109 protein-coding genes and 1 pseudogene (2 of these 110 only partly in view) are annotated in these 111,938 nt (G+C 65.2%); 48 read left to right on the plus strand and 62 right to left on the minus strand.

Annotation, left to right across the window (positions count from 1 at the left end):
* From ASC83_RS17750 to tgt, 3 genes are all read right to left on the minus strand, one after another.
* Positions 1 to 455: the 5' portion of a diguanylate cyclase gene (locus ASC83_RS17750; protein ID WP_056065525.1), read on the minus strand. It extends 583 nt beyond the left edge of the window; the window shows 455 of its 1,038 coding nt (coding positions 1-455); the start codon lies at positions 453 to 455; its stop codon lies beyond the left edge, outside the window.
* A 139-nt stretch (positions 456 to 594) separates the two neighbouring features.
* The gene (locus tag ASC83_RS17755; RefSeq protein WP_235509409.1) at positions 595 to 1,026 is read right to left on the minus strand and encodes a hypothetical protein; all 432 of its coding nucleotides are present in this window, start codon (positions 1,024 to 1,026) and stop codon (positions 595 to 597) included.
* 159 nt (positions 1,027 to 1,185) lie between these two features.
* On the minus strand, positions 1,186 to 2,358 hold the full coding sequence (tgt, locus tag ASC83_RS17760) for a tRNA guanosine(34) transglycosylase Tgt (RefSeq protein WP_056065832.1): 1,173 nt from the start codon (positions 2,356 to 2,358) through the stop codon (positions 1,186 to 1,188).
* Positions 2,359 to 2,467: 109 nt separating this feature from the next.
* Here tgt and ASC83_RS17765 point away from each other — a divergent pair, with 109 nt between their 5' ends.
* Positions 2,468 to 2,947 carry a universal stress protein gene (locus ASC83_RS17765; protein WP_056065531.1) on the plus strand — a complete coding sequence of 160 codons (480 nt, stop codon included), beginning with the start codon at positions 2,468 to 2,470 and terminating at the stop codon, positions 2,945 to 2,947.
* A 96-nt stretch (positions 2,948 to 3,043) separates the two neighbouring features.
* Here ASC83_RS17765 and ASC83_RS17770 read toward each other — a convergent pair whose 3' ends face one another.
* From ASC83_RS17770 to ASC83_RS17785, 4 genes are all read right to left on the minus strand, one after another.
* The gene (locus ASC83_RS17770; protein WP_056065534.1) at positions 3,044 to 3,430 is read right to left on the minus strand and encodes a hypothetical protein; all 387 of its coding nucleotides are present in this window, start codon (positions 3,428 to 3,430) and stop codon (positions 3,044 to 3,046) included.
* A gap of 376 nt (positions 3,431 to 3,806) precedes the next feature.
* On the minus strand, positions 3,807 to 5,045 hold the full coding sequence (locus ASC83_RS17775; protein ID WP_056065537.1) for a phospholipase A: 1,239 nt from the start codon (positions 5,043 to 5,045) through the stop codon (positions 3,807 to 3,809).
* The gene (locus ASC83_RS17780; protein ID WP_233193673.1) at positions 5,042 to 5,560 is read right to left on the minus strand and encodes a hypothetical protein; all 519 of its coding nucleotides are present in this window, start codon (positions 5,558 to 5,560) and stop codon (positions 5,042 to 5,044) included. Before ASC83_RS17780 ends, ASC83_RS17775 begins: the two co-directional genes overlap by 4 nt.
* Before the next feature lie 14 nt (positions 5,561 to 5,574).
* Positions 5,575 to 7,674, minus strand: a complete 2,100-nt coding sequence (locus ASC83_RS17785; RefSeq protein ID WP_056065540.1) for an ATP-dependent helicase — start codon at positions 7,672 to 7,674, stop codon at positions 5,575 to 5,577.
* A gap of 329 nt (positions 7,675 to 8,003) precedes the next feature.
* On the opposite strand from ASC83_RS17785, the gene ASC83_RS17790 reads away from it, so the two are divergent.
* Entirely contained in the window at positions 8,004 to 9,293 is a 1,290-nt protein-coding gene (locus ASC83_RS17790) for an ABC transporter substrate-binding protein (protein ID WP_156379552.1), read from the plus strand.
* Positions 9,294 to 9,404: 111 nt separating this feature from the next.
* Entirely contained in the window at positions 9,405 to 10,358 is a 954-nt protein-coding gene (locus ASC83_RS17795; RefSeq protein WP_056065542.1) for an AEC family transporter, read from the plus strand.
* A 28-nt stretch (positions 10,359 to 10,386) separates the two neighbouring features.
* Here the strand turns inward: ASC83_RS17795 and ASC83_RS17800 are convergent, their stop codons facing one another.
* The gene (locus ASC83_RS17800; RefSeq protein ID WP_056065545.1) at positions 10,387 to 10,668 is read right to left on the minus strand and encodes a cupin domain-containing protein; all 282 of its coding nucleotides are present in this window, start codon (positions 10,666 to 10,668) and stop codon (positions 10,387 to 10,389) included.
* Positions 10,669 to 11,004: 336 nt separating this feature from the next.
* Between ASC83_RS17800 and ASC83_RS17805 the strand changes: the two genes are divergently transcribed.
* A complete protein-coding gene (locus tag ASC83_RS17805) occupies positions 11,005 to 12,966 on the plus strand; it encodes a gamma-glutamyltransferase family protein (protein ID WP_056065546.1) in 1,962 nt (653 codons plus the stop codon).
* Positions 12,967 to 13,056: 90 nt separating this feature from the next.
* On the opposite strand, the gene priA is transcribed toward ASC83_RS17805, so the two are convergent.
* The gene (priA, locus tag ASC83_RS17810; RefSeq protein WP_156379553.1) at positions 13,057 to 15,189 is read right to left on the minus strand and encodes a primosomal protein N'; all 2,133 of its coding nucleotides are present in this window, start codon (positions 15,187 to 15,189) and stop codon (positions 13,057 to 13,059) included.
* A 785-nt stretch (positions 15,190 to 15,974) separates the two neighbouring features.
* On the opposite strand from priA, the gene ASC83_RS24020 reads away from it, so the two are divergent.
* Positions 15,975 to 16,118: a hypothetical protein gene (locus tag ASC83_RS24020; protein ID WP_200938975.1), complete on the plus strand. Its 144-nt coding sequence runs from the start codon at positions 15,975 to 15,977 to the stop codon at positions 16,116 to 16,118.
* 254 nt (positions 16,119 to 16,372) lie between these two features.
* Positions 16,373 to 16,747: pseudogene (locus ASC83_RS17815) on the plus strand (NADH-quinone oxidoreductase subunit B family protein); the annotation flags it as partial.
* Between the two features lie 26 nt (positions 16,748 to 16,773).
* On the opposite strand, the gene ASC83_RS17820 reads toward ASC83_RS17815, so the two are convergent.
* From ASC83_RS17820 to ASC83_RS17835, 4 genes are all read right to left on the minus strand, one after another.
* The gene (locus ASC83_RS17820) at positions 16,774 to 17,658 is read right to left on the minus strand and encodes a helix-turn-helix transcriptional regulator (protein WP_056065552.1); all 885 of its coding nucleotides are present in this window, start codon (positions 17,656 to 17,658) and stop codon (positions 16,774 to 16,776) included.
* A 52-nt stretch (positions 17,659 to 17,710) separates the two neighbouring features.
* A complete protein-coding gene (hemE, locus tag ASC83_RS17825; RefSeq protein ID WP_056065555.1) occupies positions 17,711 to 18,823 on the minus strand; it encodes a uroporphyrinogen decarboxylase in 1,113 nt (370 codons plus the stop codon).
* A gap of 101 nt (positions 18,824 to 18,924) precedes the next feature.
* Positions 18,925 to 20,508, minus strand: coding sequence for an MFS transporter (locus tag ASC83_RS17830; RefSeq protein ID WP_056065558.1), 1,584 nt, complete (start codon positions 20,506 to 20,508; stop codon positions 18,925 to 18,927).
* Between the two features lie 136 nt (positions 20,509 to 20,644).
* A complete protein-coding gene (locus ASC83_RS17835; protein WP_056065560.1) occupies positions 20,645 to 21,190 on the minus strand; it encodes a MarR family winged helix-turn-helix transcriptional regulator in 546 nt (181 codons plus the stop codon).
* 117 nt (positions 21,191 to 21,307) lie between these two features.
* Here ASC83_RS17835 and ASC83_RS17840 point away from each other — a divergent pair, with 117 nt between their 5' ends.
* The 4 genes from ASC83_RS17840 to ASC83_RS17855 all read left to right on the plus strand — a co-directional run bounded on the left by ASC83_RS17840 (position 21,308) and on the right by ASC83_RS17855 (position 25,705).
* Positions 21,308 to 22,261, plus strand: coding sequence for a tripartite tricarboxylate transporter substrate-binding protein (locus ASC83_RS17840; RefSeq protein WP_056065563.1), 954 nt, complete (start codon positions 21,308 to 21,310; stop codon positions 22,259 to 22,261).
* Between the two features lie 145 nt (positions 22,262 to 22,406).
* Positions 22,407 to 23,741, plus strand: a complete 1,335-nt coding sequence (locus tag ASC83_RS17845; RefSeq protein ID WP_056065566.1) for a sulfatase — start codon at positions 22,407 to 22,409, stop codon at positions 23,739 to 23,741.
* Positions 23,742 to 23,825: 84 nt separating this feature from the next.
* On the plus strand, positions 23,826 to 24,794 hold the full coding sequence (locus ASC83_RS17850) for a helix-turn-helix domain-containing protein (RefSeq protein WP_056065569.1): 969 nt from the start codon (positions 23,826 to 23,828) through the stop codon (positions 24,792 to 24,794).
* Between the two features lie 182 nt (positions 24,795 to 24,976).
* Positions 24,977 to 25,705, plus strand: coding sequence for an alpha/beta fold hydrolase (locus tag ASC83_RS17855; RefSeq protein WP_056065572.1), 729 nt, complete (start codon positions 24,977 to 24,979; stop codon positions 25,703 to 25,705).
* Positions 25,706 to 25,783: 78 nt separating this feature from the next.
* Here the strand turns inward: ASC83_RS17855 and ASC83_RS17860 are convergent, their stop codons facing one another.
* On the minus strand, positions 25,784 to 26,686 hold the full coding sequence (locus tag ASC83_RS17860) for a LysR family transcriptional regulator (RefSeq protein ID WP_056065575.1): 903 nt from the start codon (positions 26,684 to 26,686) through the stop codon (positions 25,784 to 25,786).
* 160 nt (positions 26,687 to 26,846) lie between these two features.
* Between ASC83_RS17860 and ASC83_RS17865 the strand changes: the two genes are divergently transcribed.
* Genes ASC83_RS17865 through ASC83_RS17870 form a run of 3 tightly spaced genes read left to right on the plus strand, consistent with a single transcriptional unit; the run spans position 26,847 to position 28,564 of the window.
* Positions 26,847 to 27,830 carry a TerC family protein gene (locus ASC83_RS17865; RefSeq protein WP_056065578.1) on the plus strand — a complete coding sequence of 328 codons (984 nt, stop codon included), beginning with the start codon at positions 26,847 to 26,849 and terminating at the stop codon, positions 27,828 to 27,830.
* A gap of 27 nt (positions 27,831 to 27,857) precedes the next feature.
* Positions 27,858 to 28,016: a hypothetical protein gene (locus ASC83_RS24180; protein WP_200938976.1), complete on the plus strand. Its 159-nt coding sequence runs from the start codon at positions 27,858 to 27,860 to the stop codon at positions 28,014 to 28,016.
* On the plus strand, positions 28,016 to 28,564 hold the full coding sequence (locus ASC83_RS17870) for a DUF2062 domain-containing protein (protein WP_235509410.1): 549 nt from the start codon (positions 28,016 to 28,018) through the stop codon (positions 28,562 to 28,564). The genes ASC83_RS24180 and ASC83_RS17870 overlap by 1 nt, the downstream gene beginning before the upstream one ends.
* A gap of 64 nt (positions 28,565 to 28,628) precedes the next feature.
* Here ASC83_RS17870 and ASC83_RS17875 read toward each other — a convergent pair whose 3' ends face one another.
* From ASC83_RS17875 to ASC83_RS17890, 4 genes are all read right to left on the minus strand, one after another.
* Positions 28,629 to 29,597: a tripartite tricarboxylate transporter substrate binding protein gene (locus tag ASC83_RS17875; RefSeq protein ID WP_056065840.1), complete on the minus strand. Its 969-nt coding sequence runs from the start codon at positions 29,595 to 29,597 to the stop codon at positions 28,629 to 28,631.
* Positions 29,598 to 29,689: 92 nt separating this feature from the next.
* Positions 29,690 to 29,947, minus strand: a complete 258-nt coding sequence (locus ASC83_RS17880; RefSeq protein ID WP_015015947.1) for a DUF2783 domain-containing protein — start codon at positions 29,945 to 29,947, stop codon at positions 29,690 to 29,692.
* Between the two features lie 26 nt (positions 29,948 to 29,973).
* Positions 29,974 to 31,626 carry an FAD-dependent oxidoreductase gene (locus ASC83_RS17885; protein ID WP_056065581.1) on the minus strand — a complete coding sequence of 551 codons (1,653 nt, stop codon included), beginning with the start codon at positions 31,624 to 31,626 and terminating at the stop codon, positions 29,974 to 29,976.
* A gap of 26 nt (positions 31,627 to 31,652) precedes the next feature.
* On the minus strand, positions 31,653 to 32,612 hold the full coding sequence (locus ASC83_RS17890) for an MBL fold metallo-hydrolase (RefSeq protein ID WP_056065585.1): 960 nt from the start codon (positions 32,610 to 32,612) through the stop codon (positions 31,653 to 31,655).
* Between the two features lie 142 nt (positions 32,613 to 32,754).
* Here ASC83_RS17890 and ASC83_RS17895 point away from each other — a divergent pair, with 142 nt between their 5' ends.
* Complete coding sequence (locus ASC83_RS17895; RefSeq protein WP_056065589.1) at positions 32,755 to 33,564, plus strand: IclR family transcriptional regulator; 810 nt, start codon at positions 32,755 to 32,757, stop codon at positions 33,562 to 33,564.
* Positions 33,565 to 33,576: 12 nt separating this feature from the next.
* Here the strand turns inward: ASC83_RS17895 and ASC83_RS17900 are convergent, their stop codons facing one another.
* The 6 genes from ASC83_RS17900 to ASC83_RS17925 all read right to left on the minus strand — a co-directional run bounded on the left by ASC83_RS17900 (position 33,577) and on the right by ASC83_RS17925 (position 43,483).
* Complete coding sequence (locus tag ASC83_RS17900) at positions 33,577 to 34,899, minus strand: O-acetylhomoserine aminocarboxypropyltransferase/cysteine synthase family protein (protein ID WP_056065591.1); 1,323 nt, start codon at positions 34,897 to 34,899, stop codon at positions 33,577 to 33,579.
* A 104-nt stretch (positions 34,900 to 35,003) separates the two neighbouring features.
* Complete coding sequence (locus ASC83_RS17905; protein ID WP_056065594.1) at positions 35,004 to 35,519, minus strand: CoA-binding protein; 516 nt, start codon at positions 35,517 to 35,519, stop codon at positions 35,004 to 35,006.
* 52 nt (positions 35,520 to 35,571) lie between these two features.
* Positions 35,572 to 36,186 (minus strand): thioredoxin family protein, encoded by a 615-nt coding sequence (locus tag ASC83_RS17910; protein ID WP_056065597.1) that lies wholly within the window; start codon positions 36,184 to 36,186, stop codon positions 35,572 to 35,574.
* 46 nt (positions 36,187 to 36,232) lie between these two features.
* On the minus strand, positions 36,233 to 38,485 hold the full coding sequence (locus ASC83_RS17915; RefSeq protein ID WP_056065600.1) for a protein-disulfide reductase DsbD: 2,253 nt from the start codon (positions 38,483 to 38,485) through the stop codon (positions 36,233 to 36,235).
* 115 nt (positions 38,486 to 38,600) lie between these two features.
* The gene (locus ASC83_RS17920) at positions 38,601 to 42,437 is read right to left on the minus strand and encodes a DUF748 domain-containing protein (protein ID WP_056065604.1); all 3,837 of its coding nucleotides are present in this window, start codon (positions 42,435 to 42,437) and stop codon (positions 38,601 to 38,603) included.
* Positions 42,438 to 42,730: 293 nt separating this feature from the next.
* On the minus strand, positions 42,731 to 43,483 hold the full coding sequence (locus tag ASC83_RS17925) for an alanyl-tRNA editing protein (RefSeq protein ID WP_056065606.1): 753 nt from the start codon (positions 43,481 to 43,483) through the stop codon (positions 42,731 to 42,733).
* Between the two features lie 64 nt (positions 43,484 to 43,547).
* On the opposite strand from ASC83_RS17925, the gene ASC83_RS17930 reads away from it, so the two are divergent.
* On the plus strand, positions 43,548 to 44,399 hold the full coding sequence (locus ASC83_RS17930) for a creatininase family protein (protein ID WP_056065609.1): 852 nt from the start codon (positions 43,548 to 43,550) through the stop codon (positions 44,397 to 44,399).
* An 88-nt stretch (positions 44,400 to 44,487) separates the two neighbouring features.
* On the opposite strand, the gene ASC83_RS17935 is transcribed toward ASC83_RS17930, so the two are convergent.
* The 12 genes from ASC83_RS17935 to ASC83_RS17990 all read right to left on the minus strand — a co-directional run bounded on the left by ASC83_RS17935 (position 44,488) and on the right by ASC83_RS17990 (position 53,791).
* Positions 44,488 to 45,159 (minus strand): histidine phosphatase family protein, encoded by a 672-nt coding sequence (locus tag ASC83_RS17935; protein ID WP_056065613.1) that lies wholly within the window; start codon positions 45,157 to 45,159, stop codon positions 44,488 to 44,490.
* A gap of 96 nt (positions 45,160 to 45,255) precedes the next feature.
* Positions 45,256 to 46,239, minus strand: coding sequence for a threonine dehydratase (locus tag ASC83_RS17940; RefSeq protein ID WP_056065615.1), 984 nt, complete (start codon positions 46,237 to 46,239; stop codon positions 45,256 to 45,258).
* Entirely contained in the window at positions 46,236 to 46,877 is a 642-nt protein-coding gene (locus ASC83_RS17945) for a LysE family translocator (RefSeq protein WP_056065617.1), read from the minus strand. The genes ASC83_RS17940 and ASC83_RS17945 overlap by 4 nt, the downstream gene beginning before the upstream one ends.
* Positions 46,878 to 46,883: 6 nt before the next feature.
* Entirely contained in the window at positions 46,884 to 47,603 is a 720-nt protein-coding gene (locus tag ASC83_RS17950; RefSeq protein ID WP_056065619.1) for a VOC family protein, read from the minus strand.
* Entirely contained in the window at positions 47,600 to 48,475 is an 876-nt protein-coding gene (locus ASC83_RS17955) for a PhzF family phenazine biosynthesis protein (protein ID WP_056065843.1), read from the minus strand. Before ASC83_RS17955 ends, ASC83_RS17950 begins: the two co-directional genes overlap by 4 nt.
* A 169-nt stretch (positions 48,476 to 48,644) precedes the next feature.
* Positions 48,645 to 49,508: a PhzF family phenazine biosynthesis protein gene (locus tag ASC83_RS17960; protein ID WP_056065622.1), complete on the minus strand. Its 864-nt coding sequence runs from the start codon at positions 49,506 to 49,508 to the stop codon at positions 48,645 to 48,647.
* Positions 49,509 to 49,520: 12 nt separating this feature from the next.
* Positions 49,521 to 50,150: a glutathione S-transferase gene (locus tag ASC83_RS17965; protein WP_056065625.1), complete on the minus strand. Its 630-nt coding sequence runs from the start codon at positions 50,148 to 50,150 to the stop codon at positions 49,521 to 49,523.
* A 6-nt stretch (positions 50,151 to 50,156) separates the two neighbouring features.
* Positions 50,157 to 51,362, minus strand: a complete 1,206-nt coding sequence (locus ASC83_RS17970; protein ID WP_200938977.1) for a PLP-dependent aminotransferase family protein — start codon at positions 51,360 to 51,362, stop codon at positions 50,157 to 50,159.
* A 98-nt stretch (positions 51,363 to 51,460) separates the two neighbouring features.
* The gene (locus ASC83_RS17975; RefSeq protein WP_056065628.1) at positions 51,461 to 51,790 is read right to left on the minus strand and encodes a DHCW motif cupin fold protein; all 330 of its coding nucleotides are present in this window, start codon (positions 51,788 to 51,790) and stop codon (positions 51,461 to 51,463) included.
* A 5-nt stretch (positions 51,791 to 51,795) separates the two neighbouring features.
* Positions 51,796 to 52,266: a RidA family protein gene (locus ASC83_RS17980; protein WP_056065629.1), complete on the minus strand. Its 471-nt coding sequence runs from the start codon at positions 52,264 to 52,266 to the stop codon at positions 51,796 to 51,798.
* Positions 52,263 to 53,180 (minus strand): DMT family transporter, encoded by a 918-nt coding sequence (locus ASC83_RS17985; RefSeq protein ID WP_056065632.1) that lies wholly within the window; start codon positions 53,178 to 53,180, stop codon positions 52,263 to 52,265. The genes ASC83_RS17980 and ASC83_RS17985 overlap by 4 nt, the downstream gene beginning before the upstream one ends.
* Positions 53,177 to 53,791, minus strand: coding sequence for a LysE family translocator (locus ASC83_RS17990; protein WP_056065635.1), 615 nt, complete (start codon positions 53,789 to 53,791; stop codon positions 53,177 to 53,179). The genes ASC83_RS17985 and ASC83_RS17990 overlap by 4 nt, the downstream gene beginning before the upstream one ends.
* A gap of 163 nt (positions 53,792 to 53,954) precedes the next feature.
* Here ASC83_RS17990 and ASC83_RS17995 point away from each other — a divergent pair, with 163 nt between their 5' ends.
* Positions 53,955 to 55,451 carry a PLP-dependent aminotransferase family protein gene (locus tag ASC83_RS17995; RefSeq protein ID WP_056065847.1) on the plus strand — a complete coding sequence of 499 codons (1,497 nt, stop codon included), beginning with the start codon at positions 53,955 to 53,957 and terminating at the stop codon, positions 55,449 to 55,451.
* 69 nt (positions 55,452 to 55,520) lie between these two features.
* Here ASC83_RS17995 and ASC83_RS18000 read toward each other — a convergent pair whose 3' ends face one another.
* The 12 genes from ASC83_RS18000 to ASC83_RS18055 form a co-directional block, all read right to left on the minus strand.
* A complete protein-coding gene (locus ASC83_RS18000) occupies positions 55,521 to 56,765 on the minus strand; it encodes an HDOD domain-containing protein (protein ID WP_056065637.1) in 1,245 nt (414 codons plus the stop codon).
* A gap of 136 nt (positions 56,766 to 56,901) precedes the next feature.
* Positions 56,902 to 58,155: a flagellar hook-associated protein FlgL gene (flgL, locus tag ASC83_RS18005; protein ID WP_056065641.1), complete on the minus strand. Its 1,254-nt coding sequence runs from the start codon at positions 58,153 to 58,155 to the stop codon at positions 56,902 to 56,904.
* Between the two features lie 28 nt (positions 58,156 to 58,183).
* Positions 58,184 to 60,160, minus strand: coding sequence for a flagellar hook-associated protein FlgK (gene flgK, locus ASC83_RS18010; RefSeq protein WP_056065642.1), 1,977 nt, complete (start codon positions 60,158 to 60,160; stop codon positions 58,184 to 58,186).
* A 25-nt stretch (positions 60,161 to 60,185) separates the two neighbouring features.
* Positions 60,186 to 61,103, minus strand: coding sequence for a flagellar assembly peptidoglycan hydrolase FlgJ (flgJ, locus tag ASC83_RS18015; RefSeq protein ID WP_056065645.1), 918 nt, complete (start codon positions 61,101 to 61,103; stop codon positions 60,186 to 60,188).
* Between the two features lie 51 nt (positions 61,104 to 61,154).
* Complete coding sequence (locus tag ASC83_RS18020) at positions 61,155 to 62,306, minus strand: flagellar basal body P-ring protein FlgI (RefSeq protein WP_156379554.1); 1,152 nt, start codon at positions 62,304 to 62,306, stop codon at positions 61,155 to 61,157.
* Positions 62,307 to 62,571: 265 nt separating this feature from the next.
* Positions 62,572 to 63,294, minus strand: coding sequence for a flagellar basal body L-ring protein FlgH (locus ASC83_RS18025; protein WP_056065648.1), 723 nt, complete (start codon positions 63,292 to 63,294; stop codon positions 62,572 to 62,574).
* A 38-nt stretch (positions 63,295 to 63,332) separates the two neighbouring features.
* Positions 63,333 to 64,115 carry a flagellar basal-body rod protein FlgG gene (flgG, locus tag ASC83_RS18030; protein WP_056065651.1) on the minus strand — a complete coding sequence of 261 codons (783 nt, stop codon included), beginning with the start codon at positions 64,113 to 64,115 and terminating at the stop codon, positions 63,333 to 63,335.
* Between the two features lie 43 nt (positions 64,116 to 64,158).
* Positions 64,159 to 64,899, minus strand: a complete 741-nt coding sequence (gene flgF / locus ASC83_RS18035) for a flagellar basal-body rod protein FlgF (RefSeq protein WP_056065654.1) — start codon at positions 64,897 to 64,899, stop codon at positions 64,159 to 64,161.
* Positions 64,900 to 64,945: 46 nt separating this feature from the next.
* Positions 64,946 to 66,226, minus strand: coding sequence for a flagellar hook protein FlgE (gene flgE, locus ASC83_RS18040; protein WP_056065656.1), 1,281 nt, complete (start codon positions 66,224 to 66,226; stop codon positions 64,946 to 64,948).
* Between the two features lie 38 nt (positions 66,227 to 66,264).
* Positions 66,265 to 66,918 carry a flagellar hook assembly protein FlgD gene (locus ASC83_RS18045; protein WP_056065659.1) on the minus strand — a complete coding sequence of 218 codons (654 nt, stop codon included), beginning with the start codon at positions 66,916 to 66,918 and terminating at the stop codon, positions 66,265 to 66,267.
* 31 nt (positions 66,919 to 66,949) lie between these two features.
* On the minus strand, positions 66,950 to 67,354 hold the full coding sequence (gene flgC / locus ASC83_RS18050) for a flagellar basal body rod protein FlgC (RefSeq protein WP_056065662.1): 405 nt from the start codon (positions 67,352 to 67,354) through the stop codon (positions 66,950 to 66,952).
* A 36-nt stretch (positions 67,355 to 67,390) separates the two neighbouring features.
* Entirely contained in the window at positions 67,391 to 67,861 is a 471-nt protein-coding gene (locus tag ASC83_RS18055; RefSeq protein ID WP_056065666.1) for a flagellar basal body protein, read from the minus strand.
* Between the two features lie 342 nt (positions 67,862 to 68,203).
* Between ASC83_RS18055 and flgA the strand changes: the two genes are divergently transcribed.
* The 3 genes from flgA (at position 68,204) to ASC83_RS18070 (ending at position 69,737) form a co-directional block, all read left to right on the plus strand.
* Positions 68,204 to 68,905 carry a flagellar basal body P-ring formation chaperone FlgA gene (flgA, locus tag ASC83_RS18060; protein WP_056065853.1) on the plus strand — a complete coding sequence of 234 codons (702 nt, stop codon included), beginning with the start codon at positions 68,204 to 68,206 and terminating at the stop codon, positions 68,903 to 68,905.
* A gap of 94 nt (positions 68,906 to 68,999) precedes the next feature.
* On the plus strand, positions 69,000 to 69,320 hold the full coding sequence (gene flgM, locus ASC83_RS18065) for a flagellar biosynthesis anti-sigma factor FlgM (RefSeq protein WP_056065669.1): 321 nt from the start codon (positions 69,000 to 69,002) through the stop codon (positions 69,318 to 69,320).
* A gap of 42 nt (positions 69,321 to 69,362) precedes the next feature.
* On the plus strand, positions 69,363 to 69,737 hold the full coding sequence (locus tag ASC83_RS18070; protein ID WP_056065672.1) for a hypothetical protein: 375 nt from the start codon (positions 69,363 to 69,365) through the stop codon (positions 69,735 to 69,737).
* A 115-nt stretch (positions 69,738 to 69,852) separates the two neighbouring features.
* Here the strand turns inward: ASC83_RS18070 and ASC83_RS18075 are convergent, their stop codons facing one another.
* The 9 genes from ASC83_RS18075 to motA form a co-directional block, all read right to left on the minus strand.
* Positions 69,853 to 70,569, minus strand: coding sequence for an RNA polymerase sigma factor FliA (locus ASC83_RS18075; RefSeq protein WP_056065675.1), 717 nt, complete (start codon positions 70,567 to 70,569; stop codon positions 69,853 to 69,855).
* Positions 70,570 to 70,735: 166 nt separating this feature from the next.
* Positions 70,736 to 71,533 (minus strand): hypothetical protein, encoded by a 798-nt coding sequence (locus ASC83_RS18080; protein WP_056065678.1) that lies wholly within the window; start codon positions 71,531 to 71,533, stop codon positions 70,736 to 70,738.
* Positions 71,526 to 73,022, minus strand: coding sequence for a flagellar biosynthesis protein FlhF (flhF, locus tag ASC83_RS18085; protein ID WP_056065681.1), 1,497 nt, complete (start codon positions 73,020 to 73,022; stop codon positions 71,526 to 71,528). Before flhF ends, ASC83_RS18080 begins: the two co-directional genes overlap by 8 nt.
* Positions 73,019 to 75,100, minus strand: coding sequence for a flagellar biosynthesis protein FlhA (gene flhA / locus ASC83_RS18090; RefSeq protein WP_056065684.1), 2,082 nt, complete (start codon positions 75,098 to 75,100; stop codon positions 73,019 to 73,021). Before flhA ends, flhF begins: the two co-directional genes overlap by 4 nt.
* Positions 75,097 to 76,251, minus strand: coding sequence for a flagellar biosynthesis protein FlhB (locus ASC83_RS18095; RefSeq protein WP_056065689.1), 1,155 nt, complete (start codon positions 76,249 to 76,251; stop codon positions 75,097 to 75,099). The genes flhA and ASC83_RS18095 overlap by 4 nt, the downstream gene beginning before the upstream one ends.
* Positions 76,252 to 76,473: 222 nt before the next feature.
* A complete protein-coding gene (locus tag ASC83_RS18100) occupies positions 76,474 to 77,091 on the minus strand; it encodes a protein phosphatase CheZ (RefSeq protein ID WP_056065691.1) in 618 nt (205 codons plus the stop codon).
* A 4-nt stretch (positions 77,092 to 77,095) separates the two neighbouring features.
* Positions 77,096 to 77,482 (minus strand): chemotaxis response regulator CheY, encoded by a 387-nt coding sequence (cheY, locus tag ASC83_RS18105; RefSeq protein ID WP_010466076.1) that lies wholly within the window; start codon positions 77,480 to 77,482, stop codon positions 77,096 to 77,098.
* Between the two features lie 72 nt (positions 77,483 to 77,554).
* Positions 77,555 to 78,487: a flagellar motor protein MotB gene (gene motB / locus ASC83_RS18110; protein WP_056065694.1), complete on the minus strand. Its 933-nt coding sequence runs from the start codon at positions 78,485 to 78,487 to the stop codon at positions 77,555 to 77,557.
* Between the two features lie 44 nt (positions 78,488 to 78,531).
* On the minus strand, positions 78,532 to 79,392 hold the full coding sequence (motA, locus tag ASC83_RS18115) for a flagellar motor stator protein MotA (RefSeq protein WP_056065696.1): 861 nt from the start codon (positions 79,390 to 79,392) through the stop codon (positions 78,532 to 78,534).
* Between the two features lie 467 nt (positions 79,393 to 79,859).
* Here motA and rfbF point away from each other — a divergent pair, with 467 nt between their 5' ends.
* Genes rfbF through ASC83_RS18150 form a run of 7 tightly spaced genes read left to right on the plus strand, consistent with a single transcriptional unit; the run spans position 79,860 to position 86,019 of the window.
* Positions 79,860 to 80,630 carry a glucose-1-phosphate cytidylyltransferase gene (gene rfbF, locus ASC83_RS18120; protein WP_056065699.1) on the plus strand — a complete coding sequence of 257 codons (771 nt, stop codon included), beginning with the start codon at positions 79,860 to 79,862 and terminating at the stop codon, positions 80,628 to 80,630.
* Positions 80,631 to 80,636: 6 nt separating this feature from the next.
* Entirely contained in the window at positions 80,637 to 81,704 is a 1,068-nt protein-coding gene (gene rfbG, locus ASC83_RS18125) for a CDP-glucose 4,6-dehydratase (RefSeq protein ID WP_056065701.1), read from the plus strand.
* On the plus strand, positions 81,701 to 82,261 hold the full coding sequence (locus ASC83_RS18130) for a dTDP-4-dehydrorhamnose 3,5-epimerase family protein (protein WP_056065704.1): 561 nt from the start codon (positions 81,701 to 81,703) through the stop codon (positions 82,259 to 82,261). The genes rfbG and ASC83_RS18130 overlap by 4 nt, the downstream gene beginning before the upstream one ends.
* Positions 82,258 to 83,499 (plus strand): class I SAM-dependent methyltransferase, encoded by a 1,242-nt coding sequence (locus ASC83_RS18135; RefSeq protein WP_056065706.1) that lies wholly within the window; start codon positions 82,258 to 82,260, stop codon positions 83,497 to 83,499. Before ASC83_RS18130 ends, ASC83_RS18135 begins: the two co-directional genes overlap by 4 nt.
* Before the next feature lie 54 nt (positions 83,500 to 83,553).
* Entirely contained in the window at positions 83,554 to 84,678 is a 1,125-nt protein-coding gene (locus tag ASC83_RS18140) for a DegT/DnrJ/EryC1/StrS aminotransferase family protein (RefSeq protein WP_056065709.1), read from the plus strand.
* A 10-nt stretch (positions 84,679 to 84,688) separates the two neighbouring features.
* Entirely contained in the window at positions 84,689 to 85,339 is a 651-nt protein-coding gene (locus ASC83_RS18145) for a GNAT family N-acetyltransferase (RefSeq protein ID WP_056065857.1), read from the plus strand.
* 32 nt (positions 85,340 to 85,371) lie between these two features.
* On the plus strand, positions 85,372 to 86,019 hold the full coding sequence (locus tag ASC83_RS18150) for a hypothetical protein (protein WP_056065712.1): 648 nt from the start codon (positions 85,372 to 85,374) through the stop codon (positions 86,017 to 86,019).
* A 9-nt stretch (positions 86,020 to 86,028) separates the two neighbouring features.
* On the opposite strand, the gene ASC83_RS18155 is transcribed toward ASC83_RS18150, so the two are convergent.
* Complete coding sequence (locus tag ASC83_RS18155) at positions 86,029 to 88,227, minus strand: tetratricopeptide repeat protein (RefSeq protein ID WP_056065715.1); 2,199 nt, start codon at positions 88,225 to 88,227, stop codon at positions 86,029 to 86,031.
* Between the two features lie 124 nt (positions 88,228 to 88,351).
* A complete protein-coding gene (locus tag ASC83_RS18160; RefSeq protein WP_056065719.1) occupies positions 88,352 to 89,836 on the minus strand; it encodes a flagellin in 1,485 nt (494 codons plus the stop codon).
* 321 nt (positions 89,837 to 90,157) lie between these two features.
* On the opposite strand from ASC83_RS18160, the gene ASC83_RS18165 reads away from it, so the two are divergent.
* The 4 genes from ASC83_RS18165 (at position 90,158) to ASC83_RS18180 (ending at position 94,110) form a co-directional block, all read left to right on the plus strand.
* A complete protein-coding gene (locus tag ASC83_RS18165) occupies positions 90,158 to 91,654 on the plus strand; it encodes a flagellin (protein WP_056065722.1) in 1,497 nt (498 codons plus the stop codon).
* Between the two features lie 201 nt (positions 91,655 to 91,855).
* A complete protein-coding gene (gene fliD / locus ASC83_RS18170) occupies positions 91,856 to 93,289 on the plus strand; it encodes a flagellar filament capping protein FliD (RefSeq protein ID WP_056065723.1) in 1,434 nt (477 codons plus the stop codon).
* A gap of 69 nt (positions 93,290 to 93,358) precedes the next feature.
* Positions 93,359 to 93,808, plus strand: coding sequence for a flagellar export chaperone FliS (gene fliS / locus ASC83_RS18175; protein ID WP_056065726.1), 450 nt, complete (start codon positions 93,359 to 93,361; stop codon positions 93,806 to 93,808).
* Between the two features lie 2 nt (positions 93,809 to 93,810).
* The gene (locus ASC83_RS18180) at positions 93,811 to 94,110 is read left to right on the plus strand and encodes a flagellar protein FliT (RefSeq protein WP_007860919.1); all 300 of its coding nucleotides are present in this window, start codon (positions 93,811 to 93,813) and stop codon (positions 94,108 to 94,110) included.
* A 331-nt stretch (positions 94,111 to 94,441) separates the two neighbouring features.
* On the opposite strand, the gene fliE is transcribed toward ASC83_RS18180, so the two are convergent.
* Entirely contained in the window at positions 94,442 to 94,753 is a 312-nt protein-coding gene (gene fliE, locus ASC83_RS18185; protein ID WP_056065729.1) for a flagellar hook-basal body complex protein FliE, read from the minus strand.
* A gap of 175 nt (positions 94,754 to 94,928) precedes the next feature.
* On the opposite strand from fliE, the gene fliF reads away from it, so the two are divergent.
* From fliF to fliR, 13 genes are all read left to right on the plus strand, one after another.
* Entirely contained in the window at positions 94,929 to 96,623 is a 1,695-nt protein-coding gene (gene fliF, locus ASC83_RS18190; protein WP_056065860.1) for a flagellar basal-body MS-ring/collar protein FliF, read from the plus strand.
* A 36-nt stretch (positions 96,624 to 96,659) separates the two neighbouring features.
* Positions 96,660 to 97,655, plus strand: a complete 996-nt coding sequence (fliG, locus tag ASC83_RS18195) for a flagellar motor switch protein FliG (protein ID WP_056065732.1) — start codon at positions 96,660 to 96,662, stop codon at positions 97,653 to 97,655.
* Positions 97,642 to 98,382 carry a flagellar assembly protein FliH gene (locus ASC83_RS18200; protein ID WP_056065864.1) on the plus strand — a complete coding sequence of 247 codons (741 nt, stop codon included), beginning with the start codon at positions 97,642 to 97,644 and terminating at the stop codon, positions 98,380 to 98,382. The genes fliG and ASC83_RS18200 overlap by 14 nt, the downstream gene beginning before the upstream one ends.
* A complete protein-coding gene (gene fliI, locus ASC83_RS18205; RefSeq protein ID WP_099729183.1) occupies positions 98,366 to 99,760 on the plus strand; it encodes a flagellar protein export ATPase FliI in 1,395 nt (464 codons plus the stop codon). Before ASC83_RS18200 ends, fliI begins: the two co-directional genes overlap by 17 nt.
* 21 nt (positions 99,761 to 99,781) lie before the next feature.
* On the plus strand, positions 99,782 to 100,231 hold the full coding sequence (locus ASC83_RS18210; RefSeq protein WP_056065736.1) for a flagellar export protein FliJ: 450 nt from the start codon (positions 99,782 to 99,784) through the stop codon (positions 100,229 to 100,231).
* An 857-nt stretch (positions 100,232 to 101,088) separates the two neighbouring features.
* Positions 101,089 to 101,562, plus strand: coding sequence for a flagellar hook-length control protein FliK (locus ASC83_RS18215; RefSeq protein WP_235509411.1), 474 nt, complete (start codon positions 101,089 to 101,091; stop codon positions 101,560 to 101,562).
* A gap of 195 nt (positions 101,563 to 101,757) precedes the next feature.
* The gene (fliL, locus tag ASC83_RS18220; RefSeq protein ID WP_056065739.1) at positions 101,758 to 102,354 is read left to right on the plus strand and encodes a flagellar basal body-associated protein FliL; all 597 of its coding nucleotides are present in this window, start codon (positions 101,758 to 101,760) and stop codon (positions 102,352 to 102,354) included.
* 22 nt (positions 102,355 to 102,376) lie between these two features.
* Positions 102,377 to 103,381 (plus strand): flagellar motor switch protein FliM, encoded by a 1,005-nt coding sequence (gene fliM, locus ASC83_RS18225; protein WP_056065744.1) that lies wholly within the window; start codon positions 102,377 to 102,379, stop codon positions 103,379 to 103,381.
* Entirely contained in the window at positions 103,371 to 103,811 is a 441-nt protein-coding gene (gene fliN, locus ASC83_RS18230; protein WP_015015804.1) for a flagellar motor switch protein FliN, read from the plus strand. Before fliM ends, fliN begins: the two co-directional genes overlap by 11 nt.
* 7 nt (positions 103,812 to 103,818) lie before the next feature.
* Positions 103,819 to 104,184, plus strand: a complete 366-nt coding sequence (locus ASC83_RS18235) for a flagellar biosynthetic protein FliO (RefSeq protein ID WP_056065746.1) — start codon at positions 103,819 to 103,821, stop codon at positions 104,182 to 104,184.
* Positions 104,177 to 104,968 carry a flagellar type III secretion system pore protein FliP gene (gene fliP / locus ASC83_RS18240; RefSeq protein WP_200938979.1) on the plus strand — a complete coding sequence of 264 codons (792 nt, stop codon included), beginning with the start codon at positions 104,177 to 104,179 and terminating at the stop codon, positions 104,966 to 104,968. Before ASC83_RS18235 ends, fliP begins: the two co-directional genes overlap by 8 nt.
* A gap of 11 nt (positions 104,969 to 104,979) precedes the next feature.
* Positions 104,980 to 105,249, plus strand: a complete 270-nt coding sequence (gene fliQ, locus ASC83_RS18245; RefSeq protein WP_015015801.1) for a flagellar biosynthesis protein FliQ — start codon at positions 104,980 to 104,982, stop codon at positions 105,247 to 105,249.
* A gap of 125 nt (positions 105,250 to 105,374) precedes the next feature.
* Positions 105,375 to 106,145 (plus strand): flagellar biosynthetic protein FliR, encoded by a 771-nt coding sequence (fliR, locus tag ASC83_RS18250; protein WP_056065753.1) that lies wholly within the window; start codon positions 105,375 to 105,377, stop codon positions 106,143 to 106,145.
* Positions 106,146 to 106,154: 9 nt separating this feature from the next.
* Here the strand turns inward: fliR and ASC83_RS18255 are convergent, their stop codons facing one another.
* Both ASC83_RS18255 and ASC83_RS18260 read right to left on the minus strand, forming a co-directional pair.
* Positions 106,155 to 106,784 (minus strand): response regulator transcription factor, encoded by a 630-nt coding sequence (locus ASC83_RS18255; RefSeq protein ID WP_056065755.1) that lies wholly within the window; start codon positions 106,782 to 106,784, stop codon positions 106,155 to 106,157.
* Positions 106,781 to 107,890: an ATP-binding protein gene (locus tag ASC83_RS18260; RefSeq protein WP_056065757.1), complete on the minus strand. Its 1,110-nt coding sequence runs from the start codon at positions 107,888 to 107,890 to the stop codon at positions 106,781 to 106,783. The genes ASC83_RS18255 and ASC83_RS18260 overlap by 4 nt, the downstream gene beginning before the upstream one ends.
* 188 nt (positions 107,891 to 108,078) lie before the next feature.
* On the opposite strand from ASC83_RS18260, the gene ASC83_RS18265 reads away from it, so the two are divergent.
* The 5 genes from ASC83_RS18265 to ASC83_RS18285 form a co-directional block, all read left to right on the plus strand.
* Positions 108,079 to 108,525, plus strand: coding sequence for a hypothetical protein (locus tag ASC83_RS18265; RefSeq protein WP_056065760.1), 447 nt, complete (start codon positions 108,079 to 108,081; stop codon positions 108,523 to 108,525).
* 49 nt (positions 108,526 to 108,574) lie between these two features.
* On the plus strand, positions 108,575 to 108,937 hold the full coding sequence (locus tag ASC83_RS18270; protein ID WP_015015796.1) for a response regulator: 363 nt from the start codon (positions 108,575 to 108,577) through the stop codon (positions 108,935 to 108,937).
* 40 nt (positions 108,938 to 108,977) lie between these two features.
* Positions 108,978 to 111,122 (plus strand): chemotaxis protein CheA, encoded by a 2,145-nt coding sequence (locus ASC83_RS18275; RefSeq protein ID WP_056065762.1) that lies wholly within the window; start codon positions 108,978 to 108,980, stop codon positions 111,120 to 111,122.
* 55 nt (positions 111,123 to 111,177) lie between these two features.
* Positions 111,178 to 111,666, plus strand: a complete 489-nt coding sequence (locus tag ASC83_RS18280) for a chemotaxis protein CheW (protein WP_015015794.1) — start codon at positions 111,178 to 111,180, stop codon at positions 111,664 to 111,666.
* A 103-nt stretch (positions 111,667 to 111,769) separates the two neighbouring features.
* Positions 111,770 to 111,938, plus strand: partial view of a CheR family methyltransferase gene (locus ASC83_RS18285; RefSeq protein ID WP_056065766.1) — the 5' portion only. Its footprint extends 737 nt past the window's final position; the window shows 169 of its 906 coding nt (coding positions 1-169); its start codon is at positions 111,770 to 111,772; its stop codon lies beyond the right edge, outside the window.

Genomic DNA, 111,938 nt, shown 5'->3' on the forward strand with positions numbered 1-111,938 from the left:
AGGGGCTCGGTGTGGCGGTCGCGCCAGACCTCGTGGGCGGCCGCCGCCAGCGCCAGCGCGGCCGTCAGGTGGAAGGCGCCCGCACGCAGCAGGTTGTCGAGCGGAAACTGCGTGGCAATGCCCAGCACCAGCCAGCCGCACGGCACTGCCATCAGCAGCGGCAGGGGCACCCGCCGGCGCCCGCTCAGGGTCCGCACGCTCGCCCAGAACAGCACATAGCCCAGCGTGCCCAGCAGCAAGCTGGTGTGCGTCCACAGCCACTGGGGCAGCACTTTGTACTCGCCCTGGCCCGCCAGCTCGGCGCCCACGGCCAAAAGCAGGTAGGCCGCCGCCAGCGGCCGCAGTCCTTGCGGGCGGCATGAATGGCGGCTGACATGAAAGATGCTCAGCGCGCCGGCCACCAGGGCGGTCTTGTAGAGCAAGAGGACGGTGGGGAGGTCAAGCTGTAAACCCATGGCGCTGCGTGGCGGTGGTGTGGTGGCAGTGGGGCGAATCAGATCGGGAGTGCCCAGTCCCCGTATGGTGACCGAAAGCAGTGACAGGCGACGGATGCTAGACGCCGGTGCGGCGCAGGGTGGAGTCCAAGGGCGGTCCTCAGCGCTGGCGCCACCGCTTCTTCCACTGCCGCTGGATCACCCGCGCCACGCGCCAGGCCCACGACGCGCGGGCACGCTCCAGCACGGCATGCTTGAGCTGCATCCAGTGCGCGTGGGTCCAGGCAAACCAGCGCAGTTGCATGAGCGCTGGCTGGGTGAGGGTGAACAGCCGCGCCACCACCGCCGTACCCACCACCTTGGCCAGCACGATGACCAGCATGCCCAGCACCACATGCCCGCGCCCGATGGCCCAGAGCGCCAGCAGCTTGATGGGCAGCAATAGCGCCGTGGGCAGCGCAAACAAGGCCACCGCAGCCCAGGGTGGCAGGGAGCGTACCCAGCCCTCCACCCAGCGCAGGCCCGGCCAGCGGCCGATGCGCGCCAGCAGGCGCTGCAATGGCTCCCACCCCCATTCCTCGAACAGGATCAACAGGGCGAGCAGGCCGCTGCCCAGACCCGTGAGGGCCCGCAGAGGCCAGTGCAGCAGATGGCGCAGGAGTTTTGGAATGATTTTGGCCCGATGCGCAAGTGGATCATGCCTAGCGTGCTATGTAAAAGATAGCAAACTGGCGGAGGGCGAATCTGCCGCTCACACGCCGCGCGCCCGGTCGGCCTTGAACTGCGCACGGAACTGGGCAAAAGTGCCCGCCTCCAGCGACTCGCGCACCTCGCGCATCAGGTTCAGGTAGTAGTGCAGGTTGTGCACGGTGGTGAGCATGGGGCCCAGCATCTCGCCGCAGCGGTCCAGGTGGTGCAGGTAGGCACGTGAGAAGCCTTCACGTCCGCCATCGTCCCACGACACGCCCGAGCTGCCTGCGCAGGCGTAGCAGGTGCAGCTGGTGTCCATGGGCTTGTGGTCGGCCTTGTGGCGGGCGTTGCGGATCTTCAGGTCGCCAAAGCGCGTGAACATCGTGCCGTTGCGTGCGTTGCGGGTGGGCATCACGCAGTCGAACATGTCCACACCGTCGGCCACGCCCTGCACCAGGTCTTCGGGCGTGCCCACGCCCATCAGGTAGCGGGGCTTGTGCGCGGGCAGGCGGTGGGGCGTGTGGGCCATGATGTCCAGCATCTCGTCCTTGGGCTCGCCCACGCTCACGCCGCCCACGGCGTAGCCGGGGAAGTCCATCTCGACCAGGCGCTCCAGAGACTCCTGGCGCAGGTTCTTGAACATGCCACCCTGCACGATGCCAAAGAGGGCGTTCGGATTGTTCAGGCGGTGGAATTCGTCCTGGCTGCGTCTTGCCCAGCGCAGGCTCATTTCCATGCTCTTGCGCGCCTCGGCCTCGGTGGTCTTGTGGCCCTTGGTCTCGTACGGCGTGCACTCGTCGAGCTGCATCACGATGTCGGAGTTGAGCGTGGTCTGGATCTGCATGCTCACCTCGGGCGACATGAAGAGCTTGTCGCCATTCACGGGGCTGGCAAAGGTCACGCCCTCTTCGGTGATCTTGCGCATAGCGCCTAGGCTCCAGACCTGGAAGCCGCCGGAGTCGGTGAGGATGGGCTTGTCCCACTTCTCAAAGCCGTGCAGGCCGCCAAAGCTCTGCATCACGTCCAGGCCCGGGCGCATCCACAGGTGGAAGGTGTTGCCCAGGATGATCTGCGCGCCCATGTCGTGCAGGCTGCGCGGCATCACGCCCTTGACGGTGCCATAGGTGCCCACGGGCATGAAGATGGGGGTTTGCACCACACCGTGGTTGAGCGTGAGCTGGCCACGGCGTGCGTGGCTGGAGGGGTCGGTTTTGAGGAGGTCGAACTGCAGCATGATGGGGCGCATTGTCCCAGACGGGCCGGGCTGACCTGCCGCAAGGGATTGGACTGGCGCTGGCCGATGGCGTCGCTACACTGGTCTGTACTCACTCAAGGAGAACCCCATGCTCAAGATCCTCATCGCCGTGGACGGCTCCGAACTCTCCCTGGATGGCGTGCACCACGCGCTGGCGCTGGTGCGCCAGGGGCTCCAGGCCACGATGGTGCTGGCCAACGTGCAGGAGCCCGCCACGCTGTACGAACTGGTGACCACCCGTGACCCCGACCTGATCGCCGCCGCCAGCCTGGAGGCGGGCCAGCATTTGATGGCGCCAGCGCGCGCGCTGCTCGATGCCGCCGGGGTGGCCTACGAAACCGATGTGGGGGTGGGCGATGTGGCGCACACGCTGGTGGACATGATCGAGCGCTCGGGCTGCGACATGGTCATCATCGGTGCCAAGGGGCAGGGCGCCATCACCAGCGCGCTGCTCGGGTCGGTGTCGCAGGAGGTGGCCCATGCCAGTCCGGTGCCGGTGACCATCGTCAAGCATGCCGAGGTGCAGGAGGGGGTGGACAGCGACGCGGTCGAGGACGCCGAAGCCTGACCCCTTTGGCGCCCGCCCTGATAGAAAAAGACAGGACAAAGGAAAAGGGCCGCTGTGCGCGGCCCCGATCGGAATGTGTGGGAGAGGTTGCCCGGATCAGGCCGCCTTGCGAAACGGCTCCGAGGGCCGCTGCAGCTTGCCATGGGGCAGGGTGGCCAGGCGCGAGAACATGCGGCGCACATAGCCGCGCACCCACAGGCATTTGTTGAGCTCGTCCACGGGCAGCGGGCCTGACACCACCACGATGTCGTTGGCCACGTCCTGTGCACCGGCAGCGCGCAGGCGGCGGCGCGTGTTGTTGGCCCAGGACTGGATGCGCGTGGGGCTGCCGTGCTGGTGCACCTCGCCCGTGTGCACATCGAACGCAATGGCCACCGTGTCGGTCTTGAGCTTGAAGCGGCGTTCACCCGTGACGGCGCTGGGCGCCTCGCGCATGTCATACAGGTAATAGCTGCCTGCCTTGAGCTGGTATTGCATGTCCATGGGTGTGTTCCTCTTTGTCGGCATTGTCGAGGGGCACGCGGCAGGCAATGGCAGGTAAAACGGTGGGAAAGGGGCTCTTATTGAGCGCCTCTCACAGGGGGCCACGCCGGTTTCTGTGCGCGTGCCATTGTGGCCGCGCGTCGGCGCCATCCGGAGAAACTTGAGGACGATGTCGTAACGAGTTGTGAGGGCCTTTGCCCCGCCTTGGGCTACTGCTGGCCGGTGCTTCGTCCAAGGCGTATGCAACTGGCGCGGCCCCAGGCGCGGGCAGCCAAGCCAGGGCCGCCCCGCAGCGAGGGCTGCGTCCCCTTGCCCACATCGCGTAGCGATGTGAGAGCGGGGGGAAGGCGCGCAGCGCCTCAGGGGGGTGTCTCTGCTAGAAATCCACCAGACTCAACCCCACACTGAACACAGTGCGCTTGCGGTTGTAGTCGATCATGCTGTCGCCGTAGCCGCTGAACAACGAGGTGTGCAGGCGCAGGTTGCTCTTGCTGCCGAACAGGCCGGTGCCCAGGGCCTGCAGCCATTCCACACGCACCGAGCCCCGGTCGCTGCTGGCCAGCGTGTGGCGCACCGTGGCGCCCAGGGTGTTGTCCTTGTTCACGTTCCACAGCAGCGACAACTCGCCCCGGCCGATGTAGTCGCTGATGCCCGGGTTGTCGTCGCTGCCTGCGCTTTCGGGGATGCGCTTCCAGATGCGGGCGTTCACGCTAAAGCGGTTGTCCAGTTCGATGCCGGTCATCAGGTAGGCGCGGTTCCAGCTGCGCGACAGCGGCTTGCTCTGGCCGTTGGACTGGTGCACCAGGCCGATGCCGCTGTAGCGCCACTTCCAGCCAAACGGCAGTTGTGCCGTGGTGGGGTACACGTACATCAGCTCGGGCTCGTGGTCGGTGGCGCGGAAGGGGCGCGAGATCTCGGGGGTGAACAGTTGCCAGTACGACTGCTGCGTGTAGCCAAACCACAGCGAGTCCTTGAGCGTGGGGTGGCCCTGGGTCAGCAGGCCCTGCGCAATCTTGGTACGCACGGACAGCTGGATGCGGTTTTCGGTGCGGCGGTACGGGGTCGAGTCGGTGGCCGAGTTGCCGTCGGCATCCGACGCGGGCTGGCGGTTCACACTGCTCGACGCCACCACCGACACCGTGATCGGGCGGTAGCCCCGGAAGCTGAATGTGCCGCAGTCCGTGCCCGTTTCCAGCTCCCAGAAGCGGGAGAGATCGCTGTACTGCGGGTCGCGGCAGCCTTCGGTGCGCGCCACGTCGATGATGCGGGTGGCAGGCAGCGTGGCGTCCACCGGCGGGGGCACGGCCGACGAAGAGCTTGCGCCGCTGGCACTGGCCGACGCCGAAGCAGCAGGGGCTTGCCAGGACTGCGCTCCTGCAGGAGTGGCCTGGGCCTGTTCGGCCGCCCAGGCGTCAAAGCAGGCCAGGCGCGCCTGGTTGTCGCTGGACAGGGCGGTGCAGCGGCGCAGGGCAGCGTCGGTCCCTGTCGCGGCGCCGGTGGCTGCGGCAGGGGCTGATTGCGCCAGCGCCGCGCCGGCCGGGGCCAGGGCTGCGAGCAGCAAGGCCAGCGGGCGGTGCAGACGGGACGCGGGGGTACCCCGCGCAACGGCGCTCATTGCCAGGCCGCCTGTTTGCGCAGCACAAACGGTGCTGACGGCGTGGTGGGGGTGGGGTGGGCGTTGTTCCATGTTCCGCGTATTTCCTTGCCGCAACTTCCATCGACCACCTGGCCTGTCCAGGTGGCACTGATGTTGGTGCCGTTGATCGATTCTTCCAGGGTCAGGTCGCCGCCGTCGACGTCACCACTGACCTGGGCCGTGGTGCCGCTGCGCGCCACGGTGCCACGCACGCTCTGTGCCAGCTCGGGGTGCGGGCCCAGTTGCAGCGTGGCCGTGGTGGGCTTGTCTCCCGGCGCAGGGGCCTGCAGCTCGGCGCGCCACTGGCCCTGCAGGTGTTGGTGGTCCATCTCTGCCGCCGCTGGGCATGCCGCCGTGGATTGTGGTGCTTTTTGGCCGATGGCGCTTGTAGGACAAGCGCTGATAGCTATCAAAAGCGCAGCAATGCCCCAGGCGCTGCGGCCACGGGGCAGGGCGGGGCGTGGGGTGGTATCGGTGGCGGGGTGTTGTGCCATGTGCGTACGCCCTCTCAAGCAGTGGGCGCCGGGTTGGCGGCCGCAGCCGCGTTGGCCGCAGTGGTGGCCTGGGCCTTGGCAGCAAATTCGGCGCGCAGGGCCTTGAGCTTTTCGCGCGGGTCTTCGCGGGCTGTGGTCTTGTCCAGGCCCATTTCGGCGATGAAGCGGCTCGGTTGTGCGGCCACCATTTCGCGCCCTTTTTTGCGGCGCTTGGTCCAGCTCACGGCCAGGGTGCGCTGGGCGCGGGTGATGCCCACGTACATCAGGCGGCGCTCCTCCTGCAGGCGCTGCAGCACGTCGTCGGTCACCTGCTGCTGGCGGCCTTCGTCGTCATCGAGCTTGAAGGGCAGCATGCCCTCGGTCACGCCCACCAGCACCACATGCGGCCACTCCAGCCCCTTGCTGGCGTGCAGGGTGGAGAGCGTGACCATGTCCTGCTCCTGCTCGCGCTCGCTGATGGTGGATAGCAGCGCAATGGTCTGCGACACCTCCAGCAGGCTCTTGGTCTCCTTGGCCACCACGGCACCGGCCGTATCGTCGATCTGCCCGCCCGCGCGCTGGGCCATCCAGTCGCAGAACTCCATCACGTTGCTCCAGCGGGCGGCCGCCACTTTTTCGCTGTCTTCGTTGTCGTACAGGTGCTGCTCGTAGCCAATTTCCTTGAGCCATTCGTTCAAAAAGGCGCGGGCCTCTTCGGCGCCATGGGTGCGGCGGGCGCTGTACTCCAGGTAATTGATGTAGCGGCCAAACTCGTGCAGGCCGTCCATGGCGCGCTTGGGCACAGCGGCAGGCAGCATGCCGTTGAACAGCGCGCCGAACATGCTTTGCTTGTGCTGGGTGGCAAAGGCCCCCAGCGATGCCAGCGTGGTGTGGCCGATGCCACGCTTGGGCGTGGTGATGGCGCGCAAAAACGCCGGGTCGTCGTCGTTGTTGATCCACAGCCGGAACCAGGCGCACAGGTCCTTGATTTCGGCGCGGTCAAAGAAGCTCGTGCCGCCCGAGACCTTGTAGGGAATGTTGGCCTTGCGCAGTGCCTTCTCGAATGGCTTGGCCTGGTGGTTGGCGCGGTACAGGATGGCGAAGCTCTTCCAGTCCGGCGGCGGGTTGCTGGCCGCGCGCAGGCTCTGGATGCGGGCCACGGCGCGCTCGGCTTCGTGCTCCTCGTTGTCGGCATCGACCACACGCACCGGCTCGCCCTCGCCCAGTTCGCTGAACAGGGTTTTGGGGAACAGCTTGGGGTTGGGCCCGATCACGTTGTTGGCCGCACGCAGGATGGCACTGGTAGAGCGGTAGTTCTGCTCCAGCTTGATGACCTTGAGGTGGGGGTAGTCCACCGGCAACTTCTTGAGGTTGTCCAGCGTGGCGCCGCGCCAGCCGTAGATGGACTGGTCGTCGTCGCCCACAGCGGTGAAATGTCCCTTTTCGCCCACCAGCAGCTTGAGCAGCTCGTACTGCGTGGCGTTGGTGTCCTGGTACTCGTCCACCAGCACATGGCCCAGGGCCGCTTGCCACTTGGCACGCACCTCCGGGAAGTCGCGCAGCAGCCGCAGCGGCATGCCGATCAGGTCGTCAAAGTCCACGCTCTGGTAGGCCGCCAGGCGCTCTTCATACCGGGCCATCAGCGTGGCGATGATGCGTTCGTTGTCGTCCGCCGCCTGGGCCAGGGCCTGTTCGGAGGTCAGACCCATGTTCTTCCACTTGCTGATCACCCACTGCCACTGGCGCGCCGTGGCCATGTCGGTGGTGCCACCCGAGGCTTCTTTCAGGATGCCCGTCACGTCATCGGCGTCGAGGATGCTGAACTGCGGCTTGAGGCCCAGCACATGGCCGTCCTCGCGCACCATGCGCACGCCTAGCGCGTGGAAGGTGCACACCAGCACATCCTTGGCGCGCCGGCCGATGAGGCCCTTGGCGCGCTCGCGCATCTCGGCGGCGGCTTTGTTGGTGAAGGTGATGGCCGCGATGCGTTTGGGGTCCATGCCCTTCTCGATCATGTGGGCGATCTTCATCGTGATCACCCGTGTCTTGCCCGAGCCCGCGCCTGCCAGCACGAGACAGGCCCCGTCGGTGTAGTGGACAGCCTGGAGCTGGGCGAGATTGAGACCGGCAGACATGGAGAGGGTGAGGGCAGGAAGGGGCGGAGGGCGGAAACCGGGCAGGGCGCGGGGCGGTGGGCGCCACGGGCGCGGGGTGCAAACCGAGGGGTGTGCCGCGCAAGGGCGCAATGATACCGGCGCGCCCCCGGCAGCTGCGGTGCGAGGGTATCGGCCGCCGCCCCATGCGCGACCAGCGCCTGACAGGCTGCTGACGGGGCCGCTGCCGGACCCGCGCGCGGGCCCTGTGCTCCGGGAAACCCCGCTAGGGGCTTTGTTTTCACAATTTGATACTGGTTGGCGAGTCCTTCCCTTTGTCGGGAGGGGAGTGTTGTGAACCGAGCACCGCCATGAACCCTGCCACCCCGCCTTCCATCGCTCTGACTGCCGCCACGCCCCGGGCGGGCCGCCGTCGGTTGCCACTGCCTGCATGGACCGCCTGGTCCGCCCTGGCGGCAGCCGGTGTGCTGGCGGGTGCGGCGTTGCTGCCACGGGTGGCGCATGCGCAGGTGGGGGGCAACGCCCCCGCGCGCATCGGCGTGGTGGGGCCGTTCACGGGGCCGTCGGCCGACTTTGGCGTGCCCATGCTCAATGGCATCAAGCTGGCGGTGGACGAGATCAATGCCGTGGGTGGCTACCTGGGCCGCCCGCTGGAGCTGGTCATCAAGGACGACAGGGCCGACCCCGATCAAGGCCGCAAGGTGTCGCAGGAACTGCTGGCCGAGAAGGTCGTCGCCACCATTGGCTTTTGCAACACCGGCGTGGCGCTCAAGGCCATCGACCTGTTCCAGGACGCCAAAAGCCCGCTCATCGTGCCCTGCGCCACAGGCACGGCCGTGACGGCCAAATATCCCGCGCCCGACAGCTACATCTTCCGCGTGCAGGCGCGCGACGCGATCCAGGCGCCCTTCCTGGTGGACGACATCGTCAAACGCGGCTGGGACAAGGTCGCCATCTTTGCCGACAAGACCGGCTATGGCGAAGGCGGCTACAACGATGTGGTGGCCGCACTGGCCGCCAAGAACCTCAAGCCCGTGCATGTGGCGCGCTTTGACCTGGGGGTGAAGGACCTGACGGCCGAGCTGACTGCGGCGCGCAACGCGGGTGCCAACGTGGTCTACAGCTACACCGTGGGGCCGGAGAACGCCACCATTGCCAACGGCAAGAAGGCGCTGGGCTGGAAGGTGCCGCAGGTGGGGCCGTGGCCGCTGTCCTTCCCCTTCTTCCTCGAAGGCGCCAAAGATGCGGCCGAGGGTGCGCTGATGGTGCAGACCTTCATCGCCGAGCCCAGCAACGAGCGCCGGGCATCGTTCCTGTCGAGCTACACCCGCAAGTACCAAGGCAAGGTGGCCGTGCCCATGGCGGCAGCCAACGCCTACGACGCCACCTATCTGCTGATGTACTCGTTCCTCGGCATCCGCGACGGCAACCTGAACGGCAAGGCCATCAAGGAATCGCTGGAGGGCAAGATGAAGACCTACTACGGCGTGGTCACCACCTACGACAAGCCCTTCAGCGCGCAGGACAAGGACGCGATCACGCGCAACATGCTGGTCATGGGCATGGTCAAGAACGGCGCCATCACCTTTGCCTACCCGGAGGATGCCAAGCGCAACCTCATCATTCAGCGCAAGCAATAACAAAAAGCGGATGGCTGCGCTCGCCACCCGCGAGCCCACCCACCTGACTTTGCGCTGACCACCCCGGGTGCCGCAGACCCTGGCTGCTGGCGCAACAAGGACAATCGGGCTGTGCTGTCCGTCCTGCTCGTCACCTTCCCCTTCTTTGCTCTCGTGCTCTGTGGCTACCTCGCCGCACGGCGCGGCGTGCTGCCGCAACCTGCCATCCCGGGGCTCAACGCCTTCGTGCTGTACTTTGCGCTGCCGTGCATGTTGTACCGCTTTGGCGCCAGCACACCCATCCACCAACTGCTGGACCCGGCCGTGGCAGGCGTGTATGTGCTGTGTGCGCTGGTCATGGTGGGCGCCACGGTGGCGCTTACGCGCAACGCGCGCATCGGCTGGAACGACGCGGCCTTTGGTGCACTCGTCGCAGCCTTCCCGAACACGGGCTTCATGGGTGTGCCGCTGCTGGTGGCCCTGTTGGGTGCCCAGAGCGCGGGCCCGGCCATCGTCACCATCGTGGTGGACATGGTCATCACCAGTTCACTGTGTATTGCGCTCTCGCGCCTGGATGGGGCGGGCACCCACGGCGTGGGCGTGGCGCTGAAAAGTGCTTTCAGGGGCATGGCCACCAACCCCATGCCCTGGTCGATTGCGCTGGGCGCGCTCGCATCGGCGCTGCAGTTCAAGTTGCCGGGTCCGGTGGACAAGACCATCGCCATGCTGGCCGACGCGGCCTCGCCCGTCGCGCTGTTCACCATCGGCGCAGTGCTGGCCCGCTCGCAGATGAACCAGCACGAGCAGGTCCCTGCACGGGACTACGTGCCGGTGGCGCTGGCCAAGCTGCTGGTGCACCCGCTGCTGGTGTGGGGCGCAGGCACGGCAGCCATGGCGCTGGGCGTGCCGCTCACGCCCTTTGCGCTCACGGTGATGGTGCTGCTGGCGGCGTTGCCCAGCGCCAGCAACGTGTCGCTGCTGGCCGAGAAATTCGGCGCCAACAACGGACGGGTGGCGCGCATCATTCTGGTGTCCACTGCGCTGGCGTTTCTGAGCTTCTCCGCCGCCGTCGCGCTGCTGACCTGAGCCGCCAGGCTGCTGCGGTGCGGCGGTGTCAGGCCGCCGGGGGTGTCTTGCGCCCTACCAGATACTGCACTCCCAGCATGCCGTAGAACTCCGAGTGCGGCTCTTCGGCCGCCAGGTGAAAGACATCGCCCGCCTGGTACACACGTTCTGACGCCGCCGTGGCGATGCGGATATCACCCGACAGGATCAGCGCCTTGGCCTCGAACGGGTGGGTGTGGTCACCTAGCATGCCCCCGGCTTCGCGGGTCACGGTGACGGCGGGCTCAAAGCCTTCGCGGGCCAGTTCGTCTGCAAATTGTTCGGGGGTCATGGGGTCTCCTGCTGCGGTACGGGGCAGTGTAGGTGCAGGCTCTAAGCCAGAGCGGGGACTCGGACTATCAAAAATGATAGCTACCAGCGCATGATGCACTAGCGCTACCGCCGGATTTGCTTCGATTTTTCATGCGGGGCTCGCGCGCAGGCGTCGTCCAGACAATGTGGCCGTGCCGCTGTCGTGCCGCCGCCTTGGCCTGCCTGTCGTTGCCTTCCTGAGATGGCTGCCTTGAGAAAACGATACGAAAAAACATTCGACAGGGCATGCTTTTTGCGCCGACGATGCCACGTGGTCAATCCATGCCCACGAACGGACAACAACAGGAGATTCACTATGAGGAAGAGGAATATTGTGCTGTGGGCACTCACGCCCGTGGCCGTTGCGCTGGTGCTTTCGGGCTGCGGCAGCGGCTCGGACAACGACCTGGCCGTGGACAACAATGCCCAGAGCTGCTCGGTGGTGTCCAGCTCCGGCTCGGCCGTGGTGGTGGGGTCCGGCGTGGCGGGCGACCCGGCTGCGCCCGAGGCGGCATCGGGCTACCGCCTGGGCTACAAGGCCAAGCAATCGAGCAAGTACATGGTGGTGGCCAACACCCCGCTGGCTACCAAGGCCGGGTGTGACGTGCTCAAGGCCGGCGGCACTGCGGTGGACGCCGCCGTGGCCGTGCAGGCTGTGCTGGGCCTGGTGGAGCCGCAGTCCAGCACGCTGGCGGGCAGCGCCTTCATGATGTATTACGACGCAAACACCAAGAAGGTCGTGGCGTACGACGGCCGTGAAACCGCACCCGCAGCCGCCAACGGCTACTACCTGGTGCGCCAGGACCAGGGTGATGCCTCGTCCGCTGCGCCCGTGCCCAGCGCTCGGCGCAGTGGCCGCTCCATCGGTGTGCCGGGTGTGATGCGTATGCTGGACATGGCCCACAAGGAGCATGGCAAGCTGGGCTGGGAAAAGCTGTTTGACGAAGGCATCCAGCTGGCCACCAACGGCTACCGCATTCCCGGCCGCATGGGCGACGCGATCAAGGGCAACGCCGCCAGCCTGGCGCTGGACGCGAATGCGGTGTCCGCGTTCTTCAACGCCGACGGCACCCCCAAGGCCACCGGCACGGTGACGACCAACCTGCCCTACGCCCAGACACTGCGCACGTTGGCGAGCGGCGGTGCCAACGCGATGTACTCCGGCCCGCTGGCCGAGGCCATCGTGGCCAAGGCAGCCCAGGCGGTGGGCGATGATGCGGCCAAGACGCCCATCACCCCCAGCCTGATGACGGTGAACGACCTCAAGAACTACCAGGCCAAAAAGCGCGAGCCGGTGTGCACCACCTACCGCGCGAGCTACTACGTCTGCACCATGTCGCCGCCGTCGTCGGGCGGTATCGCCATTGCGCAGGCGCTGGGCATTCTGGAGAACTTCGACCTTTCCAAACACGGCCCCACGAATCCCACCAATGAAGGCGGCGTGCCGAGCGTGATGGGCGTGCACCTGGTATCCGAGGCAGAGCGCCTGGCCTATGCCGACCGTGACAAGTACGTGGCCGACACCGATTTCATCCCGCTGCCTGGCAAGGGCGTGTCCACCATGCTGGACAAGGCTTACCTGAAGCAGCGCGCGGCGCTGATCCAGCCGGATGGCAAGTCGCTGGGAACGGCGTCTGCGGGGGCACTGGGCGATGTGCCTTTAGGTGTGGACAAGACGGTGGAGCGCGGCACGACGCACTTCTCCATCGTGGATGCCTATGGCAACGTGGTCTCGATGACCTCCACGGTCGAATCCAGCATGGGCTCGTTCCACATGGTGGGCGGCTTTCTGCTGACCAACCAGCTCACCGACTTCTCGGCCCAGCCCGCTGACGGCGCCGGTGTGCCCATTGCCAATCGCGTGGCCCCCGGCAAGCGCCCCCGCAGCACCATGGCACCCACCTTGGTGTTCAAGGGCACAGAGCCGGGTGATTTCGTGATGGCGACGGGCTCGCCCGGCGGCGGCACCATCATCCAGTACGTGCTCAAGACCGTCGTCGGCGCGGTGGACTGGAACCTCGACGCCCAGCAGGCCACATCGCTGGTTAACTTTGGCGCCACCAACAGCCCCACCACCAACGTGGATGGTGCCAACACGGCGCTGGACCTCACCGGCCTGATCGACGGCCTCAAGGCCAAGGGCCACACGGTGAACAACGCCGCGCAGTCGAGCGGCGTGTCCACCATCATGCGGGTCAACCGCAACGGTCAGACCAAGCTGGAAGGCGGCGTGGACCCGCGACGTGAAGGCATCGTGCTGGGTGACGGCGCGCTGTAAACGGCGAACCACGCTCTGACGAGGCGGGGGCTGCGTTGAAGAGCGCAGCCCCCTTTGTTTTTGGCCGCTGCGACAGACTGCGGGTGCGCCTCAGATCGCCAGCGGGTCCACATCCACCAGCCAGCGGATCAGCCCCTTGTGCTCCGGCTGGCTGCGCGTGGCTTGCAATATCGGCTGCCATGCGGCCAGAAAGCGCTGCAGGGTGGTGCGGCTGCTGCTTTCCATCAGCATCTGGGCGCGCTCCACATTGGCAACGCGCTGGATCGTGAGCGGCACGGGCGGGAACAGGATCACCGTGCCGTCGGGCAAGCCTGGCAACTGCGCGGCGTGGGCGGCAGCGGTGGCCGCAGTCAGAAAGCCCTGCGCCACCTCCTGCGTGCGCGCATCGGCTCGCACCAGCGCCTGGTACGAGAACGGGGGCATGGCGGCCTCTTCGCGCTCCTTGAGCTGCTGGGCGGCAAAAGCTTCGTAGTCGTGCTTGCGCAGTGCCTCGAACACGGCGTGCTGGGGGTGAAAGCTCTGCACCCACATCTCGGGCTGCGTGCCATGCACCGCTTGTGCGGCCATGTAGGCGGCGTCGCGCCCGGCGCGGCCCGCTGCCTGCATCAGCAGTGCAAACAGCCGCTCGGCGGCGCGGAAGTCGCTGCTGAACAGTGCGCCGTCGGGCTGCACCGCAGCCACCAGCGTGATGCGCCGAAAGTCGTGCCCCTTGGCAATCATCTGCGTGCCCACCAGCACATCCACCTCGCCAGAATGCACCTGCGCCAGCTGGGCCTCCAGCGCGCCCTTGGCCTTGGTGGTGTCGGCGTCGATGCGGGCGATGCGGGCGGGCGTTCGGTCGGGTCGCAGCACCTCCCGCAGCAGCGTGCCGAGCTGTTCCTCGAGCTGCTCGGTGCCCTTGCCCATGGGGTGGATGTCGGGGCTGCCGCAGGTCGGGCAATGAAACGGCACACGCACCGTGTAGCCGCAGTGGTGGCAGCGCAGGGTGCGGTCGGTCTTGTGGAACACCTGGTGCGCGCTGCAGTGCGGGCAGTCGCTCTTCCAGCCGCAGTCCACACAGTGCAGCACGGGCGCGTAGCCCCGGCGGTTCAGCAAGATCATGCTCTGCTCGCCACGCGCCACGCGTTCGGTAATGGCCTGCAGCAGCGGCGCGCTGAACACGGTGCGGCGGGGCTGCTGGTTCATGTCCACCCGGCGCACACGGGCCAGGGCACCGGCGCCAATGCGGCTGGGCATGTGCAGCCGCACGTAGCGGCCGCCTTCTGGGTCTTCGGCCGTGGCTGGGCGGCTGGCGTACCAGCTCTCCAGCGACGGCGTGGCCGAGCCCAGGATCACCTTCGCGCCCTGCTCGCGTCCGCGCCAGATGGCCAGGTCGCGCGCGGAGTAGCGCGCGCCCTCCTGCTGCTTGTAGCTGGGGTCGTGCTCTTCATCCACCACGATGAGCTTCAGACCGGGCAGGCTGGCGAACACCGCCATGCGCGTTCCCAGCACGATGCGTGCGCTGCCGCTATGCGCGGCCAGCCAGCTGGCCAGGCGTTGCGGGTTGGTCATGCCGCTGTGCAGCGACGCCACGGCACCGGGGCCGAAGCGCGGAGCGAAGCGGCCTGCAAAGCGCTCTTCCAACTGGGGCGTGAGGTTGATCTCGGGCACCATCACCAGCGCCTGGGCGGTGGGGTCGGCCTCCAGCATCTCTTGCACGCAACGCAGATACACCTCGGTCTTGCCACTGCCGGTGCTGCCAAACAGCAGGAAAGGCCCTTTTTCTGAGGAAATTCGGGCCCTGGCGCTTTCTTGTTCTGCGCTGAGCGCTATGTTTTCAATAGTGCGTGAGGTATCTCCTGCGCCCTTGGCCGGGCGCCGCAGCCGCCGTGCCAACTGCTCGGGGCGCAGGTCGCGCAGTTGAGGGGGCAGGGCCGCCAGGGCCACCTCGCCCAAGGCGCGCTGATAGTAGCGTGCTGCAAACCCCACCAGACGGCGCCAGGACGCATCCAGGGGCACCACGCCCTCCAGCACACCTGCAATGGGACGCAGCGTGGCGCCATCGGGCAGCTCACCGGGGGCTTCGTCGGCGTCCCACACCACGCCCAGCACCTCGCGCGTGCCCAAGGGCACCCGCACCAGCGTACCCGGTGAGAGCGGGCGCTCACTGGCGTAGCTCAGAAGGTCGCCGACTCCGCTGTGTGATGGCGTCTGCAGGGCAACGTGGACGAGGGAGAGGGGCATAGACACGAGCTATGGAGGAGAAATAGGCTTAGTGCGCGTTGTGGATGTGATCTGGAGCTTTGGCGGCTAAGTGCTTGATTTGCCGTGGGTGTGTGAGTAATCCCGGATTTCTGTGGATAACTTTGTTGACATCCTGTCCCGACCCCCGCCCAAGCCGCATGAATGCTGGCTGCGAACAGATTGCCCGGAAATACAGCACTCCAAAAAAAACGTTATGAATCAATCATCTGAAGAAATTTGCCCCGGATTTTTGTGCTAAGCCAATTCAGCGTCTCCATGTTGCGCTGCATCACGTTTTGTGTGCATAAGTCGGACAGCAGGACTTCGTCAAGAGGACAGGTTGCCCCCTTTTTTGTGCTAGCGGCGTGAGCCCATGTTCATGCGTTTCTTCGATGTGGCCTGCAAGTGCTTGATTTGACAGGGGATTTGTAAGAAATTCAGAATTTCTGTGGATAACTTTGTTGATATCCCTTGGGTTTGCTCCGCAAGTCCTTGTCAATTCGTGCTTTGGCTGGATTGCCTGCCAAAAAAGCAGGGGATTTAACGCCATATAAATCAAACACTTAGCGTCGTGGCGAGGTTTGTTTGCAAGTTGCCGTACGAAGTCGCACCGGGTACGAGGATGCTCCAACTTTGTGCATAAGTGCGCTGGCGGGGACGCCGGATATGCTGCGAAATGCCCGGGGATTGTCGCAGGGCCTGGAGTGTCTGGCGTTCTTGGTGTTACAGCGGTCCATGTCGCTTTGCTTCAAGACGGCGCGGCGACTTGTGGCGACGATGCCGCCATGGCTACTTACTCTTCTTCCCCCATGGCAGATGCGCCCACCATGGAGCGCGACGGTTTTGTGCTGGCCCGGCTGGATGAGGTGGTGCAGGCGGCACGCACCGACAGCCTGTGGTTCATGACCTTCGGGCTTAGGGCCTGCTAACCCCTTTTTTGCCAGTGCGAAGGCCTCCCCCGCCACGCCAATCGAGGCGCGCGACGACGCCAAGGCCGGGGCCTTGACTAGGAGTGCAACGACGAGTGGCGTGGCGGGGGAGGCCTTCCCTTCGGGTTGCGAGGCAAACGGGCCACCCGCTGTGTTGCCAAGCCTCGCTGGGGCAGCACCCCAGCTTCGTTTGGCGCCTTGCGTCTGGCCCGCTTGCTTCGCAACGCATCTGGCAAAAATGGGGTTAGCAGGCCCTAACGTGCTGCGCGGTCGAGATGATGCATGCCGCCATGGCGCGCTACGACCTGGACCGGTTTGGCATCATCCCGCGCTCCAGCCCCCGCCATAGCGACCTGATGATCGTCGCCGGCACCCTGACCAACAAGATGGCGCCCGCCATCCGCAAGGTCCACGACCAGATGCCCGAGCCGCGCTACGTGATCTCCATGGGCTCATGCGCCAACGGCGGTGGCTACTACCACTACAGCTACTCGGTGGTGCGGGGTTGTGACCGCATCGTGCCCGTGGATGTGTATGTGCCCGGCTGCCCGCCCACGGCTGAGGCGCTGCTCTACGGCATCCTGCAGCTGCAGGCCAAGATCAAGCGGCCCCAGGTGATCCAGCGGTAATCGGCAGACCCCAGCGGGCGGCGGCTTCAACTGCGCCGCAGCAGCCAGTCCGCATCGTCGCCCGGCTGCTGGGTGTGGGCCTTCAGCGCTGCGGGGGGCTTTTCGAACAGGGCGCGCGCCTCGCGGCTGAAATGCGCCTGGTCGGCGTAGCCATGGCGCTGCGCGGCATCGAGGGCACCGGCGTTGCCGTCGCGCATGGCCAGCAGGGCATGTTCGGCGCGCAGCATGCGTTCGATCTCGCCAGGCCGCAGGCCCGCCAGCTGCCGGGTGCGGCGCTGCAGGTGCCGGGGTGTCCAGTCCAGCGCAGAGGCCAGGGCCTGGCGTGCGCCGCGCTGCCAGGCCTGGTGCAACGCCTGTAACCAGGCAGCATGCCGGTCGGCCACGGCCGCCCAGCGTGGGGTGAGGAAGTCCACGCACAGCGCCTGGCGCACCCCATGGTCGGGCGCCGCGTGGACGGCCGCGAGGAAAGGGTGCCAGGCTGTGGGCAGCCAGGTCGTTGCGTCCGTGACCCGGTCGGTCAGCGGCGCAAGGTCCTGCCCGGTGAGCAGCCCCAGCGCGCCGGGCTGGAACGCCAGGCAGAACGAATCACCATCACGGGAGGAGACCGAGTGGTACGGATGTCGGTGGGCGCCCGACAGCGTGATGGCCGGCATGGCCGCTGCGGCGGTCGCGCCCGCACATTCCACGAGCTGGGCCGTGCCCCGCGTGAGCCAGATGATGCCGGGATAGGGGCTGGGCGGCACGCGCGTGTCCGCTGGCGTGTGGGGCGGCTGGCGGCCCAGGTCGCGCCAGAAAAAGGCGCGCACGCAGTCTGCGAGCGCGCCGGGTGGGGATTGCTGGGCCGAGGCGGGCAGTGCCTGCGGGCCAGTGGGGGACTCCGCTGGCGGCGGTACGGGGTGTTCCGTTGCCATCACCTGGTCCCTGCGCGGTGTGCCGGGCGGTCTGGATGCCTCGCCCGGGGTGTCAGCCCTGGCGCTGCGCGCGCGAGTGGCTGTGCACAGCCTCCACCAATGCCGCCACATGCTCGGGCGGGGTGAACTGGCTGATGCCGTGGCCCAGGTTGAAGATGTGCGTGGGGCCGGTGGTGTTGCGGTCGGTGTGGGGCTTGCCAAAGCTGTCGAGCACGGCATGCACCTGGGTGACGATCTGCGCAGGCGGCGCAAACAGCACGTTGGGGTCGATGTTGCCCTGCAGCGCCTTGCCGGAGCCGCCCACCTTGCCGCCGACGATGGCGCGCGCCTTGCCCAGGTTGGCCGTCCAGTCCAGGCCCAGCACCTCGCAGTCGATGTCTTTCACGTCCTCCAGCCAGATGCCACCGCCTTTGGTGAAGACGATGCGCGGCACATCGGTGCCATCCACGCCGGTGCGCTTGAGCTGTGCCAGCACGCGCGTGGTGTAAGCCAGGCTGAACTCCTGGAAGGCACCGTCGGCCAGCACGCCGCCCCAGCTGTCAAAAATCATTACGGCCTGTGCGCCCGCGTCGATCTGGGCGTTGAGGTATGCGGCCACGCTGTCGGCATTGATGGCCAGGATGCGGTGCATCAGGTCGGGGCGCGCGTACATCAGGCTCTTGACCAGGCGGTAGTCGTCCGATCCCTTGCCCTCGACCATGTAGCAGGCCAGTGTCCAGGGGCTGCCCGAGAAGCCAATCAAAGGAACACGCCCATTGAGGGCCTTGCGGATGCTGGTGACGGCGTCGAACACGTAGCGCAGCTTTTCCATATCGGGCACGGCCAGTTCGGCCACGGCCGCTTCGTCGCGCACCACTTTGGCAAAGCGCGGGCCTTCGCCCTCGGCAAAGGACAGGCCCAGGCCCATGGCGTCGGGCACGGTCAGGATGTCACTGAACAGGATGGCGGCGTCGAGTGGGAAACGCTCCAGCGGCTGCAAGGTCACTTCGGTGGCGTACTGGACATTGGTAGCCAGGCCCATGAAGCTGCCCGCCTGGGCGCGCGTGGCCTTGTACTCCGGCAGATAGCGCCCCGCCTGGCGCATGAGCCACAGGGGCGTGTAGTCGGTGGCCTGGCGGCGGCAGGCACGCAGGAAGGTGTCGTTGGCAAGGGGGGCGAAGGTCATGGTGCGATTGTCGCAGGCAGACCGCCGGCCTCGGCACCCGATCCGGCTGCGGAAATTGACGCGCATCAAGCCGAAACCACGACGGGTCGGCTCAAGGGCATCTATCGCTCTGCAATGTAGTGCGACATCCGCACGACTTCGCCCGGCGCCAAAAACGCACGCACTTCGGTCTCCAGGGCCTGGTCGGCCATGGTGGCGCGGGCGCGCTGGTGCAAGTAGTCGGCCCAGGACTCGACGATGAAGCGCTCCACATAGCGCGATGGCTCGCCCAGGTCCTTGTAGATGCGCCAGAAGGTGGCGCCGTCGCGGCGGCGCGGGGCCTTCATGCGGCTGATGGTGTCGAGGAAGGCAGCATCGGTGCCGGGGGCGATGCGGTAGCCCACTTCCACGGCCACGGGCCCCGCTTCGGGCAGGGGCTCGGCCTCGATGAAGAGTTCGTCCCAGGGCGTGGCCTGGGTCACCTCGTGCAGCGCGCCCATGCGCAGCGGCATGGGGCGGGCCAGCAGCAGGCCCGCGCCCATCAGCGCGGCGGCCACACACAGGGTGGGCATGAGTCCGATCAGGTCCGAGGAGGCGCCCCAGAAAGCCGAGCCCATCGCAAACGCGCCCAGCGCCGCCACCATGTGCATGGCCACTGCGCGCGAGCGCACCCACTGCGGGGCGCTGGCCTGGGTGGCGGTGTTGAAGGTGGACATGGCCGACATCCAGGCAGCGCCCGCGAACAGCATGGCGATGTAGACCACCCAGGCAATGTGGGTCAGCGCCGCCACCAGCATGGCCGCCGCAAACACCACACCACCGGCGCCGACGATGGCCTCCAGTCCAAAGCGCGCGCGCAGCCGCCCCAGCACCAGGCCGACCGCCACGGCGCCCGTGCCCAGGCAGCCCATGAGCAGACCAAAACCCTGAGCACCTGTGCCGAGCTGGCGCTGCGCAATCACCGGCAGCAGCGCCCACAGGGCCGAGCCCGCTGCGCTGAAGGCCATCACGCGCACGAGTTGCGCGAGGATCATGCGCGAGTGCCAGGCAAAGCGCAGGCCGCTCAGGGTGCCGCCCCACAGGCGTTCGGCGGGCAGCTTGGAGGGCGGGTGTGCCTTGGGCGGCCAGCGGCGGATGGACTCCCACATCACCAGCGTGGTGGTCACCGTGACGGCAAAGACCCAGCCCGCGCCCAGCTGCGCAAACACCAGGCCCGCCATCGTGGGCCCCACAGCGCGCGCGGCGTTGTAGGCAATGCTCACGGCGGTGATGGCCTGGGGCCATTCGTCACGCGGCACGGGGTCGATGACCGACGAGTTCCACGCGGGTGTGAGCACTGCCGTGCAGCAGCCGCAGATGAACACCAGAAACAGCACCGACGCCGGGCCACTCCAGCCCCCCAGCGTCAGCAGCGTGAGCAAGGCGCACGCCCCGGCCTGCGCCAGCAGTGCGCCCGATATCAACCGGCGCCGGTCGGTCGTGTCTGCCAGCACGCCGGCAGGGAGGGCCAGCAAAAACATGGGCATGAACACCGCCGTCTGCACCAGGGCTGCCAGGAACGACGAACCCGTGAGTTCCACCATGAGCCAGGCCGCCGCCATGCTCTGCATGCCGCTGCCCACAAAAAAGATGCCGCCGCAAATCCACAGGCCCCGGAACGCGGGTTGGCGCAAGGGGCTCCACAAAGAGGTCGAGTGCTGGGACATGGAGGGTGGGCGTTGGGTGTGCGTGGGCCGTTGTGGGACGTGGGGGGCGCGGGTGCGCCGTGGGCGGGTGGCTCAGGGCGGGTTTGAGGATATCGCCGGTTCCCCGTTTTGGGGCAACTCCATTCTGCAAACCCCCTCAATCCACATGCCGCCCGCCCCGCAGCCGATAGGTGCGCGGCACGTCGGTGCGGGTGGCGACCAGCGTCTCTGCACGCTGCTGCATGTCGGCCAGGGTCTGGTCCAGCCCAGCCACCGCCTCGGCACCGAGGCCCGCCAGCAGCTCCTGGTTGAGCGCCTTGACCTGCGGAAACAGTTCGTCGTGCACCGTCTGGCCCGCCGCTGTGAGCGACAGCCGAGCCTGGCGCCGGTCGCCGGGCATGGCGTCGCGGGTGATGAGCTTCTTGGCCAGCAGCGAGGTAATGGCGCGCGAGGTGCGCGCCCGGTCCAACCCGAGGCGTTGGGCCAGCTCGGCCGGGGGCATGCCGGGGTGCTGCGCCAGCATCATCAACAGCCCCCACTCGCGGCGGGTGATGCCGTAGCCGCCTTCGCACAGCCGCACCACCAGGCTGCCCGCCACGGCGATCAGGCGGTTGAGGCGGTACATCAGCAGGTCGTTGGCGGCCTGCGGGTGGGCCAGCCGGTGGCCGGGCGCGGTGGGTGGGTTCGGGGCCGGGGCAGGCATCAGGGTATTTCCGGGCAATGATTGATTAGATCAATTGATTGTGTGGCCAATACAGTCCGGCCATCCACCCCCTGCGCGGCTGCGCAGGCCCTGCCATCGCCCCTGGAGATTTCGACCATGCGCAAACCCCTTGCTTTTGTGCTGACCGCCACACTTGCCCTGTGCGCCACCTTGGCCCAGGCGCAGGACACCCCGCTGCGCATCGTGGTGGGCTACGCCCCCGGCGGCGCGACCGACCGCGTGGCCCGCATCGTGGCCGACAAGCTGGGCAGCAAGCTCGGTACGCCCGTCATCGTGGAGAACAAGACCGGCGCGGGCGGCCGCCTGTCGGCCCAGGCTGTCAAAGCCGCGCCCGCCAACCAGCCCACGCTGCTGCTGGCCAATCCCGCCGTGATGCTGGTGGCACCCCTGGTGTTCCCCGATGCGGGCTACGACCCCGAGCGGGACTTCCGCCCTGTGAGCCATGTCAACAGCTACGAATTTGGCGTGGCTGTGGGCAGTGCCGTGCCGGTCAAGGAACTGCCTCACCTGATGGCGTGGCTGCGCGCCAACCCCGACAAGGCCAACTTCGGCGTGCCTGCCACGGGCAGCCTGCCGCACTTTTTTGGCCTGATGGTGGGCGACGCCGCCAAGGTGCGCGCCGAGGTGGTGGGCTACCGGGGCTCGGCGCCGCTGCTCAACGACCTGCTGGGCGGCCAGGTGCCCGTGGCGTTCGACACGTTTGACAGCCTGCTGCCCCAGCACGAGGCCGGCAAGATCCGCATCCTGGCCGTGTCGAGCGCCAAGCGCAGCCCGCTCGATGCAAAGATTCCCACCTTCAAGGAAAGCGGCATGGACCTGGCCGCCACTGGCTGGAACACCTTCTTTGCCCCGATGAGCATGCCCAAGGCCCAGGCCGAACGTTTGTCCGGTTTGATCGTGGAGGTGATGAAAGACCCGGACACGCAGCGCAAGTTCGAGACCGCCAAGATGGAGCCCGTGGTGGCGACCATGGCGCAAACCGAGGCCATGCTCAAGGCCTACCGCGCGCAATGGGCGCCGGTCGTGCAGCGCTCGGGCTTCAAACCATAGCAAGGAAGCCCCCCTGAGCGGCTGCGCCGCTTCCCCCGGAGGGGGACGGCGGCCTCGCTGCGGGGCGGCCCTTGCTTGCCGCCCCCGCCTCGGCCGCGCCTGTCGCGAAGACTGCGCGCCACTTTGAGTGAAACTGGATTTCGAGATGACCCTACCACCCCGCCCCAACATCATCTTCATCGTCGCCGACGACCTCGGCTATGCCGACCTGGGCTGCTACGGTGGGCGCGACGCGGCGTTTGGCCCCGTGTCGCCGGTGCTTGACCAGCTGGCGGCCAATGGCCTCAAGCTCACGCAGGGCTACTCCAACTCCCCCGTCTGCTCGCCCACGCGCTTTGCGCTGATGACGGGGCGCTACCAGTACCGCCTGCGCGGCGCTGCCGAGGAGCCCATCAACAGCAAGAGCCGGGGCAGCACCACCCTGGGCCTGCCGCCCGAGCACCCCACGCTGCCCTCGCTGCTGCGCGCATCGGGCTACCGCACGGCGCTGATGGGCAAGTGGCACCTGGGCTACCCGCCCGCGTTCGGGCCGCTGCGCTCGGGCTACGAGGAGTTCTTCGGCCCCATGTCGGGCGGGGTGGACTACTTCACCCACTGCAGCTCCAACGGCACGCACGACCTGTACCTGGGCGAAGAAGAAAAGCAGCAGGACGGCTACCTCACCGACCTCATCACGGACCACGCGCTCGACTACGTGCAGCGCATGGCGCCGGGCGCGCAGGCGGGCACGCCGTTCTTCCTGAGCCTGCACTACACCGCGCCCCACTGGCCGTGGGAGACGCGTGATGACGAGGCGCTGGCGCAGGAGGTCAAGGGCAACCTGTTTCATCTGCACGGCGGCAACATCGAGACCTACCGCCGCATGATCCACCACATGGACGAGGGCATCGGCCGCATCATGGCGCTGCTGGAGGCAAAGGGCCTGGCGCGCGACACGCTGGTGGTGTTCACCAGCGACAACGGTGGCGAGCGCTTCTCGGACAACTGGCCGCTGGTGGGCGGCAAGATGGACCTGACCGAAGGCGGCATCCGCGTGCCCTGGATTGCCCACTGGCCTGCGGTGATCGGCCCCGGCGGCGTGAGTGCGCAGACCTGCATGACCATGGACTGGTCGGCCACCATGCTCGACGCCGCAGGTGCCGCCGCGCATGCGGACTACCCACTGGACGGCCGCACGCTGATGCCGCTGCTGCGCGATGCCAATGTGATCGACGAGCCCCCGCTGTTCTGGCGCATGAACCACCGGGGCCAGCGCGCCATGCGCCAGGGCGTGTGGAAGTACCTGCAGGTGGATGGCAACGACTACCTGTTCAACTTGGCCGACGACGAACGCGAGCGCGCCAACCGCGCGCCTGTGGAGCCCGAACGCCTGCAGGCCATGCGCGCCGCGTGGGAGGCGTGGAATGTGTCCATGCCCGCCATTCCTGACGATGCCACGGTGAGCTTGGGGTATTCGGTCAAGGACATGCCGCAGCGCTGAGCCTGGCGGGCAGGCCGTCAGGGGAGTGGTTGGGCGGGCTTGCCCTGTTGCCTGCCCGGCCCGCTTGCCGGTAGATTGGGCGCCATGCCCGCCGCTCCCGCGCCTTCGTCCCCCGCTGCTCTGCGCCAGTGGACCACCGACGTGGTGGCGCCGCCCGCGCGCCTGGACTACTGGGTGGGCGCGATCTGCGAGGCGTTTCTGGAGATGGACTGCAGCTCCCGCGAGGCGCCGCTGTTTGGCGGGGAGCTGCAAAGCCTATCGGTGGAAACGCTGTCCATCAACCGCGTGCGGGCCTCCACCCAGGATGTGTTTCGCACACCCGCCGGCATTGCGCGCAGCCGCCAGCTGCCCTTCTACCTGATCGGCCAGGCCGAGACCGCCTGGCATGTGCGCCAGGATGGCCATCTGGCCCACCTGCGCCCGGGCGATGTGGTGCTGCTGGATTCGGCACGGCCTTACGAACTGCACTTTCCCGAAGGTGTGCACTGCGTGTCGCTGCAGCTGCCGCGCGCCTGGGTGGGCCAGTGGCTGCAGCAGGCCGAGGCGCCCGGCCCGCGCGTGGCCTGGCGCGACCAGGGCTGGGGCCAGAGCCTGGGGGCGCTGGCCGTGCAGCTGGCGCGTGACCCGTCCTCGGCGCAGGCCTTGCCGCCTGCGTTGCTGTCCGACCACCTGGGCGCGTTGTTGTGCGCTGCGCTGGAGCCACCCCAGCCACCCACCCCCACGGCGGCAGGCAGCCTGCATGCCCATCTGTGTGCGTTGCTGCGGGCGCGCATCGACCAGCCCAGCCTCTCGGCCCCGGCGCTGGCGCAGGAGGCGGGCGTGTCGCTGCGCACCCTGCACCGGGCGTTTGCGGCGCAGGGCCACACCTTTGCAGGCACCTTACGCGAACTGCGCCTGGCGCGGGCGGGCGAGTTGCTGCGCCGCCCCCAACTGGCCCATGTGGCCGTGGCCGAGATCGGGCGGCGCTGCGGCTTTGCCGACCCCTCGCATTTCGCACGCGCCTTCCAGCACGCCATGGGTATGTCGCCCGCGCAGTGGCGGCGCGGCGGCTGATTCCGTCTCCCCATCCTCCGAGTCGTTGTGGTTTCGCCTTGCCGTGCTGCACGGCGGTGGAGCTTTTGGCACACCCAACACAGACGGGTGGCACGCACAGGCCATTCAGCACCGCCCGGTGTTTCTAAGGTAGCGGCAGGGCGGATTGCCCGGTCCTGCAACACAACCCCAAGGAGACACACATGCCGGATACCTATGTCCTGGTCCATGGCGCATGGCACACCGGTGCCGAGATGGAAGCCACCGCCACGCACCTGCGGGCGCGCGGCCACACCGTGCACTGCCCCACGCTCGCGGGCAACAACCCCGGCGACAACCGCGCGGCCACGGGCCTGGCCGATGCGGTGGATTCGCTGGCGGCCTTCATCGACAGCCAGGGCCTGACCGACGTGCGGCTGGTGGGCCACAGCTATGGCGGCATGGTCATCAGCCACATGCCCGCGCGCCTGCCCGGGCGCATCCGCCGCCTGGTGTACTGGAACGCCTTCGTGCCGCAGCCGGGCGAGTGCCTGAACGACCTGGTGCCACCCCACTACCGCGCGCTGTTCGACCAGGTGGCAGCCAGCAACGGCAATGCCGTGATGCTGCCGTACCCCATCTGGCGCGAGGCCTTCATCAACGATGCCGACGAGGCCCTGGCGCAAAGCACCTATGCGCTGCTCAATCCCCACCCCTATCGCACCTTCACCGAACCGGCGCAGCTGCCCGTGCCGATGGCCGCGCTGGAGGTGGGCAAGAGCTACCTCAACGCGCAGCAGGACACCGCGCTGCCCCACAGCCTGCCGTGGCACCCGCGCCTGTCGGAGCGGCTGGGTTTGTTCCGCCTGGTGGAGTGCCAGGGCAGCCACGAACTGTGCTTTTCCGACCCGGCATCGGCGGCGCAGCACATCGAGCGGGCAGGGCGCGACTGACGGGGCCTGCGAGGGCATTGCGCCATCTTTTTGCGTCTTTTGGGCCCCAAGCGCCAGATCGGTATGTGCTGGTAGCTATTAATTCAATAGCATTCCGCCCTGGCCTGCCTCCAGCAGCCGCGTGAGCAGCGGGTGCATCACCTTGCGGGCGCTGTAGATCAGGTGGAACTGCTCCTGCACGTCGGGTGCGGTACCCACCTGCACCAGCCCGTGGGTCTGGGCCAGGTGCTCGCCCAGCGAGACCGGCGCGGGCATCACGCCCATGCCGGTGGCGGCAAAGGTGCTCAAGAGGGCGCTGTCTTCAAACTCCCCGGCAATGCGCGGGCGGATGCGCTCGCGCTCCAGCCAGTGGTCGATGCGGGCGCGCATCGCGGCGTGGTCGGTGGGCAGCAGCACGGGCACCACGGCCAGGCTGTGCGGGAAGTTGTTGGCCGCCGCCTCGGCCCACAGCGGGGGCGCATACCAGGCAATGGCGCTCGTGCCCAGCAGCTGGCTGGTGGTGCGCAGGGCGGGGTTGGGCGGCGCGGCGCGGTCGGCCAGCACGGCATCGAGCTTGTGCAGCGCCAGCTCGCCCAACAGGGGCTGGAACTCGCCCTCATGGCACAGCAGGCGCAGGTGCGGCTCGTCCAGCACGGGCGTCAGCAGCCGGTGCACGGCCAGCTTGGCAATGCCGTCGGAGATGCCCAGGTTCAGCCGCAACGTCTGGCCGCTGGCGGCCTCGCGCACGCGCACGGGCAGCAATTCGCCCAGCGCAAAAATGTGGTCGGCCTCATGCAGCGCGGCCACGCCTGCGTCGGTCAGCACCAGGTTGCGGCCCTCGGTGCGCAGCAGGCTCACGCCCAGCGACTTTTCCAGCTCGCGCACCTGGGCGCTGATGGTCTGCACGGCCATGTCCAGCCGCTCGGCGGCGCGGGCGATGCCGCCCTCCTTGGCCACCACCCAGAAGTAGAAAAGATGGCGGTAGTTGAAGCTCTGGCTCATGATCTCTTTGCGGTGGGGCCGTTAAAAAAGTCTTTGGTTCGTAAAAACCGAACCAATACTACTGTGATCACAGGTTTTAAAGAAGTACCCCAGCCCCTACAGTCCGGGGCTTGGGCGTCCGGCGTGCCTGGGCGTGTGAGGGCATCTTTGGAGAAACTCGATGGAAACAATCGGAACGTGGTGGATGTGGGCGGGATTTGCCGTCTTCGTGGTCATCGCCATAGGCGTGGACCTGCTGGTCATGGAGCGCCAGGGCGCGCACAAGGTCACCATGGGCGAGGCCGCGCGCTGGAGCCTGTTGTGGTTCTCGCTCGCCTTTGTGTTCGTGGCCATCCTGTGGTGGTACCTGGATAGCAGCCAGGGTCGCGAGATCGCCAACACGGTGTCCATGCAGTTCATCACCGGCTACCTGGTGGAGAAGAGCCTGTCGGTGGACAACATCTTCGTCTTCCTGATGCTGTTCAGTTACTTTGCCGTGCCGCCGCAATACCAAAAGCGCGCGCTCATCATCGGCATCATCGGCGCCATCGTGCTGCGCACGCTGCTCATCCTGGCAGGCGCCTGGCTGCTGGCCACCTTCCACTGGCTGTTGTATGTGTTCGGTGCGTTCCTGGTCGTCACGGGCGTGAAGATGTGGTTTGCCGCCGGGCAGGAGCCTGACATCGCCACCAACCCGGTGCTCAGGTTCCTGAAAAAGCGCATCCGCATCACCGACCAGTTCGATGGCGAAAAGCTCTCGACCCTGATCAACGGCGTCAAGCACTACACCCCGCTGTTCGTGGTGCTGATCCTGATCGGCACGACCGACATCATCTTTGCGGTGGACAGCATCCCGGCGATCTTCGCGATCACCAGCGACCCGTTCATCGTGCTCACGGCCAACATCTTTGCCATCCTGGGTCTGCGTGCGCTGTACTTCCTGCTGGCAGACCTGGCCGACCGTTTCCACCTGCTGGCCTACGGCCTGGCGCTGGTCCTGGTCTTCATCGGCGGCAAGATGTTGCTCATCGACTTTGTGAAGATTCCGATTGGCTATGCCTTGCTGGTCACGGCCACGCTGATCGCCGGGTCGATCTTCCTGTCGCTGCGCAATTCGGGCGAGGCGGCCAAGGGCGCCCCACCCGCACTGCCCCCCAAGGCCTGATCGCTGCCAAACCGGGAGACTTGAGTCATGGATCTGATCGAATCGGTGATGCTGTGCATGCTGTTGGGCCTGGTGGGAGCCACTGCGATGGCCTACCGCGCCGAGAACGAGCCGCGCGACGTGAACCTGCTGGTGGGCCTCACCGCCTTGTGGGGCGCCGGCACCGCAGTAGCCTTCGTCGCATGATGCAGCCGCTGTGTCGCCTGCGCCGCTGGCTGCGGGCCCTGGAACCCCGGGCCCGGCAACTGCTGGACCGCAGCTGGCTCGCGCAGTTCCAGCCCTGGCTGGAGCAGCGCGCGCTGTTCCGCTTTCAGCGCCAGCCGCTGGCGCGCGGGGTGGCGGCGGGCATGTTCTGCGGCCTGATCCCCGGGCCGCTGCAGATCCCGGGCACGCTGCTGGTGTGCGCCTGGCTGCGCGGCAACGTGGTGGCTGGGGGCGTGGCCACCTTCTATACCAACCCGCTCACCACCGTGCCGCTGTATGTGATGGCCTTCTACCTCGGGGCGCTGGTGATGCCCGGCGCGCAGACGCTGCCCGCCTGGAGCAGCGTGGCGCCTGGGGGTGAGTTCACGGTGCAGGCCCTGGGCACCTGGATGCAGGCGCTGGGCACGCCACTGCTGATCGGCCTGCCCACGCTGGGCCTGCTGCTGGCGGTGCTGGGCTATGTGACGGTGCAGCTGCTGTGGCTCGCACCCGCCTTGCACCGCAAGCGGAGGCTGGCGCGCAGCCGCTGAGCCCCGTATTCGGCCCGCAACGTGGGCTCCCCCGCAGGGGGATGGGGCGCAGCCGCTTGGGGGGTTAGTCGAGTTTTACGCCCACCTTGGTGATGACTCGCCCCCACTTCTCCCGCTCGGTGCGCGCAAAGCTGCCCATCTGGGCAGCGGTGCCGGGCATGGGCTCCACACCCAGGGCCTGCAGGCGCGCCTTGGTGCGCGTGTCGGCCAGGGCGGTCTGCAGCGCCTTGCTGAAGCTGGCCACCACATCGGCCGGTGCGCCCGTGGGTACCACCAGGCCCTGCCATGCAAAGCCCTCAAACCCCTGCAGACCTTGTTCGGAAATCGTGGGCACATCGGGCATGGTGGTCACCCGCTGCGGGCTGGCCACACCAATAGCGCGCACCTTGTTGCCCGCGAGGAACGGGTATACCGTGGCGCTGTCGATCCACATCGCAGGCACCTGGCCGCCGATCACGTCCTGGATGGCCGGGGCTGCGCCGCGATAGGGCACATGCGTGAGCTTGAGACCGCTCTGCTCGCGGAACAGCTCGCCCACGAGGTGGTGCGGGCTGCCCGGCCCCGCCGACGCCCAGTTCACGCCATCGGCCTGGCCCTTGGCCCAGGCCATGAACTCCTTGAGGTTCTTGGCCGGCACGCTGTTGGACACCACCAGGAACATCGGGAAGCGCACCAGCAGGCCCACGGGCTGGAAGTCCTTTTCGGCGTTGTAGGCCAGCTTGCTGAACAGGAACGGGTTGGCCGCCAGCGTGGCGAAGTCGGCCGAGAACATCAGGTTGCCGTAGTCCTTGTTGCGCGCGGCGTACTCTGCGGCGATGTTGGTGCCCGCGCCGGGCTTGTTGTTGATGATGATGGGGCGGCCCAGCGTGGCCGACATGGATTCGGCAATGGTGCGCGCCACGATGTCCGAGCCGCCGCCCGCCGCGTAGCCCACCACCCATTCGAGTGGCTTGGAATCCTGGGCGTGGGCCAGGGGCAGTGTGGTGGCCAGTGCCAGGCCCGCAAGGGTGGCGAGGAAATGTTTGCGCTGCATGGTGGTGTTGTCTCCGTGGTGGTCAAAGTTCAAGGCGGGTCGGACCCCGCGCCGTCTGCGCGGTGCTGAAGTGCCAGGTGAAAAGGTGCGGGCTAGGCTGCCACCGCGTGGGTGGGCACCACGGGCGTGATGGCCGGGGTGGTGCGCCGGTCGGCCGTGGGCACGGCACTGCCGCGCGCCAGTTGCAGCGCGTGCTGCAGCGTGGCCTGGTCGCCGATGTGGTTGGCCAGCAGCAGCACCAGGCGTGCGTTCATGGCGTGGCTCTCGGGCGTGGACAGGCCCTGGTGCGCGGCAATCAGCGCTTCATAGAAGTCGTCGCAGGCCTGCAGGTTCGGTTGGGTGTTCAGCATGGGCATGTTCCTTGTCGTCTTCCTGGTCAGACGGCTGCGGCCGTGGCACGGGCCAGTGCGCTGCGCACAGCCACTTCGGTAGGCGTGCGCCAGCGTGCGCACACATGCTGGTCGGGCCGCACGAGGTACACGGTGCGCGGCAGCGCATCCAGCCGCTGGGCGGCCAGCGCCTGGTGGTCGATCACGTCGATGCCGATCTGCAGCACCTTCACGCCGGGCAGGTCATGGGCCCATGCCGGGGCCGGGCCAAACACCAGCAGCGTGAAATCCGGCCCCAGCTCCCGAAGCAGCCAGGTGGGTTGGCCCTGCTTCGTTAAGGGCGCGTCCAGCAGCACGGCACCGGGCACCTGGGTGCCTGCGAAGTGATCGGTATCCGGCGTGTTCAGGGGCGACTGGTGCAGCGTGGCGGGCACCGACAGGCGGCCGCTGTTGACGATGCGCCTTGCAAACGCATGCTCGCGCGCCAGGTGCAGTGCCGCGTCGCGGAACAGGCGGCTCACCTCGCTCTTGGGCGTGATGAAGTCGGTGGCGCGGGTGGAGTTGCACAGGTTCTCATCGGCTGCGTATTCGCGCTCGGGGCCATAGGTGCTCACCAGCGCGGGGCTGGCGCGGCCCTGGAGCACCCAATCGAGCTTCCAGGCCAGGTTCTCTGCGTCCTGCACGCCGCTGTTGGCGCCCCGTGCACCAAAGGGCGAAACGCCGTGGGCGCTGTCGCCCGCGAAGACGACGCGGCCGTGCACGAACTGGTCCATGCGCAGGCAGGCAAAGGTGTAGACGCTGGCCCAGTCCAGCTCAAACTGTGCATCCGCACCCAGCAACGCCTTCACGCGCGGGATGATGTTCTCGGGCTTCTTTTCTTCTTCGGGGTCCGCGTCCCAGCCCAGCTGGAAGTCGATGCGCCAGACGTTGTCGGGCTGGCGGTGCAGCAGCACGCTCTGGTTGGGATGAAAGGGTGGGTCGAACCAGAACCAGCGCTCGGTGGGGAAGTTCGCCTCATCCGCCAGCTTCACGTCGGCGATCAGGAAGCGGTCCTGAAAAATGCGCCCCTTGCTCTCCAGTCCCAGCATCTGCCGCGTGGGCGAGCGTGCGCCGTCGCAAGCCACCAGCCATTGCGCATCCATCTGGTAGGCGCCCTCGGGCGTGTCGATGCTCAGCAGCGCGCCGTCCGCGCTGCTCTCCACCGCAGTGACCTTGTTGTGCCAGCGGATGTCGATGCCCGTCAGCTGCAGCGCACGCTCCACCAGATAGGCCTCGGCGTAGTACTGCTGCAGGTTGATGAAGGCGGGGCGCTCGTGGCCTTCTTCGGGCAGCAGATTGAATTCGTACAGCTGTTCGTCTTTGAGGAACACCTTGCCCAGGTTCCACGACACGCCCTTGTCCGCCATGCGCTGGCCCACGCCCAGGCGGTCCCAGATCTCCAGCGTGCGCTTGGCAAAGCAGATGGCGCGCGAGCCGATGGAGAGCTTGTGGTCGTTGTCCAGCACCACCACACGCTGGCCGCGCTGGGCCAGGTCGATGGCGAGCGACAGGCCCACAGGGCCCGCGCCGATGACCACGATGGGGTGCTGTGCGGGCGTGGCGCGGTCCTGGTCGGGCGAGCGCACGTAGCCGAAGTCGATGGCCTGCACCTCGGCGCCACTGGCGTGAAAAGCCTCGCGGGGAATGTCTCTGGGGTTCATTTTTTGTCTCCTCCAGCCTCGGCGGTTCAGCCTTCCAGGGCTTTCCACATTTGAATGTCGCGCTCGGCGGTCCAGATGCGTGGGTCGGGGTATTGCGTGGCCTCGTCGTACGCCCGGGTCACGTCAAACGGCATGCAGTGGTTGAAGATGACCCAGTGGCCGTACTTGGGCTGCAGTTGGGCAAACGTGGCCTCGTACACCTTGCGCAGGTCTTCGCCCTTGGCCGCACTGGCCTTCACGCTCTCGTACAGGTCGCTGATGAAGGCGCGCGTGCCCGCCAGGCCCGCCTGCACCTGCTCGGGCGTCTGCAGCGCGGCGCCCCGGCCGGGCACCAGCTTCTCGGGCTTCAGCGCCGCAATGTTGTCCAGCGTCTGCGGCCAGTCCCGGAAATACGCGTCGCCCGCATACGGCGTGGCGTCGAACTCCACCAGGTCGCCGCTAAACAGGATCTTTTCCTGCGGCAACCAGGCCACCGTGTCGCCCTTGGTGTGGCCCCGGCCCAGTTGCAGGATCTGCACCTCCAGCTTGCCCAGCCACAGGGTCATCTTCCTGTTGAAGGTCATGGTCGGCCAGGTCAGGCCGTCCGGCACGCTCTCCACGTTCTGGAACAGGCGCGGAAAGCGGCCGATCTCGCTGTCCTTGTCGAACTGGCCGCGCTCCACGATCAGGTCGCGCGTGTCCTCGCTGGCAATGATGTGCTCGGCGCCGTAGGCGCTGGCCCCCAGCACGCGCACCGCGTGGTAGTGGGAGAGCAGCACGTATTGGATGGGCTTGTCCGTCACCTCGCGGATGCGGCGGATCACGTCCTGCGCCATCACGGGCGTGGCCTGGGTGTCGATCACCATCACCGCGTCGTCGCCAATGATGATGCCGGTGTTGGGGTCGCCCTCGGCCGTGTAGGCATAGGCGTGGTCGGAGAGCTTGTCGAAGCTCACCTTCTTCACTTCGAGGTCGGCGGCAGAGGCAAAGGTTTTGACGGTGCTCATGGTGGTGATTTGTTAATGGTGAATGCGTTTATCTAAACGGAATGCGTTGATGTTAGGCAAGAAATTCGTTAATGTCTAACGCATTTGTTTAGGTGTAAACCCGAAGGGCGTGTGGATGCTGTGCTGCGTGGACAATCGCCCCATGCCCATGACGACCCCCGACCTGCCCCCCGCCGACGACGAAGACACGCCCCGCAGCCCGCGCGGCATCCAGAGCGTGGAGGTGGGCGGCCAGCTGCTGAAGGTGCTGGCGCGCACCGGCCGGCGCATGGCGCTCAAGGACCTGGCCCGCGCGGCGGACATGACGGCCGCCAAGGCCCACCCCTACCTGGTGAGCTTTGGCAAGCTGGGCCTGATCGAGCAGGACGCCGTGAGCGGCCACTACGGCCTGGGCCCCTTGGCCATGCAGCTGGGCCTGATCAGCCTGCAGCAGGTGGACCCGGTGCGCCTGGCCATTGCCGAGCTGCCCGCGCTGGCCCAGCGCATCGGCTACACCGTGTCGGCCTCGGTCTGGGGTGACAACGGCCCCACCATCATTCGTGTGGAAGAGGGCCCCACAGCCGTGTATGTGGCCATGCGCCACGGCACCACGGCCTCGGTGCGGCACACGGCCACGGGCAAGGTGTTTGCGGCCTTCGGCCCGCGCGAGCGCGCTGCGGCTGCGCTAGCGGCCGAAGGGTTTGCGGGCGCTTTGGACGAGCCCGCCTTTGCGGCCGAACTGGAGGCTGTGCGCCAGCACCAGATCAGCGAGGTGACGGACCAGCTCCTGCCCGGCATCAGCGCGCTGGCCACGCCGGTGTTTGATGGGTTTGGGCAGCTGGTGCTGTGCATCGCCGTGATCGGCCCCAGCGCCACGCTGCAGACCGGGCCGGCCAGCCCGGCGGCGCAGCATCTGCGCGAGGCGGCGCGGAGCTTGTCGCAGCGCCTGGGTGCGCCGGTCAGCCCCGTGTAGTCCGCAGGGCGATCAGCCCGCTGCGCGCCCCAGCGCCTGGTCCACGTCCCACAGGATGTCGTCCAGGTCTTCAATCCCCACCGACAGCCGCACCATGTCCGCGCTCACGCCCGCGCGGGCCAGTTCCTCTTCGTTCAGCTGGCGGTGGGTGGTCGACGCAGGGTGGATCACCAGCGTCTTCGCGTCGCCGATGTTGGCGAGGTGGCTTAAGAATTCACATGCGTCGATAAACTTCTCGCCCGCCGCCGCGCCGCCCTTCACACCAAACGTGAGGATGCCCGAGGCGCCCGGCGCGCCATCCACCGCGCGGAACTGCTTTTGCGCCAGGTCGTAGTACGGCGAATCCGCCAGACCCGGGTAGTTGACCCACGCCACTTGCGGATGGCTCTGCAGAAACTTCGCCACGGCGAGCGCATTGCTGCAGTGCTCGCGCATGCGCAGGTGCAGGGTTTCGGCGCCCTGCAGCAGCTGCCATGCGTTCATGGGCGAGAGCACGCCGCCAAAGGTGCGGTTGACCTCCATGCGCGCCTTCATCGTGTAGCCGAAGTCGCCAAAGGTCTCGTAGAACTTCACGCCGTGGTACGCACGGCTGGGCTCCACCATCTCGGGGAATTTGCCGTTGTCCCACGGGAACTTGCCGCCTTCCACCACCACACCACCCATGGTCGTGCCGTGGCCGCCGATGTACTTGGTGGCGCTGTGCACCACGATGTCGGCGCCCAGTGCCAACGGGTTGCACAGGTAGGGGCTGGCCACCGTGTTGTCGATGATGAGCGGCACGCCATGCGCATGCGCCACCTCGGCCACGGCGGCGATGTCGAGCACGTTGACCAGCGGGTTGCCGATGGTCTCGCCATAGAACGCACGGGTGTTGGGCCGCACCGCGCGCGCAAAGTTCTCGGGGTCGGCCGGGTCCACGAATGTGGTCTCAATACCCAGACGCGAAAAGCCCACGCCCAGCTGCCCCACGGTGCCGCCGTAGAGCGTGCTGGCTGCCACGATGTGGTCCCCGGTTTTGAGGATGGCCAGCAGCGCCGCCATCTGCGCGGCCATGCCGCTGGCGCAGGCGAGCGCTGCGCGGCCGTTTTCGAGGCTGGCGATGCGCTCCTCCAACACCGCCACCGTGGGGTTGCTGATGCGGCTGTAGACGTTGCCAAAGGTCTGCAGGTTGAACAGGCTGCTCGCGTGTTCGGCGTTGTCGAACACAAAGCTGGTCGTCTGGTGGATGGGTGTGGCGCGCGCGCCGGTCACGGGGTCGGGCTGGGCCCCGGCGTGGATGGCGCGGGTGCCAAAGCCGAAGTGGCGGTCGGCACCGTTGGATGTGGGCTCGGTCATGGCGGTGGCGCAGCCTGCAGTGCTGCGCAGGGGGTTGGGTGAAGGAATTTGGAAGAAATCGGCCGCAAGCGCTAGTGCAATATGCGCTGGCAGCTATCAATTTGCTAGTAAGGCAGCTGCCGCAAGCGCTTGGCGCTGATCACGCGCGTGTTCACGCCCATCCAGCCCAGGCCGCCAAACAGACGCGCGTGTTCGATCTTCACGCAGCGGTTTTGAATGACTTGCAGGCCCGCCGCCTCGGCGCGCAGGCCGGCGGCCTCGTTGAACACGCCCAGCTGCAGCCACAGGCACTGTGCGCCGATGGCGACGGCTTCGTCGGCCAGTGGCGGGATGTCCTCGCTCTTGCGAAAGCAGTCCACCATGTCGATCTTCTGGCCTTGCGCTGCCAGCGCTGCGGCCGCCTCGGTCACGCTGGCGTACGCCGTCTCGCCCAAAATCTGCCCGCCCTCACGCGCCACCAGCGGGTTGACCGGCACGATGCGGTAGCCATGCGCCTGCATGTACTTGGCGGCAAAGTAGCTGGGGCGGTGCCACTGCGGCGAAAGGCCCACCACCGCAATGGTGCGGCAGGCGGTGAGCAGGTGGCGCAGGGTGCTGATGGTGTCGGGGGTGTGGAGCATGCAAACAGTGTACGCATGCCCCGGGACCGTGGACCAGCGTCACCGCAGCCGGTCAGGCCGGCGACTTGTACTTGATGCTGCACCCATACGGCGCCGTCGTCGCCGCCGAGATCGGCTTGCCCGCCAGCGCCTCCGCCAGCCCCACCTTCACATAGTTGGTGGCCTTTTCGATGTCGGCCGGGCGGGCCGAGGGGATGCTGTCGATGCCGCCCGCGTAGATCAATTGGCCCTGCGGGTTGACGATGTACAGGTGCGGCGTGGTGCGGGCGCCGTAGCTCTTGCCCACGGTGCCTTCCTCGTCCATCAGCACGGCGGTGGGGGCGGCCTTGCGCTCCTGCTTCCAGGCCATCAGCCGGGCGGGCTCCAGGTAGTCGCTGCTGGCTTTTTCGGTGGAGTTGATGGACAGCCACACCACGCCTTGGCTGGTGGCGTCTTTCTGTGTGGCGGGCATGTTGCCGCTGTCGTAGTGTTTGCGCACGAAGGGGCAGCCGGGGTTGGTCCACTCCAGCACCACGTGTTTGCCCTTGAAGTCCGACAGGCGCACGGTTTTTCCGTTGGTGTCCTTGAGCGTGAAGTCGGGCGCGGGCTGGCCCACGGTGGCGGCGGCCTGTGCGCCCAGGGCAACCAGGGCGGCGGTGGCAATCAACGTACGGCGAAGCAGCTTCATGGCGGAGTCTCCTGAAGGGTTGGCGGGTGGTCGAAAGCAGGGAGGGCTACAGCTGGGCGATGGTGGCGCGCACCTCGTCCACGCTGAGCACCTCGGTCAGCACCACCGGCGGCTTGCCAGGGCGGTAGAACACGTACACCGGCACGCCGCTGCGGCCCAGCGACGCCAGGGCGGCGGTGATGGCAGGGTCGCGTCGCGTCCAGTCGGCGCGCAGCAGGGCCACGTTCTTGGTTTGCAGGTCGGCGATCACCTTGGCATCCGCCAGCGTGGTCTTCTTGTTGTACTGGCAGGTCACGCACCAGGCGGCGGTGAAGTCCACAAACACGGGGCGGCCACTGGCCACGATCTGCTCGGCCGCGCCGGGTGCCCAGGGTTGCCAGCCGGTGGTGGAGACTTGCGGGGACGACGTGGCCGCCTGCGCGGCAGGCATGTTGGTGACGTGCGGCGCAAAGGCCCAGACCAGCAAGGCCATGGCCGCGATGGACACCGTGGCCATCCACACCCGCGCCCGCCCGGCCAGCGACAGGGCCCACACCACCAGCGACAGGCCCACCAGCAGAATCAGCAGCGCACCCGCGCCGTCGATGCCGCTTTGCTGGCCCAGCACCCACACCAGCCAGACCACGGTGGCCAGCATGGGGAAGGCCATCAGCTTGCGGAAGATGTCCATCCAAGCGCCGGGGCGGGGCAGGGCGCGCGCCACGGCGGGCACAAAGCTGGCCGCCAGGTACGGCAGCGCCAGCCCCAGGCCCAGTGCTGCAAACACGGCCAGCGCCTGCGGTGCGGGCAGCGTGGCGGTCAGGCCCAGGGATGCGCCCATGAACGGCGCCGTGCACGGCGAGGCCACGGCCACGGCCAGCACGCCGGTGAGAAAACTGTCGGCCACCGGGTGGCGTGCCTGCAGGCTGGCCACCGAGGACGGCAGGAAATGCCCGAACTCGAACACGCCCGCCAGGTTCAGCGCGATCAGCGTGAACAGCGCCGCCAGCGATGCCACCACGGCGGGCGACTGCAGCTGAAAGCCCCAGCCCACCGCCTCGCCCGCCGCGCGCAGGCCCAGCATGAGCGCGCCCAGGGCGATGAACGACAGCACCACGCCCGCTGTGTAGGCGATGCCGCTGATGCGGTGCGCGCGCCGGTCTTGCGCATGCTGTGTGAAGCCCACCACCTTGATCGCCAGCACCGGGAACACGCAGGGCATGAGGTTGAGGATGAGGCCCCCGAGCAAGGCGCCCAGCAGCGCGGCCGTGAGGGTGAGGGACGAGGCGCCGGAGGCTGCGGCAGGCGTTGCTGCGCCGCCAGCCTGCGCTGCATTGGCTTTGAGCGCGGCTTCCAGGGCGGGCGACACGCTGGCCACCGATGCGCCCTGCGGCCAGGTGCCCAGCACCTTCAGTTCGGCGCGGTAGCCGGTGCGGGTGTCGGGGCCGGTGCCGTGGCCCGGGGCCGCCTGCTCGGCCAGCACCACGGGCATCAGGCTGGGGCTGGCGCTGCGCTGGGCCGATAGGGGAATCTGTGCGGTCCAGACGCTGCCGTTCCAGCTCTGCTTCCAGCTCGCCGCGTTGTCGATGACCTCGGCGGTTTCGGGGAACAGGTCCAGCGTCTTGCCGCGCAGCGCCACGGGCAGGCCCTGCACGCTGACGTTCAGCAGGTTGCCGTCCGCGATCTGCACCTGGCTGTCTGGCACGATGCCGCTGGTGCCTGCCACCACGGCGCGGGGATGGGCCTTGGCGGCCGCCTCAAAGGCAGCACCGCTCAGTGCCGTGGTGCTCTGGATGGGCAGCTGCAGCGTGAATTCACCTTCTTCGGGAATGCACTCCTTGCGGCACACCAGCCACGAGGCGCGCAGCTTGATGGTGGCATCCTTGGCCAGCGGGCCGGGGGCATAGGTGCTGGCCACGGTGACGGGCACGGGCAGCAGCACCGTGCCTTCATAGCCATAGTTGGCCAGCGTGCCGATGGGGATCTTCTTGGGCAGGGGCCAGGCAATCTCGCCCGCATCCAGGCCGGCGGGCAGCGTCCAGGCCAGGTCGGTGGGCAGGCCGGAGTCGCCAGGGTTCTTCCAGTAGGTGTGCCACTCGGGCTGGTGGGTGATCGAGAGGCCCAGCCACAGTGGCTGGCCGGGCGCCACGCCCTGCGGCGCATGGGCCAGCAGCTCGGCACGCACATAGGGCGTGGTGACCACGCTGGTGCCCTGTCCGCTGGTTTTGGTGCCCAATTGGGTGCTAGCGCTAGTCCATAAAGCGCTGGCAGCTATAAAAAAGAGAGTGGCTGCAAGGCGGTGGAACAGGCGTGAAGGCATGGTGCAGTGTGGGAGCGGGCGGGGCGGGATTGGTTCCGGCGCCCTGCGCTCAGCCTGCGGGGCGATGGGACTGGCTGGCGGGAGATTCGCCCAGAACCGCTCGCCAGCCAGCAGCTTATTGTGTCGCCAGGCTCAATTCCGCACGCGGTGTCCACTTTTCTGCCTGTTTGCCCGCTTTGGGTGCCGCGACAAACAGCCGCTCCACCGGCAGCTTTTGCGACACCAGGTACGCGCGGATCGCCTGTCCGCGCTGCGCGGCCAGGTCGGCGGCCATGGCCTCGGTGGCGGGCTGGTTGGCCAGCAGCAGGGCTTCCATCTCGGGCACGCTGAGGTCCTTGGCCAGGCCGACCAGGTTGCGCGGCTTGGGCATGTCGGCGCGGCGGTACACCTCCTTGAGCAGGGCGGGGTATTCGGCGGCCGACACGGGGGCGGTGTCCGCCGGGTTGGCGCGGCGTTTTTCGGCCAGCACCCGTTGTTGCAGGCTTTCGCGCTGCAGGCCTTCGCGCTCGTCCTGCAGGCTGGCCATGCCGGTCACGGTGATCTTGAGCGCGGGGCGGTCGGTCAGGGCCTTGACCACCTTGCCCAGGTTTTGCTCGGCCTCGGGCGGGAGCGTGGCGCTACCCGGGGCAAAGGGCACGTTGCTCATCTCGTCGCCACCGCCAAACGCGCTGGCCAGCAGGCTGAAGGGCGAGGTCAGCGCCTTGCCGATGAGGTTGACGATGATCTTGAAGATCACGGGGCCGATGCGGAACTGCGGGTCGTTGAGCGAGCCGCTGATGGGCAGGTCCAGGTCGATCACGCCCTGGCGGTCGGCCAGCAGGGCCACGGCCAGCTTCACGGGCAGGCTGTTGGGCGCGCCCTCCACGGGCTCGCCAAAGGTCAGCTGGTTGAGCACCAGCCGGTTGCTGGCGGTGAGCTGGCCGTTGGGCAGCACCTTGTAGTTCACATCCACGCTGAGCTTGCCGCGCTCGATGCCGTGGCCCGCGTATTTGACGGAATAGGGCGTGAGCGGGGGGAGCTCCAGGTCGCGCACCTTGCCCACGATGTCGAGGGCCAGCGGTTTGGCCAGCGGGTTGAGCTTGCCGGTGACTTCGAGCGATGCCGAGCCCTCGGCGCGGCCGCGCAGTTCCAGGTCGGCCAGCACGGGCTCGCCGCCCGAGGCTTCAGACGAAAACGCGCTGAGCTTGCCGGTCAGCTCCGACAGGTCGGCCGAGTAGTTGGGCTTGATGAAAAAGTCCGAGAACAGCACCTTGCCGTTGACCAGGCTCACGGGGCCAAAGACCACCACAGGGGCCAGCGGGTCGGCCTGGGCCACCGCCGCAGGGGCAGGGGCGGTGGGCGTTGCCGAGGCGGTTGAGGCGGGGGCTGATGCCGTGGGGGCGGCCGTGCTGGCTGCGGCGCTGGCCGCATTGGCCGCCCGTGCTTCGGCCGGGGTCTTGGCAATGTCGCTCAGGTTGATGCGGCCGGCCTCGTTGATGGTGACCCGGGCAAAGAAGTCCACCAGGCTGGTCTCCTTGACCTCCACGCGCGGCGCGGTGCCGGGGGCGGTGGCCACGGCCAGGCCGCGCAGGTTCAGGCTTTTCCAGGCCAGCAATTCCTCACCCACCTGGGCCTCGGTCTTGGGGGTGAAGGCGGCGGTGCTGTTGGCCTGCAGGTCTTCCACCACGGCATCACCGCTCAGACGCAGGCTGACTCCTTTGTCGGTCTGCGCCAGGGCCACCTGGCCCCGGTAGCCCACGTCGGCGCGCAGCAGTTCTACCGACAGCTGGCTGGCCAGGTAGCCGTCCAGTGCGTGCAGCGGCAGGCGGGTGGCGTCGAGCTTGCCCTGGGTGGTCAGCGGCTGCAGGGCCAGCGTGCCCTGGTAGTCGAGCTTGCCCTGCGCGGCCTTGCTGCCCTTGCCCGGTGCGGCGGCGCGGGCGGTGAGCATGAAGGCTTCGGGCTTGCTGCCGTCGCTGGCCAGGTTGCGGGCGGTGATGCCCAGGGCCGTCACGTCCAGCGCCACGGGGCGCGGCTGGGCGTTGTCGGCCAGCGAGACGGTGCCGCCCTGCAGCGAGAAATCGGCCACGCGCAGCTTCCAGGGTGTGCTGGTGCTGGCGGGTGCTGCGTCAGCCGTTGCCGCCGGGGCCGTGGTGCTGCCTGGCGCTGCCTTCAGCCAGCGCTCGAACATCCAGCGCCCGTCGGCGCCCCGTTCCACCGCCAGTTGCGGCTGGCTGATGGCCAGGCGCTCCAGCGTGGCAGTGCGCGCATCCAGGGGCACCTCGGCGCCTGTAACCTCCAGCTTGCCCAGGCTGGCCAAGGTGGTCTTGCCCTGCTTGACGGCCAGTTGCTCCAGCGCCAGGGGGCCTGCCTTGAGGGTGACGCCGGTGGCGCCCGCCTGCGCGGCCTGTGGCGTGGGCGCTTGCCAGGCCACACCCACATCGCCGCTGAGCTGGCCGGTCACCGTGGGCTCCAGCGTCTGGGCCAGGTAGGGCGCGGCCAATTGCAGGGCCAGGGCGTTCAGGGTGGCATTGACCTGGGCCTTCTGGTCCGTGGCTTCGCCGGTGAAGCTGAGCGTGCTGCCTTGAAGGTTGAGCCCGCCTTTGAAGCTGAAGGGCTTGGCGTTGTCCTTGGCAAAGGGCAGGGCGACATCGGCCGCATCCAGCGTGATGTCGGTGGCCTGCAGGGCGGCAGCGGGGCGCGTGGTGGCGTCGGCCCAGCGCAGGGTGCCCCCACGCACGGCGACGGTGGCGACTTCCACCGCCCAGGCGGGGGCGGCTGTCTTGGCCTTGGCTTTGCCTGTGGAGGCGGGGAACGCTGGGGCGGATGCTGCGCTGGCCGGTGGCGAAGCGGCAGTGTCAACTGAGGCGGATGCCGCAGGTGTGGCGAGCTTGCCCTTGGCGGGCGTGGAAGGCTGCGCTGGCGGGGTGGGCGTTGCCAGTTGCGCCAGGTTGATCTGACCGCTGGTGTCGCGGGTGGCAGTCACTACGGGCGCCGTCAGCTCCACATGCTGCAGGCGCACCACCTGGTCCAGCGGGCGCACATCGGCCATGTCGATCTTCAGGCGCTCGTAGCTCAGCAGGTCGGCGCCCTGGCGGTCGGCCATGCGCACACCGCTGGCCTGCACGGTGCCGGTCAGCTTCACGGCCATGCGCGGGTGCTGTTCAAAGGCCACCTTCACATCCGCATCCAGCGTGGCACCCAACACCTTGACGGGCAGGTTGGCCGGCAGGTAGCCCAGGTAGGGTGCGAGGTTCAGTCCATCCAGCCGGATCTGCGCGTCGGCTTTGCCGGTCTGTGCAAACGGCGTGCCCTCGGCGGAGGAGTCAAACCGGCTGCCGTCCAGTGTGAACGCCAGGTGGGGCTCCACCTTCACCTCGCGCTGCGAGGGCAGGGTGCTGATGAACGGCACTTTCAGCGCCAGCGCACGCACCTCGTGGGTCTCGCTGACGGTGTTGTCGATGAAGTCGATGCTGCCGCCGGTGAGCGCCAGGTTGTACAGCGCCAGGCGCGCGGGGCCGGTGTCTGGCTCGGGCTCGCTCTTGGGCGCGGTGACCTTGGCAATGATGTCGTCCACGTCGTAGCGGCCGTCGCCCAGGTGGGTGATGCGCAGGACCGGGGTTTCGATGGTGAAGGCATCCACCACGGGCGCCAAGCGCAGCAGGGATTGCAGCTCGCCATCGGCATAGATGCGGCCAATGGTCAGCTGTGGGGGCGCACCGTTGGCGCCTGCCACGGTCACGTCACGCAGCGCGAATTCCAGGCTCCAGGGCTCAAAGTCGATGCCGCCCACCGTCACGGTGCGCCCCAGTTGCTCGGACGCGATGCGCTCCAGCGGGCCCTTGACCAGTGGCGGAATGGCGAGCCAGGTGACCAGCCACAGGGCGATCAAACCCGCCAGCGCGCGGACGGCGGGGCGGAACCAGCGGTGCTGGCGCAAAGAGGCAAAAGAGACGGAGCGCAGGGAGATCGGCATGGCGGCAGGCTAGGGTGGGCGCTGCGGCCCCGGGGGCTGGCGAAAAACCAGAGGGGGTCGCGCGCGAGCCGCTATTGTCCCTGCAGTGCGTCAGCCGAGGTAAGCCATTGCAACAGGTGGGGGTGGGTGGTTCAAGATTGTTGACAGTGGGGTGCTGCGCTCTGCGCTGCGCTCACTGGGCAAAGCCCAGCACCACCCTGCGGGTGGTGGCTCAGGACCGTGTCTTTCGGTGCGCACTCACTTGCGCTGCGCACAAGTGAGTGCACCCCAAAGAAAAGCGATCTTCGCTGCGCTCACTGGGCGAAGCCCAGCACCACCCGGCGGGTGGTGGCGCTTTTCTTTTCAATCTTGGTCACCACGATGGCGCCGATCTCCGACGTGTTGGCCACATGCGTGCCGCCACAGGGCTGCAGGTCGATCGGTGGCGCGTTGTCTTCGCCGCCGATGCGGATGGTGCGGATGCGCCCGGTGCCGCGTGGGGGCTGCACGCTCATGCTTTTGACCAGCGCGGGGTTTGCGTCCAGTTCTTCATCGCTGATCGAGGCCACGGTGAGTGGGTGCGCGGCAGCCACCAGGGTGGCGATGGCGGCGGTGAGCTGCTCCTTGTCCAGCGGGTCGGTCATCGCAAAGTCCAGCCGCGCGTAGTCGGGTGTGATGGAGCAGCCGTTGACCAGCTGCGGCACCACATGGCACAGCAGGTGGCTGGTGGTGTGCAGCCGCATCATGCGGTGGCGGCGCTCCCAGTCGATGCGGGCCGTGACGGTGGTGCCGGGCGTGAGCTGCGCCACGCGGTCTTCCTGCCCGGGGGCGGGGATGTGCACGATGTCGCTGGTGGGGTTGCCGTCGGCGTCCTTGCCCTTGCGGGTGTCGGCAATGGTGATCTGTGTGCCGTCTGCCAGCACCAGCACACCGCTGTCACCGGCCTGGCCGCCGCCCAGGGGGTAGAACACGGTCTGGTCCAGCACGATGCCGGCATCGGTGACAGCGGTGATGTGGGCGCTGCATTCGCGCAGGTAGGCGTCTTGGCGGAAGAGGTCTTGGGTCATGGTGGCATGTTAGCGGCGCCAGTGGCCGTTTCCCAGAGGCCGGCAGCGCCGCTACCATGCACGCATGACTTCTGCCGCCTTGACTCCCTTGCCCTCCCGCTTCTGGGCCGACTTGTCCACCCGTGATTTCGCGGCGCTAAAGGCCAGCGGGCAGGCTGAACAGGTGGTGGCCGTGCTGCCCGTGGCGGCTGTCGAGCAGCATGGGCCACACCTGCCCCTGTCGGTCGATGCGACGCTGCTGCAGGGTGTGATCGATGCCGCGCTGCCGCAGCTGCCCGCCGAGTTGCCCGTGCTGTTCCTGCCGCCGCAGAACGTGGGCCTGAGCCCGGAGCACATCCGCTTTCCCGGCACGCTCACGCTGTCGCCCGCCACGGTGATTGCGCTGTGGACCGAGATCGGCGAATGTGTGGCCCGCGCAGGCATCAGGAAGCTGCTGCTGTTCAACGGCCATGGCGGACAGGTGAGCGTGATGGACATCGTGGCGCGCGAGCTGCGCACGCGCTGCGACCTCATCGTCTACAGCGCCAGCTGGTTCAGCCTGCCGCTGCCCGATGCGGTGGCGGGCCAGTTCAGTGCCCAGGAGCACCGCTTTGGCATCCATGCGGGCGACATAGAGACATCGATGATGCTGCACCTCGCGCCCGCCACCGTGCAGATGGCACAGGCGCAAAACTTCCGCTCCACCTCGCAGGACCGGTCGGAGCGCTACGCCATCCTGGGCAACGGCAAAAGCGCCAAGCTGGGCTGGCAGATGCAGGACTACCACCCGGCGGGTGCCGTGGGTAACGCGGCCGCAGCCACGGCCAACAAGGGACAAGCGGTGGTGGACGCTGCAGCGCAACAACTGGTGGCGCTGCTGCAGGAGCTGCAGGCGCTGCCGCTGTCTACCCTGGCGGATGGTCCCCACTTGCGCTGAACCGGATTGCTATATTTTTAATAGCTTCCGGCGCATGATCCACTAGCGCAAGCAGCCTGAAAGGATCAGAAAACCGAGATATCGGTGCTCAGGCGTGCGTCACCCACTGCGCGTGCTCCAGCTCGTTCAGGTGCGGCAGCGTGTTGAAGGTCTGCAACATCAACCGCTTGGGCGAGATGGAGAACTCCGTCACCGCGCTGTTGCGGATGCGCATGTTCAGCGCAATGGTCACCTCGGGCGCCGTGCCCAGCACCTCGCCCACGGCGGTCGAGATGGGGCCGCCGCTGCTCACCAGCAGCACGTTCTGGCCCGCATGGTGGTGGCGCACATGGTCCAGCGCGCTGCGCACCCCGGCCGAAAACTCGTTCCAGCTGGGCATGCCCTGGGGGCTGATGACACCTGCCATCCACTGCGCCAGCGCGTCGCACAGGATGCGAAAGTGCGCGCGGTAGCGCTCTGGCGTGTCGGCCGGGCCCAGGGGCTGGGGGTGGATGGCGGCGATCAGCGCATGGCTGTCGTATTCATTGAGGCCTGGCAACTGCAGCACCTCGGGGGTGGTCTGCAGGCCCTCGGCAATGCCTTCCAGCGTTTGCGTGTGGCGGCGCAGCGTGCCGGTGATGACGGCGTCAAAGCGCATGCCGCGTGCGCGCCAGTGTTCGCCCAGGCGCACTGCCTGCTGGCGGCCCAGAGCACTGAGCTGGTCGTAATCTTCCGCGCCAAACGAGGCCTGGCCGTGGCGCACAAGGTAGAGGGTTCCCATGCGGCGGATTGTGATCAGAACCCGCCGCAGGCGTTTGTCGCAAAAGCGACCGATGCTATTAAATGTGTAGCTTTTTCGGTTGAAGCTGCAAGGTCTTCAGCCCGCCAGAACGCTGCCGAACATGGGCGCATCCACGTTGCCGCCCGTCAACGCCAACCCCACGTTCAAACCCTTCAGGCGGTCGCGCTCCTGCAGCGCCGCTGCCAGCGCCGCCGCACCTGCACCTTCGGCCACGTTGTGGGTGTCGGTGAACAGGGCATGCATGGCGGCGGCCACCTCGGCGTCGCTCACCTGCACGATGTGGTCGATGTGTGGCGCCATCACGGCCAGGGCCTCGGCATCGGCCACGCGGCAGGCCATGCCGTCGGCCAGCTGGGTGGTCACCGGTGCCTCCACCACGCGGCCTGCGGCCAGCGAATCGGCATAGGTGGTGGCGTGGCTGCTGACCACGCCGACCACGCGCACCGGGTGCTGCAGCGCCAGCTTGGCGGCGATGGCCGAGCACGCGCCCGAGCCCTGGCCGATGGGCACGTACACCACATCGAGCTGCGGCACGGCGCGCAAAAATTCCCACCAGTAGGTGCTCACGCCCCGCAGCAGGTCGGGGTGGAAGCTGGGCACCATGTGGGCCCCGCGCTGGGCCGCGAGCTGGATGGCGTGTTCGCGCGCTTCCTGAAAGTCGTCGCCATGTTCGATGAGCGTGACGCCCAGCGCGCGCATGGCGGCGTTCTTCTCCACCGAGTTGCCACGCGGCACGACGATGGTGCAGGCCACGCCGTGGCGGCGCGCGGCCCAGCCCATGCTCTGGCCGTGGTTGCCGCGTGTGGCGCTGATGACCTCTTGGGGCAGCGCGCCGCGCTGGGCGAGCTGGTCAAAGTAGGTGAGACCACCCCGGATCTTGAACGCGCCCACGGGCGTGTGGTTCTCGTGTTTGAGCCAGCAGTCGGTGCCCAGGCGCTGGCTGAGCAGGCCCCAGCGGTACTGGGGCGTGGCGGCGAAGTCGCGGTACACCACCTCGGCAGCGGCTTCGATGTCGGCCAGGGTGGGCAGCAGGGCGGTGGGGTCGAGGCGGGTGTTCATGCGGCGGCTTTCTTTTCGGTGAGGAGGCGCAGGGCGAGCAGACCGAGCACGGTGCCCATGAAGTAGCGCTGGGCGCGCATCCATGCAGCATTGCGGTTGAGGAACAGCGCCACGCGGGCGGCGCCCAGCACCAGCAGGGCGTTGACGGCAGCGCTGGTGCTGATCTGCACCGCGCCCAGCGTCAGGCTTTGTTGCAGCAATTGGCCGCGCTCGGGGTGCAGAAACTGGGGGAAGAACGACAGGTAGAACATGGCCACCTTGGGGTTCAAGAGGTTGGTCATGAAGCCCATGAGGAACAGTGTGCGCGGGCTGTCGTGCGGCAGGTTGCGCGCTTCAAACGGCGCGGCGCCACCGGGTTTGACGGCCTGCCAGGCCATCCACAGCAGGTAGGCGGCGCCGGCGTAGCGGATGGCGTCAAACGCCAGCGGCACGGCCGCCAGCAGCGCGGTGAGGCCCAGCGCCGCCGCCAGCAGGTGCACGACAAAACCCAGCACCACACCGGTCAGCGAGATGAGCCCGGCGCGTGGCCCCTGGGTGAGGCTGCGCGAGACGCAGTACACCATGTTGGGGCCCGGCGTGAGCACCAGCACGAGCGCGGCGAGCGCGAAGAGCAGCAATTCCTGCAACGAAAACAGCATGGCGGTTTACTCCTGAGGGGTGACTGAGGTGAGGGTGACGGGGCCCCGTGGCGTGCGGAGCTGGGCAGAGAGGCGCGGCGCGGTGCCCGGCGTGACGAGGACGGAGGCGGCGACACCCACGGCGGTGCACGCGGCCTGCAATGTGGCGGCTTGCGGGTGCTGCAGTGCAAGCTGCTCCAGCTGCACGCCGCTGGCGGGCAGGCTGTCGCAGGGGTGCGCCGCGGCCCACTGGATGAGCGTGGGCAGGCAGCCGTCCATCAGGCGCAGGCCGTCGTCCCGCACGGTGATCTGCCATTGCAGCACGCCATGGGGCGTGGGGCGGCTGGCGGTGATGACGGCGCCGCGATCCATGTCCAGCGCTGACAGCGCGGTGCACGCGGCCGCCACGTCGGGCACGCTGGCCACCCAGTGGATGAGCTGGGGGCCGTGTTGCGCCACCTGGCCCTGCAAATTGGCGTCATCCATGTCAAACCAGCGCCTTGCGCTAGTGGATATTGCCTTGGATGCTCCTGGGTTGATAGCAATGATCTCCAGGTAAGCGCGCGGATGCGTGGGGCTTGCGACGTTGAAGATGCGGTTGTGCGTGCCCATCAGCGGGTGTTCGCCGCCCGCCGTGGGAGTGATGCCCAGCGTGCGTTCGCACCAGGCCACACCACTGGCCAGGTCGGCCGCCAGCACGACCAGGTGGTCCACGCAGGCGGGTTGCTGGGTGGAGGTGGCGGTCACAGCAGCACCTCACCGGCCATGCAGGTGACCGAGCTGCCGCCGACCCAGATGGTGTCGCCGTCCTGTTGCACGTACACCCGCCCGGCGCGCCCCAGGCAGGTGCCCTGGGCGGCCACATATTGGGCGGGGGCCAGCCCGGCGCCGATGAGCCATTGCGCCAGCGCTGCGTTGAGGCTGCCGGTCACGGGGTCTTCGGCCAGGCCGTTGTTGCCGGGGAAGAAGGCGCGCACTTCAAAGGCGATGCCTTCGGCGTCGGTGCTGCCAATGACACCGACTTTGCCACGCGGGCCCACGACGCCCACGTCCAGCTGGCCCAGGATGCTGGCGTCGGGCTTCAGCGCCAGCACCTGCTCGCTGCTGCGCAGCATCACGCCGCGCCAGTTGGGGCCGTTGTCGCACCAGGCGTGGTGCAGGATGTCGCTGCGCGCCACGCCCAGGCCCCGGGCAATCAGCGCCACGTCGTCTTCGGCCAGCGGGCCGCTTTGGATGAGGGTCGGCGCGGCGAAGGCCAGGCGCTCGCCATCCTGGCGCAGCGTGACCAGGCCCACGCCACATTCCTGCACCACCTGGCCCGCGACCTGGGGCCGTCCGCCGGCTTGGAGCCAAGCGTGGCAGCTGCCCAGCGTGGGGTGGCCTGCAAAAGGCAGTTCGCGCCCGGGGCAGAAGATACGCACGCGGTAGTCGGCACCGGCGGCGCGGCCTTCCGGGGTGGGGGGCAGCAGGAAGGTGGCTTCGGACAGGTTGGTCCAGTTGGTGAAGTCCTGCATGGCTTCGGTGCTGAGGCCGGAGCCGTCCAGCACCACGGCCAGAGGGTTGCCACGGTAGGGCGTGGCGGTGAATACATCGACTTGCTGGAACGGGCGTTGGTGCATGGTGGTCAGGTCCTTGGTCAATCAAACGGGCAGTGAAGCGGGGTGGGCCGGGCACGCCGGGGGCTCACCGGGGTGTGGCCCGGTGTGCAAGCAGGTGGTTGTAGCTCGGCGCCCTGGCGAGGCCGAGGGGGAAATCAGCCGCTGGGGCGTGGGGCAGGGCGGCGCGGGTTCATAGCAGCACCGTGCCTTCGATGCAGGTGACGGCTCGGCCGCCCACCCACAGCTGGTGGTCATCGTCCTGGCGGATGTGCACCCGGCCCGCGCGGCCCAGGCACTCGCCCTGGGCCACCAGGTAGCTGCGGGGGGCCAGGCCATCGGCAATCAGCCATTCGGCCAGGCTCGCGTTGAGGGTGCCCGTCACCGGGTCTTCGGGGTTGCCCATGGGGGCGGCAAAGGCGCGCACCACCACGCCGGGCTGGGCGGTGTTGCTGGCGGCAGGGCCCACATGGATCACGCCCACGTCCTGGCCCAGGTCTTTCAGGCGGGCGTGGTCGGGGTGCAAGCCCAGCACCGTGTCAGCGCTGTCGAGCAGCAGGCCCAGCCACACGGGGCCGTTGTCCAGCATCTGCGCACCCAGAATCTGCTGCGGGCGCAGGCCCAGGGCGCTCGCAATCAGTGGCACCAGCGCAGGGCTGGGGGCGCTGCGCTTGAGCGGAGGGGCGGCAAACGCCAGGGTGTCGCCGCTCAGTGCGATGCGGACCAGGCCCAGCGCGCATTCCTGGATCACCATGCCGTCCTGCTGCGGGCGGTGGCCTGCCTGCAGCCAGGCGTGGCAGGTGCCCAGCGTGGGGTGGCCCGCAAAAGGCAGCTCGCCATTGGGGCTGAAGATGCGCAGGCGGTAGTCGGCTCCGGCGGCGCGCCCGGCGTCGGTGGGCGGCATCAGAAAGGTGGTTTCCGACAGGTTGGTCCAGGCCGCAAAGCGGCGCATGTCGCTGTCGCTCAGGCCGTCGGCATCCAGCACCACGGCCACAGGGTTGCCGTAGCCGGGGCGGTCGCTGAAGACGTCGATCTGCTTGAAGGGGCGCTGGTGCATGGTGAGGCGCGGTCAGGAAAGGGGTTGGTCCAGTACCCCGCGGGCGCCGGGGCGGGTGCTGACCGTGTTGTACCACCGCTCCAGGTGGGGACGTGCGGCGCGTTCTTGCGGCAAGCCCCACCAGCGGTGGATCTCGCAACCCACCGGGATGTCGGCCATCGTGAACCGCTCACCCGCCATGAAGGGCTGGCGGGCCAGGTGGGCATCCAGCAGGGCCAGCAGGGGCTCCGTGGCCGCCACCGACGCGGCGATCAGCGCATCGTTGCGCTGGGCCGCAGGCGTGCGGATCCACTGGATGAAGGCGTCGCGCCCGGCCGGGTTCAGCGTGGTCTGCTGCCAGTCCATCCACTGCTCGGCCACAAAACGCGAGGGAAGGTCTTCGGGGCACAGGTTGCCCAGCGAATGCCGGGCGCACAGGTAGCGCACGATGGCGTTGGACTCCCACAGCACCACGCCCGTGTCCTCGTCCTCAATCAGCGGCACCAGGCCATTGGGGTTGAGGCCCAGGTAGCGCGCCTCGCGCACGATGCCGTACTGGCCGCCCGCGTCGGTGCGCTGCACTGAGGGCAGGCCCAGCTCCTGCACGGCCCACACGACCTTGCGCACGTTGATGGACGACAGGCGACCCCAGAGCCTCAGCATGGTGAATCAGCCCTTGCTCTCGCGGATGGCTGCCGCCAGCGCCGCGATGCCGGTGGCGATCTGCTCGACGGTGGAGGTCACGAACGACAGCCGCAGGGTGCGGTGGTCGGCGTTGTCGGCGTAGAAGGCTGCACCGGGCACAAAGGCCACATTGCGCTCCACGGCCTTGGGCAGCAGCTCGATGGCGCTCATGCCTTCCGGCAGGCGCACCCACAGGAACATGCCGCCGTCGGGGCGGTTCCAGTGCACGCCCAGGCCCTGCATTTCCTTGTCGAGTGCGGCCAGCATGGCCTCGCACTGCTGCTTGTAGAGCGCGCGGATGGTGGGCACGTGGCGGTCCAGGAAGCCGTCCTTCATCACTTCGGCCACCAGTCGCTGGTTATAGCCGGGGGTGTGCAGGTCGGCCGCCTGCTTGGCCTGCAGCAGCTTGGGGTACACGGCCTTGGGCGCCACGATGTAGCCCAGGCGCAGGCCAGGGGCCAGCACCTTGGAGAATGAGCCCATGTAGATGCAGCCGTCGGGGTTGCGGGCCGTGAGCGGGGCCGGCGGCGGTGCGTCGAACCACAGGTCGCCGTAGGGGTTGTCTTCCACCAGGGGTAGGTTCAGCTCGGCGGCGGCGGCCACCAGCTCGGCGCGGCGCGCGTCGCTCATGGTGCGGCCCGTGGGGTTCTGGAAGTTGGGCAGCACGTACAGGAAACGCGCCTTGTTCGCGCCCGTGCCCACCTTGGCACGCAGGTCGTCGATCAGCACGCCCTGGTCGTCGCTGGCAACCGACACCACGTTGGGCTCCATGGGGGTGAAGGCTTGCAGCGCGCCCAGGTAGGTGGGCGTTTCCACCAGCACGCGGCTGTCGGTGTCAATGAGGATCTTGGCGATCAGGTCCAGCGCCTGCTGCGAGCCGGTGGTGATGAGGATCTGGTCGGCGTCCACGTCCCAGGGCAGGAAGTCGGCAATCGCCTGGCGCAGCGGGCCATAGCCTTCGCTGGCGGCGTACTGCAGGGCGCCGGGGCCGTCGTTGGCTAGCACGGCGGCAGAAGCGGCGGCAAACGCGGAGACCGGGAAGGTCTTGGGCGATGGCAGGCCGCCCGCCAGGCTGATGATGCCGGGCTTTTCGGTGACCTTCAGGATTTCGCGGATGACCGAGGGGTTCATGCGCTCGGCACGGCGTGCCAGGGTCCACGTGCTGTTGGTGGGAAGGTCGTTCAGTTTCACTCTCGTCTCCTGCGGGTGGCCGCCTGGGCCGCTACGGTTGCAAAGTTGTCGTCAAAAAATGGATGTGCAGCAGCCCTGGCGGGTGCGTTCACACCTTCTCAGTCCACGATGAACAGGGTGGCGCCCTGCGGGGAGGTGGACCGATGGGGTTCTGCATTGTCCGCCACCTGGTAACTCATGCCGGGTGTCAAGGTGTACTGGCGGCCGTCAGCCAGCTCGGTGTGCAGCTCGCCGCTCAGGCACAAGAGCACATGGCCCTTGGTGCACCAGTGGTCGGACACGTAGCCTGGCGTGTACTCCACCATGCGCACGCGCGCCTCGCCAAATGTCTGGGTGCGCCAGAAGGCCTGGCCCGCTGCGGCGCTTTTTTCTTCGCGCGGAATGCTGGCCCAGTCGGTGGTGGCAAAGGGAATGTTCTGCAAATGCATGGTTTTCAGTCCTTGATCGACACCACGGCCTCGATCTCCACCGCAAAGCCACGCGGCAGGGAGCCGACACCGACGGCCGAGCGTGCGTGCCGTCCTGCATCACCAAACACTTCCACCAGCAGGTCGGAGCAGCCGTTGATGACCTCGGTGTGCTGCATGAAGTCGGGTACCGCATTCACCATGCCCAGCAGCTTGACCACACGGCGCACGCGCGAGAGGTCTCCGAGTGCTGCCTGCATGGTGGCGATCAGCTGCAGGCCCACTTCGCGGGCGTGCTGACGTGCCTCGTCGGCACTGATCTCGCGGCCCACCTTGGGGACCACCACCATGTCGTTGCGCAGTGGCGAGCCCTTGCCCGACAGGTACAGCGTGTTGCCGTCCAGCACATAGGCGTCAAAGTTGCCGCGCGGGGCGGACACGGTGGGTAGCACCAGGCCCAGCTGTTGAAGTCGCTGTTCTGGGGTCATGGCACTCATGCGGGGGCTCCTTGTTGTTGAACGGGCATCCGTTTGCCCACGAAGACGGTGGCGATCACGGCCACTGCAAACACCAGGGTGACGGCATCCAGGTGTTCGCCCAGCAGGGGCACTGCAAACAGCAGGCTCAAAAAGGGCTGGATGAGCTGGATCTGGCTGACCCGCACGGCACCCAGCGCCAGGGCGCGGTACCACGCAAAGAAGCCGATCCACATCGAGAACAGGGCCACATACAGGAAGCCCGCCCAGCTCATCGCGCCAATGCTGGAGGGCACGGCGGGAGCGAACCACCAGGCCACGGGCAGGGTGAGTGGCAGGCAACACACCAGCACCCAGCAGATGACCTGCTCGGCCCCCAGGCGGGGCGTGAGGCGGGCGCCGCCGATGTAGCCCAGGGCACCTGTGGTCATGGCGATCAGCAGATAGATGTTGGCTGCGCCCAGGTACAGGCCGCCCGCACGCCACACCATGAAGCCCAGCACCAGCCCGCTGCCCAGCACTGCACAGGCCCAGAAGCCTGCCGAGGGCCGCTGCCGGTACCACAGTGCACCCAGCAAGGCGGTGGACAGCGGCAGCAGGGCTGTGACCACCGCACCATGGGTGCTGGGCACATGGCGCAGTGCCAGCGCCAGGAACAGCGGGAAGCCGACAATCACGCCAAACGCTGTGATGCCCAGCAGTGGCCACTCGGCCCGCACCGGCAGGTTCAGGCGCCCTTGCGTGCGCTGCCACAGCAGGTAGCCAATCGACAGCAAGCCGGCCACGGCGGCACGCCCGAACGTGACGAACCAGGGGGACAGCTGGGGCGCATCGGTAGAGCCCACTGCAAGCCGCGTCATGGGCAGCGTGGCCGCAAACAGCGTGACGCCGACCAGGCCCCAGAGCAGGGCTTCTTTTTCCTGTGCGCGGTTCATAGGGTGAGCATCCAGTACGCAGTGAGCACCAGCACGAGTGCCAGCGTGCGGTTGAACCACAGCAGCCGCGCGCCCTGCGCCAGCCACTGGCGCAGCAGCGAGCCCACCAGTGCATAGACAAAGTTGCTGGTGAAGGCGAACACCATCATCACGCCGCAAATGATGGCCAGGCGCTCACCCGGGTTGGCGGCGGGCTGCCCTGCGGCATTGACCACCCAGCCTGCGCTGAGCGTGAGGGCCAGCATCCAGGCCTTGATGTTGACAAACTGCAGGCCTACGCCTTGCCAGAAGGTCACGTTCAGGCGCGATGTGTCGATGGCGGTCATCTGGCCTGCGCGGCTGAGTTTGAAAGCCAGCCAGAGCATGTAGGCCACGCCCAGCAGCGTCACCGCCCAGCGCAGGGCGGGCACGCCGGTGATGAGGGCACCCAGGCCCAGCCCGCTGCCCAGCATGAGCAGCGTCCAGCCCGCAGGCACCGCAAAGCAAAAGCGCAGCGCGCGCTTGAGCCCGAGGTTGGCGGCCAGCGCGGTGGACAAGGTGGTGTTGGGCCCCGGCGAAAAGCTCATGGCGGTGCAAAACAGCAGCAGGGCGGTGAGTTCAGCGACGCTCATGGTGGGTGCGGGAAGGGGTGGGGGACTTGTCGGGGATCTGCCTTCAATGTAATCTTGCTACCAATACACAATCAGTACAGACAGTCGGCGCAGTTGCAAATCTGTATTGCCCGGCAAAACAATACACACCGGCGCCTGGCGGCGCAGCGAGCGGAATGCCACCATGCTGATGAAATCGTCCACCCAGTCGCTGACCGAACAACTGTCCACCCGGTTTGCCGAGCGCATCCGCAACCGCCTGATGGCGCCGGGTGCACGCCTGCCGTCGGTGCGCCAGTGCGCGCAGCAGCATGGGGTGAGCCCGTCCACCGTGGTGGCGGCCTATGACCAGCTGCTGGCGCAGGGCCTGGTGGAGGCGCGCAAGAACCGAGGGTTTTTTGTCCGCGAAAGTGGCCGAGCGGTGGAGGCAGCCGATGGCGACCTTGACACGCGCGCTCGCCCCGACGACCTGGCTCTGGAAAGTGCTGCCGCCAACTGGAGCACGGCGCACTGGTTTGCGGCGCGTGCCGCTGGCCGCGCGGGTCCAGGGGTGTCGCCCGTCAACGCCACGGCGCTGATCCGGGGCATGTTCCACAAGATCAGCGACAAGCCCCAGCCCGGCATGGGGGTCTTTCCGCCCGACTGGCTGGAGTCCACCTTCATGCCCGCCGCCGTGCGCAAGGTCACCAACTCGCGCGCCCTGCAGGAGTTTTCGCTGCAGTATGGCGAGCCGCTGGGCGATGCAGGCCTGCGGCGCGTGCTGGCCAAAAAGCTGTCCACGCTCAACGTGCACACGGTGCCTGAGAACATCATCACCACCGTGGGGGCCACGCATGCGCTGGACATCGTGAGCCGCACCCTGCTGCGCCCGGGCGACCCGGTCATGGTGGAGGAGCCCGGCTGGGCGGTGGAGTTTGCGCGGCTGGCCGCCTTGGGCATGCACATCCTGCCCGTGCCGCGCCGCGCCGATGGCCCGGATCTGGAAGTCATGGCGCGCTACTGCGAGGTGCACAAGCCCAAGCTCTACGTGAGCGTGAGCGTGTTTCACAACCCCACGGGCTACTGCCTTACGCCGGGCAGTGCCCACCGCGTGTTGCAGTTGGCCAATCAGCACAACTTCCATGTGGTGGAAGACGACACCTACAGCCACATAGCGCCGGAGCACGCCACGCGCCTCACGGCGCTGGATGGCCTGCAGCGCACCATCTATGTGAGCGGCTTTGCCAAGATCCTGGCGCCCAACTGGCGCATTGGCTTCATGGCCGCGCCGCCTGCGCTGGTGGAGCAATTGCTGGACACCAAGCTGCTGGCCACGCTGACCACACCGGCGCTGCTGGAGAAGGCCCTGGCACTGTGCATCGAGCAGGGCCAGCTGCGCCGCCACGCCGAACGCATCCGCACCCGGCTGGACGCCGCACGCGCGCGCAGCGTCAAGCTCGCCCTGGGGGCGGGCTGCACCTTTGCGGCCGAGCCGGTGGGCCTGTTTGGCTGGGTGGAGACCGGGGTGGACACCGATGCGCTGTCGCAGCGCATGCTGGACGAAGGCTATCTGCTGGCGCCCGGTGCGTTGTTCCATGCCGAGCGCAAACCCAGCACGCTCATGCGCATCAACTTTGCAACGACGCAGGACGCGGCGTTCTGGCGCATCTTTGAGCGTGTGCGTGCTGAGCAAGGGCGGTGAGCCGCAGACATTGCCCTGGAGTCGCCCAATCGCATGGGGGTGTCGCCCACCGAAAACCGGCGCAGGGGCCTACTTTCTTTCCACTTCCAGGTCAGACAGCACCCGCAGCAGCGCGCGGTTGACCTCTTCCAGGTCCATCTCGAAAGTCTCGCACAGCTGGCGGATGGCGCTGGCGTCATCTGTCTCCAGTGCGCAGGCCATCTGCAGACCGCCGGTGTAGGGGCCAGTGCGCAACACGGTGGCGTCGTAGATGCGTTCGGACAGGGGCAGGCGCTTGAGGATGGTGCCCAGGGGCTCGCCCAGCAGCTCATCGAGCTGGGAGAGCAGGCCACACAGGTAGATCTCGCGGCGCAGGTCGTTCTCGATGCCCGCGTCCAGCAGCCGCGCGGTGAGCTGTGCGCGGATCACCATGGCTTCGCGCACCGGCTGCATGTTGGCCTCGGTGCTCGCATGGGGCAGCTGGTCGGACAGCCAGCGCTTGATGGAGCTGTAGCCCATCATCACCAGGCCCCGGCGCAGCGAATCAATGCCGGTGCGCAGGCCCAGGGCGGCCGAGTTGGTATAGACCATGAAGCGGTACGCGAGCAGCGGGTCCTCGCCCATGATGTCTTCAAAGGTTTCCAGCGACTGCTCGTCGTCGATGGCCTTCATGAGTTTGAAGATCACCGCGTGCGAGGGCTGCTGCGGGTGGTGGCGCAGGCTGTAGAGCACATCCTCCGTCGGCCACCCAGCCAGCGCCATCGCGTTGCCCTGGTCCAGACAGTGCTCCATCAGTGCCCGGCTCGCGATGTTTTCGTACATCTGGCCAGCCAGCACCGGGCTGGGGGTGCGTTTGGCAACAGGTCCTGCTGCGGCGGCGGCACTGCCTGGGCGTGGGGGCGTGGCCTGCAGCGCAGCCACGGCGTCTTCCGGGCGCAAGGTCAGCAGGCTGTTGTCGAAGCAGCGGGCAATCTCGGGCTCGGGCAGCTTGTCCATGTCGCCCCGCCACACCATGCGCAGCCCGCGCTGGTGCGCGGCCTTCACGCGGTCATAGATGGCAGAGTCCGACAGCCACTCGCCGCGCACCTCGATCCACGGTGCAGCCCGTGGCGCGTTTTCGAGCAGGTCGCACAGCAGCTGGCGGGTCTGTGCCGAGATCAGCAGTGGCGGCGAGCTGGCCGACCACAGCTCCTGCAGCGTGCGCAGCAGGTGCCCGCCATCGACGGTTGCCGAGGCCTCGTTGTGGGCATACAGCTGGATGCCTGCAAGTTTGCGGGTGCGGTTCCACAAAGGGCGGTAGCCCAGGATCAGGCTACCTAGGACGGATTGGACCATGGGCTCTCAGGCAAAAAAACAGGGCCAGCCGGCGCGCGCGGGATGGGTGTCGCCACGGTGCACCAGCCGGTGCTGAAGCCTGCTGGCACAGGGTGCGATGGGCTCTGCGCCCGAACACCCTCTGCCGCACAGGCTCCTAGCCAATAAAGTTGAACAGCGACAACTTCTGAACCTGCGCATAGGACTTGAGTGCAGCCTCATAACCCACCTGCTGGTTCTGGAAGTCGGAAATGCCCTTGATCATATCGAGATCCTCTGCCCGCGAACGGTCGCCTTCCAGCTGGATGGAGCGCTTTTCCTGGTCGCCGGTGATGCGGTCTGCGCGATTGAGCAGCTCGCCGGCGTAACTGCGCATGTTGTGTACGCGCTCCAGTCCAATATCGATGTTGGCCAGTGCCTGCCCCACGGCCTGGATGGCGCCGTTGTTGTTGGGAGCGTTGCGGATGCCATTGATGGCACTGTCCATGGTGCTGAACATGCTCGCGCTGGGCTGCAGGGTGACGGTATCCCCGTTGGCCGGGTTGCCCTTGATGTCGAAAGAAAGCCCCGGAATGCCTGGAACGGAGATGGTGACCGGCTTGTCGGTCGGGTAGTCCGGCACCACCACCGGGGCGGAGACGGCACCCGTGGTGGTATTGGTGATGGTGTACGTGGCTGTGCTGGTGCCCGTGGTGGCGCCTGGACCCACTGCGCTGAAGGTGACGGTGTAGTTGTCACCCGTCACCAAAGCTTTGTTGGTGGGCGTGATGGCCGTGGTGGTGAGCTGTCGGCCGACCGGGATGTTGCTGACTCCGGCGGTGTAGACACTGTCGCGGGTGGGGTCGAACATGAAGGCAGAGTCGCCGTCGAGGGCCCCCGGTACCGTCACGCCGTTGCTCGCCGTCTGACCCGGCAAGCCCTGGAAGCTGTAGTCGGGGGAGCTGCTCAAGGGGCCCAGGAACGGCGCCAGCGCGCTGCCCAATGCACTCAGCAAGGGGATGCCGTTGGTGTCTTTCCGGTTGGCGACTTCCAGCAGTTGCTCGCGCAGGCCTTGCAGCTGGTTGGCGACCGTGGCGCGGTCGTTCGGGGTCATGCTGGCATCGCCCGCACTGACCACTAGCTCCCGAAAGTTCTGGATCAGATTCACCGCGTCGCCCAGTGAGGATTCCCCCTGTGCAATCGCATTGCGCTGGGTCTCCAGCGCACGTTGTTCGGTCTGGATGCGCGACAGGCGGTTGAGGGCTCGTTCGGCCTGCGCGGCCGACACCGGGTCGTCACTGGCGCGCACCACGCGTTTGCCAGAGGTCAGGTTTTCCTGCAGCGTGGTCAGGCTGGTCTGGCGCGCGCCCAGGTTGCGCAGCGCGTTGTCATACATGTTGGCCGTGCCGACGCGGTAGATGTTTGTGCTCATGTCGAACTCCTCACGCCAGGGGCGGCATTCATCGGCCCAGGCCCTGGATCAGCGAATCAAAAATGTTCTGCGCAATCTGGATCATCTTGGCGGAGGCCTGGTACGCCTGCTGGTATTGGATCAGCTTGGCGGCCTCTTCGTCCAGGTTCACCCCCGACACTGCCGTGCGGTCGCGCTCCAGGTTGGCTGCGATGGTGGACGACAGCTGCTCCGCAAACTTGGCGCTCTGGGTGCGTGTGCCTACCTGGGCAATGGCGCCAGCGTACCCGTCGGAGAGGGTGGACTCGTCAAACATTTTCACGTCGCGCAGTCCCATCAGGGCATTCGCGTTGCCTGCGTTGCGGGTGTAGGCGTCTCCGTACTGCGGGTCCAGCGCATTGCCGATCACCACGGTGTCGCCCGTCTTGGGGGTGCCCTGCAGCGTGATCTGCCAGCCGTTGATCGAGATGGGCTGGCCCGAGGTGTAGGGCTGCGCAGTCGCCAGCGAGGTGGGTGGCGCGGTCCCGCGGTCGAGCACGTCGTAGGTCGTGGGCGGCCCGGCGGTGAACTGCAACTGGATACCCCCCAGGATGGGCGGAATGGCTGCTGGGTTGGCATTTGCCGGCAGCACCAGCCCCGGCGGGTTGGGCAGGCCCGTGGCCTTGAGGCTGCCCAGCTGCATGGTGCCGCCGTTGGCCGTGCCCATGGCGGCGTTGATGGGGTTGGCGGCGGCCAGGTCGCGCGGCGAATACACCAGCGCCTGGATGTTGTTGGCAGCCGTGCTGAACGGCTTGAACAGCATGCGCTCGCCAGGGTTGCCGGGCGTGGTCAGGTTGAAGTTGAGCCCATCGATCTGCAGCGTGGCCAGGTTGGCAGCGCTGGTGAACGGGGTTGATTGGCCGTCGGACAGGCGCACCACCTGCCCGGCCGTGCCCGTGGTGAAGCGAATCTCATAGTCGGACGCAGCAAACTGTGTGGGGCCGGTGAACGACACCGTGCCCACGCCTGCGCCGTTGGTATAGCCCGGCATGCTGGTGGGCAGGGCGAACAGATCCTTGCCTGGCACGCCATCGAGCGTCAGGCCCAGGTTCTGCTGGTCGTTCATCGTCATGCCGATGGCCAGCGCCATGCGGCCCAGCAGATTGCGCCCTTCGCTCAGGTCCGTGTTCTGAAAGCGCAGCAGGCCCGAGACGCTGCCACCGCCCAGCACGTTCTCGTCCAGCTCCACGGGGGTGGCGCCGGGGCGGTTGAAAAACAGCTTGGACTGTCCGCTGCCCGGGAAAGTCGTTGCATCGTCGATCGACAGGCTGGCGGCTGTGCTGCCCAGCACCAGGGGCTGGCTGCCTGCCACGAACAGGCCCACGGTGCCGTCATCCGCCGGGATCTGGGTGGTCTGCACATACTGGTTGATGTCGCGGATGATCTGGTCGCGCTGGTCCAGCAGGTCGTTGGGGCTCTGGCCGTTGCCGGTGGCACGGGCAATCTGCTCGTTGATGGCGGCCATCTGCGTGGCCAGGCTGTTGATGGCGGTCACGCTGCTCTGCAGCTGTTCCTTGACGGTGTACTCGATCTCGTTGATCCGGTCGCTGGCGGTGCGCATGCGTGCGGCCGTTTCGTCCAGCCGCGTAAGGACCACCGTGCGTGCCGTGATGTCGGTGGGGCTGCTGACCACGTCCGAGAACGCGTTCATCATGTCGTTGATGGCGGCGCCCAGGCCCTGGGTGCCGCCGCTGAACACTTCCTGCAACTGGCTCAGGCGCTGGGCGCGGATGGCGTCGGCCGCCTGGGTCGATCCAGCCGCGGCCGACTGGCGCGTGAGCAGCTCGCTCTGGTTGCGCAAGATTGTCTGCACATCCACGCCTTGGCCGATGTAGCCACCGCCCGTGAACTGGCCCTGCACGGTCTGCAGCACCACCGTCTGGCGCGAATAACCGGGTGTGTTGACATTGGCAATGTTGTGGCCTGCCGTCTGCAGGGCCACCTGGTTGGCCAGCAGGGCGCGGGCGCCGACGTTGAGCAGACTCATGGCTTACCTCGGTTCTTCTCGTCCATCACGCCTGGGCGCGCTGTACACGCAGCGCGCTGTTGATAGCGCCGCTGAGCTTCTTGGCGTACTCCGGGTCGGTGGCGTAACCGGCCTTTTGCAGCTCGGCCGCGTAGGCCACGGCAGAGCCCGTCTTGGCGGTGGCCTGGGCTTTTTCGTAGCGCGGGTTGTCGGTGATCAGCTTGGCGTAGTCGCGGAAGGAATCCTCGTACGAGTCGTACGCGCGGAACTTGGCCACCACCTTGCGCGGTGTGCCGTTGATGTATTCGGTGGTCGTGATCTCGGCCACCTTGCCGGTCCAGCCCTTGCCCGCCTTGATGCCGAACAGGTTGAACGAGTTGCCGCCGTTGGCGGTCTTGATCTCGCTCTTGCCCCAGCCGGTTTCGTGCCCGGCCTGGCCGAGCATGAAGCTGGCGGGAATGCCGCTTTCCTGCGCCACGCGCTCGGCGGTGCCGCTCAGGTGCTGCACAAAGCCTTCGCGGCCCTTGGGGACGGGCAGGGTGGTATCGACGGAAGACGTGGTGGCGGAGGTCGCAGACCGGTTCTGTGCCTGCGGCAGGCTCAGCGTGGACGGCACCGAGAAGTTGGTGTCCGCACCGCCCATCTGGCGCGAAAGCTGGCGGGCGATGGCTTCCGACAGGCCGCCCTGCAGGCCCGACATATTCACAGACAGCTGCTGGTCCAGCATGTCCTGGCCCAGGTTGGCCTGCTCGCCCTCCATTAGGCCGGACTTCATGGTGGCGTCGCGCATGCTTTTGATGAGTTCGCGCATGAACAGCGATTCAAACTGCTTGGCCGCCTCGCGCGTGACCTGTGCGCTGTTGCTCGTGCCCGCGTCGTATTTGAGGGAGTTGAGCGAGCGGATATCGACCGCCAGCGCGTTCGAGGGGCTGGAGGTGCTGGACGAGGGCAGGGTCAGGGCCATGGTCGCTCCCGGTGGATGGTGCGCGCAGCGGCGGCGGCAGGGCGAGCCATGTCAGATCACCTCAAGCTCGGCGTTCAGCGCGCCGGCGGCCTTAATGGCCTGCAGGATGGCCAGCAGGTCGCCGGGTGTGGCGCCCAGCGTGTTGAGGGCCTTGACCACGTCGGCCAGTTGCGGCGACGCGGGCATCTGGATCACGTTGCCCGGTTCCTGGTTGATGGTGATGTCGCTCTTTTGCGTGACCACCGTCTGCCCCTGCGAGAACGCATTGGGCTGGCTGACCACGGGTGTGGAGCTGATGGTGATCGACAGGTTGCCGTGGGCGATGGCACAAGGCCCCAGCGTGACCGACTGGTTGAGCACCACCGAGCCCGTGCGGGCGTTGATGACCACCTTGGCTGAGGGCGTGGAGGATTCGAGCGGCAACTCTTCCAGGTCGGCAATGAAGCCGACGCGGGCGCCGGGGTCGATGGGAGCGCGGACCTGCACCGTGCGACCATCCAGCGCGGTGGCCAGGCCGTTGCCCAGCTTGGCGTTGATCACCTGCGCCACGCGGCGGGCGGTCTGGAAGTCCGAGGCGTTCAGGCCCAGGTTGATGGTGTCGCCTTCGTTGAGCGGGGTGGGCACGGCCCGTTCCACCTGCGCACCGAGCGGGATGCGGCCTGCGCTCAGGTGGTTGATCTGCACCTTGCTGCCACCGGACGACGCGCCAGCGCCGCCCACCACCATGTTGCCCTGGGCCAGTGCATAGATCTCGCCGTCAGCGCCGCGCAGGGGTGTGACGATGAGCGTGCCGCCCTTGAGTGACTTGGCATTGCCCATGGACGAGACGTTCACGTCGATCTGCTGGCCCGGCTGGGCAAAGGCGGGCAGTTGTGCCGTGACGATCACCGCTGCCACGTTCTTGAGCTGCAGCTGCGACGCCGTGCCGGGTGGCAGGCTGATGCCCATCTGCTGCAGGTAGTTGGACATGGCCTGCGTGGTGTAGGGCATCTGCGTCGTCTGGTCGCCCGTGCCGTCCAGCCCTACCACCAGACCGTAGCCGGTCAACTGGTTGCTGCGCACGCCCTGCACCGCCGCCACTTCCTTGATGCGCAAGGCCTGTGCAGGCGTTGTCAGCACTGCGGCCACCAGGGCCAGCAGCAGCCACAGCACGCGCGCGGTGCGGGGCAAGAGGGAATGGGACGAGGCTTTCATGGCATCCATTGTGGTAGGCCATGGCCAGAACTAAAACCCAAAAAGAAGCGGGTTCACCGGCTTATTGGCTGGGTCTGAAGCCGCGTTGGCAAGGCGCGCGCAGAAACGGCCCGCGGGCGCTCTGGGCGGCGGTTTTTGAGTAAAAACGGCCAGAGGCGCTAGTGCTAAATGCGCCAATAGCTATCAAATTTGTAGTGATGAAAGGACGCACCCAGCCGTCCGTCGGATGCCGGAAGGACTGGGGACCTGGGCGCTTGCGGTGCGCCCAGTGCGGTCAGAACGGCGTGACGGTGTTGAAGAACCGGCCCAGCCAGCCCATGGCCTGGGCTTCGTTTTGTGCGCCGCGTCCGCGCGATTCGACGCGCACATTGGCGACCTGGGTCGAGTTCACGATGCTGCCGGGTTGCAGCGCGCGTGGGTCCACCGTGCCCGAAAAGCGCAGCACATCCACGTTCTGGTTCACGCCGATCTGCTTTTCGCCAGTGATGACCAGGTGGCCGTTGGGCAGCACATCCACCACCGTGGCGGTGATGGAGCCGGTGAAGGTGTTGGCGCTTTCGGTGCCGCCTTTGCCCGAGAACGCGTTGCCTGACGAAGCGCCCACGCCCAGCTTGTCGGTGAAGCTGGTGCTGGTGAAGGGCAAGGCGGTCACGCCCGCAGAGACCTTGGAGTCACGGTCCACCGTGGACGAAGACTTCTGGCTGGCCGTCACGTTCTCCACGATCTGGATGGTAACGTTGTCGCCCACCAGGCGCGCGCGGCGGTCTTCAAACGCGGGCCGGTAGCTGGCGTTGTGGAACAGCCCGCCCGTCACCGGGGGCGGGGTGCGCGGTGCAGCGGCGAGCGGGGGCGGGGTGGTGGGCAGGATGTCCACCGGCGGCGGTGGCGACAGTGTGGCGCAGCCGGCGCACAGCAGTGCTGCGCCCAGCGCGGGGATGCCCGCACGCAGCGAGCCAAGTGCCTGCAGCAGGCGAAGAGGGCGTGTGAAAGTGCGCATGGCGAAGGTCCTGGGCAAAAGCGCGGGGGGCATTCCGGTCACAACTGGGCGAGCTTGGCCAGCATCTGGTCCGAGGTCTGGATGGCCTTGGAATTCATCTCGTAGGCGCGCTGGGTCTGGATCATGGTGACCAGCTCTTCCACCACGTTGACGTTGGAGGCTTCCAGAAACCCCTGCTTGATGATGCCCAGGCCGTTCGTGCCGGGGGTGCCCTGCTGGGGCTGGCCGGAGGCGGCGGATTCCTTGAACAGGTTCTGCCCGATCGGCTCCAGGCCGGCCGGGTTGATGAAGCTGGCCATGGCCAGGTTGCCAACGGTCTGCGGCTGTGTGTTGCCCGGCACGGTGACTGCCACGGCGCCTTCGGCACTGATGCTGACGCTGGTGGCGTTGGCCGGAAGGGTGATGCCATTGACCACGGGCAGCCCGCTGGACGTGACCATGCGGCCCTGGGCATCGACCTGGAAGGAGCCGTCGCGGGTGTAGCCCACGGTGCCGTCGGGCATGGTCACTTCAAAGAAGCCGTTGCCGTTGATGGCGACATCCAGGTTGTTCTTGGACTCCTGCAGGCTGCCCTGCATGAAGTTGCGGCTGGTGGCCACCGTGCGCACGCCCAGGCCCAGGTGCAGGCCAGTGGGCAGCTGGTTTTGTTCGGTGGTGTTGGCACCCACCTGGCGCAGGTTCTGGTAGATCAGGTCTTCGAACACCGCGTTGTTGCGCTTGTAGCCCGTGGTGGAGACGTTGGCCAGGTTGTGCGAGATGACGTCGAGCTGGGTCTGCTGGGCAGACATGCCGGTCTTGGCGATCCAGAGGGAGTTGATCATGGTGCTTCCTTAGGGCGGGTGCGTGCGGTGGTGGGCAGCGGCATCAGCCGTTCATGCTCAGCAGCTGGCTGGCGGTCTTGTCGTTGGTTTCGGCGGTCTGCAGCAGCTTCATCTGCTGCTCGAACTGGCGCGATGCAGCGATCATTCCGACCATGCATTCGACAGGGTTCACGTTCGAGCCCTCCAGCGCGCCCGACAGCATGCGCGCGTTGGCGTCGTTGGGCATGGGGTCGCCCGACGTGGTGCGAAACAGCCCGTCGTCGCCGCGCTTGAGCGGATCTTCCGGCGTGGGTGTGCCCAGCTTGAGGCGGCCAATGGCCTGGGCGGGCTGGCCCGGGATCTTGGAGGTCACGGTACCGTCCGACCCGAGCGACACATCGGCACCGGGCGGCACGTCGATGGGCGCTCCGCCATCGGACAACACGGGCAGGCCGGTGGGAGTGAGCAGCTGGCCGGTGGCCGACACCTCAAAGCTGCCCGCACGGGTGTAGGCTTCGGTGCCATCCAGCCCCTGCACTGCAAACCAGGCATTGCCGGCCGCCATGGCGTCGAGGTTGCGGCCGGTGCGTTGCACAGGGCCGGGGGTGTTGACGTAGCCGGAGGTGGCCTCCAGCGCAAACACGCGCGTCTTGGCGCCGTCGCCTTGCAGCGGCACCGAGCGGAAGGTGGACATCTCGGCGCGGAACCCGCCGGTGGACACGTTGGCGAGGTTGTTGGACAGCACCGCCTGCCGGTGGGCGGCGGCGTTGGCGCCTGTCATCGAGGTGTAGATGATGCGGTCCATGGGGGATCTCCGGCGTCCTGGGCGGGTTCAGTGAGGGTTCAGCCGGTCAGCGCAGGTTCACCAGGGTGGACATCACCTGATCTTGCGTCTTGATGGTCTGTGCGTTCGCCTGGTAGGCGCGCTGGGCAGTCATCATGTTCACCAGCTCGGCCGTGAGGTCCACGTTGGAGTCTTCCAGGGCGCCCGAGCGCAGCGAGCCAAAGCTGCCATCCGTGGCGGTGCCGACGACGGGCTGGCCCGACTCGAACGTGGCCACCCAGTTGTTGCTGCCCACCGAGGCCAGGCCCTGCGTATTGCGGAAGCTGGACAGCGCGAGCTGGCCCTCGGCACGCGTCACGCCGTTGGAGTAACGGGTCATGATCATCCCGTTGTTCTCGATGTTGATGCCGGTCAGCTCGCCCGAGGTGTAGCCGTCCTGGCTCAGGTTGGACACCGCAAACTTCTTGCCGAACTGCGTCACCTTGTCCAGGCTCACGTCCACGGTGTAGGTGGGCAGGTTATTGGGGTTGGGCGGCGTGGGGTTGATGGTGAGCGGCAGCGAAAAGCCCGTGGCGGGTGGCGTGGCCACCGGGCCGGTGATGGCTCCGTTGTTGTCGAACGTGATCTGGCCGATGGGCGTGGCCACCACGGGCGGCACAGCGGTGGGGTCGTCCAGGGCGTCGTATACGTCCCAGGTGTTGGCGGTGGCGGTTTTCTGAAAGTACAGGCTCACCGGTTTGGCCACGCCCTGGCTGTCGAACACGTTGATCGACGTGCCATAGGTGGCGCGCGGCGTGGCCGGGATGGGGGGCGTGGCTGCGGGGTTACCCGCCGCGTCGGTGGCGCGGGCGTCCAGGTTGAAGGCCGCCGTGATCTTGGTGGTCTGCTTGGCGGGAATTGGCTCGGCGGTCGGGAACACCATGGGGATGGGGTCGGTGCCGGTGCGCAGACCCGTCACCGGGTCTACCGGGTAGCCCATCACCGACGCGTTGTCGTTGGTGATCATGTTGCCTTCCTTGTCCAGCTTGAAGTTACCGGAGCGGGTGTAGGCGGCGGTGCCATCGGGCAGCGTGAGGGTGAAGAACCCATTGCCATTGATGGCCACGTCCAGGCTGTTGCCGGTGATGGTCAGGTTGCCCTGGGTGAATTGCTGCGCCACGGCGCCCACTTCCACGCCGATGCCTGCATTGGAGCCCCCTGCAGAGCCGATGGCAGATGCCACCATCTCGGCAAACTCGGCCCGCGAGGCCTTGAACCCGACGGTGTTGGAGTTGGCAATGTTGTGCCCGATGACATCGAGGTTCTTGCTGGCGGCGTTCAAGCCGGACAGGCCTTGCTGAAAACTCATGGTGTTCTCCTGTTGACGCGATACGAAGCAGGCTGGTGTTACACCAAGGCCTTGATCTGGCTGTAGTTGATGGTTTTGCCGTTGGACAGGCTTAGCACCAGCTGTCCGTCCTCGGCACCTGCGGCCGTCACCTTGGCAAGGTTCAGTGCGGTGGAGTCCAGCTTGGTGGAGCCATTGACGGCCGTCACGCGGAACTGCAGCCCATCGGTGGAGCCGGTGTACTGGCTGGCGTCCCAGTCGAAGGTGTGGCGGCCCGCCGCCTTGGCACCCAGGTCGATGGTGTCCACCACCTGCCCGCCTGCGGTCGTGACCTCGATCTTCACGTTGGTGGCGGCCGAGCCCAGCTCGAAGCCGCCCTTGCCGGTCTTGTCCGCCACCGCCAGGCTGGAGCCCTCGGTCAGCACATTGCGGCCCACCAGGGCTGTGCCCTGCATGACCTGCAGCGAGTTGAACTGCGAAGCCATGCTCTGCATGGTCTGGTTCAGTTGCTGGATGCCGGTCACCGTGTTGATCTGCGCGATCTGCGAAGTCATCTGGGCGTTGTCCAGGGGGTTCATCGGGTCCTGGTTGTTCAGCTGCGCAACCAGCAGTTTCAAAAAGCGGTCTTGCGCGGCAGCCGGGTCGGTGGACGCGTTGGCCTTGGTGCTGGACGAGTCCGTCACCGTGGGGGCGTTGGTTGCACTGAGAATCATGGTGGTGTCCTTCTTGGAGCAGGCTCTTGCCTTACTGGCCCATCTGCAGGGTTTTGAGGAGCAGCGACTTGGCCGTGTTCATGACCTCGACGTTGTTCTGGTACGAGCGCGAGGCAGAGATCATGTTGACCATCTCCTCAACCGCGTTGACGTTGGAGTGCGTCACATACCCCTGCTCGTCGGCCGACGGGTGGCTGGGGTCGTGCACGCGGCGGCCCGGCACATTGCTTTCGCTGACACCGCTGACCTTGACGCCCGCAGAGCTGTCGGCCCCCATGGGCGCTGTCTGGAACACCACCTGGCGTGCCTTGTAGGCCTGACCATCGGGGCCTGCCACGGCGTCCACATTGGCCAGGTTGCTAGCCACCACGTTGAGCCGCTGCGACTGCGCACTGATGGCGCTGCCCGATACGTTGAAAATCGAAAACATGGACATGGGGTGGCTCGCTTTCTGCGCTGCGGGGCTGGCTGGTTATTGGCCCTGGATGGCGCTGAGCATGGTCTTGGCGTTGCCGTTGATGAACCGCAGCGTGGCTTCATAGCGCACGGCGTTGTCCACGAAGTTGGCACGCTCGCGGTCCAAGTCCACCGAGTTGTTGTCCAGGCTCGGTTGTGTTTGCACCGCATAGCCCAGGGCGCCTTGCCGGTCGATGCTGGTGCTGGAATTCACGGTGGGCAGCGGAATATGGTGCGGATCGGTTGTGCCCGCAGTTCCGTACGAACCTCCGGTTGCCAGCCGCGTGACCGCTGCGCCGGCAGTGCCTGTGGCGGAAGAAGTCATGCCCGTGGCCTCGCGCAGCGCGTCGCCAAACTTGAAGTCGCGTGCCACATAGCCAGGGGTGTCGGCGTTGGCAATGTTGCTGGCGATGGCGCGCTGACGTTCCCCGCGCAGCACCAGGGCGTTGCCGTGAAAATTCAGCTGGTTGGTCATCTTGTCAAGCATGTGTGCCTCACACCGTCGGTTGCAAAGTCGCCATCCCCGGGGGGCTTTTGGCGTGGCTCGATTATGGAAACCGCGCCCTTTTTCTAAAGCGCGAAGAAGTGGCAAATGGATGCGCAGTTCCGGGTTTTGCGTCCGGGTCATCTGCCTATAGTTCCAGGGGTGAAATGGCCCCTGCCTTCCGTAGCACCCCGTGCGCGGGCAGCCTGGCCAGCCGATGCCCAGGAGGCCCCTATGACCGCCCACTTCCTTTTCTCTGCCCCCAACACCGACGCCGCGCTGTGCGGCGTAACCCGGCAGTCGCTGGCTGTGCGTGCCGGCGCCTTGGTGCGTACGTTCTGCCTGATGGGTGTATTGGCTGTGGCTGCGCTGGGCCCCCATGGTGTTGCGCACGCCCAGTCGGCGGCAGACCCCGTGGCGGACCTGGGGCCGCTTACCCAGCGCTGGCTGGACGATGCGTTGGCCCGCAACCCGTCCTCCGCGCTGCCACTGCGTATGGAAGTGAGTGTTGGCTCACTGGACTCGCGCCTTCGGCTGGCGCCCTGTGCGCGCGTTGAACCCTATCTGCCCGTAGGTGCCCGCCTGTGGGGTCGGACCCGTCTGGGGCTGCGCTGCGTGGAGGGAGCCACCGCATGGAACGTGTTTTTGCCCGTCACCATCAAGGCGTTTGGCCCGGCCTGGGTGTTGATCAACAATGTGGCGCCCGGTGCCGTGTTGACGGCCAATGACGCCACAGAGGCCGAAGTGGACTGGGCGGCCGATTCCTCTCCCGTCATGGCCAATCCCGACCTGTGGGTAGGGCAGACCGCGGCCCGCCAACTGGTGGCGGGGCAGGCGGTGCGCCAGGCCATGGTGCGTGCCCCCCTGCTGTTCAAGGCCGGTGCGCAGGTGAAAGTGGTGGCCCAGGGGCCGGGCTATGCGGTCAGCTCTGCGGGCCAGGCGTTGACCGCAGGCTCTGTCGGGCAGACTGTGCGCGTGCGCATGGAGAATGGCCGCATCGTAAGTGGAACTGTGAATGATTCTGGGACAGTGGATGTCACTCTGTGATGACGCCCCGGTAATAAATGGCTAAAGTCCGGGCCAAATGGGTCGAAAACATTGCTACTGATGCCCCACATCCAACGGGGTGGTGGAGAGAGCGATGAAGATAGGTCAAACACCGGAACTGCCGGGCGGGTTGCCGCCGACGGGGCTTGCCAAGCAAGCCAAGGCCCCAGCCAGCGCTGCTGAAGGAGCCACCAAGGACGCACTGATGGCGTCATCCGCCGGTGTGCCTGTCACTGTGTCCACCGCGGCCCGGGCGCTCAGCCCTGCCACCCGCAGCACGGCAGATTTTGACGCAGGCAAGGTCAAGGCAGTGCGCGCTGCCATCGAAAAGGGCGAATTCTCGGTCGACGCCGAAGCCATTGCCGACAAGCTGTTGTCCAACGCCCAGGAGATCCTGTCCCGCTCGCGGGGTTGACCGGCGTTTTGCTCCCGGGCGCAATCCATCGCACAATGCGCCATGTCTCTGGAAGAATCTCTCTCGGCTGTTGAGCAGCTGATCGAACAAGTCTCCGCCGCACTTCTCGCGGCCGACCCCACCTCCCTGGAAAAAAACAGCACGGCCTTGCGTGATGCAGCGGCCGATTTTTCGCGTGCGCTGGAGCAGGCGGCCGCGAGGGGGTTGCCCTTGCCAGCGTCGCTGCAAAAGCGCGCGGATGCGATCCGCAGCATGCTGATCCTGCACCGTGAAAGCCTGGCCCGGCTTGCTGCCAGCACGGACCGCCAAGCCGCCGGCTTGTTGCCCCCCTCCAATGCGGCGGCTACCTATGGCGATGGCCTGGGGGCGCGCGGAGCCGCGCCGGGTGTGGCACGCATCTACCGCTCTGCAGGCTGAGCGGCATCCATTGTTCTGAAGGGGTTGTGGGCCCGGTCGCGAAAAGCGGCGGCCCGTCACCCTATGGCCCTGCGCAATGACCTGCGCGGCGCCTGGTGTCCGCCGGTGGGGGCGCTCAGTGCGCGCGCATCTTGGCCCGCAGCCGTGCAATGGACTGGCTGTGCAGCTGGCACACGCGCGACTCGGTAACGCCCAGCACGGCGGCAATTTCCTTGAGGTTCATGTCATGTTCGTAGTACATGCCCATGATGTGCTGCTCGCGCTCCGGCAGGGTCTTGATGGCGTTGACCAGTGACGTCTTGAGCCGTTGATCACGCAGCAGCTCCACCGGGTCAGCCGCACTGTCGGCAACGTGGCGGTCCAGAAACCCATCCTCGTCATCGTTGCCATGCGTCATGTCTTCGAGGTACACCAGTTGGGTGCCCCGGACCTTGCCCAGCAGATTCTGGTAGTCCGCCAGGCTCATGCCCATTTCGCTGGCTATTTCGGACTCCAGCGGGCTGCGTCCCAGCTTTTGCTCCAGCCGGTGCACAGCGTGTTCAATGTCTTTCTGGCTCTTGCGCGAGCTGCGGCTCATCCAGTCGCCCTCGCGCAGCTCGTCGAGCATGGCGCCCCGGATGCGCTGGGTGGCAAAGGTTTCAAACTGCACGCCCTGCGCCACTTCATAGCGCGACAGGGCTTCGGCCAGCCCCATCATGCCGACCTGGATCAAGTCATCCAGCTCGACATTGGGAGGCAGCTTGGCGATCATGTGGTGCGCAATCCTCCGGACCAGCGGTACATGCTGGCGGATCATGGCATCGCGATCAAGCTGGCCTTTGGCGGTGTACATAGAGAGGGTGTTATGCACTGGTAGGGCGGGTATGCGATCTTGTTCTGGAGCCGCTTGGGGGTGCCATCACCCGATCTTTTTCCGCCGCCCGGGGCCAGCAACTTGCCAGACCGAGGGGGGCGTTTCGGGTCAACGTACGTACGTAGAGGTGCATCACAGGCTCTGGTCAGTGGCTCCGGACAAAATGCGCAGGCATGCCTGTCAAGTTGCTGGGTGTCAGCGCAGCCAGCGCTCCGTTCATAGTGCCCGCATTTTCCAGCAGTTGCAAGGCCAGGCGCTGAAGCTCCTGGGGGTTCTGAGTGGCAATGGTGGTGGTTCGTATCGGGCCGCCCAGATGGCGCTCGGCACATGCCTGCAAGGTCATCAGCTGGGACTGGGCCTTGCGGCGTTCGGCGGCGGTGTTGCCGTGCAGCAAAGCGGCCACCATGCAGGGCAAGCCAGTGTGTAGCGCAATCTGCTTGAGGCTCTTGTAGCTGGTCATCACGCCCGCTGCGCCACTGCCCATGACCACCAGCGGCACCGTGGCCGTGTGGGTGAGCAGGGGCCCCAGGGTGGAGGCTGGTGCGTGAATCACCATGAGGCCGTAAGTCCTGAAGCAGGGCAGCAAGCTCTCCATGGGCGAGCGTGTGCTGCCGCTGGCCTTGCGGCTCAGGTGCTGCAGCCCCTTGGCCGCTGGAATCACGGCGAGGGAGGATGCGGTGGCGCCCAGGTTCAGGCTGGCGCCGTCATTCCACGTTGCATGTTGCAGCAGGTGCAGCAGCCCGGGGCTGTCGTCGGACTCCTGCGCCGTGCCGTCGAGTACCACCACCGGATAGCCCAGCCGCTGCAGGCTGGCGCAGATCTGCCATAGCGTTTCCAGGCCGCTCGCCGTGTTGCCCTGGCTGGCGACTGCCAGCAGCCGCAGCTCTGCCTGCGGGGTGAGGCTGTGCAGGCTGGCCGCCTGGTGAAAACCCAGATCAAGCATCGACCAGCCCCCCCTCCGTCACGGTGTCAGGAGAGTGCGAGAAGAAGAAGTTCAGGTCCGTGGCCTTGGGGTCGAAAGCCGACTTCGCCGGCGACCGCATGGAGGCGCTGATGAGCTGGTGGGCGTTGGCACGCTCCCAGTCCTCGGGCACGCGCTGGCCGTTGGTCACGCCGCGCAGCACCATCTGGTGGCGGATCAGTGCGTCGATCGCGGGGCCCAGCTTCACGGCTTCGTCCACCTTGGACAGGATGGCCTGCTGCGAGCCGTCGGTCTTGAAGGCGGTCAGCACGTCATCCAGCGTGTCGCCATGGCAGCCGGCGTTGAGCACGAGCAGGCGGTTCACATGGGGCAGGTCCAGCACATCCAGCATGTCGCGCTTGCGGGGGTCCCTGGGGGCCACGCCGGTGGTGTCGATCAACACCATTTTCTTGCCGCTGAGCAGACCCAGCAGGTCTTGCAGCGCGGCGCGGTCGTGTGCCAGGTGGGCCACGATGCCCAGCATGCGCCCGTAAGTGCGCAGTTGTTCGTGCGCGCCCACACGGTAGGTGTCAAGTGTGATCAGCCCCACACTGCCGGGGCCGTGGATGCGGGCGCACATGGCAGCCAGCTTGGCGGTGGTGGTGGTCTTGCCCACACCCGTAGAGCCCACCATGGCGAAGATGCCGCCCTGTTCATAAAGGGGGGGATCGGTCTGGTCGGTCTTGAGGTTGCGTTCCAGCACCTCCATCAGCCAGCGCACCGATTCGCCCGCCGACAGGTCTTCGGGCATGCGTTCGAGCACGGCGCGGGCCAGCGACGGGGAGTATCCGGCACGGATCATCTTCAGCATCAGGTTGGACTGGATCGGGTTCTGGCGCGCCTGCCCCAGCCAGGCCAGCGTGTTGAAGCGGTCTTCGATCAGCTCTTTCATCGCGTGCAGCTCGTTCATCACGCTCTGCTGGTTGTTCGACTGGATCAGGTGGGCGCTGGGGGTTTCTTGCCGGCGGCGCGGTGGCTCGGGCGGGATGTCCATCGGGATCGTGCGCAGCGGGTTGTGGCGCGCCACCGAGGGCGCGGGCATGCGTTCACGTTCCGGTTCCTGGTCGCGGCTGCGTTCAGACAGTGTCTGGGGTTCCGAGGGGCCATTCAGTGCCTCGTGGCGGCGGCGCAGCATGCGTTCGCGCACATAGTCCTGGAACGACAGCGTGCTCATGGCCAGCTGTTCGGTGTCTTCCTCGACCGGGTTGCGGCCCAGGCCCGACGCTGCTGCCGATTGGCTGGCGCGCTGGGGGGTGCTGCGCGCAGTGCTGGGCGCCAGCAGGGGCGGATTGGACGAAGCGGTGGGCGCACCACCGTCCAGAGCCGACAGCGTGTCCTCGGCCGTGGCCACCACTTCCACGCCGTTGGCCGTGGGGCGGTTGGACAGGATCAGCGTGCCGTCGCCAAAGGCCATGCGCGCCTTGGCCAGAGCCTCCCGGGAGGTGGGGGCGGTAAAGCGTTTGATGTTCATGCTGATGCACCTTTAAGGATCGGCCCAATACGGATGGTGTGGGTCTCTGGAATTTCACTGTGTGCCAGCACCTGCAGGCGGGGCGCTACGCGGCGCACCAGGCGGGAGATGGCATTGCGGATCTGGTCGGGAACCAGCAGGCAGGCGGGCAGGCCCATCTCTTCCTGCTTGAGGGCCACTTCGGCGGCCTTTTGTGTGAGGATGTCGGCTACGCCGGGGTCGAGCGCGGGGCCTGCCGTATTGCCCAGGGCTTGCACCAGCAGGCGCTCCAGGCCGGGCTCGATGGCAATGACGTTGAGCTCGCGGGTGGGGCCGTAAATCTGCTGGACGATGGCGGGCGAGAGCGCAATGCGCACGCGGCGGGCCAGCTCGACGGGGTCCGAGACGCCACCAGCATGCTCGGCCAGCGTTTCGATGATGGTGCGGATATCGCGGATGTGCACAGACTCTTCCAGCAGCAGCTGGAGGACTTTCTGGAACGTTGCGATGGAGACCATTTTCGGGACCACTTCTTCGATGAGCTTGGGGGCCAGCTTGGCCACGTGTTCCACCAGTTGCTGCGTTTCCGTGCGACTGAGGAGCTTGGCGGCTTGCACTTGCATCAAGTGTGACAAATGGGTGGCCATCACGGTTTCGGAATCAACGACGGTAAAACCGGCCATTTGTGCGGCTTCCTTTTGCCGATCGTCGATCCAGTGTGCTGGCAGGCCAAAGGCAGGGTCGGTGGTGGCCGTGCCGATCAGCGGCGTGGTGATGCCGCCGGGGTTGATGGCCAGGAACATGCCAGGGAAGGCTTCGCCCTCGCCCACCACCACGCCGCGCAGCGTGATGCGGTAGCCGCTGGGCTTGAGTTCGAGGTTGTCACGTACGTGCACGGCAGGGGGCAGGAAGCCGACTTCCTGTGCGAACTTGCGGCGCACGCCCTTGATGCGGGTGAGCAGGTCGCCCTGGCGGCTCTTGTCCACCAGGCTGATGAGGCGGTATCCCAGTTCCAGGCCCAGCAGGTCCACGGGCTGCAAGTCGTCCCAGGTGGCTTCGCCATCGGTGGCGGGCGGCGGTGGGGCTTCGACCACCGGGGGAACCTTCTGGCGCTCATACATCACCCAGGCGCCGTAACCCAGCAGGCTGCCCATGGTCAGGAACACCACATGCGGCATGCCGGGGATCAAACCCAGCAGGATCAGGATGCCTGCCGTCACGCCCAGCACGCGGGGCGACATGAACAGCTGCTGAACGATCTGGCGGCCCATGTCGTGGTCCTTGCCCACGCGCGAGATCACCATGGCGGCTGCTACCGAAATCAGCAGGCCGGGAATCTGTGCCACCAGCGCATCGCCAATGGCCAGCAGGATGTAGCTGTCTGCGGCCTGCTTGGCCGACAGGTCGTGTTGCAACACACCAATGGCGAAGCCGCCAATGATGTTGATGAGCAGGATCAGGATGCCCGCCACGGCGTCGCCGCGCACGAACTTGGACGCGCCGTCCATGGAGCCGAAGAAGTTGGCTTCTTCCGCCACTTCGGCACGGCGACGCTTGGCTTCTTTTTCGTCGATCAGGCCGGCATTCAGGTCGGCATCCACCGCCATCTGCTTGCCGGGCATGGCGTCCAGGGTGAAGCGCGCCGACACTTCGGCAATGCGCTCGGCGCCCTTGGTGATCACCACGAAGTTGATCACCACGAGGATCGCAAAAACGATCAGGCCGACGGCGAAGTTGCCGCCGATCAGGAAGTGGCCGAAGGCCTCGATCACTGCACCCGCTGCGCCAGGGCCCTGGTGGCCTTCGAGCAGCACCACGCGCGTAGAGGCCACGTTCAGCGACAGGCGCATCAGTGTGGTCAGCAGCAGCACCGAAGGGAATGCCGCGAAGTCCAGCGGACGCAGCATGTACGCCGCCACCATCATCACCATCAGCGCGACGGCGATGTTGAGCGTGAAAAATGCATCCAGCAGCCACGGGGGGATGGGAAGCACCATCAGAGCCAGAATCGCCACCACCAGCAGTGGTGCCGACAGGCCCTGCAGGGCGCTGGCATTGGTGCCCGCCCATTGCTGCAAAGACTTTACAGAGGTGTTCATACGGCAGCACCTTGCACCGTGGTGCGGTTCAGCGGATCGAGTTCAGGCGGCACGAAAGGCTCCACCAGGCTGTCGGGCATGCGGCCTTCGCCACGCAGGGCCGCCTTGAGGCGGTACACATAGGCCAGCACCTGGGCAACGGCGGTGTAGAGCGTCGCGGGGATGGCCTGGTCCAGCTCGGCATGGGCATACAGCGCACGGGCCAGCATGGGCGACTGCAGCACGGGCACGTTGTGCTCCTTGGCCACGTCGCGGATCTTCATGGCGATGAGGTCGGTGCCGCGCGAGATGACCTGGGGCGCACTCATGGTCTTCTCGTCGTATTTGAGGGCCACGGCGTAGTGGGTGGGGTTCATCACCACAAAGTCGGCCTTGGGGACGGCGCCTACGCTGGCCCGGTCGGCGATCTCGCGCTGCTTCTGGCGGATGCGGCCCTTGGTGTGGGGGTTGCCGTCAGACTCCTTGTGCTCCTGCTTGACTTCCTCGTGCGACATCTTCAGTCGTTCCTTGAAGAAGAACGCCTGCAAAGGCACATCCACCAAGGCTGCCAGAAACACGACCAGCAGCAACAGGCTCATGCCCGAGGTCAGCCAGTCTGCAATCTGGCGAATGGCCAGCGGCGAGGGCTGCAGCACCAGCATGGCGACCGTTTCGAGGCTGTTGCCCAAGAACTTCCAGGCCACGTAGGTCAGGATGGCGGTCATCAGCACCATCTTGGCCACGTTGGCCATCTGCTGCTTGGAAAACAGGTTGGCCAGTCCGGAGATCGGGTTGAGTCGGTTGAACTGCGGTGTGATGGGCTTGGCACTGAGAATCCAGCCGCCCGCCCCGATGGCGCTGATCAGCCCCGCAGCGCTGGTGAGGGTGGCAAACACCGTGCTGGCCACCAAGCCCACGATGACCATGTCCTGCAGCCGCGAGAGCATGGTGCCTGGCGCCATCACCGTGGCCGCATTGAACGCCAGCTGCTGGCTCATCGCCCACTGCATGCGGTCCATCAGCTGTGGGGCCAGCAGCAGCATGCATGCGGCGCCCGCGCCCAGGATGGCCAGGTGCGACAAGTCGCGCGAGCGTGCCCCTTGGCCGTCTTCGCGCGCTTTTTGCAGCTTGCGTTCTGACGCGGGGAGGCTTTTTTCTTGGCTGGATTCCATGGTGGCATGACGGCTGGTGTCATGCCATTGTCGTGAGCGACCTGGAAATCTAAAGGCTGATAAGGGGGCTGCAGCCCCCTCTTTTCGGTGGTGCCTGGGGTGTGTCTAGTGGCGGTTCTGTGTCTGATCCGCACCGTGGATTGCTGCCATTATTTTCAGAAATGATAGCAATCAAGGCATATTGCACTAGCGCCCTGGGGCTGCTGGACTGAAAACGGAGCGTCAGAAGCCCAGACTGGCCAGCAGGTCGTCCACCTGGGACTGGTCGGTGACCACGTCGGGGGTGTTCTCCGGGTCCACCACCGGGCCCTGAAGATGCGCTGCGCGGGCGGGCTCGGCGGGCACCTGGGCGCTGGGCGGAGCCGTCTGGATGAGCAGTTGCACCAGCTGCTCTTCAATGGTGGCTGCCAGGTTAACCACGCGCGCAATCACCTGGCCGGTGAGGTCGTGAAAATCCTGCGCCATCATGATTTCGGTGAGGTGCGTGTCGGCTTCCTTGGTCACGCGCTCCACGTCGGTCAGAAAGTTGAAGATCTCGCCTTTGGCCACGGCCGCCACCGGGTCCGCCACCAGCGAGTTGACGACCCGGCGCGTTTCCGCCGCAATGTAGTCGTGCTGGGCCTTGGCCTGTTCGACGCGGTTGAGCACCTTCTCTGCCGCTTCTCCCGTCAGGCGGGCGATATAGGAAAGTCGGCTCTGCGCGTCGGGCAGCTCGCCCATGGAGCCGCGCAGCTTGTCGGCATAACCCAGCTCGTTGAGCGAATCGTGAAGCTGACGTGTCAGCAGGCCAATCTTGTGATGAACATCGGCAGGCTGGCTGTTGTCCGGTGTGTCGTCCATGGTGTCATAACCCCATCTTCTTCAGAATCAAGGTCACTTTCTCTTCCAGAGTTGCCTTGGTGAAGGGTTTGACGATGTAACCCGCAGCGCCTCCCTGGGCGGCGGCAACGATGTCTTCCTTGCGGGCTTCAGCGGTCACCATCAGGACGGGCAGGTGTTTGAGCTTGTCGTCCTTCTTGATCTCGGCCAGCAGCTGGAAGCCGTTCATGTTGGGCATGTTGATGTCGGTCACCACAAAGTCAAACTTGCTGTTGCGCAGCTTGTTGAGTGCGGCGACGCCATCCTCGGCCTCGTCGGCGTCTGCAAACCCGCTCTCCTTGAGCAGGTTGCGAACGATGCGTCGCATGGTGGAGAAGTCATCAACGATCAAAAAACGAAGGGCTGTGGTCACTTGGGACCCTTTCAGTCGAGATTTACTGTAAGCATTGTCATGGGTGGCAGGTTTGGTGACAAGTCGTAACTGTTACCTGCTTGGGGGGGGATTTTCCCGCTTTTCCGTCAACAGTTCTGTGGACGTGATTTCAGGAATCCCTTTGCCCATGAGCCGTTCTTCGGCCTCCCGGGTCAACACCGTGATGGTGATGCGCCGGTTGGAGGGGGAGCGTGGGTTCTTGGGGTCCAGCAGATCACTGGCGGCCAAGCCCACCACGCGGCCCAGTTTAGCGTCTGGCATGCCCGCAGAGACCAGTTCCCGTCGCGAGGCGTTGGCGCGATCTGCCGATAGCTCCCAGTTGCTGTACCCCTTTTCGCTGTTGCCATAAGGTACGGCGTCGGTGTGGCCTGCAAGGCTGATGCGGTTTTCAACGCCACCGAGGGCTGCGCCAATTTCGCGCAGGATGTCGCGCATGTAGGGTTTTACCAACGCGCTACCGCTGTCGAACATGGGGCGGTTCTGGTCGTCGATGATCTGGATCTGCAGCCCGTCGGGTGTGATGTCGATGCGGATCTGCGACTTGTACTCATTCAGGCGCGGGTTCTCGGTGATCAGCGCATCGATCTTGGCCTCCAGGGCCTTGATGCGCTCCTGGTCCTGCTTGGCCCGTTCTGCCCGCGCGGCATCGATGCTCATGCGGCGCTGCTTGGCTTCTTCCACATCGGAGCGGCGCACCTGGCCATGCACCTTGGCCAGATCGTTGCCGCCACCGGGGATGACGCTGGAGCTGTTGCCTGCACCGTCGCCTCCGGTCATCGCCACTTTGAGCGGCGAAGCGAAATATGCCGCAATTCCCTGCAGCTCACCTTTGGCCGTGGAGCCCAAAAGCCACATCAGCAAGAAGAACGCCATCATCGCCGTCACAAAGTCGGCATAAGCGATCTTCCAGGCGCCACCATGCACCGCGTGGCCGCCTTTCTTGACGCGCTTGATGATGATGGGCTGGAGCTTCTTTTCTGCCATGGTGGTGGTGGGGCGTTACGGCGCGGCTACTGCATTCGCGGCGGCTACTTCTTGCCCTTCACGTGTCCTTCCAGCTCCGAGAAGCTGGGGCGTACGTTGGAGAACAGCACCTTGCGGCCAAACTCAATGGCCGTGGCCGGGTTGTAGCCCTGCATGCTGGCGAGCAGGGTGGACTTGATGCACTGCAGTTCCTTGGCGGCGTCCTCGGTCTTTTGCTCGACGAGTCCACCCAGGGGCTCGACCACGCCGTAGGCCAGCAAAATGCCCAGGAACGTCCCCACCAGCGCCGAGCCGATCATCCCACCCAGTACAGAGGGCGGCTGCCCCACCGAGCCCATGGTGTTCACCACGCCCAGCACGGCGGCCACGATCCCGAAGGCGGGCAGGGCGCCTGCCAACCGGGCCAGCGCAGCCACGGGAGCATGGGCCTCCTGGTGGTGGGTATCGATTTCGCTGTCCATCAGCGCCTCGATCTCGTGGGAATTCAGGTTGCCCGACACCATCATGCGCAGGTAGTCGGTGGTGAACTCGATCACGTGGTGGTCGCTGCCCACCGTGGGGTATTTCTTGAAGATCTCGGACTCGTGGGGCGCTTCCACATCCTTCTCAATGGCCATCAGCCCCTCTTTGCGGGCCTTTTGCAGGATGTCATAGAGCATCGCCATCAACTCCATGTAGCGCTCTTTGGTGTATTTGGAACCCTTGAGCGCCATCGGCAGTGCGGCCAAGGTGGCCTTGATCACCTTGGGCTGGTTGTTCACCACAAACGCGCCCAGTGCGCCGCCCAAAATGGTGATGATCTCAAACGGCAGTGCCTTGAGAATCACGCTGATATTGCCTCCGTGCATGATGTACACACCGAAGATGCAGCCGAGGCAGACGACGTAACCGATGATGACAAACATGCTTTAGACGTTTAGGGCGGCGGCAGGGGCACGACTGCGCTGGGGAGGGCTGCAGTCCACGGATTGACCGAAGGTTACTGCAAATGTATCGGATTGCAGAACGCGAAATGCCCCAAGAGGGCGGTCAACAGGCTGCTTCTCGGGCGAATGGACGCTGGCCGCTGCCACCGATGGGACGTTGGTGGTCTTGCGCGCGGGGTTGGGAGTGTTCCGATGGCCCTCGGGTGCCCAGCAAGGGGTCTGAGCGGCCTCCCGGGGGCAATGCATACCCAGGTTTGTGTCAAGGCGTGGCGATGTGCTGATATTTATTGACTGTGGCGCTATCAATTTGATATTGATCTAAGTGAGCCCTTGCGCAGCGTGTCCGCCATCCGTGCGCCCACATCGCGTGCAAACGCCTCATTTGGACGGTGTTTCTGCTGTGACTGGACCTTTTTGGCCGTGAGGGCCTGCACTATGCTGCGGGCATGAAAGCTGTACTGCTGGCAGGCGGGCTTGGTACCCGCATTTCGGAGGAGTCGCACCTGCGGCCCAAGCCCATGATCGAGATCGGTGGGCGGCCCATCCTCTGGCACATCATGAAGATGTACTCTGCCCACGGCGTCAATGACTTCATCATCTGCCTGGGCTACCGCGGCTACGTTATCAAGGAGTACTTCGCCAACTACTTCCTGCACATGTCCGACGTGACGTTTGACATGGCCAACAACCGCATGGAAGTGCATCACCGCCATGCCGAGCCTTGGCGGGTGACGCTGGTGGACACCGGCGAAAGCACCATGACCGGCGGGCGCTTGCGCCGGGCGCAGGAATACCTGCCTGCAGGCGAGCCCTTCTGCTTTACCTATGGCGATGGCGTGGCCGACCTCGACATGACGGCCCAGTTTGCCTTCCACCGCGCCCATGGCCGCCAGGCCACTGTGACGGCCGTGCAGCCCCCGGGCCGCTACGGTGCCCTGGTGCGTGATGGCGACGCCGTGGCCGGGTTCGAGGAAAAACCGCGGGGCGACGGTGGCTGGATCAATGGCGGCTTTTTTGTGCTGCAGCCTGAGGTGATCGACCTCATCGACGGCGACGCCACCAGTTGGGAGCTGGAGCCCATGGCCCGCCTGGCCACCAGCGGCCAGCTGCGCGCCTTTGAGCACACCGGCTTCTGGCAGCCCATGGACACGCTGCGCGAGAAGAACCTGCTCGAAGACCTGTGGCAATCGGGCCGCGCCCCCTGGAAGTGCTGGTAAACCACGATGCGCCCTGACCCCGACTTCTGGCGCGGCAAGCGCGTGTTGCTCACCGGCCACACCGGCTTCAAGGGCGCGTGGCTGGCCCTGTGGCTGCAACGCCTGGGTGCGCAGGTGACCGGCGTTGCGTTGCCCCCTGCTAGCGAGCCCAACCTGTTCAGCCTGGCCCAGTTGGGGCAGGGCGGCCCGGGCATGGAGAGCCATTTTTGCGACATCCGCAACGCCCCGGCCCTGGCCCTGCGCGTGCACGCCGCCCGGCCCGATGTGGTGCTGCACCTGGCCGCCCAGGCGCTGGTGCGCCCCGGCTATGCAGCGCCACTCGACACCTTTGCCACCAACATCATGGGCACGGCGCATGTGCTGGACGCGCTGCGTGGGCTGGCGGGCGTGCGCGTGGCCGTGGTGGTCACCACAGACAAGGTCTACCGCAACCGCGAATGGGCCTACCCCTACCGCGAAGAAGACCCATTGGGCGGGCACGACCCCTACAGCGCCAGCAAGGCGGCGGCGGAGCTGGTCACCGCCAGCTACCGTGATTCCTTTCTTGCAGCCCAGGGCGTGGCTGTGGCCACCGCCCGCGCGGGCAATGTGATTGGCGGCGGCGACTGGGCGCAAGACCGCTTGCTGCCCGACGCCGTGCGCGCCTGGGAGAAGGGTGAGACCCTGCGCATCCGCCGCCCCCAGGCAACGCGTCCCTGGCAGCACGTGCTGGAGCCGCTGGCCGCCTACCTGCGCCTGGCCCAATGCTTGTGGGAATCGCCCGCACTGGCTGGTTCCTACAACTTTGGCCCGCTGCCGCACGAGGCCGCTACGGTCAAAAATGTCATCGAATTAGCCTCCAGCGCATATCCTTCCGGCGCAACAAGCTATGAAAAAGAGAGTGATGGCCCCCACGAAGCCGGCTGGCTTGCACTGGAGACTGCCCACGCCCGCCAGGTGCTGGGCGTCGCCCCGCATTGGGCGCTGAACACCGCCGTGGCCCGCACCATGAACTGGTACCGACAGCACCATGGCGGCGCCGATGCGCGCGCGCTGTGCATGGCCGACATCGACGCGTGGGAGGCCCGCCCATGAGCCGCCTGGCCCTGGCGCCGCTGCCCCTGGCGGGGTTGTTCCGTGTGCAACGCCAGCCGTTGGTGGACGAGCGCGGCTTTTTTGCGCGCCTGTTCTGCGCCGATGAACTGGCGGGCGCTGGCTGGGCGGGCCCGATCGCCCAAGTCAACCAGAGCTATACAGCCCTCCAAGGCACCGTGCGTGGCATGCACTACCAAAAACCGCCGCACGCCGAAATGAAACTGGTGACCTGTCTGCGTGGCGAGGTCTGGGACGTGGCTGTGGACTTGCGCCAGGGCTCGCCGACCTTTCTGCACTGGCATGCCGAGCATTTATCCGCAGACAACGGCAACGCGCTGCTCATCCCGCCCGGTTTTGCCCACGGCTTCCAGGCGCTGACCGACCATGCCGAGCTGCTGTATTGCCACTCTGCAGCCTTTGCACCCGCCGCCGAGGCGGGGCTGCACCCGCTCGACCCGCGCCTGGCCATTGCCTGGCCGCTGCCGGTGGGGCAAATGTCGCCCCGCGACGCAGGCCAGCCCGGGATGACCGAAGAATTCGAAGGAGTGCGCCTGTGAAGTGCCGACACTGCGGCAGCCCGCTGCAACTCACGTTCCTGGACTTGGGCAGCGCGCCCCCGTCCAACGCCTACCTGAGCGAGGCCGCCCTGCGCGCGCCCGAGACCTGGTTCCCGCTGCGCCTGTTGGTGTGTGAGACCTGCTGGCTGGTACAGACCGAAGACCACGCCGGGCGCGAGGCGCTGTTCACCGACGACTACGCGTACTTCAGCTCGTTCTCATCGTCTTGGCTGGCCCACGCCAAGGCCTATGTCGAGGCGATGCGCGAGCGCCTGGACCTCACCGCCGCGAGCCGCGTGGTCGAGGTCGCATCGAACGACGGCTACTTGCTGCAGTATGTGCAGGCGGCGGGCATCCCCTGCTACGGCGTGGAGCCCACCGCCAGCACGGCAGCCGCAGCCCGCGCCAAGGGCATTGAGGTGGTGGATCGGTTCTTTGGCGTGGCGCTGGCCGAAGAACTGGCCGCCGCCGACCGCCAGGCCGACCTGATCGCCGCCAACAACGTGCTGGCCCATGTGCCCGACATCAACGACTTTGTGGGCGGCTTCACGCGGCTACTCAAGCCCCACGGCGTGGCCACCTTCGAGTTTCCGCACCTGCTGCGCATGGTGGAGGGCTGCCAGTTCGACACGGCGTACCACGAGCACTACTCGTATCTGTCGCTCACGGCAGTGCAGCGCATCTTTGCGGCCAACGGCCTGGTGGTGATCGACGTGCAGGAGCTGCCCACCCACGGCGGCAGCCTGCGGGTGTTTGCCGCCCGCGCCGATACCGTGGGCCACCCCCAGGTAACGGCTGAAGGCGCCGTCCGCGTGCAGCAACTGCTGGCCACCGAGGCGGCAGCCGGCATGCTGGGGGCAGGTTTCTATTGCGATTTTCAGACCCAGGCCATACGGGTCAAGCGCGAACTGCTCACATTTTTGCTTCAATGCCAGGCCGACGGCATCACCGTGGGTGCCTATGGCGCCGCGGCCAAGGGCAATACCCTGCTCAACTTTGCGGGCGTGCGGCCCGACCTGCTGCCCTACGTGGTGGACAAGAACCCCGCCAAGCAAGGCCAATTCCTGCCGGGCAGCCACATCCCCGTGGTGAGCGAGGCGCACCTGCTCGCCCACAAGCCGCAACGTATCCTCATCCTGCCGTGGAACCTGCGGAGCGAAATCAGCTTGCAGCTGAGCGAAATGCGTGAATGGGGAGGCCAGTTTGTCACGGCCATTCCTCGCCTCGAAGTCTGGTAGCCGAATACCTAGCGCTACGCCCATTTGAACCGTACACAACCGAAGGAGACCACCATGATCCCAATGTTCAAGCCCTTGATCGAACAAGAAGAAATCGATGCCAGCCGAGAGTCGCTGGAGCTGGGATGGCTCGGTATGGGCAGCTATGTGTCGGGGTTCGAGAAAAAGGTGAAAGAGATCCTGCAGGTCCCGGACCGCCATGTGGCAGCGGTGAGCACCGGAACGGCAGGCTTGCACATCGCGCTGCTGCTCGCGGGCGTGGGACCGGGGGACGAGGTGATCGTGTCGGCATTCAACTGCTCGGCCGACTACCAGGCCATCACCTGGGTGGGGGCGGACATCGTGTTCTGCGACTGCAACGACGACACGCTCGAGCTGGACCTTGTCAAGGCCGAGTCCTTGGTGGGCCCACGCACCAAGGCCATCATCGTGATGGACTACGACTGCATCATCAGCAACCATGAAGACATTGCCGCGTTCGCAGAGCGCCACAAGCTGCGCGTAATCCATGACGCGGCGCATTCATTTGGTTCCAGCTACAAAGGGCGGATGGTCGGCAGCTTTTCCGACATCTGCGTTTTCAGCCATGACCCGGTGAAAACAGTGACCTGTCTCGATGGCGGCACGATTGTTGTGCGTACGGAAGAGGAGTTGCGTCGTGTGCACGAGCTGCGTTTGCTGGGCATGCAGCAGCCTGCGGAGGTGATGTACCAGAACAAGCGTGCCTGGACTTTTGATGTCGAGCGGGTGGGATTTCGCTACCACATGCTCAACATGCACGCCGCGATCGGATTGGCGCAGCTGGGCAAGCTCGATGTGATCAAGTCGAGCCGCCAGGCGGCATCGCGCCGGTACAACGAAAAGCTGCAAGGTATTGCGCAGGTGCGCACTCCCCGTACCGATTTTGCCGAAGTCAACCCGTTTCTGTACTACATACGGGTGCCGGCAGAGCACCGCGATGCACTGCGAGACTTCCTCAAGGAGAACGGTGTGGACACCGGCATCCACTGGCAGCCGGGGCATTGGTTCTCGCTCTGGAAGGACTGCAGGGCAGGGGACCTGTCGGTGACCGACAGCGTGGGCAAGGGCATTCTCTCGCTGCCGCTGCACTCGCGCATGCCGCTGGAGAGCGTGGACACCGTGGCTGCGCAGGTGCGCCGCTACTTTGCCCAACTCTGAAGAGGCCGCCATGAGTGCATCCACCCCTGGGCAGCAGCTTTTTGCTGCCATCAAACAGACGGCCCGTGCTGGCGAGCCTGGCCTGTTGTTGCCGGTGGGGCAGCCGCTGGCAGCGGTCGTTCGACCCATAGCCACCGTGCCTGGACACACCGATGCTGTTGATGTGCGGCTTTTGACGGAGTGGCGAAACCGCCATGTCAAATCTTTCCTGACCGAGTTTGTATCCACCCCTGAGCGCACCGCCGCCTGGCTGGCTGGAGCGGTTCACGAGAACCCCGGCAAGATGTTGTTCATGGTGGAAACCTTGGACGGCGAGCGCGTGGGGCACGTGGGCCTGGGCTTCATTGATTGGCAGCGTGGTTATGGCGAGGCCGATGCCATTGTCAGTGGAGGTTCATCCCCTCCGGGGTTGATGAAGGCCTCGTTGCTGGCGCTGATGCACTGGGCGCGCGATGCCCTCGGGCTGCAGACGCTGGCCGTGCGGGTGCGATCGGACAATCCGGCGGTCGACTTTTACCGCAAGGTGGGTTTTCAGGAGTACCAGCGAGTGCCCATCGTGGCCAGCACAGTCCCTGGCGGGGTGGACTGGAAGGAGGACCCTTATGCAGTAGGGGCCCCTGCCAGCTTGGTGTACATGCAACTGCACTTACCCCGGGCCTGAAAAGGCCCTGAGGTCGTTGAAGGAGGCTGGGCATGGAAATTTTGCGAATGGACCGTGATCGGTTGCTGCGCTACGTGGTGCAGCAACTGCACTACACACTGCCAGACGATTTCGATCCCCGCATGGACATTGATGCGTGCCTGGACGAAGCACTTGCTCGCCTGCACGGGTGTATCAATGCCGTCCGGCCCTGGCGGCAGGACTGCTTTGATCCGCTGCATTCCACGCAGTACTGCAGTTTTCTGTACTTTTTGGCCAATACCATCTGGCGCCGCACTGCCAGTACGGAAACTCCCACACGCCTGTTCTTGCTGAACAAGGCCTTGAACGGTATCGACCTCTTTTACGAAATTGAGATGCCGCCGGTTTTCTTCATCGGACATTCCGTCGGGATCGTCTTCGCCAAGGCTAGCTACGGCAACTATCTGGTGATCTACCAGAATTCCACCGTCGGCAAGAACCATGGGGTGGCCCCCGTGCTTGGAGAGGGCGTCATCATGTACGCGGGCACTGCCATCATTGGGGACTGTCAGGTGGGCGACGGCACGGTGTTGTCTCAAGGGGTCAGCCTGGTCAACACCCACTCACCCGGGCAGTGCACCATTTACCGTGGCGACGCCGGCAGGGTGGTTTTCAAGCCCACCCGGCGCAATGCGCTGCTCGACATTTTCCGGATCTGACACGCAGCATCAGGAGCCCGGGATGTCCATCCCCATGGCTTGCGTCGCATATTGAAGGTAAGTCACCGCGAATTCGGTGTGCCCGTGTGCATGCTCCACTTCGGCAAGGCACGCCAGAGCGACGGGATCGTGTGGTACGGCGTTGAGCACTTTTTCGGCCAGCTCGGTCACGGCAATCCAGTGGCGATCCGTGATCAAGGGGGCTGATTCGCCGATTCGCCGGGGCGGAGAGGAGGTCCGTGCTTTTTCAACCAGGTTCTGCAGGCTTTGGTGGGCTGCGTGCAGGCTGACCCGCTGGCCGGGTTTCAAGCCGACGCCCAGGACTGGGGGTTGCTCCCACTCTTGCGGGAACTGCGGTAACCAGCTCTGCATGGCTTGCTCCTGCGCCTGAGGATCGTCGGGATGCTCCATTTGAGCCAACCATTTCAGCCACATCACCCGCAGGCCTTCGCCAAAGTGCCGGCAGTAGAGGTCTTCGCGCATGAGCGCAGAGTTTTCCACTTCGCTACGCAGGTTGAGCCGAAGCGCATTGAGCGCCTGGGTATCTGCTGCCAGGCCCGCAGCAATGCGCACATAGTCGTCCGGGCTATCTGCCAGCCACTCCTTTCGCCCCAGGTAGCTGAGCATGCCGACGCCCATGCGGCTCTTGAAACTTTCGCCCATCATGGAGACGATGGGGACCGCCATCCACAACACATCGAAAGTGGTCGTGCCGCCGGTGAGTGGAAATGGGTCCAGCGCAATATCGATGCGGTGGTAGGTCAGGTATTGGTTGTCTTGGCTGAGCGGCACCAGCTCCAGCCGCGAAGGCGGGAGCCCCAGTCCCTCGCAGCGATCGCGGTAGGCCTGCGCGAACTCGGGGCGGTCGAAATTTTTGCCCTCGATCAGCAGGCGTGAATGGGGCACGGCTTCCAGGACACGCCCCCACAGTGCCAGCACCTCATCCGTCAGCTTGCCCAGGTTGTTGCAGGAGCCGAAGGTGATGAACCCGTTATCTATCGCGGGCGAGGGGCGCACCTGATAGCGGGGCTGGTAACGCCACAGGGGATTGCGGCTCATGGGCCGGTAACAGGCGAACAGCGTAGGCAACCGGTACAACTGTTCCGTGTACTGGTCATCGACGCCTGGCGGGTCGGTGATTTCGTCCGTGAACTTGTAGTCCACGGCGGTGAGCCCGGTGGTGGCCGGAAACCCCAGCCACGACACCTGCACTGGTGCAGCCTTGTGCGCCAGGATGAGCAGGCCGTTGTTGCCCGTGTGGCCCGCCAAGTCGACCAGGATGTCTATTCCTTGGGCGTGGATGGCATCGGCCTGATGCTCGGGGCTGAAGCCAGCCAGGCGCACGAAGTGGTCGACATGGCATTCCACCCGTTCTGTGACATGGTCGCCTTTGGGGAACAGGTAGAACGCATACACCTCGAATTGCCGCCGGTCCAGCTGGGCCAGCAGCCCCTCCACCGAGTACATGACGGCGTGCATGCGGAAGTCTGGTGACAGAAACCCAATCTTCAGGCGGCGCCAGGGCGAGCCGCGATGGGCCTCAAAGCTGGGCCAGTTGGGGCGCAGTGGGGGCTCAAAGACGCTGCCAAACTGACGGGCGGCTGCAGACAGCTGCGCAGCGTTCACCTGTGGGTCCGCCAGCATGAAAAGCAGCCTGTTGGTGTAGTTGCCAGGATCGCCGGGGCTGAGCGCGATGGCTTTCTCGCAATCCTGTACAGCCTCGCGCACCTGGCCCAGCTCGCGGCGGTGAATGGCGCTTTGCATCAGTGCACCGACTGTCAGCGGCATGGAGTCAGCCAGCGCGAGGGCTTTTTGGCTGGCATCAAATCCCTTGCTGTGCAAATTGATCAGATAGCAACACTCGGCGAGTTTGATCCATGCAACGGCTTGCTGGGGGCGCAGCTCGCAGACCTTTTCGAGATGCGGAAGTGCGTCGTAGTTGCGTGCTTGCTCAATCAGGATGTTGGCGTAGTTGATGAGCAGCTCGGCATCGCCTGGCCAGTACGCATAGGCTTGCTTGTAGGCCTTGAGGGCTGCGTCGAACTCGCGCTGCTTGTGGAGCGAGAAGCCCAGCAGGCGATGGGCGCCCAGGTGGCGGCCATTCTTGCGCAGAATTTGGCGGCACAACCGAGTCAGCGTGGGCCAGTCTGCGGCTGCGAGTGCCGCATGGAGGCGGGGATCGTCCTGGGCGGTGTTTTTGGATTGCACGTGGCTGCCGATCTACAAGCTAATAAGCGGGGGGCGCCGCACAGTGTGCCATGTGAAAAGGGGCCCATCGGGGCCCCTTGTCGTTGCGTTGCAATTCCACTGCGCGGCGTGTGGGCTGGGTCAATTACTTGAGCAGCGACAGCACGCCTTGTGGGATCTGGTTGGCTTGAGCCACCATCGCCGTGCCGGCCTGTTGCAGGATCTGAGCCCGCGACAAGTTGGCGGTTTCTGCCGCGAAGTCGGCGTCCTGGATGCGCGAGCGCGAGGCAGAGAGGTTTTCCGATGTGATCTGCAGGCTGGAAATGCTGGTTTCAAAGCGCGACTGCAAGGCGCCGAGCTTGGCGCGTTCGCCATTGATGAAGGCCAGGGCCGAGTCCACGGTCTTGAGCGCATCGGTGGCGCTGGTGAAGGTGGTCACGTCCAGGTTGGCCACGGTGTGCAGTGACGATCCACCGCTGTCCAGCTGGTTGCTGGCAGAGGTCAGGGCAAACGATTTCTCAGAGTCGAGTGTGATGTAGCCGCCGGTGGCAACGTTGTCGACCGTGGCATCGGCTGCCAAGGTCTGCGCAGTGCCGTTGCTGGCGCCTGCCGCGTCGTAGCCGGTCACGCTCACGGCGGCTGCATTGGCATTGGTGGTATCTCCCACCACGATGTTGTTGCCAGTGGCGTTGGTCAGGATGATCTGGGTGCCGTCCGAGCTCAGCGAGGCGTTGATGCCGGTTTTTGCAGATTGTTCATTGATCGCCGATACGGCAGGCGAAAGGCGGTCTGTGCCGGTGGCGGATGTCAAGGTGAACGAGATCGTGCGGGATGCGCCTACGTTGTCGCCTTCCAGCGTCAGCGAATAGGACCCGGCCGAGGCCATGCCTCCCAGGCGCACTTCGGTGCGGGCGGTTGCGGTCACGCCCGTGGTGGCCTGCAGGGAATTGATCTGATCGGCGGTGGCTTTGGCGGTGGCATTCGAATTTACCGTCATGGTGCCTGTGCCCAGGTAGCCGCTGATGGAGACCGAACCCGCTGTCACGCCGTTGGATGTGGCGCCAGTCGCAGGGGCCTGTGCACCAATACCCGAGCCGTTGGAGGCGATGTTCTGGTTGTTGCCGTAGACGTTGGTGCGCAGGTTGGCCGTCGCTGCGACGATGGTCTGGTTGGCATTGGCGCCCACCTGGAACTGTTGCGTACCAAAGGTGCCGTCCAGCAATTTCTGGCCGTTGAACTCGGTGGTTTGCGAAATCCGGTCCAGTTCCGCCACCAGCTGGCCGACTTCCTGCTGCAGGGCCTGACGGTCGCCAGCGCTGTTGGAAGCGTTGGCCGATTGCACGGCCAGTTCGCGCACCCGCTGCAGGATGTTGCCGGCGGAGCCCATCGCACCTTCTGCCACCTGGGCCAGCGAAATTCCGTCGTTCGCATTGCGAACCGCCTGGTTCAGGCCACGAATCTGGCTGGTGAAACGCTCGGAAATCGCCAAACCGGCTGCGTCGTCCTTGGCGCTGTTGATGCGCAGGCCCGACGACAAGCGCTGGATGGCTGAGTTGAGCGACATCTGGCTGGTGCCCAAATTTCGCTGCGCGGTGAGCGAGCTGATGTTGGTATTGATGGTTGCTGCCATGGCGAAACTCCTTAACGTCGCAAGACGGATCTGTTTGCCGGTTCAAGCGCACCCGTCCGGCTGTCAATGAGGGAACGATGGATGAATTGTGGAGATGCCGCTTTTTGGCGTTGGGGAGATAAGCGGCAAAAAAGTCGTACAACTTGCGCGTTTGACCCTCAAGTTTTCCGGCGGTGACCCGAAAACACTTACAACGGACCGTAAGCGGCCCGCCGTTCACCAGAAGCTAAAGAGCACTGGCGAACCCAGGAAGCCAGCGTGGTGCTGGCGCCCCGGCTGGCGGCAACGCCATATTCAGTCAGTTCTTTCTGGAGATTTGCAATGGCTTCCACCATCAATACCAACATCAGCTCGCTCACCGCACAGCGCAACCTGGGCATGAGCCAGACCTCGCTGAACACGTCCATCCAGCGCTTGTCGTCGGGCCTGCGCATCAACAGCGCCAAGGACGACGCGGCCGGTTTGGCGATTTCCGAGCGTTTCACCAGCCAGATTCGTGGCCTGAACCAGGCGGTTCGCAATGCCAATGACGGTATCTCCCTGGCGCAAACCGCTGAAGGTGCATTGAAGGCTTCCGGCGACATCCTGCAGCGGGTGCGTGAGCTGGCCGTGCAATCGGCCAACGCTTCCAACAGCGCCGGCGACCGTCAGGCCCTGCAACAGGAAGTCGGCCAGCTGGTGTCTGAGTTGGACCGCATTTCGCAAACCACCGAATTCAACGGTCAGAAGCTGCTGGACGGCACCTTTGGTACGCAACAGTTCCAGGTGGGCGCCAACGCCAACCAGACCATCGTGGCGGCAACGGGCAATCTGCGCACCACGGTGTACGGCAACAACCAAAACGTAGCATCGAACGGCTCGGGCATCGGTGCTCAGGCCACCGTGGCAGCGGGCGCGACGTCCAACGGCGTAGCTGCTGGCACCATTGCCATCAGCGGCTACCTGGGTACTAACAGCATTGCGGCAGGGTCGAACGCGACGGCCAAGGCAACAGCCGATCAGATCAATGGTATGAAGGCCACCACCGGTGTGACTGCCACTGCCCGCACCGAAGTGCGTTTGGGTGGCATGGCCTCGGCTGGTTCCTATTCGCTGACCTTGCAGGGCGACAATGTTGGGTCTGCTGCCGCCGTCACGGTGTCGTTCACGCTGACCTCTGCCACCGGCACCGACCGCCTGTCGGCTGCAGTGTCCGCCATCAACGACCAGGCTGCCAAGACCGGCATCAACGCTGCTCTGAGCTCGGACGGCACGCAAGTGATTCTGACCAACGCTACCGGCAACGACATCGTGGTGGGTGACACAGCCAATGCCAATGCTGCCAATGTGACCGTTACCGGCTACGATGCGGCTGGCGCCAGCAACGGTACGGCCCAGACGCTGACGGCCAACTCTGCCGCAGAAATGGTGAATACGGGCGGCTACATCGTCCTGGATTCGGAAAAGTCGTTCGCTGTGGACTCTACTAGTGCGACCCAACTGGATGACGGTGGCTCTGCATTGCAGGCTGTGGCCAACCTGGACGTGACCACGTTCAGCAACGCGACCAATGCGCTCAAGACCGTGGACTCTGCCCTGGCCTTCATCAACGGCGAGCGTGCCAAGCTCGGTGCCCTGCAGTCGCGCTTTGAAACGTCGATCAGCAACCTGCAAGTGACGTCGGAAAACCTGTCCTCCTCGCGTTCGCGTATCCTGGACGCCGACTTTGCCGCAGAAACCGCCAACCTGTCGCGCGCTCAGATCCTGCAACAGGCCGGTACGGCGATGGTGGCTCAGGCCAACCAGCTGCCGCAAGGTGTGTTGGCCCTGCTGCGTTAATAGGCAGAGGGCATGGCAGTCGGGGCGTTGCAGCGCCCTGAAGTGGCCCAGGCGGCGGCAGATTTCTGTCGCCGCCCTTTGGCTTTTTGGGACAGCGGGTGCCAGGACCGCTGGATAAGACGGGTTTCCTGGCGTGTTTACGGACGTTCTTGATCGCCGTTCGGCGCCATAATTTCCGTTGGACCAGCTCAGGAGGTTTGTATGGCAACCATTTCATCCCCAGGTGTCGGCACGAATGGACTTGATGTCAAAAACATCATCTCTCAGCTCGTCGCTCTGGAAAAAAAGCCCCTGGACACGCTCAAGCTGCAAGCGGCCACGGTCAATACCAAGATTTCCGCCTTTGGGCAGATCAAGTCGCTGGTCTCCACGCTACAGGACGCTGCTGGCAAGCTGACCAGCGTGACCGGGTGGAATGGTGTGGCCACCACGTCATCCGACTCCAAATATGTTTCCGCCACTGCCGTTGGGGGCACGCTGCCCACAACGTTCAGTGTGGAAGTCCAAAGCCTTGCCAAGGCACAGGCCACAGCGTCGGCCGCTTTGCTGCCCGTAGGTGGTGCGCTCGGGGCGGGTACGCTGCGCCTTGAATTGGGCAAGTGGAGTGTGGCGCCCGCATCGTTTACGCCTGGCAGTGGCCAGCCCGTGGACATCAGCATCAGCGCCAGCGACAAACTGTCGGATGTGGCCAGCAAGATCAACGGCGCCAATGCAGGGGTCACTGCGTCGATTCTCAGCGACGCTTCGGGCGAGCGTTTGCTGCTGCGCAGCAAGAGCACTGGTGAGGAATTCGGATTTCGACTGAGCGTGATGGAAGGTGGTGATACGGATCCCCAGAGTGCCGGCAACACCGATGCCACGGGTTTGTCCCGCCTCGTCAATGGCGCCACGGTCACACAGGCTGCCGCCAATGCCAAGGCCACGGTCAACGGGATCGCGGTGTCTTCGGCCACCAATACGTTTGCGTCCACGATTTCGGGTGTAACTTTCAAGGCCGAGCAAGTGACGACGGCTCCCATTGATATCACCGTGAGCAAGGACAACTCTGCCATCCAGTCCAACATTGATGGATTCGTGAAGGCCTACAACGCCATCAACGAATTGCTCCAAGATGCGACCAAATACGACGCAAAGACCCGTTCGGCGGGGCTTTTGCAAGGGGATTCGACCGCTGTGGCACTGCAGAACTCTCTGCGCAACGCGATCCAGTCGATCTCGACGGGTGGCGGGGCCTTCCAGCGTCTGGCAGATGTCGGCATCACGCAGCAGCTGGGCGGGAATCTGGCCGTCGACTCCACCAAGCTGAACAAGGCCCTGACTGAGAAGCCTGACGACGTGAAGAACCTGTTCCGCAACACCGGAGGCGGATCGGCCGATGGCATTGCGGTGCAACTGAAGGCGCTGACCACCAATCTGCTGGCCAACGATGGTTTCTTCAAATCCAAGGACGACACCCTGCAGCTGAGTCTCAAGCGCAATTCTCAGGACCAAACGCGCGTGAACGAAAAGGTTGACGCATTTGAAAAACGCATCACGCGGCGCTATAACGCGCTGGACAGCCAGTTGAGCAGCCTGAATGGCCTGAACGCCTATATCTCGCAGCAGGTGGCGGCCTGGAATAAATCGACGGGCTGAATAAACAGAGGCTTCAGTTTTCTTGGCGCACGCCGATAACTTAAGTAATACCTCGGAAGGATTGTCAGCATGTTCAGCGCCTACAGCCCCCGTGCAGCCAACGCTTACCAGCGCATCAACGTAGAGACCAGCATGCACACGATCGACCAGCACCAGCTGGTCAGCCTGCTGTATGAAGGTGTTCTCAACTCCATTGCCACTGCACGCGGCGCCATGGCGCGCGGTGATGTGCTCGGCAAGGTCAATGCCATTTCCAAGGCCATCCGAATTCTGGAAGAGGGGTTGAGCACCTCGCTCGACAAGGTGGATGGCGGTGAACTGGCGGAGAACCTGGGTGCGCTTTATGACTACTGCATCCATCGCCTTACGCTGGCCAATGCCCGTAACGACGACGCCATGATGCAAGAAGTCATGCGCCTGATCGAGCCCGTGGCAACCGGGTGGAATGAAATCAAGAAATCGGGTGCCGGTGCGTCCGAAACGCCCGCCTCGGGCCAGCCCGTGCTGGTGGAGGCCTGACCATGTCTCACATGCTGATTGACTATTACAAGGCGATTGAAGACAGCAGCGCCAAGATGCTGGAGGCTGCCAAGCTCAAGGATTGGGATGGTGTGGTGCGCTATGAAGGCGCCTGTGCAGTGCTGATCGAGCAACTGCGCTTCAAGTCGCAAGAGCACGAATTGCTGCCTGAGCACCGCCGTGAGAAGACCCGCATCATGCAGCGCATCTTGCGCAACGATGCGCAGATCCGCTGCCTGGCAGAGCCTTGGCTCGCGCAGTTCGAGCATCTGTTCGAGGGGCAGCCCCAGATGATGCACTGAGTGCGGGCAGCGCAACGCTCCCGGGCTGCTGCTGTGTGCGGCAGTGACCTAGCGATCAAATGTGGTTGCTTGTTAGGGCTGGGATGGCCGGATTGGCGGAGCACTGCGGCGATGGGCGGTGCCGTCCAGTGGGGTGCCAAAGTGCGCGGTACTGAACCTGTCGCTACTTCGACCGCCAAGCGCCTCTGGGTCAAAAAATGCACTGGATGTGCGTGAAGCGCCAGTGCAGCATGCCTTTGCTGCTATCAAAAATATAGTTTCTTGTGTTGGCGCAGCGCAGTGCCACACGGCTGCCCCGTTGAGAACGGGGCCTTCATGCTTCGCCAGCAGCTCACACCTGCATGTTCATGATGTCGGTGTACGCCTGCACCATGCGATTGCGCACGTGCAGTGTGGCTTGAAAGCCGATTTGCGCCTTCTGGATAGCCACCATGGTCTCTTCCAGACTCACGGAGGGGTTTTCCATTTGCACCTCCTTTTGCATCTCGGAAGATTTGTTCTGCGCGGCACTCACTGACTGCAATGCGCCCTTGAGCGCGCCGGAGAAGCCGACTTCATTGCCCGTGGTTTGCGGCGCTGCAGCACGGCGCGCGACGCCAGCGCCCGTCAGCGGGGCGGTTGAGCTGGAGATGCGAAGGTCCATGGCGGTATCCGTAGGGGAATGGCGGTATGCTGCGTATCCTAGCTACCGGCCCAGGATGCATCGCTCTGAATAGATGGCCAAACGGACGGCTTATCCAGCGAACATTTTGGGGGCGTGACCGAATAATCGACCCCACGCTAGGTCTGTTGCAGGGCCTGCTTTAATGGAAAGCAAGATGTCTGCTGTTGCTGAAGTCCCTCTCAATCCGCTCCCGACGCCGGCCAGTCCCAACTGGCTGCAGCGGCTGTCCGCCCTCGACCGGGCGCAGCGCATGCGGCTGGGTGCGGGCGTGGCGCTGCTGGTGGCTGCTGCCGTTGCGGCCGTCGTGATGGGGCGCCAACCCGACTACCGGGTACTGTTTTCCAATCTGGGCGACAAGGATGGCGGAGCCGTGGTGGCACAGCTCTCCCAAATGAATGTGCCCTACAAGTATTCCGAGGGTGGCGGCGCCATCCTGATTCCAGCGGAGCGCGTGCATGACGTGCGTCTGCGACTGGCCACTCAGGGCCTGCCCAAGGGCTCCGTCGCAGGTTTTGAGCTGATGGAGTCCAACAAATTCGGGATGACGCAGTTTCAGGAGCGCCTGAACTTCCAGCGCGGGCTGGAGGGGGAGCTCACCCGGTCCATTCAAGCCTTGTCGTCCGTGCAAAGTGCCCGTGTGCACCTGGCCTTGCCCAACCAGAACGGATTTTTCCGTGAGCAGCAAAAGCCGTCGGCCTCGGTACTGGTGAGCCTGCACCCCGGCCGCATTCTGGACCGTGCCCAACTCGCGGGCATCGTGCATCTGGTGGCTTCCAGCGTGCCGGAACTGGCGCCGTCGGCCGTGAGTGTGCTGGATGACACGGGCAAGCTGCTGTCCCAATCGCCTGACAGCACGGCCGGTGCTGAAATCAATGCCCAGCAGCTCTTGTATGTGCAGCAGCTGGAGCAGCAGTATTCGCGCCGCATCATGGACATTCTGGAGCCCGTGGTCGGCCGTGACAACGTCAAGGCACAGGTGACGGCTGAGGTGGACTTCTCCCAGACCGAGTCCACCTCCGAGCAATTCCGCCCCAACCAGACGCCAGACTCCAGCGCCGTCCGCAGCCAGCAGGTGCTGGAAAGCCGTGGCAGCGCGACGAAGACCGCCACGGGTGTGCCCGGTGCGGTTGCCAACCAGCCTCCCGCTCCGTCTGCAGCGCCCATCAATGGCGCCAACCCAGCGCCCAATGCGGGCGGCCAACAGGGGACTGAGGAACAGTCCAACAAGCGCGAGTCCACCACCAACTATGAAGTGGACAAGACGGTGAAAGTGGTCCGTGGCAGTACGGGCGCAGTCAAGCGACTGAGTGCTGCGGTCGTGGTCAACTACCAGTCGGCCGAGGACAAGGGCAAGACCGTGACCAAGGCGCTGACGCCCGAGCAGATCGAGCAGATGACCGCGCTGGTGCGTGAAACCATTGGCTTCAACCGCGAACGCGGTGATTCGGTGAATCTGATGAATACGCCGTTCCAGGTGACTGCAGTGCCCACCACAGACACCCCGCTTTGGAAGCAGCCTGAGGTGGTTGATCTGGCCAAGACCTTTGCCTGGCCGGTAGGTGCAGTTCTGTTTGCTGCCCTGGTGCTGATGGGGCTGGTGCGTCCTGCGCTCAAAGGCCCAGCGCCGGCCAAGGCCGGTGCCGCCAAGCCGGTGGCAGGTGGACAACTGGACGCGCTGGAGGCAGAAACACCCGAGCGCCCGGCATTGGCAGCGCCCGCCCGCAAGGACGAAGTGTTGCCCGCGACCCCCGAGCAACTGCGCCTGGAAGATGCGCGCACGCTGGCCAAGGAGAATCCGGTCGCGGTCGCCAATATTCTCAAGACCTGGCTGAACGGCGAGCCCGTTTAGTCGCCGCTACCGCTACCGATTGCACGGACCACGACCATGGACGACCAAGGACTCCACGATGCCGCCATCATGCTGATGTCCCTCGGCGAGGAAGAGGCGGCTGAGGTGTTCAAGCATTTCTCGCCCAAAGAGGTGCAGAAGCTGGGCGAGACCATCGCGCGCATGCGCTCGGTGTCGCGCGAAAAGGTGGACGAGGTCATCAACAAATTCTCCAACGCGGCCGCAGCGCAAAGCCTGTTGGTATCCGACACCGGCAATTACGTGCGCGCTGTGCTCAAGCGCGCGCTCGGCGATGACAAGGCGGGACTGCTGATCGACCGTATCTTGCAGGGCGGAGATGTCTCGGGCATTGAGAGTCTCAAGTGGATGGATCCGTTGTCAGTGGCTGAACTGCTGCGTAACGAGCACCCGCAGATCGTTGCTGCCATCCTGGTACATCTGGACAGCGACCAGGCCTCGGGCATCCTGATGCACCTGACGGATCGCCAGCGTAGCGAAATTCTGTTGCGTGTGGCCACGCTCGAAGGTATCCAGCCGACTGCCCTCAAGGACCTGAACGAAGTGCTTTTCAAGGTGCTGGCGGGCGGGGACAAGATCCGCAAGAGTTCGCTGGGCGGTGTCAAGGCTGCCGCAGAAATCATCAACTTGCTGGGCGGCAACATGGACGCCGTGGTGCTCGAATCCATCCGGGGCTACGACCCTGACCTGGCGCAGAAGATCATGGACAAGATGTTCGTGTTCGAGGATGTTCTCAAGCTGGACGACAAGGCCATTCAAACGGTACTCAAGGAAGTGGCATCCGAAACCCTCATCGTGGCTCTCAAGGGCGCAGTGCCCGAACTGCGCGAAAAATTCCTCTCCAACATGTCTTCGCGTGCAGCCGACGCGCTGCGAGAAGACCTCGAATCGCGCGGCCCGATGCGGCTGTCCGAGGTCGAGGCGCAGCAGAAGGAAATCCTCAAGACGGTGCGTCGTCTCTCTGACGAAGGCCAGATCGTGATCGGAGGCGGTGGTGATGATGCCTTCGTCTAACCAGCGGTCCTATTCGCGGTTCATTCCCAGCGAGGAAGTCGGCGACTTCAAGCAGTGGAAGTTTGCCGCGGTAGACGGTTCCGATCTGGTCGAGCCAGAGCCCGAGCCGGAACCTGTGGCGGAGCTGCCCGCCGAGCTGGATGAAGCGGCACAGCAGGCGCTTGTCCAGCAGGCTTGCGACGATGCGTATGCAGAGGGCTTTGCCCAAGGGCAGGCGCAGACGGCGCTCGAGTGGCAGCGCCGCATGGATGAATACATTGCCCAGCAGGGACAAGAGGCGGCACAGCGCATGCAAAGCGCGCTGCAGACACTGGAAGCCAGCCTGATCGACATGCAGCAGCACATGGCGCAGCAGGTGCTGGAGCTGGCGTGTGACATCGCGCGCCAGGTGGTGCGCCAGGAACTGTCGGTCAATCCCAATGCCTTGTTGCCGGTGGTGCGGGAGGCCGTGGGCATGCTGGTCTCCGAGGGGCGGCCTGCCACCGTCCGGCTCAATCCGGAGGATATGGAGGCCATGGCCCAGCCTCTGCGCGAAGAGATCAATGCCCCTGGCGTGCAGTGGATGGCGGATGCCGCTGTGCCTGCTGGCGGCTGCATGGTGGAGTCGGCGGGCACGGTCGTTGATGGCAGCATCGACAAACGGTGGCAGCGTGCCATTGCGTCGCTGGGGCTGCAGTCACCCTGGGACGACGAGACGCGTGGGGATGGCGATGACCGTCGACCTTGACTCTGCCTGGACCCGCTTCATGGACGACGCGCGCGAGCGCGTGGCCGAAGGGGCGCCGTTGGAGACGCGGGGTACGCTGACCCGACTGACGGGACTGGTGCTGGAGGCGGTGGGGATCCGCGTGCCTGTGGGGTCGCAGTGCATGGTGCAAATGCCAGGGCACGCGCCGGTGTTGGCTGAGGTCGTCGGGTTTTCTGCCGACCGTGCGTTTTTAATGCCGGCGGGCGATATCCATGGGCTGTCCAGTGGCGCGAGTGTGGTGCCGGCTGCGCCATATATCCCCATGCCTCGCTTGGGCGAGCCTCCCCGGCCCGTACAACGCGCCGGGGTGCTTCGTTTGCCCATGGGCGACGGCTTGTTGGGTCGCGTGGTGGATGCGCAAGGCCTGCCCCTCGACCATGGTGGACCGGTGCAGGATGTCGTGTCGGAGCCCATGGGGCGGCGGCAGATCAATGCCATGGATCGGGATCCGGTGCGTGAGCCGTTGGATACTGGCGTGCGCGCCATCAATGCCTTGCTGACCGTAGGGCGGGGTCAGCGTCTGGGGTTGTTTGCAGGCTCCGGGGTGGGCAAGAGTGTGCTGTTGGGCATGATGGCGCGCTACACACAGGCCGATGTGATTGTGGTGGGGCTCATTGGGGAGCGGGGGCGCGAAGTCAAGGAGTTTGTGGAAGACATCCTGGGCGAGGAAGGCCGCGCACGGTCCGTGGTGGTGGCTGCACCTGCCGACGCGCCTCCGTTGTTGCGCATGCAGGGGGCGGCCTACGCGACTGCGGTGGCGGAGCATTTTCGCGACAAAGGGCAGCATGTGCTGCTGCTCATGGATTCACTGACCCGCTATGCAATGGCGCAGCGGGAAATTGCCCTGGCCATCGGCGAGCCGCCAGCAACCAAAGGGTATCCGCCGTCCTGTTTTGCAAAGCTGCCGCAGCTGGTCGAGCGCAGCGGCAACGGCCTGCATGGTGTCGGCTCCATCACAGCGTTTTATACGGTGCTATCGGAAGGTGATGACCAGCAGGACCCGATCGCGGATGCTGCCCGTGCCATTCTGGATGGGCACATTGTGTTGTCGCGTGCCCTGGCTGAGACCGGGCATTTCCCGGCCATCGACATTGAGCAATCGGCATCGCGGGTGATGCACAACGTGGTGTCTCGCGGGCATTTTGACTTGGCGCGGCGGTTTCGTGCGGTGTATTCGCGTTACCAGAAGAGCCGGGACCTGGTGCAGGTGGGGGCCTATATGAGCGGCTCCGACCCGGCATTGGACGAGGCTATCCGCCTTCAGCCACAGATGGCGGGTTTTCTGCAGCAGGACATGTACGAGGCGGCCTCCATGGACCACAGCGTAGCCGCCATGGCGGCGGTGCTGGACCATTGACGGCGGACAAGGGAAGCCATCATGTCCAACCTTAACGCCCTCTCTGTCGCAGTCGAAGTGGCCTCTCGCAAGCGGGACGATGCCCGCAAGGTGCTGCAGGACACGCTGGCTGCCGAGCAGGCAGCACGTGCCCAGCTCGATCAGCTGGAAGACTACGCCCGTGAAACCGAGTCACGCTGGGGCATGAAGGCAGATACGGCCATGCAGCCCGAAGTGATGTACCACCACTACCACTTCATGGACAGGCTGGGTCATGCGGCCAGCATCCAGACCAGTGTGGTGGGTGACCAGTCTGCGCGGGTGCAAGCTGCCCAGCGTGCTCTGTTAGATGCAGAGCTGCGTTTGGCCAGTCTGCGTAAGGTGGTAGACAAGCGACGCAACGACCTCGCTCTGCAGCAACAGCGCAGAGACCAAAAACAGACCGATGAACGCGCCGCGCTGCAGTATCGCAACGCGGGCCAGGAGAATTGAACATGGAACCGACCAAAGTAGCCTCCTCGCAGGGCACCCAGCCCGCCCACACGACTCGCGCCAAATCATCGGCCCAGCCTGCTGTCGCAGACGCTAGCGATCCTGCGGCTGGGGGCGGTTTTTTGGCTTTGCTGGCGGCGTTGGGGGACGAGGTGGAGGAGGGGGGCGTACTGGGCTCGGCAGGATCGGATGTTCTCGCCGCGGACGGCCTTCCTGGCGTCGGATCCACGGCTGTAGACGCCTCTGCGGTGGCTGCATGGCAAGGGTTATTGGGCATGGCTTCGGCCAATGTCGCTCCTCCGGCCTCCACAGGCACTGACGGTGGTTCGCGCCTCGCTACCGCTTTGGGTGCGGGGGGGGCGTCTCCAGTAGGTTCCGGGGGCGAGTGGACGCCATTTGGCCGTACCCAAGGCTTGGTGGCAGAGACGGCGATGTTGGACTCTGCTGCAGACATTAAGGATGCGCAACCTTTGGGCGCGACGTCCATGGCTGGTCGTACATTCTCTCGGTTGCAGAACGTCGCGGCGCTCCGCACTGGGCTTTCAGGTTCGGGGGACGTCAGTTTGGGGCAAGGCACGGTTGGCGAGTTGAAACCTCATTCATTCGGACACACTCCGGCGGCCGCTGCGCTTTCACAGGCGATGACTGAGCGCTCTGCCCAGGCCGCATCGACGGGGGCGCAACCTTCTGAGCGCGTGGGCGGGCTGTCATCCGCAGCTACTGGCTTCGAGGGAGTCACACCTCTTGCTGATGGTCTGTTGACCTCCGTCGCTTCTGCACGGGCGCCCGAATTCGCTGCCGGTGGGCACTCTGCCGGTGAGAACCCGGGAAATGGGGGCGCATGGTCTGAGAGCGCATTGGGCGCATCGCCTTTGGAGTCCAGCAACTTCACCGATGCAACGGTCTTTGCAGACCCTAACGCCGTGGGTGCAGAAGAGCAGGTGGCCGAGCAGGTGGCCTACTGGGTGAACCAGAAGACCCAGAACGCAGAGTTGACGCTGCAGCGTGATGGTCAGCCGGTGGAGGTGTCGGTGTCTCTGTCGGGTAACGAAGCGCACGTGTCATTCCGCAGCGACCAGCAGCAGACGCGGGAGCTGCTGGACCAGAGCATGGCGCAGTTGAGTGATCTGTTGCGCAGTGAGGGTTTGGTGTTGTCTGGCATGTCGGTGGGCACATCGGCACGCGACAGTGCCGGTGGTGGCGAGGCGGGGCAGCAGCGACCTCGCGACGGGGCACGCCAGGCGCAGGTGGTATCTGCCGTGCCTGCTGGCACAGCCTCGCTGGCGCGTGGTGGTGTGGCGACAGACCGGGCCGTGGACGTCTTCGTCTGATTCTGCGGGGTGATGTGGGCGGTCGGTAGTTCTGCTCCCGTCTCCGCAGTCTAGGCGAGCGCGGTGAATGCCATGGTTTTGGGCTTTTATTCTGGCTATTATTGGTTACACCCCCGACCCATAATGGGCTAGCAGGTTGTGCTTTCACTTTGATAGCGTCTGTTCTGCCTGTTCCCTACCGCAAGGAATTCCATTGTGTCAGCCAATACTCCCGCAGCAGCCGCACCCGCCAAAAGCAAGAAGATGCTGTTGATCATCATCGGCGTGGTGGTGGCTGTGCTAGTGATCGGAGGGGGCGCAGCAGCATGGTTCATCTCCAGTCGGTCGCATGCCGTTGAGGACGAAGAGGGTGGCGGTGCACCTGCGGCTCACAAGGAGGCGCCCAAGGTTGCCCCCACCTTCCTGCCCTTGGAAAACATGGTGGTCAATCTGGCTGATCCTGGCGGTGATCGCTTTGCGCAGATCGGCATTACGTTGGAGCTGGAGGATGCAAAGACTGCAGAACAGGTCAAGCAGTACCTGCCGTCGATCCGCAGTGGAATCCTGATGCTGGTGTCGCAACGCACGTCCACGGAGCTGCTGCAGCGCGAGGGCAAGGAAAAGCTCGCTACCGACGTCTTGCGCGAAGTCTCGCGCCCTCTGGGCTACTCGGTGCCGTCAGAGCGTGAGCGTGCAAAGGCTGCCGCCGCCGCTGAGCAGGACGGAGATGCAGAGGAACGCCCCGCCGCGCGCAAGCGCACAGAGCGCAATCCCGTGCGCAAGGTGCTCTTTTCGAGCTTCATCATCCAATGAGCCAGCCGGGTAAGGACCAGCCATGAGTGATTCATTTCTTTCGCAGGAAGAGGTTGATGCCCTTCTGGAAGGGGTCACTGGCGAGAGCCAGAAGTCCGTTGAGGAAGTGGCTGAGGCGGGGTCGGTACGCAATTACGACATCTCCAGCCAGGAGCGCATTGTCCGTGGCCGCATGCCGACGATGGAAATCGTCAACGAGCGGTTTGCACGCAACTTCCGCATCGGACTCTTCAACTTCATCCGCCGCAGTCCTGAAATTTCGGTGGGGACGGTGTCGGTGCAACGCTACAGTGCTTTCCTGAGAGAGCTGGCGGTGCCGACGAACTTCAACATCGTGGCGATCCGCCCCTTGCGAGGCAGCGGACTCATCGTCTGTGAGCCTTCGCTGGTCTTCGGCATCATTGACACCCTCTATGGTGGGGTCGGTAAGTTCCAGACCCGCATTGAAGGGCGTGATTTTTCGCCTACCGAGCAGCGTGTCATCAACCGGCTCGTAGATGTGATCTGCGCGGAGTACAAGAAGGCGTGGCAGGGGATCTATCCGCTGGAGCTTGAATACCAGCGCTCGGAAATGCAACCCCAGTTCGCCAACATTGCTACGCCCAGCGAGATCGTGGTGTCCACGGCCTTTCAGCTGGAAATTGGCGACCTGTCGGGCGCCATCCATATATGCATGCCTTATGCAACGCTGGAGCCGATCCGCGATGTACTGTATTCGTCCACGCAGGGCGATTCCATTGAGGTGGACCGCCGCTGGGTGAATGTGCTCAAGCGTGAAATCCAATCCGCAGAGGTTACGCTGGTGGCGGAGCTGGCGAAGGCCGATGCCACCGTAGAGCAACTGCTGGCCATGAAGCCGGGTGACTTCATCGAACTGGACCGCGAGCCCCGTATCCGTGCGTCGATCGGAGGGGTTCCCATTTTTGAATGCCAGTATGGAACCCACAATTCCAAGTACGCCATCCGCATTGAAGAGTGCCTGCGCACTTCGGACATGAGTTGGCTGGGAGAGAAGAATGGCAACTGAAGAAGATAACAAGGACGCAGGCGCGGACGACCCGTTTGCGGGTTGGGCCGAGGCGCTCGAAGAGCAGAAGCGGACGGACGAAAAACCGGCGGACGCAGAGCAGGGAGGGCCACTTTCCGGCGAGCCCGTGCGACCATTTTCCGGTGCTGCGGGCGGTGATACTGTCAACGACATCAACATGGTGCTGGACATTCCGGTGCAGCTGTCGGTGGAGTTGGGGCGCACCAAAGTGCCCATCAAGTACATCCTTCAACTGGCACAAGGTTCGGTGGTGGAGCTGGATGCACTGGCAGGCGAGCCCATGGACGTGCTGGTCAATGGCTACCTTATCGCCCAAGGCGAAGTGGTGGTGGTCAATGACAAGTTTGGTATCCGCCTGACCGATGTGGTCACGCCGTCAGAACGTTTGCGGCGGGTGAGCCGTGGATAGTGGGAGCATGACCCAGACGCTGCTGGTCGTGGTGCTTTTTGTGGGCGCCATGGCTTTGCTTCCCTGGGCTGTGCGCCGGCTGCAGCAGCGCCAGTCCTCCGGGACGCTGGCTGCCGGGGTGGCGTCACGCGTGGTGTCTGCAGTGGCCGTCGGCCCTCAACAGCGGGTAGTGACGGTGGAAGTCGGCCCTGAACATGCGCGTACTTGGCTGGTGCTGGGCGTCACCGCTCAACAGGTCAGTTGCCTCCACGTGCTACCAGTGGCGGCCAAGGGGGCTGGGGACGCCGTGAACGTTTCACTCCCGACAGAACCATCGTTTGCTCACGAGATGCGAGCTGCGTCCGCTGATTCTGGAAAGTCCGCGCATGTCTGAGCTCGCATCCTTGCTCCCAAGGCGCGTAGCGCGAACAGCTGGGCGTGCTTTGCCTTGGGCCGTTGCTGTTGCCAGCGTGGTAGCGCATGGCTCCGCTTGGGCTCAAAGTCCGGGCGCATTGCCACTGGTTGTTGGCAGTGGGCCATCTGGCGCCAGCTACTCGGTACCCATTCAGACACTGCTGTTTTTCACGGCGTTGTCTTTTTTGCCCGCTGTGCTGCTGATGATGACGGGCTTTACACGGATTGTGATTGTGCTGTCCTTGCTGCGTCAGGCCTTGGGGACGCAGTCGGCTCCTCCCAATCAGGTCATCATCGGGCTGTCACTGTTCCTGACCTTTTTTGTCATGGGCCCGACGCTGGACCGTGTGTACCAGGACGCTTACGTTCCCTATACCAACAACACCATCAGCTTCGAACAGGCGCTGGACAGGGCAGAGGCGCCGATGCGCAGCTTCATGCTCAAGCAGACGCGGCAATCTGACTTTGCGCTGTTTTCCAGGCTGGCACGTCTTGATCCCAAAGTGACGGCTGAGACGGCGCCCATCCGTGTGCTGGTGCCGGCCTTTGTGACCAGCGAGCTCAAATCGGCGTTTCAGATCGGGTTCATGATTTTCATCCCGTTTCTTGTCATCGACATGGTGGTGTCCAGCATCCTCATGTCCCTGGGCATGATGATGTTGTCCCCGGTGTTGGTGGCATTGCCGTTCAAGCTGATGCTGTTTGTGCTGGCAGACGGCTGGAACCTGCTGATCGGCTCATTGGCCGCCAGCTTCGTCACCTAGAGGATTCCGCCATGACTTCACAAATGGTGCTGACCATTGGGCGTGACGCCCTCACCCTGCTGCTGATGATTTCCATGCCAGTGCTGGGGGTGGTCATGGCGGTGGGCTTGTTGGTCAGTATTTTTCAGGCTGTCACGCAGATCCATGAAGCAACGCTGGCGTTTGTGCCCAAGCTGATTGCGGCCATGGTCGTTTTTGCGATTGCTGGGCCTTGGATGCTCAGTACCCTGGTGGACTTCATCCGCCGGACAATCGAATCGATCCCGTCGATGATTGGATAGCACATGCCAATCTGGGCACTTGGCGGCCTCAGGACAATGCTGGGCTGCTGGAGTCAGCGACGAGCACTGGGGGCGGCCGTGCCTTGGCCGTCAATGCGCCCAGGCCGCGCCGGTGGAGGAGGGGCGTGATCACCTTCTCCGAAGCTCAGATCATGGCGTGGCTGTCTCCCATTCTGTGGCCCTTCTTGCGCGTGCTGGCACTGTTTTCCGTGGCCCCAGTGTTCTCCATGCGGGTCGTGCCCATGCGCGTAAAAATCGGTCTCGCTTTCCTTGTGGCCTTGTGTGCGCAAGGTGTTCTGGGCGAGCAGCCTGTCATCAGCGTGAACGGCCGTGAGGCGCTGGGCACGGTGGCGCAGCAGGTGGCTGTGGGGCTGGCGATCGGCTTTTCGGTTCGCCTGGTGTTCACAGCCGTTGAGCTGGCTGGTGAAATCATTGGCCTGCAGATGGGGCTCAACTTTGCATCGTTCTTTGACCCCACCTCCAACGGACAGATCAGCGCCGTGGCCCGGTTTTTTGGCCACATGTCCATGCTGCTCTTCATTGTCATCAATGGCCATTTGTTGATATTGATGGCCGTGGTCAAAAGTTTTGACCGCTTTCCAGTCGATGGAAATTTTCTGCAGGCGTTGGGACAGATGCGGTTGTATGAGTTGGGTGCTTCGCTCTTTTCCAGCGCGCTCTGGATTGCCATGCCCATGATTGCGCTGCTGCTCTTCGTCAACCTGACCATGGGCATCATCTCGCGTGTGGCGCCGCAAATGAATATCTATGCGGTGGGTTTCCCGGTCACGCTCACGGTGGGGATGCTGGGCATAGCAGCAACGTTGCCGATGCTGGAGCAACCGGTGTTGGCTTTGATGCAACAAGCCGTGGATCTGTTCTCTGTTGGCAGGTAGGGCCGTTAGTTACACCAGCTGATTGCGGATGGCGTAAACGGTCAGTTCAGCATTGTTCGAAAGCTTCAATTTTTCGAGAACCCGTGAGCGGTACACACTCACGGTTTTAGGACTCAGCATCAATTCATCGGCGATGTCAGACAGGCGCCGCCCCGATGCAATCTTGACCAGGGTTTGCAGCTCTCGTTCGGAAAGCGCCGCATGGGGCACCTCCGGCGTGGGTTGAGCCAGGCTGTCCGCAAGCATCTGGGCCACTTCGGCAGTGAGGTACTTGCGCCCCTGCATCACCGTGCGCACTGCCGCAATCAGCTCCACCGGATCGCCGGCCTTGTTGGCGTAGCCTTGGGCTCCCGCCTTGAGGCAGCGCAGCGCGTATTGATCCTCGGGGTACATCGAAACCACCAGCACCCGGATGGTCGAGTGGGTCTCGCGCAGGCTGGCCAGTACTTCCAGGCCGCTGCGTCCGGGCATGTTCAGGTCCAGCAGCAGCACATCACAGGCAGCCGTGCGCAGAACTTCACGCAGCTCAGAATACCCGCCCGCTTCGCCGGTCACCTGAATGTCCGGTGCTTCGGCGAGTGTGTCGCGAATGCCGCGCCGCAATACGGCATGGTCGTCGCACAAGACGACATGGATCACTGGGCATCTCCTGGAGCGGATGTGGAAGGAGATGGTAACGGGACGGACAGAATGACCGACGTGCCCTTGCCCGGCCGACTGCTGATGTCCAGCCATCCCCCTACGGTGCGTGCACGCTCTTGAAGGCCCTTGAGGCCGAAGGCTTTTGGTTTGTCGCGAACTGTGGAATCCATGCCACGGCCATTGTCCGCGACCTCCAGGGTCAGTACCCCTTCCTTGTCAGACAGTTCAATGTCCACCTTGCTGGGCTGCGCGTGCTTGGAGATATTGGTCAATGCTTCTTGGGCAGTACGGTATGCCACCAATTGAATGTCGGTGGGTATATCGATGGTTTCGCTGCTGCTCTGCATCCTTGTGGTGATGCCCGTCCTGCGCTCAAAGCCCGTGGCCAGCCACTGGACAGCCGCCACCAGCCCTTGTTCCAGGATGGGTGGGCGCAGGTTCATCATGATGCGCTGGCTGGCGCCAATCGCGTGTTGCAGCATGTCCACCGCAGAGGTGGCATGCTCTTGCATGGCAGGATCGGTACTGTGGCGCCCTATCCAGGCCACGTCAAAGCGTACTGCGGTCAGTGCGCCACCAATGTCGTCGTGGATCTCGCGAGCGATGGCGGCCCGCTCATGCTCGATGGAGGTCTGCAGATGCTCGGCCAACTCGGCCAAGCGGCGTTGCGACGTGGCCAGCTCGGCAATAGCCTGCTCGCGCGCGTTGCGTGCTTCGTGCACTTCCAGGGTGCGGGCAATTACATGCGGGAGGCGCTGGATATCGTCTTTGAGCAGATAGTCCGCTACCCCGAGTCGCATCGCGTCAACCGCTGCGGGCTCGCCAATGGCACCTGAAAGCAGCACAAAAGGTGGGTGATGCGGTTTTTGCGCCACATGGGCCCAGGCATCCAATGCGGTGAAGCCTGGCAGGCGGTAATCTGCCAGGATGATGTCAAAGTGGCCGCTGTCTGTCAGTCTTTGGAATTCAGAAAGGGTGTCAACCCGCTGCAGGTGGCAACGGAGCCCTGATCGGCGCAACGCACGCGCTGCCAATTCGTGATCGGCCGGTGAATCTTCAAGATGGAGGATCTCAAGGGTCTGGTCTGGTGTTGCAGGGACCATAGGAGCGCTATCATAGGATACAAATTGGAACAAACAAGGGTGTTTGTCCGGTTGGGATGGTTTGTGCGTCAGCGTCCAATGGGCGTGGATGCTCCGGTTTGCTCGGGGGCCTTGGCAGGTTACTGATGCAAGTATCGTAGTCCTGTGTATTTGCGTGTTTTGCTGCTACGTGCTGCGATGGAGAAACGATGCAATCTACGCTAACAACGCCTGGAGGACCTGCTGTCCAGGTTCCCGTCATGGTGGCGGCAGAGCTGCAGGACTCTTTGTTGGTCGTGATGCACGACTTGCACCGCCTGGAAGGCTTGCTGAACCACGCCACCGACAACCTGCTGGAACGGTTTGGAGAGGCAAACGCCATGTTGACAGATGCTGTAGTGGCGGACTCCCCGGAGTTGGTGGCCGCGCGTACGGCGTTGCGCAGCGCAGTGACTGAGTTGCAGTTCCAGGACATGGCCTCCCAACTGATATGGCACACCACCAAGGTGCTGCAGGGCTGTGCCTTCCGGCTGGCCTCGGAAGCCATGGGGCATGAAGAAGGTGAAGATGCCGCGCCCTTTGCGGAGATGGCGCCCGACAGGCCGAACCCTGTCACCCAAAGCGAGATGGATGCAGGTTCTGTGGACCTGTTTTGACGTTCACATCACTGGTTACCTTATATATTCAAGTCAGTTGGAGCCATACATGCAATCGATCCTTGCCGTTGATGATTCACCTTCCATGCGCAAAATGGTGTCCTTCACCCTCACAGGTGCCGGCTATCACGTCGTGGAGGCAGTGGATGGGCAAGATGCCCTCGAAAAGGCTGAGACGCACAACATTGACCTGGTGCTGGCAGACCAGAACATGCCACGTCTTGATGGTATTGGCCTGACCCGCAAACTGCGCGAGCATCCCAAATTCAAGACCATTCCCATCCTGATCCTGACGACAGAGTCGAGCGATCAAATGAAGCAGGCGGGCCGCACAGCGGGTGCCACGGGATGGCTGGTAAAACCTTTTGATCCGAATCGCCTGATCGAAGTCATCCAGAAAGTGATCCGCTGAGCCGGGTTGACTGAGATCATTTAGTACACAGGAGCCCACCATGGCGGAAACCTACCAAGAAGGATCAGGTGCAGGCGCTGACTTCGACCTCAGCCAGTTCTATCAGATTTTTTTCGAGGAAGCGGGTGAGAACCTCGACCAGATGGAGCAGATGCTGCTGAATCTGGACCTGAGCAGTGCTAACGACGAAGAGCTCAACGGCATCTTCCGCTGCGCTCACTCGATCAAGGGAGGTTCTGCCACCTTCGGGTTTTCTGACGTGGCCGAGCTGACCCATCAGATGGAGTCCCTGCTTGATCGTCTGCGCCGCCATGAGCTGCAGCCCATCCCTCAGATGGTGGACGTTCTCCTGGAGTCTGCAGATGCTTCGCGCAGCCTGCTGGCACGGCATCAGGCGGGTGGACAAGGTGAGGCGGTTTCCACCACCTCCTTGGTTCGCCGAATCAGCGACCTGGCGGCAGGCTTGGTGCCCGGCGATGCTGCGTCTGTGGTCGCAGCGCCGCCTCCTCCTGCACCCGCGCCGGTGGCAGCAGCCCCGGCTCCTGCGCCCAAGGTTTCTGCGCCTGTTGTGCCAGGGCAGGCACGGCAGCTGGAAATCCAGATCGGGCCACTGGACCGCCCCGAGCAGGCCGACGCGATCAAAGAATTGTTCCGAGACATTCCCGGTTTGGGGGCGATCCGCGATGTCCCGGGCAGCCAGGCCAATACGCGGGTCTTTGCGGTGGAAACGACGTCCACCAACGATGATCTGCTGGACCTGTTTGCGTTCCATGTTTCCAAGGACCAGGTGCTGATTCGTGATGCTGCCGCTTCTGGTGACGCAGCCGCCGCAGATGCGGACGACGAGCCCGTGGTTGCTGTAGATACCTCCGGGGGCGAAGCGCCTTATGGATTCTTCAACGGCGCACCCGGAGCACCCCATGGTGAAGCTGCGGCGGCTGCCCATGCGCCTGTCGCGCAAGCTCCCAAAGCTGCGCCCAAGGCGAGCGCCGAGCCCAAGGTGGCGATGCAGGCACAGATGGAGTCCACCACCATCCGCGTGGATGTGAAGAAGGTCGATCAACTGATCAACTTGGTGGGTGAGTTGGTGATTACGCAGGCCATGTTGGCGCAGAACAGCCGGGGCCTTGATGCTGGGGCCTACCAGCAATTGCTGGCCGGGTTGGCAGATCTGGATCGCAACACGCGCGACCTCCAAGAGTCGGTGATGTCGATCCGCATGATTCCAATGTCCATCGTTTTCAGCCGCTTCCCGCGCATGCTGCGCGATCTGGCGAACAAGCTGGGCAAGAAGGTGGAGCTGGTGACCCTGGGTGAAGCCACCGAACTGGACAAGGGCTTGGTCGAAAAGATCACCGACCCGCTGACCCACTTGGTGCGTAACAGCTGCGACCACGGTATTGAAATGCCTGCCGATCGTCTTGCCAAGGGCAAATCCGAGCACGGCACCATCACCTTGTCGGCGTCGCACCAAGGTGGGTCGATCGTGATCGAGGTGCGTGACGATGGTCGTGGCCTGTCGCGCGAGAAGATCCTCAGCAAGGCCCAGGAGCGCGGCATCGAGGTGTCCGATCAGATGAGCGATGCCGATGTCTGGCAGCTGATTTTTGCTCCAGGCTTCTCCACGGCCGATGAGGTGACCGATGTGTCAGGCCGTGGGGTCGGCATGGACGTGGTCAAACGCAATATCGCAGCGCTCAACGGCTCGGTAGAGATCGATTCTGCAGAGGGCTACGGCATGAAGGTGTCCGTTCGCCTACCGCTGACGCTCGCCATCATGGATGGCATGTCGGTGGGGGTGGGCGAAGAGGTTTACATCCTTCCCCTGTCGTCGGTGGTGGAATCGTTCCAGGTCAATGCGGACGATGTCAGCACCGTGGCGCAAGGCTCGCAGCTGGTCAAGGTGCGCGACGAATACATGCCTGTCATCGCGCTGGAGAAGATCTTCCAGGTTCCGCGCTTTGACCTCAACAAATCCAGCAACATCATGGTGGTGGTCGAGGCTGACGGAAGCCGTGTGGCCTTGCTGGTGGATGAGTTGCTCGGCCAGCATCAGGTGGTCGTCAAGAATCTGGAATCGAACTATCGCAAGGTGCCCAATGTGTCGGGCGCCACCATTTTGGGTGACGGCACCGTGGCCTTGATTTTGGACACGGGTGGCTTGGTGCGTCGGGCGCGCCACTAGATACAGGTGCGGGCGCCCCTGGGGGCGCTGCGCCGCCATGAAAGGAGAATGCACCATGAGTGTGATCGGTAAAACTGCAGACGCTGCACCAACGGGTGCTCGTGAATATCTGACGTTCCGCCTCGACCAGGAAGAGTACGGCATCGACATCCTGAAGGTGCAGGAAATCCGGGGCTACGAACCTCCCACCCGCATTGCGAACGCGCCAGACTTCATCAAGGGCGTGGTCAATTTGCGCGGCACGATTGTTCCCATCGTGGACATGCGCATCAAGTTCAACTGTGCGCAGGCGGACTACAACAGTTTCACTGTGGTCATCATCCTCAACCTGCGCAACCGTGTGGTGGGCATTGTGGTGGATTCGGTGAGCGATGTGATGGAGTTGACACCAGAGAGCATCCGTTCGGCCCCTGATATCGAGAGTGCGATCGACAACAGCTGCATCTTGGGCTTGGGGTCCGTGGGCGAGCGCATGCTGATCTTGCTGGATATTGAAAAGCTCATGTCCAGCGTGGACATGGGCTTGGTGACCGCCAACGAATAAGGCGTAGCAGTCAGCAGCCAGTGGTGGCGCAGGCGCATGTCAGGCTGTGAGCTGTGCTCGCAGACCTTTTGGAGCGAACAGGACTTCCCCTCGGACGATCAATATGGCCCAAACCACCAGTGCTTCGGCGTCAGTCCGGTCAGGCCCTGCCCGGGTAGATCCTGCGTATGCCGCAGCCGTAGCGCCCTCTGGCCCTCTGGCCCAGGGGCGAGAATTTGTCTGGACCAATGCAGACTTTGCCCGTGTGCAGGCGCTGATCTATCAGCGCGCTG

It is taken from the genome of Acidovorax sp. Root402 (assembly GCF_001425125.1).
Taxonomy (GTDB): domain Bacteria; phylum Pseudomonadota; class Gammaproteobacteria; order Burkholderiales; family Burkholderiaceae_C; genus Acidovorax; species Acidovorax delafieldii.

Coding starts and splice junctions, on each gene's coding strand:
- tgt (WP_056065832.1), bottom strand. CDS start 2,358: ATGCTGCAGTTCGACCTCCTCAAAACCGACCCCTCCAGCCACGCACGC.
- ASC83_RS17765 (WP_056065531.1), top strand. CDS start 2,468: ATGCTCAAGATCCTCATCGCCGTGGACGGCTCCGAACTCTCCCTGGAT.
- ASC83_RS17770 (WP_056065534.1), bottom strand. CDS start 3,430: ATGGACATGCAATACCAGCTCAAGGCAGGCAGCTATTACCTGTATGAC.
- ASC83_RS17775 (WP_056065537.1), bottom strand. CDS start 5,045: ATGAGCGCCGTTGCGCGGGGTACCCCCGCGTCCCGTCTGCACCGCCCG.
- ASC83_RS17780 (WP_233193673.1), bottom strand. CDS start 5,560: ATGGCACAACACCCCGCCACCGATACCACCCCACGCCCCGCCCTGCCC.
- ASC83_RS17785 (WP_056065540.1), bottom strand. CDS start 7,674: ATGTCTGCCGGTCTCAATCTCGCCCAGCTCCAGGCTGTCCACTACACC.
- ASC83_RS17790 (WP_156379552.1), top strand. CDS start 8,004: ATGAACCCTGCCACCCCGCCTTCCATCGCTCTGACTGCCGCCACGCCC.
- ASC83_RS17800 (WP_056065545.1), bottom strand. CDS start 10,668: ATGACCCCCGAACAATTTGCAGACGAACTGGCCCGCGAAGGCTTTGAG.
- ASC83_RS17805 (WP_056065546.1), top strand. CDS start 11,005: ATGAGGAAGAGGAATATTGTGCTGTGGGCACTCACGCCCGTGGCCGTT.
- priA (WP_156379553.1), bottom strand. CDS start 15,189: ATGCCCCTCTCCCTCGTCCACGTTGCCCTGCAGACGCCATCACACAGC.
- ASC83_RS24020 (WP_200938975.1), top strand. CDS start 15,975: ATGGCTACTTACTCTTCTTCCCCCATGGCAGATGCGCCCACCATGGAG.
- ASC83_RS17820 (WP_056065552.1), bottom strand. CDS start 17,658: ATGGCAACGGAACACCCCGTACCGCCGCCAGCGGAGTCCCCCACTGGC.
- hemE (WP_056065555.1), bottom strand. CDS start 18,823: ATGACCTTCGCCCCCCTTGCCAACGACACCTTCCTGCGTGCCTGCCGC.
- ASC83_RS17830 (WP_056065558.1), bottom strand. CDS start 20,508: ATGTCCCAGCACTCGACCTCTTTGTGGAGCCCCTTGCGCCAACCCGCG.
- ASC83_RS17835 (WP_056065560.1), bottom strand. CDS start 21,190: ATGCCTGCCCCGGCCCCGAACCCACCCACCGCGCCCGGCCACCGGCTG.
- ASC83_RS17840 (WP_056065563.1), top strand. CDS start 21,308: ATGCGCAAACCCCTTGCTTTTGTGCTGACCGCCACACTTGCCCTGTGC.
- ASC83_RS17845 (WP_056065566.1), top strand. CDS start 22,407: ATGACCCTACCACCCCGCCCCAACATCATCTTCATCGTCGCCGACGAC.
- ASC83_RS17850 (WP_056065569.1), top strand. CDS start 23,826: ATGCCCGCCGCTCCCGCGCCTTCGTCCCCCGCTGCTCTGCGCCAGTGG.
- ASC83_RS17855 (WP_056065572.1), top strand. CDS start 24,977: ATGCCGGATACCTATGTCCTGGTCCATGGCGCATGGCACACCGGTGCC.
- ASC83_RS17860 (WP_056065575.1), bottom strand. CDS start 26,686: ATGAGCCAGAGCTTCAACTACCGCCATCTTTTCTACTTCTGGGTGGTG.
- ASC83_RS17865 (WP_056065578.1), top strand. CDS start 26,847: ATGGAAACAATCGGAACGTGGTGGATGTGGGCGGGATTTGCCGTCTTC.
- ASC83_RS24180 (WP_200938976.1), top strand. CDS start 27,858: ATGGATCTGATCGAATCGGTGATGCTGTGCATGCTGTTGGGCCTGGTG.
- ASC83_RS17870 (WP_235509410.1), top strand. CDS start 28,016: ATGCAGCCGCTGTGTCGCCTGCGCCGCTGGCTGCGGGCCCTGGAACCC.
- ASC83_RS17875 (WP_056065840.1), bottom strand. CDS start 29,597: ATGCAGCGCAAACATTTCCTCGCCACCCTTGCGGGCCTGGCACTGGCC.
- ASC83_RS17880 (WP_015015947.1), bottom strand. CDS start 29,947: ATGCTGAACACCCAACCGAACCTGCAGGCCTGCGACGACTTCTATGAA.
- ASC83_RS17885 (WP_056065581.1), bottom strand. CDS start 31,626: ATGAACCCCAGAGACATTCCCCGCGAGGCTTTTCACGCCAGTGGCGCC.
- ASC83_RS17890 (WP_056065585.1), bottom strand. CDS start 32,612: ATGAGCACCGTCAAAACCTTTGCCTCTGCCGCCGACCTCGAAGTGAAG.
- ASC83_RS17895 (WP_056065589.1), top strand. CDS start 32,755: ATGCCCATGACGACCCCCGACCTGCCCCCCGCCGACGACGAAGACACG.
- ASC83_RS17900 (WP_056065591.1), bottom strand. CDS start 34,899: ATGACCGAGCCCACATCCAACGGTGCCGACCGCCACTTCGGCTTTGGC.
- ASC83_RS17905 (WP_056065594.1), bottom strand. CDS start 35,519: ATGCTCCACACCCCCGACACCATCAGCACCCTGCGCCACCTGCTCACC.
- ASC83_RS17910 (WP_056065597.1), bottom strand. CDS start 36,186: ATGAAGCTGCTTCGCCGTACGTTGATTGCCACCGCCGCCCTGGTTGCC.
- ASC83_RS17915 (WP_056065600.1), bottom strand. CDS start 38,485: ATGCCTTCACGCCTGTTCCACCGCCTTGCAGCCACTCTCTTTTTTATA.
- ASC83_RS17920 (WP_056065604.1), bottom strand. CDS start 42,437: ATGCCGATCTCCCTGCGCTCCGTCTCTTTTGCCTCTTTGCGCCAGCAC.
- ASC83_RS17925 (WP_056065606.1), bottom strand. CDS start 43,483: ATGACCCAAGACCTCTTCCGCCAAGACGCCTACCTGCGCGAATGCAGC.
- ASC83_RS17930 (WP_056065609.1), top strand. CDS start 43,548: ATGACTTCTGCCGCCTTGACTCCCTTGCCCTCCCGCTTCTGGGCCGAC.
- ASC83_RS17935 (WP_056065613.1), bottom strand. CDS start 45,159: ATGGGAACCCTCTACCTTGTGCGCCACGGCCAGGCCTCGTTTGGCGCG.
- ASC83_RS17940 (WP_056065615.1), bottom strand. CDS start 46,239: ATGAACACCCGCCTCGACCCCACCGCCCTGCTGCCCACCCTGGCCGAC.
- ASC83_RS17945 (WP_056065617.1), bottom strand. CDS start 46,877: ATGCTGTTTTCGTTGCAGGAATTGCTGCTCTTCGCGCTCGCCGCGCTC.
- ASC83_RS17955 (WP_056065843.1), bottom strand. CDS start 48,475: ATGCACCAACGCCCGTTCCAGCAAGTCGATGTATTCACCGCCACGCCC.
- ASC83_RS17960 (WP_056065622.1), bottom strand. CDS start 49,508: ATGCACCAGCGCCCCTTCAAGCAGATCGACGTCTTCAGCGACCGCCCC.
- ASC83_RS17965 (WP_056065625.1), bottom strand. CDS start 50,150: ATGCTGAGGCTCTGGGGTCGCCTGTCGTCCATCAACGTGCGCAAGGTC.
- ASC83_RS17975 (WP_056065628.1), bottom strand. CDS start 51,790: ATGCATTTGCAGAACATTCCCTTTGCCACCACCGACTGGGCCAGCATT.
- ASC83_RS17980 (WP_056065629.1), bottom strand. CDS start 52,266: ATGAGTGCCATGACCCCAGAACAGCGACTTCAACAGCTGGGCCTGGTG.
- ASC83_RS17985 (WP_056065632.1), bottom strand. CDS start 53,180: ATGAACCGCGCACAGGAAAAAGAAGCCCTGCTCTGGGGCCTGGTCGGC.
- ASC83_RS17990 (WP_056065635.1), bottom strand. CDS start 53,791: ATGAGCGTCGCTGAACTCACCGCCCTGCTGCTGTTTTGCACCGCCATG.
- ASC83_RS17995 (WP_056065847.1), top strand. CDS start 53,955: ATGCTGATGAAATCGTCCACCCAGTCGCTGACCGAACAACTGTCCACC.
- ASC83_RS18000 (WP_056065637.1), bottom strand. CDS start 56,765: ATGGTCCAATCCGTCCTAGGTAGCCTGATCCTGGGCTACCGCCCTTTG.
- flgL (WP_056065641.1), bottom strand. CDS start 58,155: ATGAGCACAAACATCTACCGCGTCGGCACGGCCAACATGTATGACAAC.
- flgK (WP_056065642.1), bottom strand. CDS start 60,160: ATGAGTCTGCTCAACGTCGGCGCCCGCGCCCTGCTGGCCAACCAGGTG.
- flgJ (WP_056065645.1), bottom strand. CDS start 61,103: ATGGCCCTGACCCTGCCCTCGTCCAGCACCTCCAGCCCCTCGAACGCG.
- ASC83_RS18020 (WP_156379554.1), bottom strand. CDS start 62,306: ATGGATGCCATGAAAGCCTCGTCCCATTCCCTCTTGCCCCGCACCGCG.
- ASC83_RS18025 (WP_056065648.1), bottom strand. CDS start 63,294: ATGCGCACTTTCACACGCCCTCTTCGCCTGCTGCAGGCACTTGGCTCG.
- flgG (WP_056065651.1), bottom strand. CDS start 64,115: ATGATCAACTCCCTCTGGATCGCCAAGACCGGCATGTCTGCCCAGCAG.
- flgF (WP_056065654.1), bottom strand. CDS start 64,899: ATGGACCGCATCATCTACACCTCGATGACAGGCGCCAACGCCGCCGCC.
- flgE (WP_056065656.1), bottom strand. CDS start 66,226: ATGAGTTTTCAGCAAGGCCTGTCCGGCTTGAACGCCGCCAGCAAGAAC.
- ASC83_RS18045 (WP_056065659.1), bottom strand. CDS start 66,918: ATGATTCTCAGTGCAACCAACGCCCCCACGGTGACGGACTCGTCCAGC.
- flgC (WP_056065662.1), bottom strand. CDS start 67,354: ATGTCCATGTTTTCGATTTTCAACGTATCGGGCAGCGCCATCAGTGCG.
- ASC83_RS18055 (WP_056065666.1), bottom strand. CDS start 67,861: ATGCTTGACAAGATGACCAACCAGCTGAATTTTCACGGCAACGCCCTG.
- flgA (WP_056065853.1), top strand. CDS start 68,204: ATGGGTGTATTGGCTGTGGCTGCGCTGGGCCCCCATGGTGTTGCGCAC.
- flgM (WP_056065669.1), top strand. CDS start 69,000: ATGAAGATAGGTCAAACACCGGAACTGCCGGGCGGGTTGCCGCCGACG.
- ASC83_RS18070 (WP_056065672.1), top strand. CDS start 69,363: ATGTCTCTGGAAGAATCTCTCTCGGCTGTTGAGCAGCTGATCGAACAA.
- ASC83_RS18075 (WP_056065675.1), bottom strand. CDS start 70,569: ATGTACACCGCCAAAGGCCAGCTTGATCGCGATGCCATGATCCGCCAG.
- ASC83_RS18080 (WP_056065678.1), bottom strand. CDS start 71,533: ATGCTTGATCTGGGTTTTCACCAGGCGGCCAGCCTGCACAGCCTCACC.
- flhF (WP_056065681.1), bottom strand. CDS start 73,022: ATGAACATCAAACGCTTTACCGCCCCCACCTCCCGGGAGGCTCTGGCC.
- flhA (WP_056065684.1), bottom strand. CDS start 75,100: ATGAACACCTCTGTAAAGTCTTTGCAGCAATGGGCGGGCACCAATGCC.
- ASC83_RS18095 (WP_056065689.1), bottom strand. CDS start 76,251: ATGGAATCCAGCCAAGAAAAAAGCCTCCCCGCGTCAGAACGCAAGCTG.
- ASC83_RS18100 (WP_056065691.1), bottom strand. CDS start 77,091: ATGGACGACACACCGGACAACAGCCAGCCTGCCGATGTTCATCACAAG.
- motB (WP_056065694.1), bottom strand. CDS start 78,487: ATGGCAGAAAAGAAGCTCCAGCCCATCATCATCAAGCGCGTCAAGAAA.
- motA (WP_056065696.1), bottom strand. CDS start 79,392: ATGTTTGTCATCATCGGTTACGTCGTCTGCCTCGGCTGCATCTTCGGT.
- rfbF (WP_056065699.1), top strand. CDS start 79,860: ATGAAAGCTGTACTGCTGGCAGGCGGGCTTGGTACCCGCATTTCGGAG.
- rfbG (WP_056065701.1), top strand. CDS start 80,637: ATGCGCCCTGACCCCGACTTCTGGCGCGGCAAGCGCGTGTTGCTCACC.
- ASC83_RS18130 (WP_056065704.1), top strand. CDS start 81,701: ATGAGCCGCCTGGCCCTGGCGCCGCTGCCCCTGGCGGGGTTGTTCCGT.
- ASC83_RS18140 (WP_056065709.1), top strand. CDS start 83,554: ATGATCCCAATGTTCAAGCCCTTGATCGAACAAGAAGAAATCGATGCC.
- ASC83_RS18145 (WP_056065857.1), top strand. CDS start 84,689: ATGAGTGCATCCACCCCTGGGCAGCAGCTTTTTGCTGCCATCAAACAG.
- ASC83_RS18150 (WP_056065712.1), top strand. CDS start 85,372: ATGGAAATTTTGCGAATGGACCGTGATCGGTTGCTGCGCTACGTGGTG.
- ASC83_RS18160 (WP_056065719.1), bottom strand. CDS start 89,836: ATGGCAGCAACCATCAATACCAACATCAGCTCGCTCACCGCGCAGCGA.
- ASC83_RS18165 (WP_056065722.1), top strand. CDS start 90,158: ATGGCTTCCACCATCAATACCAACATCAGCTCGCTCACCGCACAGCGC.
- fliD (WP_056065723.1), top strand. CDS start 91,856: ATGGCAACCATTTCATCCCCAGGTGTCGGCACGAATGGACTTGATGTC.
- fliS (WP_056065726.1), top strand. CDS start 93,359: ATGTTCAGCGCCTACAGCCCCCGTGCAGCCAACGCTTACCAGCGCATC.
- ASC83_RS18180 (WP_007860919.1), top strand. CDS start 93,811: ATGTCTCACATGCTGATTGACTATTACAAGGCGATTGAAGACAGCAGC.
- fliE (WP_056065729.1), bottom strand. CDS start 94,753: ATGGACCTTCGCATCTCCAGCTCAACCGCCCCGCTGACGGGCGCTGGC.
- fliF (WP_056065860.1), top strand. CDS start 94,929: ATGTCTGCTGTTGCTGAAGTCCCTCTCAATCCGCTCCCGACGCCGGCC.
- fliG (WP_056065732.1), top strand. CDS start 96,660: ATGGACGACCAAGGACTCCACGATGCCGCCATCATGCTGATGTCCCTC.
- ASC83_RS18200 (WP_056065864.1), top strand. CDS start 97,642: ATGCCTTCGTCTAACCAGCGGTCCTATTCGCGGTTCATTCCCAGCGAG.
- fliI (WP_099729183.1), top strand. CDS start 98,366: ATGACCGTCGACCTTGACTCTGCCTGGACCCGCTTCATGGACGACGCG.
- ASC83_RS18210 (WP_056065736.1), top strand. CDS start 99,782: ATGTCCAACCTTAACGCCCTCTCTGTCGCAGTCGAAGTGGCCTCTCGC.
- fliM (WP_056065744.1), top strand. CDS start 102,377: ATGAGTGATTCATTTCTTTCGCAGGAAGAGGTTGATGCCCTTCTGGAA.
- fliN (WP_015015804.1), top strand. CDS start 103,371: ATGGCAACTGAAGAAGATAACAAGGACGCAGGCGCGGACGACCCGTTT.
- ASC83_RS18235 (WP_056065746.1), top strand. CDS start 103,819: ATGACCCAGACGCTGCTGGTCGTGGTGCTTTTTGTGGGCGCCATGGCT.
- fliP (WP_200938979.1), top strand. CDS start 104,177: ATGTCTGAGCTCGCATCCTTGCTCCCAAGGCGCGTAGCGCGAACAGCT.
- fliQ (WP_015015801.1), top strand. CDS start 104,980: ATGACTTCACAAATGGTGCTGACCATTGGGCGTGACGCCCTCACCCTG.
- ASC83_RS18260 (WP_056065757.1), bottom strand. CDS start 107,890: ATGGTCCCTGCAACACCAGACCAGACCCTTGAGATCCTCCATCTTGAA.
- ASC83_RS18265 (WP_056065760.1), top strand. CDS start 108,079: ATGCAATCTACGCTAACAACGCCTGGAGGACCTGCTGTCCAGGTTCCC.
- ASC83_RS18270 (WP_015015796.1), top strand. CDS start 108,575: ATGCAATCGATCCTTGCCGTTGATGATTCACCTTCCATGCGCAAAATG.
- ASC83_RS18275 (WP_056065762.1), top strand. CDS start 108,978: ATGGCGGAAACCTACCAAGAAGGATCAGGTGCAGGCGCTGACTTCGAC.
- ASC83_RS18280 (WP_015015794.1), top strand. CDS start 111,178: ATGAGTGTGATCGGTAAAACTGCAGACGCTGCACCAACGGGTGCTCGT.